Below are 115,343 nucleotides of genomic sequence, written 5' to 3'. Positions count from 1 at the left end.
GCGGTGCCGAAGTACACCCACAACGTGGTGATGCTCGCCGTGGTGCTCGCAGCCGGGTGGTGGGCGTACCGTCGGCGCTCGGAATGGGCGTCCGCGCCCGGGCCGGCGCCGAGGGTCAGCGCCTGACCCAGATCGATTGGGCGGCCACGTCGCCCAGGTCGAGCGGCGCACCGTCGTCCACCGTGACCGCGACGGTCCCGAGGAACTTGCGCATCTCCTTGACCTCGATCCGCGCGTCGGGTGCGATCCCGACGTCCTGGAAGTAGCGCAGCATCTCCGGATCCGCGTCGGAGATCCGCGCGACGGTGCCGCTCTCGCCGTCGACGAGCTCGGCGAGCAGCCGCGCGTCGGGGGTGGGCACACTGCCGTCGGGTTGGGGGATGGGATCGCCGTGCGGGTCGCGCTCGGGGTGGCCGAGGCGCTCGTCCAGGCGGGCCAGGAACCGTTCGGAGACCGCGTGCTCGAGGATCTCCGCCTCGTCGTGCACCTCGTCCCATCCGTACCCGAGCTCCGAGACCAGGAACGTCTCGAGGAGCCGGTGCCGGCGCACCATCGCGGTCGCGGCCGTGCGGCCCGCGTCGGTCAGCGTCACCGCGCCGTACTTGGCGTGGTTGACGAGCCCCTGGTCGGCGAGCTTGCGGATGGCCTCGGAGGCGGTGGAGGCCGAGACGCCCAGGGCGTCGGCCAACGACTTCGTGCTGACCTTGGTGTCCGCCCATTCCTGGGCGGTCCAGATCTGCTTGAGGTAGTCCTGGGTGACCGCGGACAGCTCGCTGACGGGCCGGGGCGAATCAGACAGGGGAGGCTTACTCACGCGTCCACCATATGCCGTCCGTTAGGGTGAGTGCGTGCTTCGCTGGCGAGGGCTGGACGACGTTCCCGCGGACTGGGGACGGTGCGTAGTGACCATCGGCGTGTTCGACGGTGTCCACCGTGGGCACGCCCAACTGATCGAGAGGGCGACCGCGGAGGCGCGCGAACGCGGGCTTCCGGCCGTCCTCATGACCTTCGACCCCCACCCGGCCGAGGTGGTGCGCCCCGGATCGCATCCGCCGCAGCTCTCCACCCTCACCCGGAGGGCCGAGCTGGCCGAGGAACTCGGCATCGACGTGTTCTGCGTGATGCCCTTCACCGCCACCGTGATGACGCAGCCCGCCGAGGATTTCGTGCACTCGGTGCTCGTCGAGCGGCTGCACGCCGCGGCCGTGGTGGTGGGCGACAACTTCACGTTCGGCAACCGCGCGCTGGGCAACGTCGAGATGCTCGAGACGCTCGGGCACAAGTTCGGCTTCTCCGTGGATTCGGTGCCCCTGCTCACCGAGCACGCCGTCACGTTCTCGTCCACGTACATCCGCTCCTGTGTGGACGCGGGCGACGTGCGCGCGGCGGCGGAGGCCCTGGGCCGCCCGCACCGCGTGGAGGGCGTGGTCGTGCGCGGCGACGGGCGCGGGCGCGAGCTCGGATTCCCGACGGCCAACGTGGCGCCCCCGATGTTCGCGGCGATCCCCGCCGACGGCGTGTACGCGGCCTGGTTCACGGTGCTGGGCGCCGGCCCCGTCGTCGGACAGGTGACGCCGGGCGAGCGCTACCCCGCGGCGGTGTCGGTGGGCAGCAACCCGACGTTCTCGGGGCGCACGCGCACCGTCGAGGCGTTCGTGCTGGACACCTCGGCCGACCTCTACGGCCAGCACGTGGCGGTGGACTTCGTGGACCGGGTGCGGGGGATGACGCGCTTCGACTCGGTGGACGACCTGCTGGACGCCATGGGCGGCGACGTGGACCGGACCCGCGCGATTCTGGGAATCTCCTGACCTCTGGTAACGTGGCCGATCGTGCCTGCTGCGGTTCGCGGTGGCGGCACGGATGATGACGACGCGACACTGAAACAAGGAGCCTCCATGGCGCTGACCACTGAGCAGAAGAAGTCGATCCTGGCCGAGTACGGCCTGCACGAGACCGACACCGGTTCCCCCGAGGCGCAGGTCGCGATGCTGACCAAGCGCATCACGGACCTCACCGAGCACCTCAAGACGCACAAGCACGACCACCACAGCCGCCGCGGCCTACTGCTGCTGGTCGGCCGTCGTCGCCGCCTGCTGAAGTACGTCGCGGACGTGGACATCAACCGCTACCGTTCGCTGATCGAGCGCCTCGGCCTGCGTCGCTGACGCCGGGCGACGGCACCGTCGCTCACCGCCTTCCACCGGCCCGTTCCTGGATCTCCAGGGGCGGGCCGGCGGCGTCGACGGGGTATGCGGGTTCACTCGCGCTTCACCTCGCGGCGGCGCGGGGTCCACTCCGGCGAGTGGGGCGGGCAATTTCCGGTGGGTAGGAAAGTCACCCATGTCGGAAAGTTCAGCCCCTTTCGAGACTCTGCCCGACCGGACTCTGCGCGCCGGGACCACCCGCCGGCGGTTCATGACCTGGATGGGGGTGGTCGGCGGCGTCGCCTTCACGCCGCAGCTCCTGCCGCAGCGGTCGGCGCACGCCGACCCCGTCGCTGCGTCCGGGAACCCGTTCACGCTGGGCGTCGCCTCCGGTGACCCGCTGCCGGATTCGGTGGTGCTGTGGACCCGTCTGGCCCGCACGCCGCTGCAGCCGGGGGGCGGGATGCCGGCCGCGCCGGTGCCCGTCGACTGGGAGATCGCCTCCGACAGGGGCTTCCGCACCGTCGTACAGCGCGGCAGCACCGCCGCCGTCCCGGAGGACGGGCACAGCGTGCACGTCGACGTGCGGGGACTCAGCCCCGCCACCGACTACTTCTACCGGTTCCGCAGCGGCGGCGACGTCTCGCCCGCGGGTCGCACGCGCACCGCACCGGCGGCCGGTTCGCGGCTCGCGGAACTCACCTTCGCCGTGATCTCCTGCCAGGCGTGGACCGACGGCTACTTCAACGCCCTCGGTGACCTGGCGCGGAAGTCGCCCGACGTGGTGTTCCACCTCGGCGACTACGTCTACGAGTACGAGATCAAGCCGGCCACCGTGCGGAGGCCGACCACCGAGGTACCGCAGTCCGCGTGGGCCGAGATGACGACGCTCGCCGACTACCGGGACCGGTACGCGCTGTACAAGCTGGACCCGGACCTGCAGGCGGCTCATCGTTCGGCGCCGTTCATCTGCGCGTACGACGATCACGAGGTGGAGAACAACTGGGCCGCAGGGATTCCCGAGAAGGGGCAGGACCCGGCGGCGTTCATCGTGCGCCGCGCCGCGGCGTTCAAGGCGTGGTGGGAGAACATGCCGGTCCGGGCGGCGCTGCGCCCCGACGGCCCCGACCTGCGGATGTATCGGCGGTTCGAGTTCGGCGACCTGGCGCGGTTCAGCGTCCTCGACACCCGGCAGTACCGCAGCGACCAGGTGAACAACGACAAGGACGCCCCGCAGGACGCGGCGACCGCCGACCCCGCCCGGACCATCACCGGCGGGGCACAGGAGTCCTGGATCCTCGACGGGCTCGGTACGAGCGGGGCGCTGTGGAACGTGCTCGCGCACCAGACCACGATCGCCGATCTGGCGCGGAACAAGGGCGGCGCGCGGAACGTCTCGATGGACGGCTGGAGCGGTTACGAGGCGTCCAGGGCCCGGATCCTCGACGGCGCCACTCGCCGCCGGGCGGGGAACCTCGTGTCGATCGTGGGGGACATCCACCGGAACGTGGTGTCGGAGCTCAAGTCGACGTACACCAGCGACGCCCCGACGGTGGGCGTGGAACTCGCGGGCACGTCCATCGCGTCCGGCAAGGACGGCCAGGACAGCGACGACAACGACAAGGCGATCAAAGCCGCGTCGCCGCATGTGAAGTTCGGCAACGCCCAGCGCGGTTACATGCTCAACCGGTTGGACCGCCGTGAATGGCGCGCCGAGTTCCACGTCGCCGACTCCATCGCGAGCCGGGGCCTGCCCCTGCACCGTCGCGCCGTGGTCACCATTCCCTCCGGCCGCCCGGAGATCCACGTCGGCTGACTCGACGCCCGTCGCCGCGGACGTCGGGCGGCGCGCGACGGTCGCGCGCGACGGTCGGCGCCCGGGCCTCAGGCGTAGGTGAGCAGGACGGCCTGCTCGAAGGGGAGACGGGCGAAAACTCGGCTCTTCACCAGGGGTGCGGCCTCGTCCCGGCCGACGACGCGCGGGTCCACGACCGTGCGGGTCCTCCCGCCGCGCATCACGGCGCCGCCGCCCGCGGCCTTGAGGTTCTTCAGCCAGTCGCGGTCGGGCCCGTACGACAGCAGGATCGCCACCCCGTTGTCGGTGGCGAAGGCGTTGACGGGGGTCCGGTACGCGGTGCCGGACCTTCGTCCGCGGTGTTCGACGATCGCGAAGCTCGGCGCCCGGCCGGCCCACAGCCGCTGGACGGGGTTGGTGACGTGGCGGTTGAAACGTGCGAGGGACTGCGGTAGCTGCATGCCCTCATCGAACGCCCCGCGCGGGCACCCCGCAACCCCGCCGCCTGTGACGTGGCCCCGTTGTCGGGGCTGCGGCCGCTGGCTTCGGTATGACTTGCACCCCTTGTCGCGGTTGATGATCCGGATTGTGGGGTCGCCGGGGTCGATGGCGCCGGTCGACCGCTGATAGGGATACGTCGACCCGCGTCATTGGGTTGGGCTTTCGTAACGTGGGTGCCGGATTGTGCGCTTGACCTGAACTCGATCAAACAGGACGCTTTCGAACGAGCTCGCACTGATGGCTGCCGCCCCGAGCGTTGCGCGGGGCATGATTCCGGTTTCAGTGTTCTCGGCAAGTTTGCACTGAGCTTGAAGGGGCTATCTATAGCGTGATGAATCTCGACTACCACGATTCCTCTTGCGAGACAGTCGCGAGAGCTGGGGAACTCCTTCGTGTACACGATAGGTCGAGAGTAGAACGAATGCGACATACAACGCTGTTACGATGACGGCGTCTTCTCCGGCGCTTCTCGCGGCAAAATATACAATCGCCGAACCTAGCGCAACCAAAATTGCCACACCGACCGCCATCGCCCGGCCTCTATGGAATCCTATAAACACCGCGGCAGTCGTCAGGACTAGAACTGCCGCAACCGCCCCAATCATCGGGCGCCTTGCATGGTTCAACCACCCTGTTCAGTCGGGCCGATTCAAGATTCGCTGATCCGCGCCCGTTGGGCCATCAGGTCGTTCGTCAGTGTGCCCAGTATAAGGCATGCAACACCTCTTACTATCAGGATTCCTAAACCGCCCGCCACTACCGCTGCTACGTTCGCCGATACGACTCCAACAACGTATTCCATCTCGCTGGATCTTAGATTTCGAGAAATCCGATCGCGCCATGAATCTTCGTCACGAGGACGTTTATGCTTTCCTGTTGCCATAGCTTATCTACAATCCAGCTGCCGAACGTCTTTCCGCCGGGTAATCGCCGCCGAGAAGCACGGAATCAGCTACTTAAATAATCGTCACCTTCCGCCAAAAAGCCTATCCCAGAACGACATGGCCCAAGAAACTGCGTGGCGCTGAATGTATCTGTTGCCAAGAGCTATGAGGCAGAATGCAACTATTCCGCCTACCACAAGGAGCAGAATTCTGACCGAGAATCCCTGACTGGGATAGATCATCCACAGCATCGAGCCACAAACGACCAATCCGAGGGCCACCGTACTACGAACACGGCCAAGTCCGAATGTAATCGCGAACGCAATCGCAGATAGAACGAATATATAAAGCGGAATTTTAGCCATGATCATCAACCCGCACGCGAGTCCTGCCCCTCCATCCAATAACCATCCTCACCGTCAGCACTAGTGCAATGCATACGACTCTCGAACAACTCCGACAACCTGTTGCGAAGGACCCCGCAGCTCCGATGCCGCGCGCAAGAGATGAGTCGGCGATGTTCCACACCGCCCGCAGGGCGAGGATGAATGCACCTAGCAGGACTGCGCCCCCGCGGTTGCTCCACTTCTGGCTGCAACGAATGGAGCTAAGAGTGTCGTAGCCGCACCCGCGAAGGCCAGGGATAATCCGAGCCAAATAATCATTCTTCCCATCCTTTGTGTCGTGTCGCTGCTGAATGCTGGACTGTTGTTGCTCACGCTCGGCGGCGTGTTCGCCTAGGATCATTCGGACCGTCTTCCGCGCTCGGGGTTCTTGAGTTCGTGGGCTGCGACCGGTTTCAGGAAATCTGAGTAATACAGAGGAAGGCAAGCTAGCCCTGCTAGCGCAACTCCAACCATCCCAGCGCCAGCTGCGGGACCCTTTAAGATCAACATTCCAGCGCCTGCGACCAGGGAGGCGAGAAGTCCCAAACGCCAGTACCTCTTCCTCATTGTTAGATATTCTGGGCCGAACGTTTCATCTGCCCGTAGAGCAAGGGTCGATGTGGACACGTAGATTAGCAGTGCGGCGACGAAGAGCGCCGAGGAAACTGCAATTTGCACAGGGCTCATCAGCTGAAAATGCTCTTAAGTCCTCGGCCCAGGCCACGGGCCGCGCTTCCCAACTTCCCGCCGATCCATTCGCCTCCCTTGGAACCGGCCAGCGCGCCGATTCCGGCGCCAATCAGTTCGCCGGGCGGCGGGCCGCCAACTGCCATTCCTAGTCCTGCGCCGAGCCAGGCGACGGACCCTCTGCCGGCGATCGATCCCACACCTTTACCAAGAGTCTCCGGAACAGGCGCTCCGGTGGCGACGTCCACTCCTGTGTTGATCACGGTTAGCGCGTTACCGGCGCCCGCGAACCCCTTGCCGACCTTGGCGACATCTGTCAGATTTTCTGTGTAAGAGGTCATGGCTAGTTGACCTCGAGCCGGTCGCCGTAGGTGATGGCGAGGGTGTTGAGGATGGATTTCCAGCCGGCGATTTGTCCGCTGGGGTTGGGGCGGTTGTGCTTGCGTTCGAGGCAGGCGAGGTAGAGCACTTTCAATGCTGACTGCTCGTCGGGGAAGTGCCCTCGTCGTCGGGTGGCGGCGCGGAACCTCGCGTTGAGGGATTCGATGCCGTTGGTCGTGTAAATCAGCTTGCGGATCGGGATCGGGAAATCGAGAAAGGGGATGAACTCGGGCCAGGACCTGCGCCACAATGCGATCATCGCCGGGTACGTCCGGCCCCAGGTCTCGGCGAACTCCTCGAATTCGGCTTCGGCGGCCTCCACGGTGGAACTGTGGTAGATCCGTTTGAGGTTGCGGCTGATCTGGCTCCAATGCTTCTTCGACGCGTACCGCATGCTGTTGCGGACCAAGTGCACCACGCAGGTCTGCACCATTGCTTGCGGCCAGGTCGCCTCGATCGCTTGAGGTAGGCCTTTCAGCCCGTCGCAGCACACAATGCATGCATCCACGATGCCACGGTTTCTCAGGTCGGTGAGCATGTTCATCCACTGCTTGGCTCCTTCGCCGCCGGAGGGGCCGATCCAGATCCCGAGGACATCTCGAAATCCGTTGCAGTCGATACCCATTGCCACGTAGATTGGTCGGTTGGCAACCTGCCCTTCGCGGATCTTGAGCACGATCGCGTCGATCAGAATCACCGGATACACCGCATCCAGGGGGCGGGACTGCCACGCCCGCATATCGTCGACCACTTGCTCGGTCACCGCGGAAAACCAGGCTGCGGGAGACGTCGGTGTCGTAGACGTCCTCCAGATGGCGGGCGATATCGCCGGTGGTCATCCCCTTCGCATACAGGCTGACCACCGCTTCATCGAATCCGGCCAGGCGGCGCTGATGCTTGCCGACCACCTGCGGCTCGAATGAGGCATCGCGATCCCGCGGCACATCGATGGTCACTTTCCCGACATCGGTGACAATAGTCTTCGGCGTCGAACCGTTACGGGAGTTGCCGCGATTGCGGCCCGCCCGATCGCCCTTGTCGTAACCGAGATGGGTGGCCATTTCGGCATCCAACGCCGACTGCAGGACCTGCTTGGTCAACGCCGTCAGCATGCCGTCCTCGCCGGTCAAACCGACGCCCTGCTCCTCCGCGGCCGTCACCAGTTGCTGCGCCAGCCCCGACAGGTTCGGTGGCGGCGACGCTGGCCGGCTCTCCGCCGACCAGGCCGACTCACTGTGCTCGCTCATGAACGTGATCTTCTTCCCGTCCCAGGATCAAACCTGGGACCACACGCCACAAGCTCTTACACAAAGTTCCCGACAGACCCGACCAAAGGGGCGGGCCCACAGTCAGGCTTTCGGCGACCTGTCCGGCTTGCGTCCGGGGAGAGGGACACACCCCCTCGGGCAGGAGAACCGGAGAGGATCGGGCGGGGCGGAGTCATCCGGGCGGGATCAGCGGTCCTGGGGCTTGACGAACGGGAAGGCCAGCGTGGCACGGATGTTCACGCCCGCCAGCAGCATGACGATCCGGTCCACGCCGATACCGAGGCCGCCGGTGGGCGGCATCGCGTAGGACAGGGCGTCGAGGAAGGACTCGTCCAGCTCCATCGCCTCGGGGTCGCCCGCCGCGGCGGCCATCGACTGCTGGGTGAGGCGTTCGCGCTGGTCGATCGGGTCGGTCAGTTCGGTGTACGCGGTGCCCAGTTCGGCGCCGAACCCGACCAGGTCCCACTGTTCGGTGAGCCGCGGATCGTCGCGGTGGCGCCGGGCGAGCGGCGAGACCTCCACGGGGAAGTCGCAGTAGAACGTGGGGAACTCGGTCTGCTTCTCCACGAGGGCCTCGTACAGCTCCATGACCAGCTTCCCCGCAGTCGCGCCGCGGGGCACGGCCACGTGCCGGCTCCGGCAGATCTCCACCAGCGCATCGAATCCGGTGTCCGGGGTGACCGCGGTGCCGGTCGCGCGGGAGACCGCGTCGTGGACCGTGATCACCGGCCAGTCCGCCGTGAGATCCACCTCCCGGGTGCCGCCGGCACCGTCGGGCCTGATCGCGACGGGGCGCCCGTTGACCGCCGTCGCGGCCGCGAGGATCACCTCCCGGGTCAGCGCCCGCATCGTTGTGTAGTCGCCGTACGCCTCGTACGCCTCGAGCGCGGTGAACTCCGGGTTGTGCGTGGCGTCGGCGCCCTCGTTGCGGAAGTTGCGGTTCAGCTCGAAGATCCGGCCCATACCGCCCACCGCGAGGCGCTTGAGGTAGAGCTCCGGCGCGATCCGCAGGTACAGGCCCATGTCGTAGGCGTTGATGTGCGTGGTGAAGGGCCGCGCCGCGGCGCCGCCGTGCACCGCCTGCAGCATGGGCGTCTCCACCTCGGTGAATCCGTGCCCCGCGAACGTCGTCCGCATCGCCGCCACGGCGCGTGATCGCCGGTACAGCAGGTCCACGGCACCGTCGTCGGTGAGGAGGTCGAGCGAACGGTTCCGGGCCCGCGTCTCCTCACCCAACCGAACCCGCGGCTTCGGCACGGGGGAGAGGCATTTGCCCGCCATTGCCCACGACGCCAGCAGTACCGACAGCTCGCCGGTGCGCGAGGTGACCACTTCGCCGGTCACGGAGACCAGGTCGCCCATGTCGATGGCCGAGCGCCACGACGCGCGGACGTCGTCGGGTGTGCGTGCACTCTCGGCGAGCACCTGCAGGACGGCCGTGTCCTCGTGCAACTCGACGAACGTGACGCCGCCGTAGTCGCGGATCGCCCGGACGCGCCCGGTCACGGAGACGACGGTCCCCGTGGACGCATCGGTGCCCAGCCCGCCGAAGCGCCCGCGCACGTCGGCGAGGGATGCGGTCCTCGGCACCGACGGGGGATACCCGGGCATCCCGGAGGCCTCCAGCGCCTCCAGCTTGCGCCGCCGTACCCGCTGCTGTTCGGACAGCCGCGGCGCCGGCAGCTCGCGGCGCAGCAGGCGATCCTCCTCGGCGAGGAGGCGCACCACGAACTCGGGGTCGCGCGGGAACTGGTCCGGCGTCGAGGGACCCGCGAGGAACTTGGGCCCGATCTGCGGCAGGAAGCCCTCCGCGGTGCCGACGGCGATGCCCGCGCGCACGGCCGTGAGCGTGGGGTCGTAACAGAGGATGCGCGGCACCCAATCCGGCCGGTACTTGTCGTTCGACCGGTACAGCGTCTCCAGTTGATAGAACTTCGAGGCGAAGCTGAGCACCGAGTCCACGAGGCGCGTGATCGGCCCCGCGCCCACGTTGTCCGCCTCGAAGAAGACGGAACGGAACACCGCGAAGTTCAGCGAGATCCGCCGGATCCCGATGTCCGGGCACTCCTCGACCAGCTTGGCCACCATGAACTCGTTGAGGCCGTTCTCGGCGTCCCGGTCGCGGCGCATGAGGTCGAGCGAGAGGCCGCGCGTGCCCCACGGTACGAAGCTCAACAGGCCGCGCACGGCGCCGCTCGCGTCGTGCGCCGACACCAGCACGCACCGTCCGTCGACGGGGTCACCGATCCTGTTGAGCGCCATGGAGAACCCGCGCTCGGTCTCCTCGCCGCGCCACCGCTCCGCGAGGTCGGTGACCTGTGCCAGTTCCTCGGCGGTGAGGTCGGCGTGCCGGCGCACCCGCAACGTGTACCCGGCCGAGGACACGCGGGTCACCGCTTGCCGGACGGCGCGCATGTCCCGCCCCTTGAGCGTGAACCTGTCGACGTGGATGATCGCCTCGTCGCCGATCGCCAGGGTGCGCAGGCCGGCCTCGGAGTAGAGCTCCGCGCCGTCCGAGCTCGCGGCCAGGACCGCGGGGTAGAGGCTGTGGCTACGGCAGTCGTCCATCCACGCGGCGATGGCGCCGGGCCACGACGCCCGTTCGCCGATCGGATCGGCGCTCGCCATCGACACCGGTCCGACGGTGCGGCACGTCACGACGGCCTTGCGGTCGGGGGAGGCGATGACGGCCTTGTCCCGGCGGGTGGCGAAGTAGCCGAGCGAATCGTCCTCGCCGTACTGCAGCAGCAGGCGCCGGACCTCGAGCTCTTCGGGCTCGGTCATCAACTCGTCGCCGCGGCCGGCCCGCCAGAAGGCCATGAGCGCCAGGATGAGCACGCTCGCGGACATCACCCCGGCGAGGGAGTAGATCCACATCGGTCCGCTGTGGCCGTTGAGCATCACGTCGATGCGCCGCGGCACCGCGACGCCGAACGTCGACCGCAGCGACCACACCAGCACCTCGACGGGCCCGTCGAGCCGGTTCTGCTCGCGGCCGGGGAAGGTGAACGCGAGCGCGGCGGTGATCAGGTACGACAGCGTCATACCGCTCACCAGCACGCCGATCGCGGCCCGACGCGACCCGTGCGCGAGCCGCGCGGGGAAGCAGGACCGCGCGGCGATGACGAATCCCAGGCACAGGACGCTCACGGCCGCGGCGAGCGCGGCTCCGGGCAGCGAGAGGCGGGCGGTGAAGTAGGCCTCGATCACCGGCGGCACGTGCCGCAGGTCGTCCGGGTCCAGCTGCTCGGTGACCACCACGACGAGGGTCGCGATGTTCGCGAGTACCTGCAGCGACATCACGATGACGGCCACCGTGTGCGCGGCGCGGAGCCGGCGGCGCAGCGCCCCGCTGAGCACGGTGAGGGCGGCGACCAGCAGCAGGCTGGGGTACGACGGGACGCCGAAGACGCCCAGGATGTCGGTGATCATCGGCAGCAGCCGGTCGCCCCGGACGATCGCGCTCAGCAGGGACACGATCGCGGCGAAGAACATCATCCGCGCGAGCCAGACCGCGGTCGCCTCGTTCGTCCGTTCCCGCGCCCCCTGTGACATCCGCTCCCTCTCACTGTGTGCGCACGGCGTGTGCGGCTCACATGGAAAAGACTCCCGATGATAGCCTTGCCAGTGGTCCGTCCGACGTCGGCGCCGGTAGATCCGGTGGCCGACAGTGCGGTGCGCCTTCGAGGTGTCACTCCCTGCGGGGTGGTCTTCGGTAGTGGCCGCCGGAATCGCTGCGATGCAGCGCGAGTCCGGCGGCTTCGATCGATGACCGCGCCCAGGTGCCCCGCCGCCGCGTCGAACGACGAGGGCCGCGCGCAGCGTGCGCGCCGCCGGGTAGAGGACGGGACCGCGGATGAAGAAAGGTTTCTTCACACTTCATGTCTGAAAACAACCAGGTCGAACTCGACGACGACATCACCGAAGCCGTCGCCGTCATCGACAACGGCTCGTTCGGCAAGCGGACCATCCGGTTCGAGACCGGCCGATTCGCGCAGCAGGCCGCCGGTTCGGTGGCCGCGTACCTCGACGACGAGACGATGCTGCTGTCGGCCACCTCGCACAGCAAGCACCCCAAGGAGCACTTCGACTTCTTCCCCCTCACGGTGGACGTCGAGGAGCGCATGTACGCCGCGGGCCGCATTCCCGGCTCGTTCTTCCGTCGCGAGGGCCGTCCCTCGACCGACGCGATCCTCACCTGCCGCCTGATCGACCGGCCGCTGCGCCCGTCCTTCGTCGACGGCCTGCGCAACGAGATCCAGGTCGTCGTGACCGTCATGTCGCTCGACCCGAACGACCTGTACGACGTGGTGGCCATCAACGCCGCCTCCGCGTCCACCCAGCTCGCGGGCCTGCCCTTCTCGGGTCCCGTCGGCGGCGTCCGCGTCGCCCTCATCGACGGCCAGTGGGTCGCCTTCCCGACCGTCGAGCAGCTCGAGCGCGCCGTGTTCGACATGGTGGTCGCCGGCCGCATCGTCGCGGGCTCGGGCAAGGACGCCGACGTCGCGATCATGATGGTCGAGGCCGAGGCCACCGAGAACGTCATCGAGCTCGTCGCGGGCGGCGCCACCGCGCCGACCGAGGCCGTCGTGGCCGAGGGCCTCGAGGCCGCCAAGCCGTTCATCGCCGCGCTGTGCGAGGCGCAGAAGGAGCTGGCCGCGGGCGCCGCCAAGCCCACCGGCGAGTTCCCGCTGTTCCCGGCCTACCAGGACGACGTGTTCGCGGCCGTCGAGGCCGCCGCCTCGGCCAAGCTGGACGCCGCCCTGTCCATCGCCGGGAAGCAGGAGCGCGACAACGCCACCGACGCCCTCAAGGTGGAGGTGCTCGAGGAGCTGGGCCCGAAGTTCGAGGGCCGCGAGGGCGAGATCGGCGCCGCGTTCCGCTCGCTGACCAAGAAGCTGGTGCGCAAGCGCATCCTCACCGACCACTTCCGCATCGACGGCCGTGGCATCACCGACATCCGCTCGCTGAGCGCCGAGATCGCCGTGATCCCGCGCGCCCACGGCAGCGCCCTGTTCGAGCGCGGCGAGACCCAGATCCTGGGTGTCACCACGCTGGACATGGTCAAGATGGCGCAGCAGATCGACTCGCTGGGACCCGAGACCAGCAAGCGGTACATGCACCACTACAACTTCCCGCCGTACTCGACCGGTGAGACCGGCCGCGTCGGCTCGCCCAAGCGTCGCGAGATCGGCCACGGCGCGCTCGCCGAGCGCGCCCTCGTGCCGGTGCTGCCCTCGGTGGAGGAGTTCCCCTACGCCATCCGCCAGGTGTCGGAGGCGCTGAGCTCCAACGGCTCCACGTCGATGGGCTCCGTCTGCGCGTCGACGATGTCGCTGCTCAACGCCGGCGTGCCGCTCAAGGCCCCCGTCGCGGGCATCGCCATGGGCCTCGTCTCCGACGAGGTCGACGGTCAGGCCCGCTACGTGGCCCTGACCGACATCCTCGGCGCTGAGGACGCGTTCGGCGACATGGACTTCAAGGTCGCCGGCACCAGCGAGTTCGTCACTGCCCTGCAGCTGGACACCAAGCTCGACGGCATCCCGTCGCAGGTGCTGGCCGGCGCGCTGGGCCAGGCGAAGGACGCCCGCACCACGATCCTCGAGGTCATGGCCGAGGCGATCGACGCTCCGGACGAGATGAGCCCGTACGCGCCGCGGATCACCACGATCAAGGTCCCGATGGACAAGATCGGCGAGGTCATCGGCCCGAAGGGCAAGACGATCAACTCGATCACCGAGGAGACCGGCGCCAACATCTCCATCGAGGACGACGGCACCGTCTTCGTCGGTGCCGCCGACGGCCCGTCGGCCCAGGCCGCGATCGACCGGATCAACGCCATCGCGAACCCGCAGCTGCCGAAGGTGGGCGAGCGCTTCCTGGGCACCGTGGTCAAGACCACGGCGTTCGGTGCGTTCGTCTCGCTGGTGCCGGGCCGGGACGGCCTGGTGCACATCAGCAAGCTGGGCAGCGGTAAGCGCGTGAACAAGGTCGAGGACGTGGTCAACGTCGGCAGCAAGCTGCAGGTGGAGATCGCCGACATCGACGAGCGCGGCAAGATCAGCCTGATCCCGGTCGTCGAGGACGCCGAGGCCGCCGCTCCCGCGGAGGCCGTCGCGGCCGCGAGCGAGGAGTAACAACTGAGCGGCCTGAAAGCCAGGGCTGCACGGACGGGGGCATCCGCTTCGGATGCCCCCGTTCGTCGTAGCGTTCTCCCCGGCGGTCTGCGCGTGGTCACCGAGGCGGTACCCGGTTCGCGCTCCGCGGCCGTCGGGTTGTGGGTCGCGGTGGGCTCGCGGGACGAGCACCCCGCCTCCGCGGGCGCCGCGCACTTCCTCGAGCACCTGCTGTTCAAGGCGACGCCCACGCGGACGGCGGCGTCGCTCGCCGCCGAGATGGACGCGGTGGGAGGGGAGATCAACGCCTTCACCACCAAGGAGCACACCTGCTACTACGCCCATGTCCTCGACAGCGACCTCGAACTGGCCGTCGACGTGGTGACTGACGTGGTGCTCGGCGGGAAGTGCGGCGCCTCCGATGTGGAGGTCGAACGCGAGGTGGTGCTCGAGGAGCTCGCCATGCGGGACGACGATCCCGAGGACCTGGTCACCGAGGCCGCGGCCGCCGCGGTGTTCGGCGATCACCCCCTGGCCCGCCCCGTCATCGGCACCGAGGATTCGGTGGCCGGGCTCACCGCGGCGAAGCTGCGCGGATTCCACCGCCGCCGGTACACCCCGGACCGCATGGTGCTCGCGGTGGCGGGCAACGTCGACCACGCCCGAGTGGTGCGGTTGGCGCGCAAGGCCTTCGCGGGCCGGCTCGACGGTGCCGTCGCCTCGGCCCCGGTGCGTACGGGCATCCGGCGCCGGCCGGGCGCGCCGTCCCTCGCCGTCGTCCATCGCGACGGGGAGCAGTCGCACCTCGTGGCGGGGACGCGCGCCTACGGCCGGTTCCACCCGGACAGGTGGGCACTGTCGGTGCTCAACACCGCTATCGGCGGCGGCCTGAGTTCTCGCTTGTTCCAGGAGATCCGGGAACAGCGCGGCCTTGCGTACACCGTGTACTCGGCGGTGGACACCTACGCGGACGCGGGCATGTTCTCGGTGTACGCGGGATGCTCGCCGGAGCGGCTCGGCGAGGTGGCGACCGTGGCCCGCGCGGTGCTCGACGGCGTCCGCGACGAGGGCCTGACGGAGGAGGAGCTGTCCCGCGCGAAGGGCTCGCTGCGCGGCGGCCTCGTCCTCGGCCTCGAGGACGCGCAGTCGCGGATGCACCGGATCGGCCGCAGCGAGGTCAACTACCAGAACCAGCGGACGGTGGCCCGGACGCTGGCGGCGATCGACAGGGTCTCCGCGGGGGACGTGAATCGCGTGGCTCGCGACCTGCTGTCGCAGCCGTTCGGCGGTGCCGTGCTGGGGCCGCACCGCGGTAAGCGGGGGATTCCGGCGCCGCTGCGTTCCTGGCTCGGTTAGCGGCGCTCCGCACCGTCCGGGAGGTTATCGGGACGTCCGAGTGGGAAGACCGTCATCGGATTGCTACATTTGCAATGTCAAAACGACACAGTCCTGAGAACAGAGGATTTCCATGACTTCATTCGCACGCCTCGCGGTCGCCTCCCTGGCCGTCGCCGGCACCGTCGTCACGATCGTGCCCGCGGCCGCCAACGCCGCCGGAACCGTCACCTTCCGAGGCACCGTCACCGGCGGTACCTCGATCCGCACCGACGTACCGAACGCGACGGTCACCTGGCAGGGCGACTACGACGACGCGGGCAACCTGCTGGTGCGCACCAACTGCGTGATCGCCCGCCACGAGCTCGGCGTGATCGGCATCCCGCCGTCGCCCCTGCCGAAGGAGCGGTGCGAGTCGATCAAGGGCATCGACCTGTCCGATCGACTGCTGTTCTGGCAGAACGCCTCCACCGGTGCCGCCGGCAGCGCGCGGTCGGAGTACGACGGCACCTTCCAGGTGCGCCCGGGCAAGGGCACGGTCACCGTGCAGATCACGGGCATCGTGGGGACGGCCGTCGCCACCTACGCCGGGTAGCCGGAAACGAAGGGCGGCCGCCGGATCACCCGGCGGCCGCCCTTCCCGTGCGCCCACCTACTTGCGGAAGGCCTTCGGGAGCGGCTTGCCCTCCGCCGCCAGCACCTGGCGCAGGCGGGTGGGGTAGTCGGTGATGACGCCGTCCACGCCGAGCGCCAGCTGCGCGCGCATGTCCGGTGCGTCGTTGACGGTCCAGGGGATCACCTTCAGCCCGGCGGCGTGAGCCGCGGCGACGGTCTTCGCGTCCGAGAGCTCGTGATCGGGGGAGAGGACGTCGAAGCCGGCGGCCTTCACGGCGCGCACCACGTCGCCGTCGAACCGCTCGTACGTGACCGGACCGAGCCACGCGGACTTCGGCTTCCACGTCGTCGCGTCGTAGAGGGCCACGAGCGGCACCGACGGCGCCTGCGCCCGGACGAGGGGCAGCGAGCGCCAGTCGAAGCTCTGGATCGTGATCCGATCGAGCACCCGGGCGGCGCGGGCCGCGCCCAGGATCTTCGCGACGAACTCGGCGGGCTCGGCGGACTTCGTGCGCTCCTCGGCCTCGATCTTGGTCTCGATGTTGAACCTGAGGTCGTTGCCCTTGTAGCCGGCGACGAGGTCGAACAGCTGCGGCAAGGTGGCGATCCTGTTGCCCTCCACCACCTTCGCGTCGGGGAACTTCGCCAGCTTCTTCGCGCAGGTGAGGGTGCGCACCTGGGCGTAGGTGAGGTCGTGGACGTTCTTGCCCACGTAGGGGAACTGCCGGTCGCCGGGGGTGGCCGGCGCGCCGTCGGTGCACTTGTCGGCCTGGATCTGCGGATCGTGCCACACCAACGGCACGCCGTCCTTGGTGAGCACGATGTCGAGCTCGAGCGTGGTGACGCCCAGCTCGATGGAGCGGGCGAAGCCGTAGAGCGACTCCTCGGTGTGCTCGCCCCGGCCGCCGCGGTGCGACTGCAGGTCGAAGGAGGCCGACGGTGCCGCCTGGACCGGGGCCGCCAGGGCGGCCCCACCGAGCACGACGGTCGCGGCGGCCGCCAGGGCGGACAGGCGGCGGAGGATGCGGGGGCTGTGCGTCATGGCGGCACCCTAGAGGGTGTTCGTGAACCGCGGGTGAATCGCACGGAATCGGCGGCGGGTGCCGGGCGCCCGCCGCCGATTCCGTCCGGAGACCTACTTGTGGTCGATCTTCTTCGGGGCGTCCTTGAGCGACCAGCTCGGCGCGAGATCGCCGCCGGTGTGCTCCACGACCCTCGGCTTCACGACGATCCACCCGAGGGCGAACACGACGATGAAGACGGGGAGGCCGATCACGATCACGATGAAGTTCGTCTTGTCCCAGAACATGTCCGAGCTCTTCCAACCCGAGTACGCCATGCCGACGAGCACGAGTGCGAGGAACACCAGGCCGAAGTAGCTCATGAACGGGGCGAGCGGGGCGCGGAACGAACTCACGGGAACGACCCCGGCGTCGGACAACTTCCGGTACCGGATGTGGCAGATGAAGATCAGCGACCAGACGCCCACCACCGCGATCGCGGAGGCCTCCAGTGCGATGTCGAACGCCTTACCGGGGACCAGGGCGTTGAGGACGGCGCCGGCGACGTAGAACAGCGAAGTGACCAGGATGCCCGTGGCGGGGACGCCCGACTTGCTCATCTTCATGAACATCTTCGGAGCCTCGCGGCTCGCGGCGAGGCTGCGCAGCATGCGGCCCGTGGTGTAGAGGCCCGCGTTGAGCGAGCTCATGGCCGCCACGATGAGCACCGCGTTGATGAGGTCGGCCATCCAGCCGATACCGAGTCGCTCGAACACCGTCACGAACGGGGACGAGTAGTTGCCGAACTTATCGGTGACGCCGTACTGGCTGGTGGGCAGGATGCACACGAGCAGGAAGATCGAACCGCAGTAGAAGACGGCGATACGCAGGATGACCGAGTTCACGGCCTTGGGTACCTCACGCTGCGGGTTCTGCATCTCACCCGCGGCGATGCCGACCATCTCGATGGCGGCGTAGGCGAACACGACGCCCGACATCACCACGATGGGGGCGAACCAGCCGAACGTTTCGCTGTGCGGCCAGAAGCCACCGGGGTTGCTCCACAGGTTCGAGAGTCCCGCCTGGTGTTCCGGTTGCGCGGGGAGCTCGAGCGCGGGGTCGGCGTCCTTCCCCTTGATGGTGACCTGCCCGATGACCAGGACGAGCCCGACCACGAGGAAGAGGACGATCGCCCCGACCTTGAGGATGGAGGCCCAGAACTCGAACTCACCGAACGCGCGGGCCGACAACAGATTGATCACCAGGACGATCGCCAGCGCGACGCTCACCGTGACCCAGTTCGGCGCATCGATCCACTTCTTGGTGTACTTGGCCACCGCGGACAGCTCCGCGACGCCGGTGAGGGCCCAGAAGATCCAGTACAGCCAGCCCGCCGCGTAGGCGGCGGACTCGCCGAAGAACTCGCGGGCGTACGAGACGAAGGCGCCCGAGCTCTGGCGGTACAGGACCAGCTCGCCCAGGGCGCGCATGAGGAAGAAGGCGATCACGCCCACGAAGGCGTAGCTGAACAGTAGTGCCGGTCCGGTGCTGTTGAGGCGGGTGGCGGATCCGAGGAACAGGCCGGTGCCGATGGCGCCACCGATGGCGATCATCTGCACGTGTCGGCGACCGAGGGTCTGCTTGTAGCCCTCCTGCTCGGCCGCGAACTTGTCGACGGGTTTCGTCATGAAACGGTCTCTCTCCTAGTGGAACGGGCGCATTGTGGTTGAGCGCTGGATGGGAATGTAGACCTCGCAACGGTTCCGCGGATGTATTACCGCGAGATGACTTGGGTATGTCCATCGCTGCGAGCGTGTAAACATGGGGCATGACCGACTTCTCCGACCTCGGGGAGCTGTTCGCCTTCGTCTCGGGACACGCGCCCTTCGACGGGCTTCCCGACGACGTCCGCGCACGTCTGGTGGCGGATTCCACCGTGTGCGAATTCACCGAGGACGCCGTGATCATGGACGGTATGTCCGCATCCCCCGATCATGCGTTCGTCGTTCTGTCAGGGCGGGTGGGCCTGTGGAACTTCCCGAACCTGGCGGCGGGTGATCAGGGCGACGTCGACGAGGTCGTCGGACCGGGCGGGGTGTTCGGGTACGTGGTGATCCTGGTGGGGGCCAAGGGCGGACCGCGCGCGGTGGCCCTGACCGACGTCACCCTGCTGCAGCTCCCCGCGTGGGCGGTGGGCGACATGTTCTCCACCCCCGCGGGGGTCACGTTCCTGGCCAGCGAGCTCGCCAAGCCGGCCACCGCACCGTCGGAGGAGGAGAGCCGGGAGCGGACGGCCGGGGAGATCGTGCGACGGGCCCCGGTCACCTGCCCGCCCACCGCGACCGTCCGGGAGGCCGCGACGGCCATGACGGACGCGAAATCCGGCTACATCGTGGTCCAGAACGACGCGGGCGAGCCCCTCGGCATCGTGACCGACCACGACCTGCGTGCGCGGGTGATCTCCGTGGGGCGCCCCGTGTCCGACGCGGTGAGCGCGGTGATGACGGCGCCGCTCGCCGCCGTCCCCGAGTCCGCGCTCTCCAGTGACGTGCTCATCGAGATGCTGGACCGGAAGCTGCACTACATGGCGGTCCTCGACGAGCACGCCTCCGTCCGCGGCGTGGTGCAGGACGTGGACTTCCTCACCGTGCCCACCACATCGACGTTCGCGTTGCAGCGGCGCATCGAACGCGCTACGCCGCAGGAGCTTCCGGAGATCGGCGGCACGATCCGGGAGATCTTCCCCGTTCTCACCCGCCAGCAGGCGCCGGTGCGGCACGTGTCCGGCGTCGCCGCCGTGGCCATCGAGGGCATGGTGCGCCGGTGCATCGAGCTGGAGCTGCCGGTGCATCCGGAGCTGCGCGAGGGCGATTTCACGTGGCTGTCGCTCGGCAGCGTCTCGCGCCGCGAGGTGGTGCCCAGCTCGGACGTGGACAGCGCGATCATCCTCAAGGACGAGCCCGGAGCATCGGAGGAGCGGATCGAGGAGCGCAGGGACGCGGCGCTGGCGCTGGCGGCGGCCGTCCACACGCGCCTCGAGGAGTGCGGCATCCCGTCGGACACGAACGGGGCGGTCGCCGCGCTGCCGCGGTTCTGCCGCACAGAATCCGAGTGGCTGTACGCGGCGAGCGAGTGGATCGAGGCGCCGCTGTCGAACAACGCGATGATGATGGCGTCGCTGCTCGTGGACGGCCGGCCGGTGTGGGGCGACCTGACACTGCAGCCGGTGGCGGGGGTCTACCAGCACCTGTCCGAGCACCCCCGATCGTTCGTGCTGATGCTGCGGGAGGCGCTCACGGCGAAGGCGCGTATCCGGTCCATGAAGGACGTCATCTCCTTGCGCGGTGGGACTTTCGACATCAAGGCGCACGCCCTGGTGCCGGTGGTGAACATCGCCCGGTGGGCGGCGCTGAGCCGCGGGTCCACCAAGCTGCAGACCCGAAACCGGTTGGCCGCCGGAGCCGATTCGCCCGTGCTGCCGGATGATTCGGCCGAGGTGCTGCGGGACTGCTTCTCGATCCTGGAGCGGATCAGGATGGATCATCAGGTGGAACAGATGGCCGCCGGCCGGGAGCCCACCGACGTGCTGTCCATCCGCCGGATGCCCTCGCTGGACCGCGGCCTCCTCGAGCAGTGCGTGCGCGAGGTGGCCGCGGTGCAGCGGCGGATGGCCAACCTCGCCCAGTACCTCGACGCCGGCGAGTGGTAGGCCGGGCGGCGCGCGTCAGCCCAGGACGGCCGACGGTGCCTTCGACGGGATATCCAGCGCGGCACCGACGCCCGCGTTGAGCAGCACCCCGTCGTGGGTGGACAGGCCGGTGGCGAGCGCCGGGTTCTCCGCGCACGCGCCCTTCCAGCCCTTGTCGGCGATCTCGAGGATGTAGGGCAGCGTGGCGCCGGTGAGGGCGAAGGTGGACGTGCGGGGCACGGCGCCGGGCATGTTGGCGACGCAGTAGAAGACGGTGTCACCGACGGCGAACGTCGGATCGTCGTGCGTGGTGGGCCGCGAGTCGGCGAAGCAGCCGCCCTGGTCGATGGCGATGTCCACGAGGACGGCGCCCGGGCGCATGCGGTGCACCAGCTCGGTGGACACCAGCTTGGGTGCGGCGGCGCCCGGGATGAGGACCGCGCCGATCACCAGGTCGGACTCGACGACGGCCTCCTCCAGGGCCAGGGACGTGGAGTAGCTCGTGTGCACCCGGCCGCCGAACTGCGCGTTGACGGCGCGCATCTTGCGCACGTCGAGGTCGAAGACGGTGACGTCGGCGCCCATGCCCGCGGCGATCTGCGCGGCGTTGACGCCGGAGACGCCGCCGCCGATCACGGTGACCTTGGCGGGCGCGGTGCCCGGGACGCCGCCCATGAGCACGCCGCGGCCGCCCTTGGAGCGCATGAGGTGGTAGCTGCCGACCTGCGGCGCGAGCCGGCCCGCGACCTCCGACATGGGGGCGAGCAGGGGGAGCGAACCGTCGGAGAGCTGCACTGTCTCGTACGCGATCGAGGTGGTCTTGGAGCTGAGCAGCGCGTCGGTGCAGGGGCGCGAGGCGGCGAGGTGGAGGTAGGTGAAGATCGTCTGGTCGGCACGCATCCGGGCGTACTCGGGCTCGATCGGCTCCTTGACCTTGAGCAGCAGCTCGGCCTCGGACCACACGTCGTCGGCGGTGGCCACGATGCGGGCGCCGGCCGACGTGAAGTCCTCGTTGCTGATCGCCGATCCCAGGCCGGCGCCGTCCTCGATGAGGACCTCGTGGCCGCGGCGGGTCAATTCGGCGACGCCGCCGGGCGTGATCGCCACGCGGTACTCGTTGTTCTTGATCTCGGTGGGGATTCCGACGCGCATCGTGTGCTCCTGGGTCTGCGTATGGCCTGTGTCACATAGTGTGAAGAAAGGGCGGAAACCGTTCAACAAGTCGAGCGAAAATTCTGTAGATTGACGCGATGGAAGCAGAATATTCATTGATCGGGGCATATCGTCCGCCGGTGCCGAACGATCGCCGACCGGTCCTCGACGATGTGGACCGCAAGCTACTGCTGGTGTTGCAACGGGACGGCCGCGTCTCGAACGCCGCGCTCGCGCAGGAGGTGGGGCTCGCCCCGTCCACCGTGCACACCCGGGTGCGGCGCCTCGTGGACACCGGCGTGGTGCGCGGGTTCTTCGCCGACGTGGACCCCGCCGCGGTCGGGCGCCCGCTGCGCGCGATGATCTCGGTGACGCTGCGTTCCACCGCGCGGCACCGGATCCGCCAGTTCGTGGAGTCCGTGATCGACCTGCCGCCCGTGATCGACGCCTACTTCCTGGCCGGCGGGGACGACTACCTGCTGCACATCGCCGCGATCGACACCGACGACCTGCGGCACCTGGTGGAGTACCTCAGCGCGCGAGAGGAGGTGGCCGGCACCAACACGTCGCTGGTGTTCGAGCACGTCCGCGGTTCGGCGCCGCTGTAGCGGCGCTGCAACCCACTGCAACGTTTGCCCCGCCCGGGGCGCGCGCCGACTGTGGTGTGAGTCACAGCACCCGTCGAAGGAGTCTCCATGCGCGCCGCCCGCTACCACGACCGCAACGACGTCCGGATCGAGGACGTGCCCGAGCCCGAGCTGCTGCCGGGCACCGTGCGCATCGACGTCGCGTGGTGCGGCATCTGCGGCACGGATCTGCACGAGTACGTGGACGGGCCGATCTTCGTTCCGCCGCACGGCCATCCGAACCCGGTGAGCGGGGAGGCCGCGCCGCTCACGATCGGTCACGAGATGTCGGGCGTGGTGGCCGCCGTCGGCGACGGCGTCGATGACCTGGCCGCGGGAGACCACGTCGTGGTGGAGCCGTACATCATCGCGGACGGCGTGGACACCGGGCCCGCGAGCACCGATTACCACCTCTCGCCGAACATGAACTTCATCGGTCTCGGCGGCCGCGGCGGAGGGCTGTCCGAGCAGATCGTCGTGCAGCGCCGCTGGGTGCACCGGATCTCGAAGGACGTTCCGCTGGACCAGGCGGCGCTGGTGGAGCCCCTCGCCGTCGGCTACCACGCGGTGCAGCGCTCGGGAGCGGGCGCGGGCGCGTTCGCCCTGATCACGGGCGCCGGCCCGATCGGGCTGCTCACCGCCGCGGTCTGCAAGGCGCGCGGGCTGACGGTGGCGATCAGCGAGCCCAGCACGCTGCGGCGGGACCGGGCGGCGGAGACCGGCGTCGCGGACCACGTGTTCGATCCGACGCAGGTGGACGTGGTGCAGGCCGTCCGCGATCTCACCGGCGGCCGGGGTGCCGACGTGGGATTCGAGTGCACCTCCGTGCAGCCCGCCCTGGACACGCTGTTCGACGCGCTCCGGCCGCAGGCGGTGCTGGTCGTGGTCTCCATCTGGGGCCACCCCGGGTCCGTCGACATGCAGAAGCTGGTGCTCAAGGAGATCGACATGCGCGGCACCATCGCCTACGTCAACAACCACGCGGAGACGATCCGGCTGGTCGAGGACGGCACCGTGGACCTGGCGCCCTTCATCACCGGCAAGATCGGCCTCGACGATCTGGTGACCGTCGGCTACGACACGCTGCTCAACCACAACGAGACGGCCGTGAAGATCCTGGTCTCCCCGTCCGGCGCCGGCCTGCCGGCCGGCGTCTGAGGGACTAGCGCGCAGCGGGCCTACGCTGGGCGGGTGAGTGAGAGCAGGATCATCCGAGCGGCCGACCGGACGCACTGGCGCGGTGAGGGGCTGTACACCCGGCAGTCGATGCCCTTCACCGGCAAGTTCGACCTGGGGGCGAACGCCCACGGTCAGCTGCTGGTGCACAACGACGATCTCGTGGACCCCGGAGCCGGCGTGGACCGGCACTTCCACCGCGACGCCGAGATCATCACCTGGGTGATCACGGGCGAAGTGCGCCACGATGATTCGTCGGGTGCCACCGGCGTGGTGCGGGCCGGCCAGGTGCAGGCGATGAGCGCCGGGACCGGGGTGAACCACCGGGAGCAGAATCCGCGGGCCACCCGGACCGTCGCGCGGGTGATCCAGATGTGGCTGCCGCCGAACGAGCCCGGTGGCGAACCCGAGTACCGCACCGCGGACGTCCCCCTCGACGGGCGCGGGCTGGTGCTGGTCGCTTCGGGGATCGCGGGGCATTCGCCCGCCGTCGGGATCAACAACGACGCCGCCGCCCTGCACGCCGCCCGCCTGGGGGCGGGCGGGGCCGTGACGCTGCCCGCCGCTCCGTACGGTCACCTGTTCGTGGTCACCGGCGCCGTCACCGTCGACGGTGCCGTCCTCACCGAGGGCGACGCCCTGCGCACCGTCGGCGGCGGGGAACAGTCGGTGCGCGCCGAGGAGGACGGCACCGAGATCCTGTTCTGGGAGATGCGCGCCCAGGCGGTGTCCGCGTTGTAGTGCAGCGGGACGGATCGGCGGGCCTCCGCCTCGAGGTGGCAGCCGACGCCTCGCCCGGACCGACCGTTCAGTCGACACCTTGTGAACACCCGTCGGCTTCGCCGGCGGGTTCGGTTCGTTCATCCGGGCGGTGGAGGGGGAGATGTAGGAAGATTCTCGGGTGCAAAACACCGAGACGACAGCCGAGCACCGCCGCCTCGCCGAGAGCCCGGGCCCCGACGGGCCCTGGCGGCTGTGGGGGCCGTACCTCGCCGGCCGCCAGTGGGGGACGGTCCGCGAGGACTACAGCATCGACGGGGACGCGTGGGGCTCGTTCGGTTTCGACCAGGCGCACCGCCGCGCCTACCGGTGGGGCGAGGACGGCCTCGGCGGGATCTGCGACCGCTACGGATTCCTCAACCTCGCGGTGGGCCTGTGGAACCGCAACGACCCGATCCTCAAGGAGCGCCTGTTCGGGCTGACCAACTCCCAGGGCAACCACGGCGAGGACGTCAAGGAGTACTGGTGGCCGGTGGACGGCACCCCCACGCACAGCTGGATGCACTGGATGTACCGGTACCCGCAGGCCGAGTACCCCTACCAGCAACTGCGGGACGCCAACGCGGCCCGCGACCGCAGCCGCCGCGAGTACGAACTGGCCGACACCGGGATCCTCGCCGACAACCGGTTCTTCGACGTCCACGTGCGCTACGCGAAGGCCGCCCCGGACGACATCTGCATGGAGATCGAGGCGGTCAACCACGGCCCGTCCGCGGCACCGCTGGATCTGCTGCCGCAGGTGTGGTTGCGCAACACGTGGGCCTGGGGGCACGACGACCGTCGCGGTGAGATCACCCGGCTCACGGCCCCTGCGCTGTCCGCGGGCGGCCTGGAGGCCGTGCGGGTGACCCACGAGTGGCTGGGGGAGTACCACGTGGCCGCCGAGGGGGCGCCGGAGGTCCTGTTCTGCGACAACGAGACCGACGCCGTGGAGCTGTTCGGCAACGCCGAGAACGCCTCCGCCTACCCCAAGGATGCGATCAACAAGCGGGTCGTGCACGGCGACGAGGCCGCGGTGAACCCGGAGGGGCGGGGCACCAAGGCGGCGTTCTGGTACCGGTTCGGTTCCGTTCCGGCGGGGGAGAGCGTGGTGGTGCGGCTGCGACTGAGCCACCAGGCGCCGTCGCTCGACACCTTCGGGCCGGGCTTCGACGCGGTGTTCGCGGATCGCCGGGCCGAGGCCGACGAGTTCTACGACACCGTGATCCACGCCGAGGTGACGGGCGACGACCGGCACGTGGCGCGGCGCGCGTACGCCGGGATGCTGTGGAACAAGCAGCTCTACCGGTACGGGGTCGAGACCTGGCTCGAGGGGGATTCGGCGGTCGATCCCTCGCCGCCGCAGCGCGCCGACCCGGGGCGGCGCAACACCGGCTGGAAGCACCTCTCGCTCGCCGACGTCATCTCCATGCCCGACGAGTGGGAGTACCCGTGGTTCGCCGCGTGGGACCTGGCCTTCCACTGCATCCCGCTCGCGCACGTGGACCCCGCGTTCGCGAAGGAGCAGCTGGTGCTCATGTGCCGCGAATGGGCGATGCACCCGAACGGTCAACTGCCCGCGTACGAATGGGAGTTCGGCGACGTCAACCCGCCGGTGCACGCGTGGGCGGCCTGGCACGTGTACCGCATCGACGGATACCGCGACCGTGACTTCCTGGTGCGCGTGTTCACGAAGCTCCTCCTCAACTTCTCCTGGTGGGTCAACAGCAAGGGCTCCGACGACGCCGGGGTGTTCGAGGGCGGCTTCCTGGGAATGGACAACATCGGCTTCTTCAACCGGTCCGCGCCGCTGCCGCCCGGCTACCGGTTGGAGCAGTCCGACGCCACCAGTTGGATGGCCTTCTACTGCCAGCAGATGTTCAAGATCGCCCTGGAACTCTCGCGGCACGATCCGGCCTGGCAGGACTGCGCCACCAAGTTCCTCGAGCACTTCCTGCAGATCTCCCGCGCCACCTACAACTTCGGCTCGCACAGCCTGTCGCTGTGGGACGAGGAGGACGGGTTCTTCTATGACGTGCTCGTCCGTCCGGACGGCACCGCGCAGCCCATGCGGGTGCGCTCGATGGTGGGACTGCTGCCCGTGCTGGGCGCCACCGACGTGCCCACCTGGATCGGCGAGAAGTGTCCCGATGTGACGGCCCGCCTGAACTGGCTGCGCCGGCATCGGCCCGAGCTCGTGGAGCCCCTGCTGTCCTCCTCCGAGGACGGCGAGCACCGGATGCTGCTGTCGCTGGTCGACCCCGACCGCCTGCGCCGCGTCTTGGAGCGCATGTTCGATCCCGCGGAGTTCTTGGCCCCGTTCGGGATCCGGTCGCTGTCCAAGGCCGAGCAGCAGGTCACCGAGGATGTGGACGGCAACACCGTCTCCATCGCGTACGAACCCGGCGAGTCGACCACCGGCATGTACGGCGGCAACTCGAACTGGCGTGGGCCGGTGTGGTTCCCGGTGAACGTGCTGCTCGCGGACAAGCTGCGGACCTACGGACGGCACTTCGGCGACGACTTCACGATCGCGATCCCGACCGGCTCCGACAACCTGTGCACCCTCGACGAGGCGGCCGACGTGATCGACGGTGGCCTGGTCGCGCTGTTCCGCCCGGTGTCCCGCCCCGACGGGATCGGGGTGCGGCGGCCCGCGGACGCCGAGCGGATCGAGGGCAGCGACAACCCGCTGTGGGCCGAGCATCCGACCTTCTACGAGTACTTCGACGGCGACACCGGTGAGGGGCTCGGAGCCACCCATCAGACGGGGTGGACCGGGTTGGTGGCACACCTGCACAACCCGCGCCTGCCGCTGGAACCCCCCGTCGTCGCGGAGCCCGGGACCGCCTGATCCGCCGGTCGCCCGCGCGGTACCGCGGTGAAACCCCGGGCAACCGAGGTTATTGAAGACGCTGTACGTGATCTTTCCAGGAGTACGATCGCCACAGCGAAGGTTGTCGGGGCGTCGATGACGAGGATCCGAGATGAAACGTTCCAGAACAGGGGCGGGGGCCGACGGGGGGACCGTCGACGTGCTCGGAGTCGGATTCGGCCCGGCCAACCTGGCCCTGGCGATCGCGCTCGCCGAACAGCCGGAGCGCCGCCGTGACGTCCTCTTCCTCGAGAAGCGGGACCGGTTCGCCTGGCACCCCGGCATGCTGCTGCCGGGGACCTCGATGCAGATCAGCTTCCTCAAGGACCTGGTGACGCAGCGCAACCAGGTCAGCCCCTATTCGTTCGTCGCCTACCTCGGGGCCCGCGGGCGCCTCGTCGACTTCGTCAATCGCGCCACCCTCACGCCCGAGCGCGCCGAGTTCGCCGACTACCTCGGCTGGGTGGCGGAGAACTTCGCCGACGACGTCCGGTACGGCGAGGAGGTCGTCGACATCCGTCGTTCGCCCGACGGTCCGCGGTTCCTCGTGACGCACGCCGGCCCGGACGGCACCGAGCGGGTCACGGGGGCGCGGTCGGTGGTGGTGGCGCGCGGGCTGCGCCCGGTGATGCCGGGATGGGCGGGCGCGCACGCGGATTCCGGACGGGTGTTCCACAACATCGAACTGCTGCCCCGGCTCGCCGCCCTCGAACCCCGGTTGCCTCGGGGCGCCGAGGGCGCGAGGATCCTGGTGCTCGGGGGCGGCCAGTCGGCGGCCGAGGTGGCGCTGCACCTGCACGATCTGGGCGCCGCCGTGGACCTCGCCTTCCACGGATTCGGCCTCGGCGAGGTGGACGAGAGCCCGTTCGTCAACCAGGTCTTCGATCCGCAGGTGGTCGACGAGTTCGACGCCGCACCGCCCGCGGTCCGCGAGGAACTGCTGCGCCGCCACGGGAACACCAACTACGCCGCCGTGGAGCACGCGCTCACCGCGGAGCTGTACGCCCGGTGGTACCGGGAGAGCGTCACCGGGCCCCGTCGCCTGCGCGTGCACCGCACCTCGGAGGTGGTCTCCGCCGAGCGATCGGCCGGGGGAGGCGTGGACGTGACGGTGCGCCGCACCACCACCGGGGAACAGTGGTCCACCGCGTTCGACGCCGTCGTGTGCGCCACCGGATTCGAACCGGGATCGCTGACGGGGCTGGCCGGCGTCGCCCCGGCCGGCAGCGATGTGCGCGTCTCCCGGCAGCACCGCGCCGTGGTCGACGGTCACGAGATCGAGGGCCTGTACCTGCAGGGCGCCGACGTGCCGGGCCACGGCCTGGGCGCCACCCTGCTGTCCAACGTCGCGATCCGCGCCGGCGAGATCGTCAGTGCGCTCGAGAAGGAGGAATCGCCATGACCCGGATCGCGAGTACCGTGCTGTTCCAGGCGACGGAGCGGACCCCTTTCACGGTGTTCGTCGCCGACGACCACCGTGACATCGAGCGGGCGCAGGCGCTGCGGTACGACGCCTTCTCCACCGAACTGGGCGCGCCCCTGCCGGGCGCGGTGTACAGCGAGCGCCTGGACCGGCTCATCGACGTGGACCGGTTCGACGACTACAGCGCGCACCTGCTGGTGCGGCACGACCCCACGGACGAGATCGTGGGGTGCTACCGGATCATCCTTCCCGCACCCTCCGGGGAGCGGGAGGTGTTCACCACCAGCATGTTCCGCCTCAGCCCGGCGTTCGCGGCGTTCGCCGACGACGTCGCGGAATGGGGGCGCGCGACGATCGCCGCCGACTACCGCGGGGGCGTCGTCTCGGTGCTGCTGCGGATCGCCCTGCTGACCTTCTACGAACGATCCGGCTTCCGGTACGCGATGGGCTGCATGTCGGTGCGGATGGAGGACGGGGCGCATCCCAGGGCGGCCCTGATCCGCGCCTCGCTGGGGTTCCTCGCCGACAACGACGCGCTGGCGCGCGGTGACGTGTACGCCACCCCGATCCGGCCGGTCACCGTGGGCGGGGTCCCCCTCGCGCAACTGCCGCGGCCGGCCGGTGCCGACGAGGACCTGGTGCCGCCCACGATCCGCGTCGCCGTCCGCTACGGCGGCGTGGTGTGCGGCATGCCTTCCTACGACCCGGATTTCGAGATGGCCGATTTCCTGGTGCTTTTCGACGACGAACGGATGCGCCGGGCCGGATGCCTCGACGAGGTCCGCTCATTCCTCGCGGCCCTGTGATCGCGGGGCTCACGAGGGCGGTGATCGCCCGCCCCGGAACCGTCCTCGTGCTCTCCGCGACGGTGCTGGTTCTGCTGGGTGTCCTCGGCGCCGGCGTGGGCGGCGCGCTCAAGAGCGGCGGCAGCACCGATCCGGACGCCGAATCCGCCCGCGCGCAGCAGGTTCTCGCAGACGAGTTCCAACGCGGCGGATCGCCCCTGGTGCTGTCCCTCAGCGTCGCCGATCCGGCGCGGCTCGCGGCGGTCGCCGAGTACGCGGGCGCGCTCACCGCCGCGCTCGGCGCGGACGGCGCTGTGCAGCGGGTGGATTCGGCCTGGTCCGACCCCGCGGCGGCGGCGCGGCTCACGTCCGGCGACGGCAGGACGGGCCTCGTCGTCGCCCGGCTGACGGGCGGCACGGGGGAGGCCCCGCACCACGCGGAGGTCCTCGTCGGGGCGCTCCCGCCCCCGCCCGACGGGGTGACGGTGCGGGCCGGCGGCGAGGCGATGACCTACCAGCAGATCAACGAGCAATCGGGGCGGGATCTGGTGCGCGCCGAGCTCATCGCGCTTCCACTCACCTTCCTCGTGCTGGTGTGGGCGTTCGGCGGGCTCGTGGCCGCGGCGGTCCCCGTGGTGATCGGCGGCGCCGCGATCATCGCCACCTCCGGCCTGCTGCGCCTGGTGGCGGAGGCCACCGACGTCTCGGTGTTCGCGCTCAACCTGATCACGGCGATGAGCCTGGCGCTCGCGATCGACTACACGCTGCTCGTGGTCAGCAGGTACCGGGAGGAGGCGGCGCGACGGGGCCGCACGGACGCGCTGGTCGTCGCGATGAACACCGCGGGCCGCACCGTGGTGTTCTCCGCGGTCACGGTCGGCCTGAGCCTGGCGGCAATGGTCCTGTTCCCCATGTACTTCCTGCGGTCCTTCGCCTATGCGGGCATCGCCGTGGTCGCCTTCACGGCGTTCGCGACCCTCGTCGTGACCCCGGCGATCCTCGTGCTGCTCGGGGACCGGATCGACCGGCTGCGGGTGGGCCGTGGGCCGCGGCCCACCGACGAATCCCGCTGGTACGCCATGGTCCGGGCGGTGCAGCGGCGCGCCCTGCCCCTGGCCGTGGCCACCTGCGTGCTGCTGCTGGCCCTCGGGGCGCCGTTCCTCGGCGCGAAGCTGGGCTATCCCGACGACCGGGTGCTCCCCACGGGCTCCTCGTCACACGTCGTCGGCGACCAGGTGCGCACGCAGTTCCGCCCGAACCCGGCCGGAGACGTGCTGATCCTGGTCCCGGACGGCGCACCGTCGGGCATCGAGGAGTACGCGAAGGGACTGTCCGGGGTTCCCGGCACCGGACCGGTCAGCGGTCCCGACGGGACGTGGCTGCGCGGCGAGCGTGTGGCCGGCGGCGACCCGTCGGCCCGGCGCGGCGCCACGGCGCTCCTGACGGTGACCACCGAGCACGATCCGATGTCCGGGGCCGCACGCTCGCAGCTGGACGCGCTGCACGCCGTCCCGCAGCCCTGGCCGGCCGTGTTCGCCGGTGCCGCGCAAGCGGATCGGGACGCCGTCGACTCGATCCTGGGAGCCGTACCGCGGGTGCTCGCGGCCATCGCGCTCACCACGTTCGTGTTGCTCTTCCTCCTCACCGGGAGCCTGCTGCTGCCGGTCAAGGCGCTGGTGCTCAACGTGCTCTCGCTGTCGGCGACCTTCGGCGCGATGGTGTGGATCTTCCAGGAGGGCCACTTGGGCGGCCTGGGGACCACCGTGACCGGACACCTCATCGCGGACATGCCGGTGCTCATGTTCTGCATCGCGTTCGGGCTGTCGATGGACTACGAGGTGTTCCTGCTGTCCCGGATCCGGGAGGAGTGGCGGGGCCTACCCGGCCGGGACCGGGCCGCGAACGACGAGGCCGTGGCCCGCGGCATCGCGGGCACGGCCCGGGTGGTCACCGCCGCCGCGCTGCTCATGGCGGTGGTGTTCGCGGCGATCGGCTTCTCCGAGGTCTCGTTCATGCGGATGCTCGGCGTGGGGCTCGCGCTGGCGGTGCTGCTCGACGCCACGCTGGTGCGCCTGGTGCTGGTTCCGGCGTTCATGAAGGTGGCGGGGACCGCGAACTGGTGGCCGGGCCTCGGCCACCGTTGATCCACGGTGATGAACGGGTGATCAACGATGGTGGCGGATAGACTGCGGAGGTGACCGAGGAATCGCCCCTGATCGCCAGCCTCCGCGCGGCCGTCGCAGCCGCACCGGACGATGTGGCGCTCCGCGTCCACTTCGCGGAACTGCTGTTGGACGCCGGGCGGGCCGACGAGGCGATCGAGCACGCGGCCGCCGCGCTGAGCCGCGCGCCCGGAGATCCGGCGGCGCGGGCACTCATGGCGCGGGCGATGGGCGGCACAGGCGTCCCGGCCCCCGAGCCCCCGCAGGCCCCCGCCGGGCATCGAGCCCCGGGGACGTCGAGCCCGGGGGTGCCCGAGAAGCGCACCGGCGCACACGACTTCGACTGGGCCGCTGCCGAGGAACAGGTGAGCGACGTGGTGCCGCCCCGGTTCTCGGACGTCGGTACCCCCGACGACGTCATCCCCGTCCCGTCGACCCCCGCGGGCGCTCAGGGGATGTGGGAGGTGGAGCGCACCGACGGGCTGCGGCTGGCCGACGTCGGAGGCATGCAGGAGGTCAAGGACCGGCTGGAGGCCGCGTTCCTCGCGCCCATGCGGAACCCGGAACTGCGCCGCCTGTACGGGAAGTCGCTGCGCGGCGGCCTGCTCCTGTACGGTCCGCCCGGGTGCGGCAAGACCTTCCTCGCCCGCGCCGTGGCGGGCGAGCTGGGCGCCGGGTTCCTCTCCGTGACCGTGAGCGACGTGCTCGACCAGTTCCTCGGGAACTCCGAGAAGAACCTGCACGAGATCTTCGCCGCCGCCCGCCGCGAGGCCCCGTGCGTCGTCATGTTCGACGAGTTGGACGCCATCGGCGGCAAGCGCTCCCGCCACCAGTCGACGACCATGCGCACCGTGGTCAACCAGCTGCTGATGGAGCTGGACGGCGTGGAGTCCGCGACGGCGAACGAGGGCGTCTTCGTGCTGGCCGCCACCAACGCGCCCTGGGACGTGGATCTCGCGCTGCGCCGCCCGGGACGGCTCGACCGCATGGTGCTCGTGACCCCGCCGGACGCGCCCGCCCGTGGCGCGATCCTCCAGTACCACCTGCGGGAGCGCCCGATCGAGCGGATCGACCTGAACGCGTTGGTCGCCCGGACCGACGGGTATTCCGGCGCGGACCTGGCGCACGTGTGCGAGAGCGCGTCCGAGATCGCCCTCATGGACTCGGTGCGCAGCGGCACCCCGCGGATGATCACCACCACCGACCTGCTGACCGCCGCGGGCCAGATCCGCCCGTCGTGCGCGGAGTGGTTCGCGGCGGCCGAGAACGTGGCCACCTTCGCCAACGAGTCCGGCGCCTACGACGATCTCGTGCGCTACCTGCGCACCCGGGGACGGCGGTGACCGAGCACGGCGCGGGCGGCGGATCGCTCACGGACGGCGCGGCGGCGGATGACGACGCGGCGAGCGGCGCCGAGTCCGCGCACACCCTGCAGAAGATAGACCTGCTCCTGGAGGCGAAACAGTACGAGTCGGCCGCGGCGCTCGCGGGCGCGTACCTCGCGGCCCACCCCGACGACGTGGGCGCCCTCGTCGCCCTCGGGGACGCGCAGGAGGGGCTCGGCCGCGACGCCGAGGCCGTGGCCTCGTTGCAACGGGCGCTCGCCGTCGAGCCGATGGACTACCGCGCCGCCGCGCGCCTGGCCTACGCGCTCCGTCGGCAGGGCCGCCTGCCCGAGGCGCTGCACACCGCCCGGACGCTCGTTCGCCTGCACCCCGACGTGTGGGGGAGCCATCACATCCTCGCGTCCGTCTACTTGGCGACCAAGAACCGCGCTCTCGCGCACGAGGCCTACGCCGCCGCCCACCGTGCCGTGGCCCTCGAACCGGGGGAGCCCGAGAACCACGTGGTGCTGGGCCTGGCGGCGCGGGCGATCGGAGACCAGGAGACGGCCCGGCGCGCGAACGAGCAGGCGCTGCACCTGGACCCGAACAACTCCGCGGCGCTGAACAACCGCGGCACGGTGATGAAGCGGTTCCGGCGGGGCAACTGGGGCGAGCAGGTGGAGACCTACGCGCGGTCCGCCGCCCAGGACCCGCACGACCCCGTCGCCAGGTACAACCTCGAGGTCACCGCGTTCAACACCTTCGACCGCACGGGGTGGTTCGTGGTTCTGCCGCTGTTCGTCGCGATCGTCGCGTCGGTGATCGCGTCGCGTCCCTCCGGTGGGGCCGTGCCGCCGGCGGTGATCGCGGCCGTCGTGGGCGTGGTGCTCGTCGTGGGCGTCTGGGGTGCGTGGGCCGCGTACACGTACCGCCGGATCCCCGCGGGGCGGCACCGGATGCTCGCCGACGTCGTGCGCCGCAGCGGTCCGGCCCGCACGCTCGCCGGGTCACTGCTTCTGCTGGCCGTGGTGATGGTGGCGGTGATCCCGCTGTCGCTCGTGGCGCCGGGGATCGGGGCGGTGCTGCTGCCGCTGGTGTTCGTGCATCGCCTGGTCGAGATGTCGACGCGGTTCGCGCTCCGGCGCCGGCACCCCGATCGCCGGTGAAAGCTATAGCCAACCGCGTCGCTTGAACGCGGCGTAGAGGCCGCCGGCCATGACGATCATCGTGACCAGGCTGAGCCAGAAGCCCCACTGCGCACCGAAACCCGGGTACGGGACGTTCTGCCCGTAGTAGCCCGTGATGGCGGTGGGGACCGCGATGATCGCCGCCCAGCTGGTGAGCTTCTTCATCACCGTGTTGAGTTGGTTGTCCACGAGCGCGAGGTTGGTGGAGCGCACGGATTCGACACCGTCTCGCAGGCTCTCGGTCCAATCCGCAGCGCGCATGGTGTGGTCGTACACGTCCTCGGCGTAGGGGAGCAGATCGTGCTGCTCGGGATCCGCGGAGACCCGGCGCAGCAGCGCCCCCGCCACGTCGCGCATGGGCAGCACGATCCGGCGCAGCGCGCCCACCTGCTTGTGGAGCGTGAAGGTGGTCTGCGAGACCCGGTCGCTCGCCCGGTTGTCGAACAGGATCGATTCCAGATCGTCGAGCTGCTCGTCGATCGCGCTGATCCGGGCCGTGTAACCGTCGACGACCGCGTCGAGGATCATCAGCTCCAGCGCGTTGATCCCGAAGTGCAGCAGGCCCACGTTGTCGGTGATCTGGTGCGCGACCTCGTCGGTGTCGAAGCCCGTGCCCAGCCGCACGGAGAGTACGCCGCGCCCGCACACGAACAGGGAGATGCGGCTCATGGCGCCGTCCTCCGCGACCGTGTCGGTGGTGACGAACAGGGTGTCGCCGTAGCGCAGGGACTTCGGGCGCTCGCGCACGGTGAGGGTGTCCTCGACGGCCAGCGGGTCCAGTTCCATCGCCTGTGCCAGCGGGGCGAACTCCTCCTCCGTCGGATCCAGGACGTCGACCCAGGTCATCCCGGACGCGGCCCGCAGCGCCTCGGTGGCGGCGGCTGTGGCCGCGTGGTCGACCTGGGCGAAGGGTGGCTCGGCGGCGTCGCGCCAGGTGCGGATCGTCACGTCCATGCGCGCAACACTAGGACGGCCCGGTTCCCGGTTCCGGGTTCTGCGGCCGTCCGCGACCGAATCGCGCCACGGACGCCACGAAAACCCGGATCTCGGACGGGCGTCACCCCGCGCCCGGCTCCGGGCGCTCGACGAGCGCCGCCAGCGACGCGGGTGCCTGCACGCAGTACGAATCCGTCAACAGTTCGGTGACCTCGTCCCAGTCGGTCTCCTCGTCGACCATGATTCCGACGGTGCTCTCGCCCCAGTCGACACGGAAGTAGGGATGGCCGAGGTTCTCGAACGCCGGCACCTCGCCCGGCTCCGCGCGGAAGATCAGCCGGAACAACTGGTCCTCGCCGCCGAAGACGTGGGCGACGGTGGACCCGCGGACCCGCCACCGGAAGCCGACCCAGGCCCGTTCCTCCGTGCATTCGGGGAACGCCGTGAGGATGGTGCCGAGGCGGTCGATCCACTCGTCGGGAACGTCTGGTCGGGCGGTCACCCCAGAAGGGTATCGTCGGGCACATGCTGAACGTGGGTGTGTTGGGATCCGGCGGCAAGGTCGGCCGGGCGATGGTGGAGGCGGTCGAGGCCGCCGACGATCTGGCGCTGAGCGCCACCGTGGACGCCGGGGACATGCTCACCGGCTTCCTCGATTCGGACACCCGGGTGGTCATCGACTTCACCCATCCCGACGCGGTGATGGACAACCTGAAGTTCCTGATCGACAACGGGATTCACGCGGTGGTCGGCACCACCGGGTTCACCGACGACCGGCTCGACACGCTCCGCGGCTGGCTCGCGGAGAAGCCCGGGGTGGGCGTTCTGGTGGCGCCGAACTTCGCCATCGGCGCCGTGCTGTGCATGCGCTTCGCGGCGCAGGCCGCCCGGTTCTTCGAGTCCGTCGAGGTGATCGAGCTGCACCACCCGCAGAAGGCGGACGCCCCGTCGGGCACCGCGACCCGCACCGCCGAGGTCATCGCCGAGGCCCGCGAGGCCGCCGGCGTCCGCACGTCGCCCGACGCCACGTCGGCCGAGTTCGACCGCGCCCGCGGCGCCCGCGTCGACGGTGTGCGCGTGCACTCCGTGCGCGTGGCCGGCCTCGTCGCCCACCAGGAGGTGCTGCTCGGTACCCAGGGCGAGACCCTCACCATCCGCCACGACTCCCTCGACCGCAGCTCGTTCGTGCCCGGCGTGCTGCTGGCCGTGCGCGGGATCTCCGAGCGCCCCGGTCTCACCGTGGGCATCGAGCCCCTGATGGACCTGTGACCTCGTCCGAATCCTCCCGCCAGGAGCGGGGAAACCTGGGCCAGTTGCTGGTCATCGGGTTCCTCGCCGTGGCGATGCTGGTGTACATCGGCCTGATCGGCGTGTGGGCGTGGATGATCATGCGCCGCGGCGGCGGCGCGAACATCGGCCTCGGGCTCGGCATGATCGTGCTGGCCCTGGTGGGGCTCTGGATCCTGTGGTCGGTGCTCCGCAACGGCTACGCGCACCAGCGACTGGCCGCGCGGGCCAAGGCCCTGGGCCGGGACCTCGACGTGAGCGGCCTGCCGACGATGCCCTCGGGCCGCGTGCAGCGCGACGCCGCCGACGACCTGTTCGCGCGGGTCAAGGCCGAGTACGAGGCCGATCCCGAGTCCTGGGTGAACGCCTACCGCCTGGCGCGGGCCTACGACTACGCCGGCGACCGGTCGCGGGCGCGCGACTGGATGACCCGCGCCGTGTCCCTGGAGAAGGCCACCCGATGAGCACCCTCCTGGTGATCCACCACACCCCGTCTCCGTACTGCCAGGAGATGTTCGAGGCGGTGATCGCCGGGGCCACCGATCCCGAGATCGAGGGTGTCGACGTGGTGCGGCGGGCGGCGCTCTCGGTGACCGCGTCCGACGTCCTCGGCGCCGACGGCTACGTGCTGGGTTCGCCCGCGAACCTCGGCTACGTCTCGGGCGCGCTCAAGCACGCGTTCGACACCTTCTACTACCCCTGCCTCGACTCCACGTCGGGCCGTCCGTTCGGCCTGTACCTGCACGGCAACGAGGGGACCGAGGGTGCCGAACGGGCCGTGGACTCCATCACCGCCGGCCTCGGCTGGGTGAAGGCGACGCCCCACGTCGTGGTGTCGGGCAAGCCCACCAAGGACCTCATCGAGGAGTGCTGGAACCTCGGCGCCACCGTCGCCGCCGGGCTGATGGACGCCTGACCCCGTCGGAACGTGCGGCCGCCCCGGTCTCGGCCACCGCACCGCCCGGTGGGGCGGATTCCTTCCACGGGTCCCTGCCGCTGAGCACCATCAGTAGTCCGTCGGTGTCGGGATGGAGCTCCCAGTCGGACGCCTTGAGCCGATCTCCGTGATACAGGTGGATCGTGCCGTCGTCGAACCGCGCCGGTGTGCGGAAATCGAAGGGGGGGGCGAGGTCTTCCGCGATGGCGACGGGGTCGTACTCACGCATGGGGTTGATTCCTTGCGGTGATCGGGGTGTCGGACTCCGCGAGGAACGAGCCGAGCAGGTCGGTGCAGTGGTCGAGGTCGTCGAACCAGGGATTGTGGCCACCCTCGACGACGACCAGCCGTGCTCGTGGCATCGCGCCCACCACATCGCGGATGCGACGGGAGGGGGCGAGGAAGGTATCGCGCCTGCCCCAGGCGAACAGGATCGGCCGGTCGATGACGGTCAGGTCCGCGTGGCCGAGGACGTTCTCGGGCAGGACCACGCCATGATGGATCAGGCGCCGCAGGAGTGCTCGGTACGACGCGGCTCGGCCCGGGAGCCTCAGTGGCAGACGGTGCAGGTCGACGATGTCTGCGGCGAGGGCGCGGGCGGTCGCGTCGCCGATCGCCTCGGCGAGTGCGGCACGGGCGACGGGCCGCGGAGAAGGGCACCGCATCAGCACCTCGGCCAACCGCCCGCGTCCGCCGGAGGCCGTTGCGCGCATCGACGCCGTCGGCGTGATGCCGCCGACAGCGGTACCGGGTGCGCCGAGGACGACGGCGCCGGCGATGCGGCCGGGTGCGTCGGCCGCTGCCCACAGCGCGAACTGCCCGCCGAGCGAAGACCCGACGATGTGGGCCCTCGCGATACCGAGGTCGTCGAGAACCGCCGTGACGATCTGGACCGCAAGCGCGCGGAGCGGTGACCCCGTCCACAGGAACGGCGGCGCGAGTGAATGGCCGGGCAGGTCCACGAGGACGTGCTGGGCACCGGGGAAGCGGCCCGCCAGCGTGGCGAGACCCGTGGCGGGGGTGCCGATGCCGTTGATCCAGACGATCGGAATCGCCGGGGTTCCCGGTGGCGGGGTGGTGAGGACGCGGGCGCGTGCCTCAGTGGTGCGCACCGTCACCAAGCGCTCGGTCAGTACGAGTCCGTGCGCGGTGGCCACGCGGCGCTCGATCCTGCGGATGCGGTCTTCGAGGCGGCGGGCGCCACGCCCGGTGAGAACGGGACGGTGCTGTGGAGGTCGAACGGACATGTCCTCGACTGTCACCGCCGCCGCCGTTCCCGTCTTGTACGAAAGTCCTCCGCACGGCGGGACGGTGCAGGCCCTAGGCTGCGGGCGTGTCCGAATCGCGCCTCGACCTGATCCGCTGGCAGTTCGAGTTCACCTGGTCGCTCGCGGAGGTGCACCTCGCCGCGCTGCAGCCCGAGGACTTCCTGTGGCAGCCGGCCCCGCTGTGTTGGACACTGCACCGCACCGCCGGCGGATGGGAGCCGGATTTCGCTGAGACGGAACCCGATCCGATCCCCGTGCCCACCATCGCGTGGGTGTCCTGGCACCTGGGCTGGTGGTGGGGCGTCACCGCCGACCACCTGACCGGCACGACACCGCGCGGGCGCGACGAGGTGCGTTGGCCCGGGCCCGACGGTGCCGTCGACTGGCTGCGGACGCACCGAGACGAATGGGTGTCGGTGCTCGCCGGTCTGGACGACGCGGGCCTGGACGCACCGTCGGCCTTCCCCTGGCCGGCGGACGCGGGCCTGACGGTGACGCACCAGCTCGCGTGGGTCAACGGCGAGCTGATGAAGAACGTCGCCGAGATGGGGCAGCTGCGGCTGCTGCGCGCGGCGCGCAGCGGCGGTCCCGAAACCGTCGGTGCCCGCGCCTAGACTGAGGGCGTGATCGCGACACCGTACGAAGACCTGCTCCGCGACGTGCTGGAGAACGGCACGCACCGCCCTGATCGCACGGGTACCGGAACGCGCAGCGTGTTCGGGCGCCAGCTGCGGTACGACCTGTCGCAGGGCTTCCCGCTGATCACCACCAAGCGCGTGCACATGAAGTCGATCGCGTACGAGCTGCTGTGGTTCCTGCGCGGCGACTCCAACGTGCGGTGGCTGCAGGACAAGGGCGTCACCATCTGGGACGAGTGGGCCGGTGACGACGGTGACCTGGGCCCCGTCTACGGCGTGCAGTGGCGCAGCTGGCCCACCCCGAACGGCGAGCACATCGACCAGATCAGCAAGGCGATCGAGACGTTGCGCACCAACCCGTCCAGCCGGCGCAACATCGTCTCCGCGTGGAACGTCGCGGAGATCGAGAACATGGCGCTGCCGCCGTGCCACGCGTTCTTCCAGTTCTACGCGGCGGACGGCCGGCTCAGTTGTCAGCTGTACCAGCGCAGCGCCGATCTCTTCCTCGGCGTGCCGTTCAACATCGCGAGCTACGCACTGCTCACCCACATGGTCGCGGCCCAGGTGGGGCTCGAACCCGGCGACTTCGTGTGGACGGGGGGCGACTGCCACATCTACGACAACCACGTCGACCAGGTCACGGAACAGCTGACCCGCGAGCCGTATCCGTACCCGCGGCTCGAACTCGCGGAACGTCCCAGCATCTTCGACTACGCGTACGAGGACATCGTGGTGCACGACTACCGGCACCACCCTGCGATCAAGGCACCGGTGGCCGTCTGATGATCGGGCTCATCTGGGCGCAGGCGCGCGGGGGAGTGATCGGCGTCGACGGGAAGCTGCCGTGGCACCTCCCGGAGGACCTCGCGTTCTTCCGCGACACCACGTCGGGCCACACCGTTCTCATGGGCCGCAAGACGTGGGATTCGCTCCTACCGCGGTACCGGCCGCTGCCGCGCCGCACCAACATCGTGGTCACTCGGGACCGCACGTGGACCGCCGAGGGAGCGGTCGTCCAGCACGATCTGACGCTGCCCGAAGGGGATGAGGTGTGGGTCATGGGCGGGGGCGAGATCTACGCCGCCACACTGCCTTCCGCCGATGTCCTGGCGGTCACCGAGCTGGACGCCGACATCGAGGGCGATACCCTGGCACCGTCGATCCCGGACACCTTCACCCTCGCCGAGGAAGGCGACTGGAAGGAGTCCATGTCCGGCGTGCGGTTCCGCCACCTCGTCTACCGGCGAAAGCCGTAAGCGAAAACATCGACAACCCCGTGGCCGATAGGGAAGATCGGCGACCGGGTGGGTAGCCTTAGCGCTTATGAGTGCGACTACGCCCACGACACCGTTCGGAACCATCTCCGTCGCGATGGTCACTCCGTTCAAGTCGGACGGCACCCTGGACGTGGAGGCCGGGCAGAAGCTCGCGTCGCACCTCGCCGACCAGGGCGTCGACGGGCTCGTCGTCGCCGGCACCACGGGCGAATCGCCCACCACCCAGCCGTGGGAGAAGGTGCAGTTCCTCAAGGCCATCCTCGAGGCCGTGGGCGACCGGGTGACCGTCACCGCGGGCTGCGGCACCTACGACACCGAGGAGTCGGTGGTCTTCGCCCGCGACGCCGCCGAGGCCGGTGCCCACGGCCTGCTGGTCGTGACGCCGTACTACTCGCGCCCGTCGCAGGCCGGCCTGCTCGCCCACTTCACCGCCGTCGCCGACGCGACGGACCTGCCCGTCCTGCTCTACGACATCCCGCCGCGCTCGGTGGTTCCCATCGAATCCGCCACGCTGCGCACGCTCGCCGAGCACAAGAACATCGTGGGCGTGAAGGACGCGAAGGGCGACCTGGGCGCCGGCGCGCGCATCATCGCCGAGACGGGCCTGCAGTTCCTCTCCGGCGACGATCCGCTCAACCTGCCGTGGTTGTCCGTGGGCGCCGCCGGGTTCGTGTCCGTGATCGGCCACGTCGTGGCACCGCAGCTGCGCGAGATGCGCGACGCCTACTTCGCGGGCGACCACGCCCGCGCCCGAGACATCAACGCCGCTCTCGGTCCCGTCTACGAGGCCATGGCCGGCCTCGGCGGCGTGACCTTCTCCAAGGCGGCACTGGGGCTGCAGGGCCTCGACATGGGCATTCCGCGCCTCCCGCAGGTGCCGCCCACCGGTGAACAGCGCGACCGGCTCGCAGCGCTACTGACCCAAGCGGGGGTGCTCTAGACATGACCGACGGCGCAGCAGGCGGTGCCCGACGGGGCCGGAAGGCCACCCGGCAGGCGGGACCGCCCGCCGAGCCCAAGCCGGTGATCTCGACCTCGGCGGCCCGGGTCGTCGCCGACGACGGGAGCGCGTCCGCGCCGGCCTCGCAGCCCGCGGCGTCGCAGCCCACGACAGAGAAGGCACCGTCGAACCAGGCCCAGCAGAAGGCCGCCCCCAAGGGCGACCGGAAGCGCGGCGGAGGCGGCGGACGGCGCGGCGGCGACCGGCAGAAGGCACCGTCGGCCGTGGTGGATCGCCTCGGGCCCCCGCCCAAGCTCCGCAAGGGCGGCATGCGCGTGGTGGCGCTCGGCGGCATCAAGGAGATCGGTCGCAACATGACCGTCTTCGAGTACGACGGCAAGCTGCTCATCGTGGACTGCGGCGTGCTGTTCCCCGAGGACCAGCAGCCCGGCGTGGACCTGATCCTCCCGGATTTCCGGTACATCGAGGACCGCATCAAGGACGTCGAGGCGATCATCCTCACCCACGGCCACGAGGACCACATCGGCGCCGTACCGTTCCTGCTGCGCCTGCGGCCCGACATCCCCGTCGTGGGCGCCAAGTTCACGCTCGCCCTGATCAAGGCCAAGTGCGACGAGCATCGCTTGCGCCCCAAGCTGATCGAGGTCCGCGAGGGCGAGTCCACCAGCCACGGGCCGTTCGAGTGCGAGTACTTCGCGGTGAACCACTCGATCCCGGACGCGATCGCCGTGGCGATCCACGCGGGCGGCCAGGTGGCGCTGCACACCGGCGACATCAAGCTCGACCAGCTGCCCCTCGACGGTCGGCTCACCGACCTCGCCGGGTTCTCCCGGCTCGGCGACGCGGGCGTGGACCTGTTCCTGGTGGATTCCACCAATGCCGAGGTCCCCGGATTCGTGACCCCGGAGCGGGAGATCGGCCCCGTCCTCGACAACGTGATCGGCCGCGCCAAGGGCCGCGTCATCGTGGCGTCGTTCGCCTCGCACGTGCACCGCATCCAGCAGATCGCCGAGGTCGCGGTCAAGAACAACCGGCGGATCACGTTCGTCGGGCGGTCGATGGTGCGGAACATGGCCCTCGCCCAGGAGCTCGGGTACATGAATCTGCCCGACGGTGTCGAGGTGGACCTCGACACCGCGGCCTCGCTCCCGGACAACCGCGTCGTGCTCATCTCCACCGGTTCGCAGGGCGAGCCCCTGGCCGCCCTCTCCCGGATGGCGCGCGGGGAACACCGCAACATCACGATCTCGCCCGACGACCTCGTGGTACTGGCCAGCTCGCTCATCCCGGGCAACGAGAACTCCGTGTTCGCCGTGGTCAACGGGCTCGCCAAGCTCGGCGCCACGGTGATCACCCAGCAGAGCGCGAAGGTGCACGTGTCCGGTCACGCCAGTGCCGGCGAGCTGTTGTACCTGTACAACGCGGTGCGCCCGCGCAACGCCATGCCCGTGCACGGCGAGTGGCGGCACCTGCGCGCCAACGCCGCGCTCGCCGAGGCCACCGGCGTGCCCAAGGAGCGGATCATGCTCGCCGAGGACGGCGTGGTCGTCGACCTCGTCGACGGTGTCGCGAAGATCGTCGGGCAGGTGCCCGTGGGGCACGTGTACGTCGACGGCAACTCGGTGGGCGACGTCGGCGAGTCCACGCTGTCCGACCGCCTCGTGCTCGGCGAGGGCGGCTTCATCTCCATCAGCGTCGCGATCGACGAGGAGGGCAACGCCGTCAGCACCCCCGAGGTGTCCGGCCGCGGCTTCTCCGACGATCCGACCGCCCTCAAGGAGGCCGAGCAGCTGGTCGAGGACACCCTCGCGCAGATGTCGGCGGAGGGCGTCAAGGACGCCCACCGGATCGCGCAGGGCATCCGGCGAGCGGTGGGGCGCTGGGTATCCGGCGCCTACCGCCGCCGCCCGATGATCGTGCCCACCGTGATCGTGGTGGGGGAGTAGCGGTTACGGCTGCCGCTCCACCTTCGCGATCTGGGCCCGCAGGGTCTGCCAGAAGCCCTCGGAATCGACGGCGGCGCCCTTCTCGCCCTCGGCGCTGACGAGCACGGTCACCCCGCGCACGTCCGCCCAGCCCTGCAGCTCGGAGTCGCCCACCGCGAAGATGAACGGGCGCAGGTGGGTGAGGTCGGCCGGCGCCTCCCGGGCGACGGTGCGCTTCTCCGCCGGCAGGCTCGACCGGCACGCGGTGACCGCGTCGCGGTTGGCGGTGGTGAGGCGGCCGCCGATGACCGAGGCCTCGAACTCGACCGAACCGCGCTTGGCCTCGGCCTCCACCACCTCGGCCCCGTCGAGAGCCTTCGCGAGGGCGTCCGCCTTGGTGGCGCAGGGCGAGCCGCCCTCACCCTTCTCGGGCACGCCCGCCAGTTCGGAGAGCTTCTCCTTCTCGACCTTGTAACCCGTGCTACCGGACGGGAATTCGTGCGCGGCGAGCACCGCCCCGCTCGGCGAGACCGGCGCCGCGGCGGCGACCGCCGGGACGCCCGCCGCGGTGGCCAGCGCCACCGTGGTCCCTGCGACGAGTCGACGGATCTGCATGCGTACTCCTTCGCGGCGGCCCGTGGGCACGCCTCAGCTCAGCGGGCAGTGCCCTGCGATGTCCGGACGGGACGGATCGTATCGCACGGTAACGGTGCGTTCGACCGGTTCGACGGCCCGCCTACTGCGCGGCTGCGACCTTCGCGATCTGGGCGCGGAACAGGTACCAGAAAGTGTCGTAGTCTGCGGCCGACGGGGCGTCGACTACGACGCTCACCGTCGTGCCGCGCACGTCCGCCCAGCCTTGAATCTCCTTGCCGCCGGGCATCGTTCCCACGAAAGTCCGGTAGGGCGCGAGGTCGGCGGGAACGGCGAGCGGAGCCGGGACGTCTCCGAGGGCGTCCCCGCACTCGGCGACCAGATTCCGCACGAGACCGGTCGTCGCGCGGTTGCTGACCTCGACGGATGCGTAGGTACGTCCGCGGTGGGCGATCGCCTCGCTGGCCCGGGTGCCGTTGGAGGCCGCGATCAGCTGCTGAGTGGCAGTGGCGCAGGCGTCGTCCGCCAGCCCGGACGAGCTCGCCGGGCTCGATTCCACCCGATTGATCACCCGATAACCCGTGCTGCCCGCGGGGAACTCGCTCGCGCTCAGGACTGCGCGAGCCGGATCAACTGGCGCCGCGTGTGCGGCTGCGGGAGCGACCAGCGCGACGAACGCGGCGAGCGTGACGCCGCACCGTGCGGTGCGCGTCACGGTTGCTTCTCCACCTTGGCGATCTGGTCGCGGAGGAGCCGCCAGACGAGGTTCCGGTCGACGGGGGTGCGGTCGGTGCTTATGACGTTCACCGACACGGTGACGCCGCGGACGTCCACCCAGGCCTGGAGATCGGTGGTCCCGGTCCGCACGACCGCGGGGTTGCGGCCACGGAGGTCGGACGGGATCGCGGTGTCCGCGACGGGCTTCGGCCCCAGGTATTGCGCGCCGCAGGTGAGGACGGTGCCCGCGATCGGGCCCGAGAGCGGGCGATCGAGGATGTAGACCAGCAGGGCGGTCCCACCGATGCCGGCGCGGGCCTCCGCCGAGGTGACGGAGGACAGCCTGCGATCGAGGTCGCGGGAGAGCGCGGCGCATCGCGGTGCGTTCGACTCCCCGTCGCCGACGCGCGGGGAGGCGTTCCCGGCGACGTGACCGATGCTCCCCGGCGGGAACTCGAACTGATCGAGAAGCGCCCGCGCGGGCTTCACCGGTGCAGCCTGGGCGAGCGCGGGCACCGTCATCGCGGCCGCGGCGAGGGTCACCGCGAGCGCGAACCGCCGGGCGATCACGGCTGCCGCTCCACCTTGGCGACCTGCGCGCGGAAGGTCTGCCAGAAGGCCTCGGCGTCGACCGGAAGCTTGTCCTTCGCCTCGGCGTAGACGGTGACCGTCACGTCACGGACGTCGGTCCAGCCGATGTACTCGTCACCGTCACGGAACACGAAGGCGCCGCGACCCGCGAGATCCGCGGGTACGGGCAGGACTGACGCGCGCTCGCGAGGCGGCATTTGCGCATTGCAGGCGCGGAACGTCGCGGTGAAATAGTCGGTGACCCGCCGGCTCATGACGGCGGCTTCGAGCTCGGTGCCCGCCCGCGTCACCTCCGCTTCGACGACCGTCACGCCGGCGAGCTTCTCGAAAGTGCGCCCCAACTCCACCGCGCACGGTGAGGTCGCATCGGCCGGAGCGTCGGGCGCGACGTCGTCGGGTTTCAGGACCTCGCGCTCGACCTTGTATCCGGTGCTGCCGAAAGGGAACTCGTGCGCGGCGAGTACTGCCTGCGACGGATTCACCGGCGCCGCCTGCGCGACCGCGGGCAGGAGCGCGGCGGCGACCACCGCCACCGTCGAACCGAGGATGTGACGCCTGAACATCGAAACTCCTTCTGCGGCGGCGCGGATGCCGGATCGCGGGTCAGTTGCCCGTCTGGACCTTGCGGATCTGGCTCCGGAACACCTGCCAGAACCGCTCGGCGTTCACCGGGGTCTCGCTCGCGCCCTCGACGTACACGTCGACCGTGTAGCCGTTGACGTCGGCGAAACCCTCGATCGAGGTCGTGCGGCCGTTCTCCCGGGTGGCGAGGACGACGGGCGCGTACCGCGCGAGATCCGGTGCGGGCGCCACGCGCTCGCCCTCCGACGCGCACGAGGACGCGACCGCGCGCCACTGATTGGTCACGGGCGGCGAGATCACCGTCGAGAGCATCGCCGAGTAGCCGTTGCGGGCGAACGCCTCCGCGGCCTTCGCCGACGAGAGACTCGCGTTGAGGCGATCGGCGGCGCCGCGGCACGGGGCCGGCGCGTCGGGCGTGACACTGATCTTCCCGAGGCGCGCGTTCGGGCTCACCCGGTAATCGGTCGATCCCGCCGGGAACTGCGACGGTCCGAGCACCAGGTCGGTGCCGACGGGGGCCGCGGACGCCGCGGGAGCCGCGAGGGTGGCGACCACCGCGACGGCGGCGGCGATCGCGCCGGTCGCGACCAGACGCGCGCGCGAGTGGTTCGTGGGGAAATTCGCAGTCATGCGGGGAAGTGTACGACAATATGGAATTTTCGGATAGCAAGTTCGGCGGCGTTCTCGCGCGATCCACCGGGGCCGCGCGCCCCGGCGGGGACCGCGCGCCGAGGGCTAGGGTGGCGGCGTGAAGCCTGCTCGAATCGAACGCGCCGCCCTCGTCGACGCCGCGCGCGCTGCCGGTCCCGACGCGCCCACGCTCTGCGGCCGTTGGACCGTGCGCGAGCTGCTGGCCCATCTCGTGCTCCGGGAGAGCCGGCCCGATGCGGCGCCCGGCATCCTGCTCCGGCCGTTCTCCGGCTACACCGAGCATGTCCAGGCGGGGATCGCGGCCCGCTCGTTCGAGGACCTCCTCGGGGCGGTCGCGGGCGGACCGCCGCGCTTCTCGCCGCTCCGGCTGGTCGACGATCAGGCGAACCTGGGGGAGTACTTCGTGCACGGCGAGGACATCCGGCGGGCGGTGACCGGCTGGAAGCCGCGCGCGCTGGATCCCGCGGTCGAGAGTGGGCTCGCCCCCGTCGTGTCCCGGATGGCCCGGCTGACCCTGCGGGGCGCGCCCCTGCGGGTCGCGCTGACCACCGAATCGGGCACGCTGGTGAGCGTCGGTCGAGGTCCGGAGGTCGCCGTGATCGGCGCGATGGGGGAGATCGCGATGTGGACCTTCGGCCGTGACGAGGCTCTGGTCACCTTCGAGGGCGAGGATGCGGACATCGATCTGCTCGGTTCGGTGAGCCGCTCACTCTGACGACCCGCCGCTGGTGCTGCTGTTACATGTGTGGCACTTGATACGAATGGGGTTAATGTCGATAGACTGCCCCCATGGCATCGAAGACGACCACCCGCGCGCGCGGGACCGCGAACTCCCGTTCCGGGAGCGGCCGCGGCCGCGCGGCGAGTACCCCTCGCGGCCGACAGACCACCGCGCGGCCCCGCGCCAAGCAGCCCGCGAAGCCCGCCGCCAAGCCGGCCACCCGGCAGAGCGGCACCGCGTCGCGCGCGGCCGCCGGCGCCGGTAGGGGAGTGGGGCGCGGCCTCGGCGCCAGCTGGAAGCTGCTGGCCAAGGGCGTGGGCGGTGCCGTGCGCACCGGCAAGGGCGACGACGTCGACCAGCAGGCAGCGGGCACGCCCGACGGTCCGCCCGGGCCCACCCATTCGCGCGACGGCCTGGCCCTGGGCCTGTTCGCGGTCGCGATCGTGCTCGGCGCCGCCCTGTACTTCGACGCCGGCGGCCCCGTCGGCTCGTTCTTCTCCACCGGGGTCCGCGCGGTCGTCGGCTGGTTCGCCGTGCTGGTGCCGGTCCTCGCGATCGCGCTCGGCGTGGTCATGATGCGCCGCCCCGACAATCCCAGTGCCCACGTGCGGCACCGCGTCGGCGGCACGCTCATCGTGCTGCCGTTCCTCGGGCTCCTGCACATCGGCGCCGGCCGCCCCGGCGATTTCGAGGGCCGGTCCGCGTCGGGCGGCTACCTCGGCTACGTGGTCGGCGGTCCGCTCACCGACGGCTTCACCGCCTGGATCTCGGTGCCGCTGCTCGTGCTGGTGGCGCTCTTCGGCCTGCTCCTCGTGAGCGGGATGACGGTCCGCGAGATCGTCGACCGGCTCAAGTTCTACTTCGGCGTCGACATGCACGACCAGTACGGCGACGACGCCGAATGGGCCGACGAGGACGCCGACGACCTCGACCTGCCCTTCTCGGTCGACTCCGACCGCCCCGACGGGGCGACCCGGGCGCTCTCGCCCTACGGCGACCCCTACGAGAACTACCCGGCCGACCCGGCACCGTCGAAGCGCGGCCGCCGCAAGGCCGCCGCCGAACCCGACGAGGACCTCGCCGACCGGGTGACCGAGCCGATCGGCGCGGCCCCCGCACCGTCGGACGACCCGACGGTCGAGGTCGCACCCAAGGCCAAGCCGAAGCCGAAGCGGGCGCCCGCGCCGGTCACCGACCACACGCCCCCGCCGGCGCCGAAGACCTCCGAGTTCACGGTGGCGCGCACCATCGACAGCGAGGACTACGTCCTGCCGCCCGCGGACCTGCTCATCGAGGGCGAGCCCGCGAAGGCGGGAACCAGCGCCAACGACGCGATGATCGACGCGATCACCGGCGTCATGGAGCAGTTCAAGATCGACGCCGCCGTCACCGGATACACCCGCGGCCCGACGGTCACCCGCTACGAGCTGGAGCTCGGGCCCGGCGTCAAGGTCGAGAAGGTCACCCAGCTGCACCGCAACATCTCCTACGCGGTGGCCACCGACAACGTGCGCCTGCTCGCGCCCATCCCCGGCAAGTCGGCCGTCGGCATCGAGGTGCCCAACACCGACCGCGAGATGGTGCGCCTGGCCGACGTGCTCGCCGCGGACAGCACCCGCAAGGACACGCATCCGCTGGTGATCGGCCTCGGTAAGGACATCGAGGGCGAGATGGTCAAGGCCAACCTCGCGAAGATGCCGCACCTCCTCGTCGCCGGTTCGACGGGCTCCGGCAAGTCCAGCTTCGTCAACTCGATGCTGGTCTCGCTGCTCGCCCGGGCCACGCCCGACGAGGTCCGGATGATCCTCATCGACCCCAAGATGGTCGAGCTCACCCCGTACGAGGGCATCCCGCACCTCATCACGCCCATCATCACCGATCCCAAGAAGGCCGCCGCCGCGCTGGCCTGGCTGGTCGAGGAGATGGAGCAGCGTTACAAGGACATGCAGGCCTCGCGCGTGCGACACATCGACGACTTCAACCGGAAGGTGAAGTCGGGCGAGATCACCACGCCGCTCGGCAGCGAGCGCGAGTACCGCCCGTACCCCTACGTGGTGGCGATCGTCGACGAGCTCGCCGACCTCATGATGACCGCCCCGCGCGACGTGGAGGAGGCGATCGTCCGCATCACGCAGAAGGCGCGCGCCGCCGGCATCCACCTGGTGCTCGCCACACAGCGCCCGTCGGTCGACGTGGTCACCGGCCTGATCAAGACGAACGTGCCGTCGCGGCTGGCGTTCGCCACCAGCTCGCTCACCGACTCCCGCGTCATCCTGGACCAGCCCGGCGCCGAGAAGTTGATCGGCATGGGCGACGCCTTGTTCCTGCCGATGGGCGGCAAGTCGACCCGTATGCAGGGCGCGTTCATCACGGACGAGGAGATCGGCTCGGTCGTCGACTTCGTGAAGTCGCAGGCGGATCCCGAGTACACCAACGGCGTCACCGAGACCAAGGTCGAGAAGAAGGACGTCGACCCCGACATCGGCGACGACCTCGACGTGTTCCTGCAGGCCGTGGAGCTCGTGGTGTCCTCGCAGTTCGGCTCCACGTCGATGCTGCAGCGCAAGCTGCGCGTGGGCTTCGCCAAGGCGGGCCGCCTGATGGACCTCATGGAGAGCCGCGACATCGTGGGCCCGTCCGAGGGGTCGAAGGCGCGCGACGTGCTGGTCACGCCCGACGAACTGGCCGGCCTGATGATCACGCTGAAGGGCGGCGACGCCCCGGTCGACGCGGAGGACGGCGAACCGGACTTCTAGCTGTTATGGTTGTCCTGCATTTGTGAGGGGAGTATCCCGCTCGCGGCGCGATCGTCATCACGGTGGGTCCACACCCGCCCGGGCGCGCTGAACCCGGTTCGCCGGGTGGGGAGAGACCTCCGGAGTCCTACCGGAGGTGTATCAATTGCACGTGTCAACCGCGGTGTGGATCGTCTCGATCCTCGTCGTCCTCGGTCTCTTCGTCTTCGATTTCTTCAGCCACGTGCGCACCCCGCACGAACCGACACTGAAGGAATCCGGATTCTGGTCCGCCGTCTACATCGGCCTCGCCGTGCTCTTCGGCTTCGGCGTCTGGGCCGTCTCGGGCTCGAAGTACGGCGGTGAGTTCTTCGCCGGTTTCGTCACCGAGAAGGCCCTCTCGGTGGACAACCTGTTCGTCTTCGTCATCATCATGGCGAAGTTCGCGGTGCCCCGGATCTACCAGCAGAAGGTGCTGCTCATCGGCATCGTCATGGCGCTGGTCATGCGCGGCCTCTTCATCGCCGTCGGCGCCGCCGCGATCAACACCTACAGCTGGGTGTTCTACCTGTTCGGCGCGTTCCTCCTGTACACCGCGATCAAGCTGGTCAAGGAAGCCGTCGAGGGGCCCGTCGAGGACGAGGAGGAGCGCGAGGGCCGCGTCGCCGCGTTCTTCAAGCGGTTCGTGCCCACCACGGAGCAGTACGACGGCGACAAGCTGATCACCAAGGTCGACGGCAAGAAGGTCGCGACGCCGCTGCTCCTGGCGCTCGTCGTCATCGGCTTCACCGACGTCCTGTTCGCGCTCGACTCGATCCCCGCGATCTACGGCCTCACCCAGGAGCCCTACCTGGTGTTCATGGCCAACGCGTTCGCGCTGATGGGCCTGCGGCAGCTGTACTTCCTCATCGGCGGCCTGCTGGACCGCCTGGTGTACCTGTCCTACGGGCTGTCCATCGTGCTCGGCTTCATCGGCGTCAAGCTGGTGCTGCACGCGCTGCACGAGAACACGCTGCCGTTCATCAACGGCGGCGAGCACGTCGCGGTACCGGAGATCTCCACCGGCATGTCGCTGTCGGTGATCATCGGAGTCCTCGTGATCACCACCGTCGCATCGCTCGCCAAGTCGAAGCGCGACGGGCGCAAGTCCGTGGATTCCGGTAACGACTAGTCGCCGGGCCGAGGGCGGGCCGGGCGCGACCGTCGAGGCGGCCCGGCCTCAGGCCAGCAGGCCGACGGTGACCGTCGACGCCCGCTCCGAGTCCGTCTCGGTGTGGGCGTCGAAGCCGGCGGCACGGAGCAGCCGCTCGGTGTACTCGGCCTGATAGCGGCCGGTCTCGATCAGCACCCGCCCGCCGTCGGCGAGCCACATCCGCGCCTCGGCGGCGATCCGGCGGTGCAGGGAGAGCCCGTCCGGCCCGCCGTCGAGCGCGGTGCGGGGCTCGTGATCGCGGGCCTCGGGCGGCATCGTCGCGATCGCCGCGGTCGGCACGTACGGGGCGTTCGCCGCGAGCACGTCGACGCGGCCGACGAGACCGCGGGGGAGCGGCGCGAACAGATCGCCGACGAGGACCGTCGCCTCCGGGGCGTTGCGCCGGGCGAAGCCCGCGGCCACCGGGTCGATCTCGACCGCGTACCGCTCGGCGGCGGACGAGGTCGCGGCGATCGGGGCGACGCCGGCGCAGAGCTCCACCAGTACTCCCGGCGCCGCGGCGGCGGCCAGCTCCGCCAGGAACTCCGTGCGCTTGCGGGGCACGAACGCGCCCGGGCCCACCGCGAGCCGGCGCCCGAGGAACTCCGCCCAGCCCACGAGGTGCTCCAGCGGTTCGCCCGCGCACCGGCGCCGCACGAGCTCCTCGAGATCGGCGCCCGATGCGGTCCCGTCCAGTACAGCGGCCTCCTGTTCGGCGAAGACGCATCCCGCTGCCCGCAACTCGGCGACCACATTCACGGGACGAGTCAATCACGCCCGGACGTGCTCCGAACAGGCATGTCCCCGGTGCTATCCGGAATCAGCTGACGTGACGGGAGTGATCGGCCAGCTGCAAATCCCGGTCGAGCGCCGCTCCATGCGATGCGTTCGTGAATCCGCAGCGACCGTGGCCCCGATCCTCCGGTCTAGAGAGCGACGAGCATGCGGCTGTTTCCCAACGTGTTGGGTTTCACGTACGAGAGGTCGAGGAACTCCGCAACGCCTTGGTCGTAGGACCGGCACAGCTCCGCGAACACCTCGGAGCTCACCGGAGTCCCGTCGATCTCCACGAAACCGTGGCGGCCGAAGAACTCCGTCTCGAAGGTGAGTACGAACACCCTGCGCAACTCCAGGAGGCGCGCCTCGTCGAGCAGGCGGGCCACCAGGCGGTGGCCGATTCCGTGGCCCTTGACCGCGGGATCGACGGCGAGCGTGCGGATCTCGCCGAGGTCGGCCCACAGCACGTGCATCGCCCCGCAGCCCGTGATCTCGCCGTCGACCTCGGCCACCCAGAACTCCTGGATCGACTCGTACAGCGTGACCAGGTTCTTCTCCAGCAGGATCCTGCCCGCGTAGAAGTCGATGAGGCGCTTGATCGCGGGGACGTCCGAGGTCCGGGCGCGCCGCAACGCAACGCCTTTCGCAGTGGTCACCGGAGAACAGTAGCGCGCGGGCGAGGCGTGTCCGGCCGCGTCGCGGGGCGGGGCAACGGCGCGATGGGCCGGCACTCCGCGCTACCTATAGGCTGAGCCCGTGAGTGCAACGGATGGCGCGAGTCCTGCGGGCACGCGTGTCTCCAACCTCAACCCGGCGAACGGCCTGACGGTTCTCCGGATCGTACTCGTCCCCGTCTTCCTCGTGGCCCTCTTCGCGGACGGCGGGCATTCGGCCGCGTGGCGGTGGACGGCGTTCGCCATCTTCGCCGTGGCGATGATCACGGACCGGATCGACGGCCAGATCGCGCGCCGCTACGGCCTGGTCACCGAGTTCGGCAAACTGATGGATCCGATCGCGGACAAGGCGCTCACCGGTGCGGCGTTCGTCGGGCTGTCGGTGCTGGGCGACCTGCCCTGGTGGGTCACGATCGTGATCCTGGGCCGGGAGCTGGGCATCACGCTCATGCGGTTCTGGGTGATCAACGAGGGCGTGATCCCCGCCAGCCGCGGCGGCAAGCTCAAGACGCTGCTGCAGACGCTGGCGCTGGGGCTCTACATCATGCCGCTGCCCGACGCGTTCCACTGGCCGAAGGTGATCGTCATGGGCGCGGCGCTCGTCGTCACCGTCCTCACCGGCCTCGACTACGTGCGGAGCCTCCGCCGTGCCCCCGCCTGAGGCCCGCGCCCTCGTCGAGGCTCTCGCCGCGCGCGGCCAGACCGTGGCGTCCGCCGAATCCCTCACGGCAGGGCTCTTCGCCGCGACCGTCGCCGAGGTGCCCGGTGCCAGCGCCGTCCTACGGGGCGGCCTCATCGTGTACGCGACCGATCTCAAGGCGACGCTCGCGGGCGTACCGCCCGACCTGCTCGACCGCGTGGGACCCGTCCACCCGGACACCGCCGCGGCGCTCGCCGACGGCGCGCGGGCGCGCTGCGGCGCCGACTGGGGTGTGGGGCTCACCGGCGTGGCCGGCCCCACCGAACAGGACGGGGTGCCTGTGGGCACCGTTCACCTGGGGATCGCGGGACCCTCCGGCACCACCGTCACCTCGCTCGCGCTCGACGGTGACCGCGCCGCGGTCCGGCGTGGAGCGGTGGCCGCGGCGCTCCGGGCGGCCGCGGACCGGGTCGCCGAAAGTTAGTTTCGAGCAATTCACCGAACCCGGGAACCAAGAGGCCGGGTTCCGCGTTGACTGGACAGAGATCAAGACGGAGGTGAGCATGGCTCTACTGCTTCGCGAGGCGATCGGCGAGAACCTGCGGAAGACGCGGGTCGGCCAGAGTCGCACGCTGCGGGACGTCTCGTCCGCGGCCCAGGTCAGCCTCGGATACCTGTCGGAGGTCGAGCGGGGTCAGAAGGAGGCGTCCAGCGAACTGCTGGCCGCGATCTGCGGCGCCCTGGACGTCGAGGTGGCCGAGGTGGTCGCCCAGGCGAGCGTGTCGCTGCGGCCCATTCCGAAGATGGTGATCCCGGCGCCGGCGCTCGCCGCGGCCTGACCGGACCCCGATGCCTCGCTGCCGCGGGTTCGGGGAATTCCCCGAACCCGCGGATCAGGGCGGCGCGGCGGGCCCGTTACCCGATAGATTGGTACCCACGCGTTCGGTGCGATACCGGACGGCCGGACTCATCCGTTCGGACAGACTTCGAAATTAGAGGCGTAGGAGAGACGATGGCTAACCCGTTCGTCAAGGGGTGGCGCTACCTGATGGCGCTGTTCAACGCGAAGATCGATGAGAACGCGGACCCCAAGGTGCAGATCCAGCAGGCGATCGAGGACGCCCAGCGTCAGCACCAGGCGCTCTCGCAGCAAGCGGCGTCCGTGATCGGTAACCAGCGCCAGCTGGAGATGAAGCTCAACCGCCAGCTGGCCGAGGTGGAGAAGCTCTCCGCCAACACCCGGCAGGCGGTGCAGCTCGCCGACCAGGCCAACGCCGCGGGGGACACGGCCAAGGCCACCGAGTACACCAACGCCGCGGAGGCGTTCGCCGCCCAGCTGGTGACCGCCGAGCAGAGCGTCGAGGACCTCAAGGGCCTGCACGACCAGTCGCTCCAGGCCGCGGGCCAGGCCAAGCGCGCCGTCGAGCAGAACGCCATGAACCTGCAGCAGAAGCTCGCCGAGCGCACCAAGCTGCTGAGCCAGCTGGAGCAGGCGAAGATGCAGGAGCAGGTGTCCGCATCGCTGAACCAGATGGGCGAGCTGTCCGCTCCGGGCAACACGCCCAACCTGGACGAGGTGCGCGAGAAGATCGAGCGCCGCTACGCCAACGCGCTCGGCTCCACCGAGCTGGCGCAGAACTCGGTCCAGGGCCGCATGGCCGAGGTCCAGCAGGCCACCGTGCAGATGGCCGGCCACTCGCGGCTCGAGCAGATCCGCGCGTCCATGCAGGCCAACGGCCAGATCAGCGGCGGCCAGCAGGCCCCGCAGTCCGCACCGGCGCAGCCGCAGTCCGCGCCCCAGCAGGCCCCCAACCCGGGCCAGCAGTAGTCCCATGAGCACGCAGCGAGGCCGCTACCGCACCGATTTCTCGGCGGTGGCGGCCTCTGCTGCGCGTATGGCCGGGTCCGCGATCGAGGCCGCGACGAGCGCCATGGACGCCGCTGCGCGCGCCGCCGACGAGGCCCGGGACAAGGCGGCCCGTCGCAAGGATCCCAAGGCCACGCATCTGCGGTCGATCCGCAACGCCAAGAACAGCGTGAGCGGCTGGGCGGCCACCACGTCGTCGGCCGCCGTCGTCTCCGTCGGCGGTTTCGCGGCCGCCGCCCCCGTCGTGGGCGGCACCGCGACCGCGGTCACCGCGATCGTCGCGGTCCCCACCGCCTACGCCGTCGGGAAGTTCCGGCGCCTGCGCCGTGCGCCGGTCCCACCCCGCGGGTACGCCCGACGGGCCGTTCCCGCACCGTCGTCCGCCCTGCACCGGCCCGTGCGGCGCTTGGCCGACGCCGAACAGGAGTTCCTCGGCCTGATGGCCGTGCTGTCCCGCTCGGGCGCGCTTCCGCCCGATGCCCTCTCCGATCTCGACGCGGACGCCGAGGCCTCGGCCGACGCGATCGTGGACTACGCCGAGCAACTGGTCGACCTGGAACGCGTCGTCGCCCGCGGCGGCGGCGCCGGCGACTACCTGCGGGACACCCTCGACGACGGGATCGCCGGCCTGGACCAGGGCGTCGCCGCCTACCTCGACATGGTGCGTTCCGCCGCCACGACGGTGGCCGCCGCGCGCCGTTCCCTGGGCTCGCCCGCGAGGTTCGACGATCTGAGCCTCGCCACGCCCCGCCTGCAGGAGACCGCCGAGCGGCTCCGCGCGTGGGCGTACGGCATCGCGGCGCTGCCGCCGGTGCCCGACACCCGCACCTGGTGAATCCCGCGTGGCCCGTGCCGCGCCCCTCGGGGTTAACCCCCATTTCTCCCTGAAACCCCAGTTCAGAGCGTGACTTTCGACTCCTCGCAGGAGCAGTATGGAAGACGAAAGACCTCACGAAAACTCCCCGAAAGGTACACCGCAATGTTCTGGAAGATCATCGGAGCAATCGTCCTCATCTGGATCGCCCTCATGGTGGTGTCGGCGATCGTCAAGTCGCTGCTGCCGCTGGCTCTCATCGCCCTGGTGATCATCGGTATCGTCAGCGTGGTCAAGTGGATGGGATCGGGCAAGAAGACGACGACGTCGTTCTGACGGCGGCGTGGCCCGCGCTAGGAGGAGCATGCGGGTCGCACTCGTCGCAGGATCCGAGGCCGGGCACGCGCTGCCCGGCCTCGCGCTCGCGGTACGGCTGCGGACCGCAGGGCACGACCCCGTCGTCTTCACCGGCCGGCAGTGGGCCGGCACCGGCGAGCGGTACGGGATCGATACCCGGGAGCTGCCCGGCCTCGCCGCCCGCCCCGGGGACGACGACGGCGACGCGGGCGCGAAGATCCACGACCGGGCCTCCTACATCGCGTCGCGGCTGCTCCCCGAACTCGGCGCCGCGGCCCCGGATCTCGTCGTCGCCGACATCCTGACGCCCGGCGGGGGCATGGCGGCCGAAGCGATCGGCGCGCCCTGGATCGAACTGAGCCCGCACCCGCTGTACCTGCCCTCCAAGGGGCTCCCGCCCATCGGCGCCGGGATGGCGCCCGCCGAGACCCCCGCCGAATTCGTCCGCGATGCGATCCTTCGCGCGTTCACCGACCGCGACATCCGCGCGGGCCGCCGGCAGAGGGAGGCGGCCCGCGTGAAGATCGGGCTCGCACCCCGCGAACCCGGCCCCGCCGCCCGGCTGGTCGCGACGATCCCCGCCCTCGAGGTGCCCCGGCCCGACTGGCCGGCCCGCACCCACGTCGTCGGGCCGCTCACCCTCGAACCCACCGACGCGGCGTGCCCCGTCCCCGGCGGCGACGCCCCGTTGGTGATGGTGGCACCGTCGACCGCGGCGACGGGGGAGCAGAGCCTCGCGGAACTGGCGGTGGACGGGCTGCGCGGAACCGGGGTGCGGCTGGCGATCAGCGGACTGAACCCGCCAGTCTTCGACGAGCCGTGGGTGGCCAGCGGCTTCGGCCGGCAGGACGAGCTCGTGGCGCGCGCGGACGCCGTGGTGTGCGGCGGCGGCCACGGCATGCTCACCAAGGCGCTCACCGCGGGACGGCCCGTCGTGGTGGTGCCCGGCGGCGGCGATCAGTGGGAGCTCGCCAACCGCGTCGCCCGGCAGGGGAGCGGCGTGCTCGTGCGGCCCGCGACCGCCGGGGCGATCGCGGACGGCGTGCGCCGGGTCCTCGGTGAGCCGTCGTTCGCCCGTGCCGCGCGGGAGGCCGCCGCGAGCGCGCACCGCGTCGCCGATCCGGTGACCGTCTGCGAGGCCTACGCCTGAACACCGCCGCCGGTGCCCGGTAGCCTGGCCCGGTGCGCCTCACCGAGTTCCAGGAACTGCTCTACGCCGAGTTCGGCTCCCTGCGCGGCGACACGCTCATGCGCGACCACCGGCTCAGCCGGCTCGGCATGACCGGCGACGCCGCCGTCGAGGCGGGTGTGGACCCGCGCGACGTGTGGCGCGAACTGTGCTCCGAATTCGACGTTCCCCGCGACCGCTGGTAGCCGCGGGCGCCCCGCCGTCAGCCCGCCGGCGTGGCGCCCGGCGTCCAGAATCCCGACCGGGTGTGCGTCGACTGGACGGTCTGCGCCGCCGGCGCGTCGACGAGCGGCCTGTACCGCTCCAACGCGCCCCAGTCGCGGCCCCAGTCGTTCTCCAGGTAGCTCGGCACCGTCCCGGCGGTGGTCAGCAGCTGGGACCATCCCAGCGGGCCGCCGGCGTCGCCGCCCTGCCACGTCGTGGTGGCGGCTGCGGCCAGATCCCGCTCGGGCAGGATCCGCCACCGGGGCAGCTCGGCGATGCCGCCGTACTCGCGCCACTGGCGCTGGCACGGGAAGCCGATGCCGGCGCCCCAGTCGACCAGCGTCGGATCGTCGGCGACGAGCTCGTTCAACGTCTCCAGCTTCGGTGCCCGCGGCGGCGTGTACGCCACCCAGGTGCGCTCCGACGGGGCGGTGATCCGCGCGACCACGCGCACAGCGGTCGCGCCGCGCGGGATCTGGTCCGCGGGGACGCGCAGGTTCCGCCACGCCGGGGCCGGGCCGATGTCCAGCGGGGTGACCGCGCCCGCCGGGGTGATCCGGTTCGCCGCGGTGTCGCCGGTGCCGAACTCGAGCCGCAGGCCGCCCGGATCGAATTGCCCCGCGGCGCTGATCGTGAGCAGCCGGTCGACGCCCCCGGCCGGCAGCGCGTACCAGCTGGACGTCGCCTTCGCATTGCGCTGCGCCCCCTGCTGGCGACTGCCCACCACGGGCACCCTCGCCGGGTCGAGGCCGAACGGCAGCGCCGCCGTCGAGCCGTTCACGCCCGGGGTGCTGAGGGTGCCGCCGCCGGTGCCGCCCGTATTCGACGGGGTCGTGTCCGCGTCGCCCGTCCGCACCAGGTCGGCGGCGCCGCGGGCGGAGGCGTTGAGGCTGCTCGCGATGCCGTTCGGCGTGAAGTTCGCGTTCTCGGCGCCCACCAGCGGCTCGCGGGACCCGCCGAGGGCGGGCAGGACTCCTGCGGTGGCGTCGCGCTCGACGAGCACGGAATCGGCCATACCGCACGGGTCTCCCGCGAGGGACCGGATGTTCTGCAGGCCGTACGAGTAGGCGGGCCACTGCACCGCGATCGACGCGGCGTTGGTGGCGCCGATCATCGCGATGATGAGCGTCGCGACCAGGGTGACGGGGGTCGCGAACGCGGGCAGCTTCGCGGCCGCAGCGGGGGCCTTCGGCGTCCACCCGGTCACGTGCACCACCAGGGCCGCGGCCAGCAGCAGCACCGTCGCGACGGCGAACACGTTGGCCAGCTTGATCCCCGCGATGACGGGTTCGGTCCCGCCCCAGGGAATCCCGAAGTTGCCGGGATAGAACCAGCCGTTGGTCGATTCGAACGCCAGGGTGGCGCAGCCCGCCACCGCGGCCAGTGTGAGCAGCCGGAACTGCGGGCGGCGGATGGCCCTCGGCCCGATCGCGACCGCCGCGACCGCGGCCGCCATCGCGCCGAGGGTGGCGAAGGCACCGAAGTGGTGGGTCCACTTGGTCGGGTTGAACGCCATCACCAGGGTCGAGATCCCGATCGCGGCGGCGATGCGGCGGGCCGGACCGCTCGCCAGGCCGGGGATCCGGCGGCGCCGGAGCAGCACGACGGCCGCGATCACGGCGGACAGGCCCATGGCGAGCATCGCGAACCGTCGGGCGACGGAACCGTTCGGGTTCTGCTGGAACAGGGCCTCGTACCGGATGATCTCGCGGTGCCACGCCTCGCTGGGCCCGACGTCGGCGAGCAGCTTGGTGGACTGCAGCATCTCGACGAGGCCGTGGTCGCCGAAGACCAGGTACAGCACGGACGCGCCCGCGGCGGCCAGCGGCAGGAGCGAACCGGCGTAGCCGTTCTCCTTGACGTGAGCCCGGACGGCGGCCCAGAGCGGTGCCGCGGCCACGAGGAAGACCGCGAACGCGAAGCTGCCCGTCGGGGCGGCGGACAGGGTGAGGCCGGCGATCACGAGGCCGATCCCGGCGGGGGCCAGGCGCCGCGTCGCGACGGTCCGCTCGACGCAGCACCAGGTGAGCACGGTGCCCAGCGCGACGATCGGCTCCGGGCGCAGTCCGGGGTTGTAGGTGAGCCAGAACAGCGTGAAGACGGCCGCCGCGGCCCATAGCGCCCGGGAGTGGTCACGCGGGGCGCGGCGCCTGCTCAGGCCCAGCCGGGGCAGTACCTCGCGGGAGAGCAGCAGCCAGGCGGCGATCCCGGACAGCAGCGCCGGCAACCTCAGCCACGGGCTGGAGACGCTCAGCTCGCTCATCCACGCGACCACGTAGAACGGCATGCCGAACGGTGCGTAGGGGGCGTCGTAGTAGCGGAACACCTCGGGCATGTACCCGGAATGCAGGGCCGCCTTGACCATGCCCAGGATGTAGCCGTCGTCGGACGTGGGTGCGCCGATCACGTGCCACACCAGCAGGCTGCCGAACACCGCGGCGTCGGCGAGCCCGAACCGGGCCCAGGCGCGCCAGCGGGTCTGCAGCAGGTGTTTGCCGCGGCGGTTGCCGGCGCGGTCGAGGACGGCGAGCGCGACCAGCGAGATCAGCACGGAGAGCACGCCGATCGCGATCGCCGCGCCCTTGAGCGCAGACGGGGTGGAGGTGTACCGGGAGTCGACGTCGATCGACATCCTCGGGAGCGGGCCGGCCTGGTCGGCCGGGAGGTCGGTGAACACGCCCACCACCTGCGGCCGCAGGTCGCCGGCCACGTCGCCCTTCTCGGACAGGCCGGACGCGGTCGCGGTGGCGCCGTTCATGTCGACGGTGACCCGGAGGTCGCCGCAGCGCGGCAGTTCGCTCCGCGGGATCGACTGGATGAGAGTGCCCTTCGAGCGCACCGTCAGCGAGTCCGCGTCGGTCGTCACCCACAGGCCCGCGGTCCGCGCGCGATCGCCCGCGGGCGGCGGCGTGGTCGCGGCGAGGACGGTCTCGCGGTCCGCCGGAGTGTTCGCGGCGAGCGCGCACGGCACGGTCACGTCCACCTCGAGCGGCTTGTACATGGTGAGCGGCGCCGTCACCGGTGCCGCCGAACCCGCCTGCGGCCAGTCGACGGTGACGGCGGTCTGCCGGATGGGCAGCAGTGGCGTGGCGATCGCCAGTACGAGGCCCACCAGGCCGGTGACGACGGCGACGATCCGAGCGGTGCGGAGGTTCACGATCAGTCAGGGTATCGGCCCCCGGGGCGAACCTCCGTGACCCTGTTCCCGGACGCCGCGTCGGCATGTGATTTCTCGGAGACCGCCCGTTATGATGTGACCACCGACACAGCCCGTGCTTCGATCCGCCACCCCTGGATTGCAGCGCAAACAATAGAAAGCCTGGTGGTTTCCGTGACCCTTGACGCCAACTCGCCGACCAACACCCCCGGTGGCAACACCGAGCGGAGCCTGGCCGGCGGACACGATTCGGATCCGCGAGGCGGTCAGTCGGGCACCGTCGAATCCTTCTCGCTGGACGATCGCTACACGCGCGAGCAGGGCACGATCTACCTCACGGGCATTCAGGCCCTGGTCCGCATGGTGCGGGACCGGGCGCGGCTGGATCGTCGCCAGAACCTCAAGACCGGCTCCTTCATCTCCGGCTACGAGGGTTCGCCGCTGGCCGGGTACGACCTGGAGATCGCCAAGCGCGGCAAGTACCTCTCCGAGTACGACATCGTTCACCGGCCGGGGCTCAACGAGGAGCTCGCCGGCACGTCCGTGATGGGCTCGCAGGTGGCCGCGCAGGTCGGCAACCTGGATCGCGGGCTCGACGGCGTCGTCGGGTACTGGTACGGCAAGGCCCCGGGCCTGGACCGCGCCACCGACGCGCTGCGCCACGCCAACCTCATCGGCACGCACCCCACGGGCGGGGCGGTCGCCCTCGTCGGCGACGACCCGGGCGCCAAGAGTTCGACGGTGCCCTGCGCCTCCGAGATGGCCCTCGCGGACCTGTACATGCCGATCCTCTATCCGGCCGATTCGCAGGACATCCTCGACCTCGGCGTGCACGCCGCGATCATGTCCCGCGTGTCGGGTCTGTGGACGTCCCTGAAGATCTCGGCGCACGTCGCCGACGGCGCCTCGTGCGCCGACGTGCACCCGGACCGCGTGCTGCCCGTGTACGGCGACCTGGGCATCAGCCCCCACGTCCCGTCGGGCAAGCTGCTCGGCGCGAACCTCATGGAGCTCGAGCAGAACCAGCTCACGGTGCGCATGCCGCGTGCCACGGAGTACGCCCGGATCAACCGGCTCAACCGGATCACCGTGCGCTCGAGCGACGACCGGATCGGCATCGTGGCCGCCGGCAAGACGTACATGGACGTGCGGGAGTCGCTGCGGCTCATCGGCATCGACGACGCCGACCTCAACGCCCTCGGCATCCGCATCCTCAAGATGGGCATGGTGTACCCGTTCGAGCGGCAGATCATGCACGAGTTCATCGACGGCCTCGACGAGGTGATCGTGGTCGAGGAGAAGCGCGACTTCCTCGAGACCATGATGCGCGACATCCTGTTCCGCCACCCGGGCGCGCCGAACATCGTGGGCAAGACCAACGAGGACGGCTCCACCCTGTTCTCCCGCTTCGGCGAGCTGGACCAGGACGCCGTCACCCGCGGCCTCGCGTCGCGCCTCGCCCGCGTGCACGACGTGGCCGCCGCGAAGGACTGGCTGGACCGGAAGGCGAAGCAGCGCACCCGCATCGAGCTGCCGCTCGCGGTGCGCAGCCCGTACTTCTGCTCGGGTTGCCCGCACAACACGTCGACCAAGGTCACCGACGACACCCTGGTGGGCGCCGGCATCGGCTGCCACGCCATGGTGCTGCTCATGGACCCGCAGCAGGTGGGCGACATCACCGGCGTCACGCAGATGGGCGGCGAGGGCGCGCAGTGGGTCGGCATGGCGCCGTTCGTCACCGAGAAGCACTTCGTGCAGAACATCGGCGACGGTACGTTCATGCACTCCGGTTCGCTCGCGCTGCGCCAGTCCGTGGCGTCGGGGGAGCGGATCACCTACAAGCTGCTGTTCAACGGCACGGTCGCGATGACCGGCGGCCAGGACCCGGTGGGCCAGATGACGCTGCCGCAGATCTGTTCGTTGCTGCAGGCCGAGCGGGTCACGAAGATCGTGGTCACCTCGGACGATCCGAAGCGCACCGCGTCGGTGGGGCTTCCGAAGGGCGTCCACGTGCGGCACCGCGAGGACATGCTCGAGGTGCAGCGCGAGCTCGCCGAGCTGCCGGGTGTCACCGTGCTGGTGCACGACCAGTACTGCGCGGCCGAGAAGCGGCGTAAGCGCAAGCGCGACAAGTACCCCACGCCGAATCAGCGCGTCGTGATCAACGAGCGCATCTGCGAGGGCTGCGGCGACTGCGGCGTGAAGTCGAACTGCCTCTCGGTGCACCCGGTCGAGACCGAGTTCGGCCGCAAGACCCGGATCGACCAGAGCTCCTGCAACCTCGACTTCTCCTGCCTCAAGGGCGATTGCCCGTCGTTCGTGACGGTCACCCCCGGGGCGCAGGGCAAGGTGCGGAAGTCCGTGCCGGACATCGCCGCCGACGACGTGCCGCAGCCGCTCAAGGCGCGGCGCGAGTCGAACGGCTTCGCGATCCGCGTCACCGGCATCGGCGGCACGGGCGTGGTCACGGTGTCGCAGATCCTCGCCACCGCCACCGTGCTCGACGGGCACGTGGCGCGGACGGTCGACATGACCGGCATGGCCCAGAAGGGCGGCGCCGTGATCTCCGACGTGAAGGTGTCGGCCGGCTACGTGGAGCAGGCAGCCAAGGTGGCCTCGGGCGACTGCGACGTGTACCTGTCCTGCGACGGCCTGGTGGGTGTCGACCCGGCGAACCTCAAGGTGGCCTCGCCGGAGCGCACCACGTCGATCGTGTCCACCACCAAGATCCCCACGGGACAGATGGTGATCGACACCGCCGTGGGCTACCCGGATCAGGGCAGCATCCACGCGGCGATCGACCAGGCCTCGCTGCGCTCGGTGTACCTCGATCCGGGCGAGCTCACGTTGCAGCTCTTCGGGGACGAGCAGTACGCCAACATGTTCATGGTGGGCGCCGCGTTCCAGACCGGCGCGCTGCCGATCAGCTCCGCGTCGATCGAGCGGGCGATCGGACTCAACGGCGTCGCCGTGGAGAAGAACCTGCAGGCGTTCCGCCGGGGCCGCCAGTCGGTGGCCGACCCGGCCGGGGTGACCGCCGCGATCGACGCGCTGCACCCGATGCCGGCGCCGATCGCGCTCAGCGCGTTCGCGACCGCGCAGGCCGGCAAGCTCGACGGTGCCTCGGAGGAGGTGCTCCGGCAGGTGGCGCTGCGCGTGGACGAGCTGGTCGCGTACCAGGACCAGGCCTACGCCACCCGGTACGCGGACGACGTTGCCCGAGTGTTCCGTGCCGAGAAGGTCTGGGACTCCGAGGATCTCACCGCCGCCGTCGCGCACAACCTGCACAAGCTGATGGCGTACAAGGACGAGTACGAGGTGGCTCGCCTGAGCCAGGACGCGGAGTTCGCGGCACAGGTGGCCGACGAGTTCGGCACCGACGCCAAGAAGGCGATCCGGCTGCACCCGCCGACGCTGCGGGAGATGGGCCTGAAGAACAAGCTGGCCCTGGGCGAGTGGGTGAATCCGGGCATGAAGACGCTGGCGAAGATGAAGCGCCTGCGCGGTACCCGGCTCGATCCGTTCGGCATGACCGAGATGCGCCGCATGGAGCGCACGCTGGTCGCCGAGTACCGCGCACTGGTGGGCCTGATGATCGCCGCGATCGAGGCCGGCCGCGTTTCCGAGGAGCAGCGGGTGCAGGTCGTCGCGCTCGCCGAGTTGCCGGACATGGTGCGCGGCTACGAGGGCGTGAAGACCGCCAACGTGGAGAAGTACCGCGCCGCCGTCCAGGAGCAGCTGGAGGCGCTCGGCTGGTGATCCGCCCGCTGGGGCGTTTGTAGACGAGAACTGCGGGCTCGACCACGTGTCGGCCCGCAGTTCTCGTCTACAAGTCCGGATCGGATCGCATGGGCACCTGACCACTGCTTGTTCGTCCTGCTGGGGGCCGCGAACGTACGATGCGCTTGTGAGTGGGTGTTCGAGCTTTTCGGCGGGGCGTATGGGTGACGACACCGAACGATTCGTGTCGTCACTGGATCGCCAGGCGGAGATGGCCACCGTCAAGACTCTTCGCGACTGGGTCAGAGACCGTGTGAACCTCGGTCCCGGTTCGACGGTGCTCGACGTGGGTTGTGGCACCGGCGCCGAGCTCGTGGAGCTCGCGGCTCTGGTGCAGCCGCACGGTCACGCGCTGGGTGTCGATGCGAATCGAGCGATGCTCGAGACTGCTCGTCGGCGTACCACTGATCACACGGGGCTTCTCCTCATCGACGGTGAGGCGTCAGCGATTCCAGTGGCGGACTCCGCCGTCGACGCCGTGGTGTGCGAGCGAGTCCTCCAACATCTCGACTACCCGCCCGAGGTCGCGGTGCAGGAGTTCGCGCGTGTGACCCGGATCGGCGGCACGGTGGCGCTCACCGACACCGACTGGTCGAGCCTGCAGGTCGTCATCCGGGACGACGAGGCCGCCACCGAATTCCTGCGGCAGGTGCGCGAGCGACTGGAACTACCGTTCACGTCGAATCAGAAGGTGGGTCGCTTCCTCGGTGACTACTGCGTGCAAGCCGACCTGCAACTGGTTGACCAACGGTGTGCTGCGCTCACCGACTTTCAGCCCGCACTCGTGCTGGCCGTCCTCGGCGGTGTGAAGGCGGCTGCCGCCCAGCTGCTCGGTCCTGGTGAACTGCATGAGGCCGAGACGCTGCTGGACGATACGTTGGAACAGAACTCCTTGCAGATCTCGGTTCAGATGCATGCGGTTGTCGCCCGACGAACAGAACCGGTCTGACGCCGTCTCCCGTCAGCGGCCGTGGCCGTAGGGGTCGGGCACTCCGGCGGTGTAGAGCATCTCGTGTTCGTCGGTGTGCGCGATCACCGGAAGCCTGCCGAGCTTGCGCTCCACCTGGTGCCCCTGGTGGGCGAGCGGCACCGTCGTCCTCGCGCCGCGCAACACGGTGACCGGTTCGCCGCGCACCACCACGTCGACGGATTCGGCGTCGCCGTCGGTGATCTCGAACGCGATCCCGTCCGCGGTGAGGGTGACCGTCAGACGGGAACCGCGCAGCCGCATCCGCCAGGTGAGGGATTCCCACTCGGCGGGCAGCCGCGGGTCGAAGGAGATCGCGCCCCCGTTGTCCCGCATCCCGCCGAAGCCGTTGACCAGCGCGTTCCACACGCCGCCGGCGGCGGCGACGTGCACGCCGTCGGACGCGTTGCCGTGCAGGTCGGCGAGGTCGACGAACAGGGTGCTGAGGAAGTACTTCAGCGCCATGTCGAGGTAGCCCACCTCGCCGGCGATGATCGACTGGACGACCGCGGACAGCGACGAGTCGCCGGTGGTGATCGGGTCGTAGTACTCGAAGTCCGCCAGCTTCTCCTCGGCGGTGAACTCCTCGTTCTGCAGGAACAGCGCGGCCACCACGTCGGCCTGTTTGAGCACCTGGAACCGGTAGATCACCAGCGGGTGGTAGTGCAGCAGGAGCGGGTGCTGTTCGTCCGGGGTGGCGGCGAGATCCCACACCTCCCGCTCCAGGAAATGCTGGTCCTGCGGGTGCACCTTGAGGCGGGCGTCGTACGGGATGTGGATGCCTTCGGCGATCCGGGCCCACTCGTCGACCTCGTCGGGGAGGAGGTCGAGGCGATTCACCATGCGCTGGTAGGCCTCCGGCGCGTGCTCGGCGATGTATCGGGACCAGTACGCGGCGTCGCGCAGGTTGGCCCTGGCCATCACGTTGGTGAACAGGTTGTTGTTCACGACGGTCGTGTACTCGTCGGGCCCGGTGACGCCGTGGATGTGGTACTGCCCATCGCCGTTCGAGCCGCCGTTGTGGAGCCAGAAGCCCAGATCGGCCCACATCCGGGAGGTCTCGACGAGCACGTCGATCCCCTCGTTGATCATGAAATCCACGTCGCCGGTCGCGCGGACGTACTTGACCAGCGCGTAGGTGATGTCGGCGTCGATGTGGTACTGCGCGGTGCCGGCAGCGTAGTACGCCGACGCCTCCTCCCCGTTGATGGTGCGCCACGGGTACAGCGCGCCCCGCTGCGCCAGGTCGCGGGCGCGCTGGCGTGCCGTGGGGAGCATCTGGTAGCGGAACCGCATGAGCCCGCGCGCCGCCGACGGTGAGGTGTACGTGAGGAAGGGCATCACGTAGATCTCGGTGTCCCAGAAGAAGTGGCCCTCGTACCCCGATCCGGTGACGCCCTTCGCGGGCACACCGCCCTGCCCGACGCGTGCCGAGGCCTGCGCCAGCTGGAAGAGGTTCCAGCGGATGGCCTGCTGGACGGCGGGCCGGCCCGGTGTCTCGACGTCCGAATCCGCCCAGTACCGGTCCAGCCATGCGCGCTGCTCGATGAACGCGGACTCGACGCCGTGGTCGCGGAGGCGCTTGAGGGTGCGATCGCATCTGTCGACGAGCTCGCGCACCGGGACGCCCCGCGACGTGTGGTACGTCACCACCTTCGTGACGGTGATCGGCACACCCTCCCGCGCGGCCACTCGGTAGATCTTCTTGGCGCGGTCCGGTTCGGCGCGGTCGATCTCCTCGTACGCGTTCTCCGTGTCGATCGTGTGGTCCACGGCCACCGCGAGGGTCATCTTCGACGATGCGGTCCGGTAGCCGAGGATGATCCGCTCCGGGTCGGCGGAGTGCTCCTGCGGCTCCAGCACGCGTTCGGTGAAGTCGCTGGCCTTCCGCGGGTCGACGCCCTCGCCCATGGCCGCCGAGCGCACGTAGTACTCGTCCCGGCCGTCCTGCCGGTTGAGTACCTGCGAGGAGATCGCCACGGGCGCGTCGCCGGTGAGCATCGTGACCTCGAAGGTCATGATGGCCAGGTGGCGCTGGGTGAGCGAGACCATCCGCCGGCTGCGCACCTGGACCCGCTTGCCCGACGGGGTGCGCCAGATCAACTCGCGAGTGAGTACGCCGTCGGCGAAGTCGATTGTGCGACTGTAGGTTTCGAGGTCGGCAACCGAGAGGAGCAGCGGCTCGTCGTCGACGTACAGCTTGATCGTCTTGGCGTCGGGAACGTTGACGATCGTCTGTCCCACGCGGGCGAACCCGAACGCCTCCTCCGCGTGCCGGATGGGCCACGTCTCGTGGAAACCGTTGATGAAGGTCCCGTGTGCGTGGGTCTCGCGGCCCTCTTCGACGTTGCCGCGCATTCCGAGGTATCCGTTGCCGACGGAGAACACGGTCTCGGTGATCCCGAGATCGTTGGGGTTGTACCAGGATTCGATGAGTTTCCACTCGTCGACCGGGAATCGGGTCCGGTCCAGCATGTCAATGGCGTCGAGGGGGAGGTCAGCCGTCACCGGCCGAGACTAACGCTTCGACGGTGACGGTGCGCGCCGGATGCGGGACGCGCGCCGGGTTAGAGCAGTTCGTCCAGTTCGGCGACCACCACGTCGGCGCCGGCCGCCACGAGGGCGTCCGCGCCGACGCCGCGGTCGACGCCCACGACCAGGCCGAAGTCCCCGGCCCGGCCGGCCGCCACGCCCGAGGTGGCGTCCTCGAACACCACCGCGCGGTCGCGGGGCGCGCCCAGCCGTTCGGCGGCGACGAGGAAGGTGTCGGGCGCGGGCTTGCCGGGCAGGTTCTCCCGCGTGCCCACCTCCCCGTCGATGACGATCTCGAACCGGTCCGCGAGTCCGGCGGCGTGCAGGACGGCGGGGGCGTTCCGGGACGAGGACACGACGGCCACCGCGGTGCCGCGTTCGGCGAGGGCGTCGAGCAGGCGCACCGACGCCGGATAGGCCCGGACGCCGTCGGTGGTGAGGATGTGGGTGAACTCCGCGTTCTTGCGGTTGCCGAGGCCGCACACGGTCTCGGACTCGGGCGGGTCGTCCGGGGTGCCGTCGGGCAGGGTGATGCCACGCGAGGCGAGGAACGAGCGGACCCCGTCGTAGCGGGGCTTGCCGTCGACGTACTCGAAGTAGTCGGCCTCGGTGTAGGGCTCCTCGATCCCGCGTCCGCGGAGGAACTCGTTGAACATGCGATCCCAGGCGTGCATGTGCACCTGTGCCGTCGGGGTCAGCACACCGTCGAGGTCGAAGAGCGCGGCGTCGTAGTCGTCCCAGTTCACGGCGGCCAGCCTAAGCGAGTCCGGCGAGTCCGGCAGGACTCTCGGTGAGGCGGCGGACCCGCCCGGCGCCGAGGGCGGGGTCCCACGGCCGTTCGCGCCTCAAGCGTCACCTCACGTCGACGGTTGCCGGGCGCCCGCACGGTGAGCGGAGAAAGCGCTGTTCGGAGGGTGATCGCGAGCCGCCGCCTCGGCCCGCGCGGACTCACCCGGCGTGTCGCGCGTTCGATGCTTGCTTCGAACGGAGGTTCGCCTATAGTCGATCGTGTTCGACGTGAAAGCGAGCCGACGAGACGCGCCGCGTGTGGCGATGTCAAAACTTGTCAGTGGCCCTCTCTAGCGTCCCAGGCAACAAGAGAACGCGCCGGCGGCACTGTCGGCCCGAAGGACGGAGAGTCTCATGGCACCTGCAGCACCGGATCGCGAGAAGGCCCTCGAACTGGCTCTCGCCCAGATCGACAAGAGCTACGGCAAGGGCTCGGTCATGCGCCTCGGGGACGAGGTCCGCCAGCCCATCTCGGTGATCCCCACCGGGTCGATCGCGCTGGACGTGGCGCTCGGCATCGGCGGCCTGCCGCGAGGCCGTGTGATCGAGGTGTACGGCCCGGAGTCCTCGGGTAAGACCACCGTCGCCCTGCACGCCGTCGCCGAGGCGCAGGCCAACGGCGGCATCGCCGCGTTCATCGATGCGGAGCACGCGCTCGATCCCGACTACGCGGCCAAGCTCGGCGTCGATACCGATGCGCTGCTGGTGTCCCAGCCGGATACCGGTGAGCAGGCGCTCGAGATCGCGGACATGCTGATCCGCTCCGGCGCGCTGGACATCATCGTCATCGACTCGGTGGCCGCGCTGGTCCCCAAGGCCGAGATCGAGGGCGAGATGGGCGACAGCCACGTCGGCCTGCAGGCCCGCCTCATGAGCCAGGCGCTCCGCAAGATGACCGGCGCCATGAACAACTCCGGCACCACCGCCATCTTCATCAACCAGCTGCGCGAGAAGATCGGCGTCATGTTCGGATCGCCCGAGACCACCACGGGCGGTAAGGCGCTGAAGTTCTACGCCTCGGTCCGCCTGGACGTCCGCCGCATCGAGACCCTCAAGGACGGCACGGACGCGGTGGGCAACCGCACCCGGGTCAAGGTCGTCAAGAACAAGGTGTCGCCGCCGTTCAAGCAGGCCGAGTTCGACATCATCTACGGCCAGGGCATCAGCCGTGAGGGCTCGATCATCGACATGGGCGTGAACGAGGGCTTCATCCGCAAGTCCGGCTCCTGGTACACCTACGACGGTGACCAGCTGGGCCAGGGCAAGGAGAACGCCCGCAAGTTCCTGCTGGAGAACCCGGACGTCCGCGACGAGATCGAGAAGCGGATCAAGGAGAAGCTCGGCGTCGGTGCGGATGTCACCGTCGACGCCGACGAGATCGCTCCCGCGCCCGTCGAGTTCTAGTAGCCATGTCCGACTACTCGGACGATGAGGTCGTCTCCCGGGGGCGGCGTCGCGGTCGGCGTCGCCGGGAATCGCCCGACGGTGCCGAGCCGCAGCAGCAGGTGGAGCAGGACCCCGCCAAACGCGAGGCATTGGCGCGGGACGTGATCTACCGGGCGCTCGGTATGCGAGATCACTCCCGGTCGGAGCTCCGCACGAAGCTCGGGCGCCGCGGTTTCGACGAGGAACTGACCGAGCGCATGCTCGACAAATTCGTCGAGGCCGGGCTGGTGGACGATGCCGCGTTCGCGCAGCGCTGGGTCGAATCGCGGCACACCTTCTCCGGCCGTGGGCGCCGTGCGCTCGCTCAGGAGCTGCGTGCCAAGGGGGTCGGCGAGGCGGAGGCCGCCGCGGCGCTGGAGACCGTCAGCCGTGAGGACGAGCAGGAGCGCGCCGCGGAGTTGGTGGAGCGCAAGCTCGTTCGTATCGATGTCCCCGAGGACCGCGCGGAGCGGGACAAACTGACCCAGCGGCTCGTCGGCATGCTCGCCCGCCGCGGGTACCACCCGTCGCTCGCGCTGTCCGTCGTGCTCGACGCGATCCGCGAGAAGGCCGCTGCGGAATAGCCCGGCGGATCGAACCAGGGGAGCGGATCCCCTTTCTCGGTGATGCCCTCGGAGATCACTCCGGGGGCATCGCTATTTCGTGGGCGCGGCGCTAATCTCTACGCTATGACTGCCGGAACGGCCACGCGCCACACACGGAGAGGCGATCCGGCGACCGGTTGACGGCGCGCGGGCCGCCGTGGGGACGGACGGAGAACCCTCTACCGACCCACGAAAGGAAAACCGTGTCAGCACGTTTCAACCACACCATCATCGTGTCCGAGGATGGTGAGCAGTCCGCCGCGTTCTACCGCGCACTCCTCGAGGCGAGCGACGCCCCGTCCTGGGGCCCGTTCACCAACCTGACCCTCGACGGCGGGGTGCTGCTGCAGTTCGCCGCGCCGCCGGTCGACGAGATCCAGATGCAGCACTACGCGTTCCTCGTCGACGACGACCTGTTCGACCGCGCCTACGGCTGGATCACCGCGAACGGCGTCGACCACGCCGCCGACCCGTTCTGGAAGCGGCCGGGCGAGATCAACCACGAGCACGGCGGGCGGGGCGTGTACGTCCGGGACCCCGCCGGCCACGGCGTCGAGCTGCTCACCCGGCCCTACCTCTGAACGCGGGCCCGGCACCGTCGGGCGGACCCGCGCAGCACGAACGGAAGGCGCCCCCGGAAATCGTCTCCGGGGGCGCCGAACGTTCCTCGCGTCAGCGGCTGCGGCGCTCGCGCAACGTCCGCTCGACCCACCGGGCGAGCCGGGTCAGGCCGTAGTTGATGAGGATCATGATGACCGCCACCACGATGAGCGCGACGAACAGCGACCGGTACGTGATGCCCGCCTGGATGCCCTGGCGGACGATCTCGGTGTAGCCGATGATGTAGCCCAGCGCGGAGTCCTTCAGGGCGACCACCATCTGCGAGATCAGGGCGGGCAGCATCGCCGTGATCGCCTGCGGCAGCAGGATCAGCCGCATGAGCTGATTCTTTCTCAGGCCCAGCGCGGACGCGGCCTCCGACTGCCCCTTGGGCAGCGAGTTGATGCCGGAGCGGATGATCTCGGCGATGACCGAGCCGTTGTACATCGTGAGGCCGAACACCACGGCCGCGAACGCGAGCTGCGCCGACGGGAACAGCGATGCGGCCGCGAACGCGTAGTAGGCGAACAGGATCAGGATCAGCACCGGGATGGCGCGGAACAGCTCCACGACGGCGCCGCTGATCCACCGCACGGCCCGGTGGTCGGAGAGCCGCCCCAGGCCCAGCACCGTGCCGAGCACGAGGGCGAAGACGATCGACACGACCGCGGCCAGCAGGGTTCCCCACAGGCCGGGCAGCAGGTACGTCGTCCAGAAGCGGGAGTCGACGATCATCTCCCACTTGGACCAGGCGAGCTGGCCCTTGCTGTTCATCACCCACAGCATCCACGCCGCGAACGCGACGACGGCGGCGATGAAACCGACGGCGACGATCTGGTCGCGCCGCTGCTGTTTGGGGCCGCGGGCGTCGAACAGCACGCTGCCCTTCTGCTTCGGATTGATCTTGGGCGCCTTCGGGGGAATGTCGTTCACGGGGTTCGGGAGGTCGACGGGGTTCGGGTTCGTCATCGCTTCACCGCCAGTCGGTTGGCGAGGTAGGTGAACAGGAGGCCGATCGGAAGCGTGAGGGCCACGAAGCCGACGGCGATGATCGCGAAGATCGTGTAGATGGAGTCCGGATACGTCTCCACCGACGACTTCATGAGCAACGCCGCCTCGGAGACGCCGATCACCGAGGCGATCGTACTGTTCTTCGTCAACGCGATGAGGACGCTGCCCATCGGGGCGATGACCGCCCGGACCGCCTGCGGCAGAACGATGGTCCCGAACACGGTGAAGAAGGGGAGGCCGAGGGCGCGCGCGGCCTCGGCCTGGCCGACGGGCACCGTGTTGATGCCGGCGCGGAGCGTCTCACAGACGAACGCCGCGGTGTAGAAGGACAGGCCGAGTACGGCGAGCCGGAAGTTGTTGTCCCGGACGAAGCTGTCGTTCTGCGGTGCCAGCGTGAACCCCAACATCATGAACAGGCCCATCCAGCAGAACAGGATGATCAGCGTGAGCGGGGTGTTGCGCACGACGTTGACGTAGAAGTTGGCGAACGACCGCATGATCGGGACGGGCCCGACGGCCATGCCGGCCAGGATCATCCCCCACACGAGGGCGATCACGCCGGAGAAGAACGTGAGCTTGATCGTCATCCAGAACGCGGGCCACAGCAGGGGCCCCATGTAGTCCCACATGGTGGTCACGAGGCACCTCCGCACTTCGTCGAGGGGGAGCTCACGAACGCGAGGTCTCCCACCGAGGGCTTGAACTTGTCGAATCCGCCCGCGCGATCGATGAGACGCTGGGTCTCCGAATCACCGAGGTTCTTCCGCAGCGCCTTCTCCCAGCTGCCGTCGGAGATCATCTCGTTGATCGCGGTGTTGATCGCGGCCTGCACCTGGGGCTTCTTCTTGGGGATGCCGATGCCGTAGCGCTCCGTGGAGAACGGGCTGCCGGCCTTCTTCTGCGCGCCCTTGATGCACTGGTCGGCGATGTAGGTCATGTCGACCACCCGGAACTCGCCGCCGTACTGCTGGTTGAACCCGGCGAGGATCGACTCGTCGGTGGTGAGGGCGTCGATGCTGCCCTGGTGCAGCGCCTCGGTGCAGGTGGAGTACGAGTCGAACTCCTGCAACTGCACGCCGGGGAGCTGCGCCTTGACGTTCTGCGCGGACGTCGAACCGGCGGCCGAGCACAGCTTCTTGCCGTTGTTGAGGTCCGTCAGCTGCTTGAGGCTCGCGTCGTCGCCGCGGACCAGCAGGCCCTGCCGCACCACGAGGTACGGGCCGGCGAAGTCGACCTTCTTCGAACGGGCCGCGTTGATCGAGTAGGTGGCGGCGATCATGTCGACCTCGCCGTTGTTGATGAGCGTCTCGCGCTGCGCCGACGGGGTCTCGCGCCAGCGGATCTTGGGCTCCTTCCAGCCGTTCGCCTTCGCGATCGACTTCACGACGTAGGAGCTGACGTCCACGTCGAAGCCCGTCATCGACTTGTCGGGATTGCGCAGACCGAGACCGGGCTGGTCGTACTTGGTGCCGAGCAGCACCGAGCCCGATTCGATCGACTTGAGCAGGTCGCGGGGTCCTGTGCTGCCGCAGGCGACCAGGCCGCCGGCCATCGCGATGGCCGCGACGATCGCTGCGAGCAGGCGAATTGTCTTGGGCCCGTTCATCAGTGGCTCAGAATCTTCGACAGGAAGTCCTTCGCGCGCGAGGACTTCGGGTTGTTGAAGAAGGTCTCGGGATCGGTGTCCTCGACGATCGCGCCGTCCGCCATGAACAGGATGCGGTCCGCGGCCTTGCGGGCGAAGCCCATCTCGTGGGTCACCACGACCATGGTCATGCCCTCCTTGGCGAGGGACACCATCACGTCGAGGACCTCGTTGACCATCTCGGGGTCCAGCGCCGAGGTCGGCTCGTCGAACAGCATCACCTTCGGCTCCATGGCGAGGGCGCGGGCGATGGCGACGCGCTGCTGTTGGCCGCCGGACAGCTGGGCCGGCATCTTGTCCGCCTGGCTGGCGATCCCGACGCGGTCCAGCAGCTCCATGCCCCGCTTGCGCGCGTCCGCCGACGACTTCTTGCGCACCTTCATCGGCGCGAGAGTGACGTTGTCGATGATCGACTTGTGGGAGAAGAGGTTGAACGACTGGAACACCATGCCCACGTCGGCGCGCAGGGCGGCCAGCCCGCGTCCCTCCTCGGGGAGCACCGCACCGTCGATCCGGATCGTGCCCGAGTTGATCGGCTCCAGCCGATTGATGGTGCGGCACAGGGTCGACTTGCCGGATCCCGACGGCCCGAGAACCACCACGACCTGGCCCCTCGGCACGGTCAAGTTGATGTCCTTGAGCACGTGAAGATCACCGAAGTATTTGTCTGCTGACTGGATCTCAATCATCGGAGCCGAGCTTGTGGGCTCGTTCGCTGCGGGAGTGGTCATGGTGCAGAGCCTATGATCACCGAGGTTTCGTCCGCGTAAAGTCGGCGGTATTGGTAGGCAGAAAATCTGCGCGACCCCGCATCCGGTGCGAGGATCGAGCGGACTGATCACCAGGAGGCGCGCATGACCGACCACGACGACCCCTCCGCCCTCGACGAGACCGCGGCGCAGGCGAAGGCGGAGGCGCAGCAGGCGCAGATCGACGCGCAGGCCGCGGTCGGTGCCGAGTTCGATCCGGAGTCCGCCACCGAGCTCGAGGAGCTCGAGAGCGAGGAATAGCGGGGCGTCGGCCCGCGCCCACGCCCGTCGAACTGGGACGATTTGCTCCCGTCGATATCCTGGTGTGGTGATCGATCCCGCCCCCGACGGCCGCGAAGAAGGCCGCCCCGACGCCCGCACGTACGAGGTACGCACGTACGGGTGCCAGATGAACGTGCACGATTCCGAGCGCCTGTCCGGCCTCCTCGAGGACGCCGGCTACGTGCGGGCGGACGGCGGCGAGCAGGCCGACCTGGTGGTGTTCAACACCTGCGCGGTGCGGGAGAACGCGGACAACAAGCTGTACGGCAACCTCAGCCACCTCGCGCCGATCAAGCGCGAGCGCCCCGGCATGCAGATCGCCGTCGGCGGCTGCCTCGCCCAGAAGGACAAGGGCACCGTCGTCAAGAAGGCCCCGTGGGTCGACGTGGTGTTCGGTACCCACAACATCGGCTCGCTGCCCACGCTGCTCGAGCGCGCCCGGCACAACGAGGAGGCCGAGGTCGAGATCAAGGAGGCGCTCGACGCCTTCCCGTCGACGCTGCCCGCCCGCCGGGAGAGCGCCTACGCCGGCTGGGTGTCCATCTCCGTGGGCTGCAACAACACCTGCACCTTCTGCATCGTGCCCAGCCTCCGCGGCAAGGAGGTCGACCGTCGCCCGGGCGACATCCTGTCCGAGGTGCAGGCCCTCGTCGACCAGGGCGTCTCCGAGGTCACGCTGCTCGGCCAGAACGTCAACGCCTACGGCGTCAACTTCGCCGACCCCGACCTCCCACGGAATCGCGGCGCGTTCGCCGACCTGCTCCGCGCCTGCGGCCGCATCGAGGGACTGGAGCGGGTCCGGTTCACCAGCCCGCACCCGGCGGAGTTCACCGACGACGTGATCGACGCGATGGCCGAGACGCCGAACATCTGCCCGCAGCTGCACATGCCGCTCCAGTCGGGCTCCGACAAGGTGCTCAAGGACATGCGACGCAGCTACCGCAGCACCAAGTTCCTGGGCATCCTCGACAAGGTCCGCGAGCGCATCCCGCACGCCGCGATCACCACCGACATCATCGTCGGTTTCCCGGGGGAGACCGAGGAGGACTTCCAGGCCACCCTCGACGTGGTCGAGAAGGCCCGGTTCAGCTCCGCGTTCACCTTCCAGTACTCGATCCGTCCGGGCACGCCCGCGGCGGACCTCCCGGACCAACTGCCGAAGGCGGTCGTGCAGAAGCGGTACATGCGGCTGATCGAACTCCAGGAGCGGATCACGCTGGAGGAGAACCGGAAGCAGGTCGGGCGCACCGTCGAGCTCCTGGTCGCGCTGGGGGAGGGCCGAAAGGACTCCGAGACCAAGCGGATGTCGGGCCGCGCCCGCGACGGCCGCCTCGTGCACTTCGCGGGCCGCGAGGACATCCGCCCCGGCGACGTGGTCGAGGTGGAGATCACCGGTGCGGCGCCGCACCACCTGGTCGCCGACGGGGGCGTGCTCGCGCACCGCCGCACCCGGGCGGGCGACAACGTCGAGGCCCGGATCACCCCCGTCACCGCGCCGGTGGGCGTGGGCCTGGGGCTCCCGGCGATCGGCCGGCCCCCGGCCGCGGCGGCGCCGGCGACGGGCTGTTCCACCTGCTGAACCGACCGTGGGCCCCTCTACGACACCCTGTAGGAGACCTCGGGTCCCCGGGGGAGGACAATGGACACCATGAACGCCGACAGCAACGATCCCCGCGGCCCCGAGGAGCTCGACGACCTGCGGTCCGAGGTGGAGTCCGCCGAGCGGAAGCTGGCGGGCGAATTCCAGGTGGGTCCGCGGATCCTGGTGGCCGCCGTCGCCGTGCTCGTGGTGATCGGCTCCCTCGCGCTGCCGCACACCGGCACCCTGACGGGACTGGAGATCCTGTTGGGGGACCAGCACGCCGATGGGGGCTCGCTCGTGATCGTGTCGAAGGTGTTCGTGTGGCTCGAGCTGCTGTTCGGCGTCCTCGCGTCCGGCGCCGCGCTGCTGACCCGCCGTTGGGCCGTCTCGGTGATCGCCGGCGCCGGCTCCGGCGTCGCCGTCGTGTTCGGCCTGCTGTCGGTGTGGTCGCGGCAGACCCCGGGACTGCACGGCGAGCCCCCCACGGGCGTCGGCGCGGGCCTGCTCCTCGGCTGGGCGGCCATGATCGTCCTGGCCGTCGTGTGGATCAAGACCATCTGGGCGCGCACGCCGTACCAGCTCGCCGCCGAGCAGGAGCGACGCGACGCCGCCCGCGACTGGGAGAAGTTCACCAGGGACAACAGCATCGGCCACCGTCCGCCGCCGCGCCCGCAGCGCCCCACCGACGGCGTCTGACGTTCAGTCCTCGCCGTTGATCCGGCGCCGCAGTCTCCGGATCAGGTCCCTCTCGTCCCCGGGTTCGACGGTGCGCGGAGCCGGCCCGGGCTCCGGCGCGGGCGCGACGAGCTCGTCCAGGTAGCCGCCGGGGTGGTCCAGGAAGCGGCGCCAGTGCCCGACCACCGCCAGGTCGTCCCAGCGCGCGTCCGCGGGCCCGTCGGGACGCATCTCCAGGATCTGCGCGCCGGGCACCGCGGTGAGGATCGGGGAGTGCGTGGCGCAGACGATCTGCGAGCCGCTGTCGCGGAGCCGCCCGAGCAGGGCGACGAGCCGCAGGCAGGACTGGAACGAGAGCGCCGACTCCGGCTCGTCGAGGACGTAGAACCCCGGCTCGGTCAGCATGGCGTCGAAGATGCCGAAGAAGCCCTCGCCGTGGCTCTGCGTGTTGACGTCGTCGGCCCAATAGCCGGGCCACCCGGCGAAGCGGGCGTTCATCTCGAGTACGGTCTCCGCACGCAGGAAGAAGCCCTGCCGCCCGAGCCGCGGACCGCGGCGCATGGCGAGCCCGCGGTGCGTCAGCTCGAGGCGCAGCGCGTCGCCGAGGGGCGTCTTCTCGGTATCGAGGTTGCCGCCGGGGACGGAGGCCCGCCCGCCGCGGGCGTCCAGTCCGAACCTCTCGGCGACGGCTTCGACCAGCGTCGACTTGCCGGACCCGTTCTCACCGACGACGAACGTCAGTGGCGCCGTGAGGCGGATCGGCGTGCCGGCGAGGACCGGCCGTAGCGCGGGCACCTCGCGCACCCAGCCGGGCAGCTCCGCCGCCGCATCGGCCGAGACGGTGATCCGCTCGACGAAGGGCATCGGGGAATACGCTGCGCGTCAGCGGTTCTCGACGGCGTTCTCGGCGGCGTCGGCCCACTCGCGCCACTGCTGGGCCTGCTCGCGCAGCCGGGTGGCGTCCTTGGTCTTGCCGGCCTTCTCCGCCTTGTCGGCCTGCTCCTCGAACTGCGCGACGCGGTCGCGGAACTGCGCGGCGCGGGCGGTGGCCTCGGGGTCGGTGCGGCGCCACTGGGTGTCGTCGGCCGACTTGATCTTCTTCTCCAGCGCGCGGATCCCGGCCTCGAGGGAGCCCATCTGCTCGCGCGGGACCTTGCCGATCGCCTCCCACTTGTCCTGAAGCTCGCGCAGCGCCGCCTTCTGGGCACCGAGGTTCTGCGAGGACTCGATCCGCGGCCGGTACTCGTCGAGGAGGGCCTGCTTCGCCTTGCCGTTCTCGGCGAACTCGGCGTCCCGCTCGTGCGCGGCCGCGTTGCGGGCGGCGAAGAACTCGTCCTGGATGCCCTTGAACCGCGCCCACAGCGCGTCGTCGGAGTCGCGCGGGGCGCGCCCGGCGGCCTTCCACTTGGCCAGCAGGTCACGGAACTTGGCGGAGGTCTCGCCCCACGTCGTGTCGTTCTTGAGCTTCTCGGCCTGCTCGATCAGCTCTTCCTTGCGGGCCTTCGCGCCGGCGCGCTCGCGGTCGAGCTCGGCGAAGTGCGCGCCGCGGCGCTTGTTGAAGGCGTCCCGGGCCTTGGAGTACCGCTTCCACAGCGCGTCGTCGGTCTTGCGGTCGACGCCCTTGATCGTCTTCCACTCCTCGAGGAGGGCCCGCATGCGGTCGCCCGCGGCCTTCCACTGGGTGGATTCGGCGGCGATCTGCTCCGCCTCGGCCGCGAGTGCCTCCTTGCGGGCGATGCCCTCGGCGCGGCCCTTCTCGCGGTCCGCCTGCGCGGTGACGATCGCGGTGTCGGCGCCCGTCAGCAGCGCCCCGACGCGGGACGCGAGCGCGTCCAGGTCGCCCACCACGGCGGCGGTCGGGAGGGCGTCGGCGATGTGCTGCGCGGCCGAACGCACCTTCTTGGGGTCGCTGGTGCCGCTCGCGAGCCGCTCCTCGAGCACCTCGACCTCGGTGGCCAACTCGTCGTACTTGCGGCCGTAATGCGCCAGCCCCTCGGCGGATTCGCCCGCCTGCCAGGACCCGACGGCGCGTTCGCCGCCGGAGGTGATCACGTACACGGTGCCGTCGTCGTCGACCCGGCCGTGCTTCGTCGGGTCGGAGGCCGGGCGGGCCGCCGGCGGCACCACGGCCGCGGCCGGCGGGCGGGGGACCGCGGGCCGGGGCCCCGGATGCGGCTTGGGGCCGGGATGCGGCTTGGGGCCGGGGTGCGGCTTCGGAGCGCTCGGCTCGGTCGCGTCGTTGTCGGCCACGGTGTTCCCCTTCGTCTGCGCCGCGCGTCACGGCTGCCGGTCGTCGTGGATCGACGTCCGGTGTGGATTTCCGGACGTCGACCCGATGAGGACCATTGAATCACTCTGCGGCCTCCCCGGCGCGATCGATTAGCGTTCTTCTCATGCATCCGTCTACGCCCGGACGCGGCCCCGGAGCGGGCCCGGCCATCGTCGTGCCCGGCGCGCCGCTGCTCGTTCCCGAGCTGGTGGGCGCCCCCGGTGATCCGGACGCGGACGCCGTGCGCGCCGCCGCGCTGGCCGCGGCGCGGTGGCTCGGTGACCGGGCGCCGTCCTGGCGTGTCGTCGCCGCCGAGCCGTTGACCAGGCCGGACGGCGCCGGAACGCTGCTGGGCTTCGGCGCCGATGTCCTCGTCACGGCCGCGCCGGGCGGACCGTCGGGTGATGCCCCGCCGGCCGCCGATTGGCCGCTGCCCCTGCTCATCGCCGCCTGGTTGCGGGGGAGCGGCGCACCGTCGGCACGGATCGTCGGCCCCACGGATCCGGCCGAGGGCCCGATCGGCACCGTGTTCGTGCTCGACGGCCCCAACACCCTGACCGCCCGCGCTCCCGGCGGACATCACCCGCAGGACGCGGCGATCTTCGACGCCCAGTGCGCCGCCGTGTGCGCGGGCGGGCCCCGGGGCGGACTCGATCCCGGTTGGACGGCGGCGGCCGAGGCCTTCGACGGTGCGCCCGTGCGGACCCTGTACCGCGGCGCGCCGTTCGGGGTGGGCTACCTGGTGGCGACCGGGGGCCGCGCGTGACGGTGGCACCGGGCCCCGCCGGATCCGTGCGCCCCGTCGCCGTCGTGGGGCCCACCGCGACCGGCAAGTCGGATCTCGCGCTCGACCTCGCGGAGCGGCTCGGCGGCGAGATCGTCAACGTCGACGCGATGCAGATGTACCGCGGCATGGACATCGGCACCGCCAAGCTGCCGGTCGCCGAGCGGCGGGGGATCGCGCACCACCAACTCGACGTGCTCGACGTGACGGAGACCGCCACCGTCGCGACGTATCAGGAGCGGGCCCGCCGCGACGTGGAGCGGCTGCTCGCCGCGGGCCGCACGCCCGTGATCGTCGGCGGATCGATGATGTACTACCAGGCCCTGCTCGACGAGTGGAGCTTCCCCGCCACCGATCCGGAGGTGCGCGAGCGGTTCGAGCGCAGGCTCGAGGAGATCGGCCCGCTCGCCCTGCACCGCGAGCTCGCCGGGCTCGACCCCGCCGCGGGCGCCAAGATCCTGCCCAGCGACGGTCGCCGCATCGTCCGGGCCCTGGAGGTCGTGACCATCACCGGCGAGCCGTTCGCCGCATCCGCGCCCGAGATCGGGCCGGCGCGCTGGGACACGGCGGTCGTCGCGGTGGACCGGGACACCGCGGCGCTCGACGAGCGGATCGCACTGCGCACCCGCCTCATGTTCGAGCACGGCCTCGTCGACGAGGTCCGCGGGCTGGAGGAACGGGGTCTGCGCGAGGGCGTCACCGCGTCGCGGGCGATCGGCTACGCGCAGGTGCTGGCCGCACTCGACGGGGAGTACGACCTGGACCGCGCGCAGGAACTCACCTTCGTCGGCACCCGCCGGTACGTGCGGCGCCAGCGGTCCTGGTTCCGGCGGGACCCGCGCGTCGTCTGGCTCGACGGCGCCGGCGCGGGCCTGCTCGACGAGGCCCTCGCCGCGCACGCCGCCCCGCCGTGGCGCCCCTCCGGCGGCGGTACCGACCGCCCGTAGACTCGGCACCATGACAGGCGACGCAGCTTCGTCCCGCCCGGGCGCACCGCTCCCGGGGCGGGCCGTCGACTTCCTCAAGGGCCACGGCACCGAGAACGACTTCGTGATCCTGCCGGACCCGGGCGTCGACATCGACCTCACGCCGGGCCTGGTGGCGGCGCTGTGCGACCGCCGCGCCGGGATCGGCGCCGACGGGGTGCTCCGCGTGGCTCGCACCGGCGATCTGCTCGATGCGGGCGTGCTCGACGGCCTGCCCGAGGGCGTGGACCGCGGGGACTGGTTCATGGACTACCGCAACTCCGACGGCTCGATCGCCGAGATGTGCGGCAACGGCGTCCGCGTGTTCGCGCACTTCCTCGCCTCGTCGGGCCTGGTGCCCGAGGGCGGGTTCACCGTCGGCTCGCGGGCGGGCGGCCGCCCCGTCACCGTGCACCACGCGGACCCGGACACCGCCGACGTCACCGTCGAGATGGGGCCAGCGCGGGTGTTCGGCAGCTCCTCGGCGGGCGTCGACGGGCGCGACCTGGCCGGCATCGCCGTCGACGTGGGTAACCCGCACCTCGCGTGCGTCGTGCCCGGGCTCACCGTCGAATCCCTCGCCGAGCTCGACGTGAAGAGCGCCCCCACCTTCGATCACGGGCTGTTCCCGAACGGCACGAACGTCGAGGTCCTGACCCCGCTCGCGGACGGCGGCGTGCATATGCGGGTGCACGAGCGCGGTTCGGGCGAGACCCGATCCTGCGGCACCGGCACCGTGGCCGCCGCGGTGGCGGCCCTGCGCGCCGACGGGCGCGAGGGCGGCGTCGTCGACGTGCACGTTCCGGGCGGCACCGTCACCGTCACCGTCGGGCCCGACGGTACGCGGCTGCGCGGCCCCAGCCGGATCGTCGCGACCGGCACCGCGCGGGTGGACGCCCGCTGAGCTTCCGCCCTGCGAAAACTCGGGTGACCGGGGCGTCCGCGACGTGCGAGAATGGTTCTCGTATGACACAGACAGAAACCTGGGAGCCCGCCGAGTGGGCAGAGCCCACCGTCGGAGAACTCCAACTACGGGAGCGCACGTCGCTCCGCCGCGTCGCCGGTCTGTCGACCGAGCTCGACGATGTCACCGAGGTCGAATACCGCCGGCTCCGCCTGGAGCAGGTGGTGCTGGTAGGCGTGTGGACCGAGGGGTCCGCCGCGCAGGCCGATTCGTCCCTCGCCGAACTCAAGGCGCTCGCGGAGACCGCGGGCTCCGTGGTCCTCGACGGCGTGATCCAGCGCCGTGACCGGCCGGACCCGGCCACCTACATCGGCTCGGGCAAGGCCCACGAGCTGCGCGAGGTGGTGCTCGCGACCGGCGCCGACACCGTGATCTGCGACGGCGAGCTCACGCCCGCCCAGCTCAACGCCCTGGAGAAGGTGGTGAAGGTCAAGGTCATCGACCGCACCGCCCTGATCCTCGACATCTTCGCCCAGCACGCCACCTCGCGCGAGGGCAAGGCGCAGGTCACCCTGGCACAGATGGAGTACATGCTGCCCCGGCTGCGCGGCTGGGGCGAGGCGCTGTCCCGGCAGGCCGGTGGTCGCGCCGGCAGCAACGGCGGCGTGGGCCTGCGCGGTCCCGGTGAGACCAAGATCGAGACCGACCGGCGCCGCATCCGCGAGCGGATGGCCAAGCTGCGCCGCGAGATCAAGGGCATGAAGCAGGCCCGCGACACCAAGCGCGGCGCCCGGCGCCGCTCGGGCGTCCCGTCGATCGCGATCGCCGGGTACACCAACGCGGGCAAGTCCAGCCTGCTCAACGCGATCACCGACGCGGGCGTGCTGGTGCAGGACGCGCTGTTCGCGACGCTCGACCCCACCACCCGGCACGGCACGCTCACCGACGGCCGCGACGTCGTGCTCACGGACACCGTGGGTTTCGTGCGGCACCTGCCCACGCAGTTGGTCGAGGCCTTCCGCTCCACGCTGGAGGAGGTCGTCGACGCCGACCTGCTGCTGCACGTCGTGGACGGCAGCGACCCGATGCCGCAGCGCCAGATCGACGCGGTGCGCCAGGTGCTGCGCGAGGTGGCGGGGGAGCGCGAGGCCGCGTTGCCGCGGGAACTGCTGGTGGTCAACAAGACCGACGCCGCGGATCCGGTGGTCCTCGCGCAGTTGCGAGTTGCGCTGCCGGAGGCGGTGTTCGTCTCGGCGCACACCCGCGACGGGATCGACGAGTTGCTGCGGCGGATGACCGACCTGATCACGGCCGGCGACGTCGAGGTGACCGCGCTGCTGCCGTACGACCGCGGTGACCTGTTGGCGCGCATCCACGCCGAGGGCACGGTGGTCTCGGCGGAGCACGAGGCCGACGGGACGCGGCTCACCGCCCGGGTGCCCGGTGCGCTGGCGGGTCTGCTGTCGCGGTTCGAGGAGAACGCGCGCACAATCGACGGATGACCCGACCCGCTTCGAGCCCGCCGCTGTCCGTCGGCACCCGCGCGACCGTCTCACTCGTCGCCGGGGTGATCGCCACGGCGATCGTCGGCGGCCTCTCTGCGGTGTCGCTCGCGGTGCTCGTGGGCATCGGCGCCGCGGCCGCGGTGTGGGTGGCCGCGGGGTGGTTGGTGCTGTGGCCGCTGGACGCCGAGTCCACGAAACACACCGTGCGGCGGGAGAACTTCCGGCCCGGTGTCGCGGAGTTCGTGGTCGCCGTGATCGCGCTGAGCGGGCTGGTGGCGATCGTGGTGCTGCTCGTGGCGGGCCGGACCGACAACAAGGACGCGGCGGCCGGCGCCGCGCTGTTCGCCGCGTTCGCGGTGTGGGGGTCGCTGCACCTGACGTACGCCACCCGGTACGCGGAGCAGTTCTACGGCGACGAGGGCGACGATCCGGGCGGCATCGACTTCAACGGCGACGATCCGCCCGCGTACCGGGACTTCTTCTACTTCAGCTACAACCTGGGCATGACGTACCAGGTGTCGGACACCTCGGTGTCGTCGCCCGCGATCCGCAGTGTGGTGCTGCGGCACTGCCTGCTCTCCTACGTGTTCGGCACCCTGATCCTGGCCACGGCGATCAACCTGGTGGTCGGGATCGTCTCCGGCTGAACGGTTTCCGCGCCCGACGGTGCGCCGCCTCGCTGCGGAGCGTGTCAGCGGGCCGAGGTCTCGGCGCCGAGGAGGAGGAGCTCCACCACCGGGGTGGCCTTCCCGGGCTGCGGCGGCGTGCCGATCAGCATGTCCGACCAGAGGAACGATTCCGCGAGCCGGACGATCGCGTAGGCGAGATCGGCGCGGGAGACGCCGCGCACGTCGCCGTCCGGCGGCACGTCGATGGCGTGGAGCCAGCCGTCCACCCAGTCGATGAGCCGCGCCTGCACGACGCTGCGGCCGGACTGCAGCACCCGCATGGCGAATTCGGGCTCGTCGGCGGCGAACCGGGCCAACGGGGGATAGCTGCGGACCTCGTGCGCGAGACGTTCGAACGCGCGGAGGAACGCGGCGCGGTCGCGTACCGGCTCGTCGGCCTGCACCCGCTCGATCGCCTGCGCGATGCCGAGCCAGATCGCCTCGCCCACGACGTGCTCCCGGCTGCCGAACCAGCGGTACACGGTGGCCCGGCCCACGCCCTGCGCGGCGGCGAGTTGCCCCAGATCGACGCGTCGTCCCTCGCGGAACCAGTCCGCGGCGCAGCGGATCAGCGCCTGCTGGTTGGCAGATCGATCGGGATGAGACATAATCCTATTTTGTCTCGCTGATGCGAGGGTGTCAAAGCCGGTCACGGTCGGAGCCCATCAAGGAGTGGCGCATGGATGTGAAGTTCTCCGCGGAGGAAGAGGCCTTCCGCGACGAGGTGCGCGAATTCCTCGATTCGCACCTCACCGACGACCTGCGGGCCGCCGGGAACCTGGCCACGAGCGTGTACTCGGACCACGAGGCCAGCCTGCAGTGGCAGGCGATCCTGCACGAGCGCGGCTGGGCCGCGCCGGCGTGGCCCGTGGAGTACGGGGGCCAGGACTGGTCCGTCGCGCAGCACTACATCTTCTCCCGCGAATCCGTGGTGGCGGGCGCTCCGTTCCTCTCGCCCATGGGCATCCGCATGGTGGCCCACGCGATCATCCGCTTCGGCACCGAGGAGCAGAAGAAGTTCTTCCTCCCCGGCATCCTCGACGCCTCGGTCTTCTTCTGCCAGGGCTACTCCGAGCCGGAATCCGGATCCGACCTCGCGTCGCTGCAGATGCGCGCGGAGCCCGACGGTGACGACTTCCTGCTCAGCGGCTCGAAGATCTGGACCACCCATGCGCGAGAGGCGAACTGGATGTTCGCGCTGGTGCGCACGTCCAAGCAGGAGCGCAAACAGCAGGGCATCACGTTCATCCTGCTGGATATGACGGTGCCGGGCATCGAGATCCAGCCGCTGGTCATGGCCTCGGGCGAGGAGGTGCAGAACGTCGTCTTCTTCGACAACGTCCGCGTGCCGCGGGCGAACGTCCTCGGCGAGGTCGACCAGGGATGGACCGTCGCGAAGTACCTGCTCGAATTCGAGCGGGGCGGCGGCGCGGCCGCGCCGTGGCTGCAGGTGTCCCTCGACCGTCTCGCCGAGCAGGCGCACGGCGTGCCCGGGCGCGGCGGCCTGCCCCTCGCGGAGGACCCCGACTTCCGCCTCGGCCTCGCCGAGTTGCGTGCGCGGGTGGACGTGCTGGAGATCCTCGAGCACCGCTCGCTCGCGGTGCTCGCGGCCGGCGGTAACCCGGGCACCGCATCGTCGATGCTGAAGATCCTGGGCACTGAACTGAGCCAGGCGATCACCGAGTTCATCCACAAGAGTGCGGGGCCGCGGGGCCGGGTCTACCAGCCGCACGTGACCCGGCCCGGCGGTCCGGTGGTGGAGTACACACCGCCCGCCGACGGTGCGCACAGCGGCGACCTCTGGCAGGCCGTCGCCCCGCTGCGCTACTTCAACGACCGGGCCGGCTCGATCTATGCCGGCTCCAACGAGATCCAACGGAACATCCTGGCGAAGGCGGCATTGGGGCTGTAGATGGACTTCACACTCACGCACGAACAGACACTGCTGCGGGACTCGGTCACCGCCTACCTGGCCGGCCGCTACCCGTTGCTCGAATCCCGGCAGGCCGCGCGGTCCGCCGCGGGCTGGCAGCCCGCGGTCTGGGAGGCGTTCGCGTCCGATCTCGGAATCCTCGCCGCGACCCTGCCCGAATCGGTCGGCGGCCTCGGCGGCGGCGCCGAGGAGACGATGGTCATCAGCGAGGCGCTCGGCGGCGCGCTCGTCGTGGAGCCGTACCTCGGCACCGCCGTGGTCGGCGCCGGGCTGCTCACCCGCTCGGGCGGCGGGAACGCCGACGCGGTCGCCGAGAGGATCGCCGAGGGCGCCGCGCGGATCGCGTTCGCGCTCACCGAGCCCGGCTCCGGGCGAGAGCCCTGGGACGTGCAGCTCACCGCGACGGCGGACGGCGACGGCTACCGGCTCTCCGGCGCCAAGACCGTGGTGGCCGACCTGTCGCTGGCCACCCACCTCGTGGTGGCGGCACGGACGTCCGGGGAGCGGCTCGATCGCGGAGGCCTGTCGCTGTTCCTGCTGGAGTTCGACCCGCAGGCCCCGCCCACCGGCGTCGAGGCGCACTACTTTCGCACCATCGACGACCACCACACCGGTGATCTCGTGTTCACCGATGTGCGGCTCCCCGCGAGCGCGCTGCTCGGCGCCGAGGGCGGCGCGTGGGAGGTCATCGAGCCCGTGCTGGACGCCGCGGTGGCGGCGCAGTGCGCGGAGGCCGTCGGGATCATGCGGCGTGTGGTGACGGACACGGTGGAGTACGCCAAGCAGCGCAAGCAGTTCGGCGTCCCGATCGGCTCCTTCCAGGCGCTGCAGCACCGGATGGTGGACATGTCGCTCGAGTTGGAGCAGGCGGTGGCGGCCACCTACCTCGCCGTGCTCAATCAGGACGCCGAGCCCCGGCAGCGGCGCCGCGCCGTCTCCGCCGCGAAGATCACCGTCGCCCGGGCCGCGCGGTTCATCGGCCAGAACGCCGTCCAGCTGCACGGCGGCATGGGCCTCACGGAGGAGCTCGCGATCGGTCACTGCTTCAAGCGGCTCACCGCGATCGAGACGGAGTTCGGTTCCGCCGTCGACCACCTACACCGCTACGCCGAGGCCACCGCGGGCTGACCATCGACCTGTCGAACGGCGAACGCTCGGTCTCCTGAGGGTACGAGGCCGAAGACGGACTCGTACCTCCGGGAAACCGAGCGTTCGCGGACGGCGGGGGCGGAACGCTCTAGATCCGGCGCATGACGGTGACGACCTTGCCCAGGATCACCGCGTCGTTGCCGTGGATCGGATCGAACGCGGGGTTGTGCGGCATGAGCCACACATCCTTGCCGGTGCGGCGGAACGTCTTGACCGTGGCCTCGCCGTCGAGCATCGCGGCCACGATGTCGCCGTTGTCGGCGACCGACTGCTGACGCACCACCACCCAGTCGCCGTCGCAGATGGCGGCGTCGGTCATGGACTCGCCGATCACTTTGAGCAGGAAGAGCGAGCCCTCGCCGACCAGCTCCCGGGGAAGCGGGAAGATCTCCTCCACCGCCTCCTCCGCGAGGATCGGCCCTCCGGCGGCGATCCGGCCCAGGACGGGGACGAAGGCCGGATCGGGCATGCGCTCCTCGTCCTCCATGACCTTCTGGATCACCTGGGCGGTGCGCTCCTCGGCGCCCTGCACGTTCACTGCGCGCGGGCGATTCGGATCGCGGTGGAGGAAGCCGAGGCGTTCGAGCGTGCGGAGCTGGTGCGCGACTGACGACGTGGAGGTGAGCCCCACCTCGTCGCCGATCTCGCGGATGCTCGGCGGGTAGCCGCGGTCCCGAACGGACCGGCGGATCACCTCCAGCACCTGCTTCTGCCGCCGCGTGAGGTGATCCTCGGAGACGTTGCCCTGCGCGTCGCGAAAGCGCTTGTCCCTGTGTTGAATCTGCCGGTCTTCAGTCATGTGCCGCTCCTCACGCCCGTCTTGGTTGAACTCCACTGTAGTCCAGGTTCGAACCGCTGACAAACATTTGTTCGAGAAATTCGACCGCGTGTCTTCCGCTGATGCCGGGGGTGTGATAGAACTCGAACAGAGGTTCTTTCGAACACCTGCACGCCTACTGGTGTGACTGGTGGGGCTGGATTGAAAACTTGTCAGTCCCCTCCGATAGACCGGTAGGCAACAGCGGAGAAGCCGCGACCGAATCGAAGGAGAGACCATGACTGCGATCATCGATCGGGATGTCATCACCGCAGCGCAGGGCGCAGCCGGCGGCGTCGCCGGTGCGGACCGCCGCGCCACTCCGTCGCCGCACCGCCGGGGTGCCGCGCGGGCGCGGGGCGTGTCGCCGCGGCTGTCCCGCGCACGGGCGGCGGAGGGTGCCGCAGGATCGATCACGGTATCGAACGCCGTCACCGAGGGCGCCGTTCGAACGGCGACCGGCCCGGTGCGCGTCACCGGGGCACGCGGCGCCTCCACGCGTTCCGTCGAACGGATCCGCGTTCGGCCGGCGGCCCGCCGGATGCCGCGCGGCGCCTCCCGCGTGGACGGATGCGCCAGGCGGTCGCCGCGCGTCACCTTCGCGGCCTGCCTGGTGGCCGCCGCAGGCGCCTTCCTCGGCGTCGTGCTCCTGTTCGGCGGTGCGCCGCAGGAGGCGCAGGCGTCGGACGGTGCGGCCGCGCAGCGCGCCGGCCTCACCACGATGGTGACCGTCCGCGAGGGGCAGAGCCTCGAGCAGATCGCCCATGAGGTGGCGCCGGAGCGCGCCACCGCCACCGTCGCCGCCGAGATCGCGGAGATCAACGGCCTGCAGGACGGGCGGATCCGCCCGGGCCAGACCCTCGTCACCCCGCGGTCCTGAACGCGGCATCGGCAACGGAGATCGGAAGGAACGGCAGATGACCACGAAGACGGCGATCGCGAATTCCCGGCGAGGCGGACGGGTGGTGCACCTCGACAACGTGGTGCCGCTGGCACGGCGAGTATCCTCGAAGGCAACAACGCGGGGAGCGCATGTGGCCGGTGCCACGATCTTGCAGCTGCCCTGCCGACCGGCCGAGCGCAGCCGCGCGGGAGGTGAACCGATGCATTGTCCGTTCTGCAAGAACGAGGACACGCGAGTGGTGGATTCGCGCGTGTTCGACGACGGGCAGGGCATCCGCCGCCGCCGATCCTGCAACGAGTGCGGCCGCCGGTTCACGACGGTCGAGAGCGCGGTCATGGCGGTGGTCAAGCGCAACGGCGTCACCGAGCCCTTCAGCCGCGAGAAGGTCATGAAGGGCGTGCGCCGCGCGTGCCAGGGCAGGGATGTCGCGGAGGACGACCTGCACAAGCTGGCGCAGCAGGTGGAGGACGCCGTGCGCGCCATGGGCATCGCCGAGGTGCCCGCCAACGAGGTGGGCCTCGCCATCCTCGGCCCGCTGCGGGACCTGGACGAGGTGGCCTACCTGAGGTTCGCCTCCGTCTACCAGGGATTCACGTCGATCGAGGACTTCGAGGCCGCGATCCGCGAGCTGCGCAAGCGCGCCGCGGCGGACCCGACCGACGCGGCATGACGGTCGCGGCCCGGCCCGTGCGGACGGCCCTCGCGGACGGGCGCGTCGCCAGGCCCACGGACGCCCGGCCTACGCCAGTGCGGTGATCGCCGCGAGAACCTTCTTCTCCGAGACCGAACCGGCGGTCCCCAGCGACTGCGCGAACAGGCTGACCCGCAGCTCCTCGATCTGCCAGTGCACCGAGTCCAGGGCGGCGTCGCGGCGGTGCTCGGGCAGCGCATCGAGGCGCGCGGTGAGGGCGCCGTACACCCTGTCCAGCACCGTCAGTCCGCGCGCGTCCCGGTCGACCGCGGCCGGCAGGGCGTTCCACCGGGCCGCGGCGCCCGCCACGTACCGGGGAAGGTGCCGCAGGTGCTCGCCGGGTGTCGCCGCGATGAAGCCGGGGAACAGCAGCGAATCGAGTTGTTCTGCGATGTCGTCCGCGGCGTCCCGCAGCGCCCCCGGCGGGTTCGCGATCGCCCCGCGCACATCGGTCGCCGTCGCGACGGCCTCGGCGACCCACGCCAGGTACTGCTGTTGGGTCTCGCCGAGCCCGGCACGGACCGTGCCCGTGAGTGCGGCGAATTCGGCCGGCGTCCATGCGGTACCGGCCCGCGCGCGGAGATCGGTGATCGCGCGCCGCCGGCAGTCCTCGAGGAGGGCCATCGGGGTCTCGTAGGGGCTCTGCGACAGTGCGAGGCGCTGTTTCTGCGACAGCGACTGGAGCGCCGATTTGTGCGCCGCGGGCAGAGCGTTGGCCAGGAGAACGTCCAGACCGGCCCCCATGAGCCGCGCCTGTTCCGCTTCGCCGGCCACCACCCGCACCCCGGCGCGGTCCGGCGCGCCCTCGGGGAACGGGTACAGCGTGCCGAATCCCGTCACGCGGCTGCCGTGCGCCTCCGTGTCCACCTTCCGCGGCACGTCGCCCAGCGTCTCGGCGGTCCACTCGCGGGCCGGCGTCCTCTCGTAGACCCCGGCGCGGTTCGAGAGATCCTCCTGGACCGCGGCGCCGAGCCGCCGCTTGAGCGCCTCGAGATCCTTGCCGCTGCCGAGTACGCGGCCGTCATCGCCGATCACCACGAACGTGACGCGCAGGTGGTCGGGGAGCGCCTCCGGCGAGAAGTCGTGGGCGCGGATCACGGTGCCGGACAGCTGCGTGAGTTCACGGGCCAGCCCCTCTGCCAACGGCTCCGAACGCGCAGTGAGGCGGGCGAGCGCGGCCGCCGCGAAGTCGGGGGCGGGCACCACCTCGCGGCGGAGCTGCTTGGGCAGGGTCTTGATCAACGACGTGGCGAGTTCCTCCCGCATCGCGGGCACGAGCCACTCGAAGCCGTCCGCGCGGACCGTCGCGAGGTCCTGCACCGGGATGCGCGCGGTCACCCCGTCGTCCGCGGCGCCCGGCTCGAACCGGTACTTCAGCGGTACCTCTATCCGCCCCTGCAACCACGACGTGGGGTAGGCGTCCGCGGTCACGTCGGCGGCGCCGTCCACGAGGAGATCGTCCGCGGTGAGATCGAGTAGCCCGGGATCCGAGCGCGACTCCTTCTTCCACCACGAGTCGAAGTGCCGCGCCGACACGATGCCCTCGGGAACACGGCGGTCGTAGAACGCGAACAGCGCGTCCTCGTCGACCACGATGTCGCGCCGGCGGGCCTTGTCCTCCAGGTACTCGGCGTCGTCGAGCAGCGCGCGGTTGCGCGCGAAGAACGCGTGGCGGGTGCGCCATTCGCCCTGCACGAGGGCGTGACGCAGGAACAACTCGCGGGCCACCACGGGATCGATCCGGCCGTAGTTCACGGTGCGGTCCGCCACCAGCGGCACCCCGAACAGGGTGACCCGCTCCTTCGCCAGCACCGCCTCGCGCTTGGTGGACCAGTGCGGCTCGGAGTACTGGTGCTTCGCGAGGGGCCCGGCCAGCTTCTCCGCCCACTCCGGCTCGATCTTCGCGACCGTCCGCGCGAACAGCCGCGACGTCTCCACCAACTCGCCCGCCATGACGAAACGCGGCGGCTTGCGGTACAGCGCGGACGCGGGGAACACGAGGAACTTCGCGTTGCGCGCGCCGAGGAACTCCTTGCCATCGGTCTCGCGGAGTCCGATCTGCGAGAGCAGGCCGGACAGCAGTGCTTGATGGATCAGGTCGGGCGACGGTGCCGGCTCCCGGCCCAGGGAGTCGAGCTTCCACCCCATGTCGCGGCAGATCTGCCGGAGCTGGCCGTGCAGGTCCTGCCACTCCCGGATCCGCACGTAGTGCAGGAACTCGCGCTGGCACTCGCGGCGGAAGGCGCTCGAGCTCAACTCGGCTCGGCGGTCGCCGAGGTGCCGCCACAGATTGAGGTAGGAGAGGAAGTCCGAAGTGGGATCGGCGAACCGCGCGTGCTTCTCGTCGGCTGCCTGCCGGTGTTCGGAGGGCCGCTCCCGGACGTCCTGGATGGACATGCCCGCCACGATCACGAGGACCTCGGGCAGGGCGCCGAACTCCTTCGCGGCCACCAGCATCCGGGCCATCCGCGGATCCACCGGGAGGTCCGCGAGCTGCCGCCCGACCGGCGTGAGCCGCTTGTGCCCGACGTGGGCGTCCTCCAACGCGCCGAGTTCCTCGAGGAGCGCGACTCCGTCCCGCACCGCGCGCTCGTCCGGCGGCTGGACGAACGGGAACGCGGACACCTCACCGAGATCCAGCGCGGTCATCGACAGCACCACCGAGGCGAGGTTCGTCCGCAGGATTTCGGGATCGGTGTACACGGGACGCGCGTCGAAATCGTCCTCGGAGTACAGGCGGATCGCGACACCGTCGGACGTGCGGCCGCAGCGCCCCGACCGCTGCTGCGCGGACGCCTGCGAGACGGGTTCGATCGGGAGGCGCTGCACCTTGGTGCGCAGCGAGTACCGCGAGATGCGGGCCGTACCCGTGTCCACCACGTACTTGATCCCCGGGACCGTGAGGGAGGTCTCGGCGACGTTGGTGGACAGCACGATCCGCCGCCCGGCGTGCGGGGCGAACACCCGGTGCTGCTCCGCTGCCGAGAGCCGCGCGTACAGCGGCAGGATCTCCGTTCCCGGGCGGACCCGGGAGGCGAGTGCCTCGGCGGCGTCCCGGATCTCGCGCTCGCCGGACAGGAACACGAGAACGTCGCCGGGCGCCTCCCGGGACAGCTCGTCGACGGCGTGGCAGATGCCGGTCACCTGATCGGCCGGATCGTCCCCGTCGTCGGTGAGCTCGTCCAGCGGCCGGTACCGGATCTCCACCGGGTACGTGCGCCCGGAGACCTCGATGACGGGGGCCGGCGCACCGTCGGGCGACGCGAAGTGCGCGGCGAACCGTTCCGGCTCGATGGTCGCCGACGTGACGATCACCTTGAGATCCGGCCTGCGGGGCAGGATCTGCTTGAGATAGCCGAGGATGAAGTCGATGTTGAGACTGCGTTCGTGCGCCTCGTCGATGATGACCGTGTCGTAGTCGCGCAGCAGGCGGTCGCGGGTGAGCTCGCGCAGCAGGATGCCGTCGGTCATGAGCTTGACCGACGTGGCGGGGGAGACCCGGTCCGTGAACCGCACCGCGTAGCCGACGGCCTCGCGCAGCTCGGTGTGCGTCTCCTCGGCGATGCGCTCGGCCACGCTCCGCGCGGCGAGCCGGCGGGGCTGGGTGTGGCCGATCATTCCGCGCACGCCGCGGCCCAGTTCGAGGCAGATCTTGGGCAGCTGGGTGGTCTTGCCCGAGCCCGTCTCACCGGCGAGGATCACCACCTGGTTCTCGGCGATCGCCTTCGCGATCTCGTCGCGCCGCGCGCTGACCGGAAGGTTCTCGGGGTAGGTGACGGTGGGCACGGCGTCCCGTCGGGTCGCGTACCGTTCCCGCGCCGCCGCCACCTCGCGGGCGAGGCGTTCGAGATCACCGGGCTTGGCGCGCTTGATCTTCCCGCGGAGCCGGGTCTCGTCGCGGAGGGTGACCGCGGGCTCGCCATCCGTGCCGAGCGCCGCGTGGAGGTCGCGTTTGGTGGGCGCACCGGTGCCCGCCCCTGTCGCTCGCTTCGTCATTTGTTCTAGTTTATCCATCATGAGCGCACAGGGACCCACGACCTCATCGGCACTCTGGCACGGCTTCGCGGACATGGGCGCGGTCGAGCAGAACGGAGCCTTCGTCTACTCGAGGGGCGAAGGCGCCCACGTCTTCGACACGGACGGCAACCGCTACCTCGACGCGACCGCGGGGCTGTGGTTCGCCAACATCGGCCACGGCCGCGCCGAGGTCGCCGACGCGGTGCGCGAGCAGCTGCTCAAGGTGGCGCACGTGACGGGGTTCGGCGACTCCGCGACCGACACCACGGTGGCGCTCGCGAACCGCCTGCAGGGGATCGCGCCGGTGCCCGACAGCAAGATCTTCTTCACCTCCGGCGGTTCCGATTCGGTGGACTCGGCGATCAAGCTCGCCCGGCGGTACTGGCAGGAGAAGGGCCGGCCGGAGAAGAAGCTGATCGTCGGCCGCGCGAACGCCTATCACGGCATGCACGTGGGCGGCACCAGCCTGGGCGGCATCCCCGTCAACGCCGAGGGCTACGGCGGGGTCCTCTTCGACGACACCGCGACCATCGGCTGGGACGACGCCAAGGCGCTGCTCGGCCTCATCGAGCGGGTCGGTGCCGATTCGATCGCCGCGTTCGTCGCCGAGCCCGTGATCGGCGCGGGCGGCCTCCTGCCGCCGCCCGAGGGCTACCTGCGCGAGGTGCGCGACATCTGCCGCGAGCACGACGTGCTGTTCATCGCCGACGAGGTGGTCACGGGCTTCGGCCGGATCGGTGGCGCCTGGTTCGCATCGAGCAGGTTCGACCTGCAGCCCGATCTCATGACCACCGCGAAGGGGCTCACGAGTGGCTACGTCCCGATGGGCGCCCTGTTCGTGGCGCCGTGGATCGCCGAGCCCTTCTTCTCCGGCGGCGTGTGGTGGCGGCACGGCTACACCTACGGCGGGCACGCCGCGGCCGCCGCGGCGTCCATGGCGGTGCTCGACGTGATGGAGCGGGAGAACCTCGTCGACGAGGCGCTGCGGCTGCAGGACACGCTGTTGCGAGAGCTGTCCACGCTCGCCGATCACCCGAAGGTCAAGGAGGTGCGCGGTGGCGTCGGCGCCGTCGCCGGCGTGCAGCTGCACGAGCCCGCGGAGGCCATGGCGATGGTGAAGAAGCTACGCGCCGAAGGTATCTCGGGACGCGCGGCCGGGCTCGGCACGCTGCAGTACTCGCCGTCCTTCGTCATGACCGACGAGCAGGTCGCCGAGATCGCGGCGGGTACGCGGCGCGCGCTCGACGCCTGATCGGTGACCGCCGGGCGCCGCTGGTCACGGCGCCGCGCCCGGCGGGGTTGCACGGGGTTGCAACCGGCTCTTTTGTGGCCGATTCAATCCCCTTTACGCTGTGAGCCGTGACACACTGCGCGGTGTGAATGAAGAGGATACGGCCGCGGTCTATCAACGCGCCTACGACAGCGAGGAATTCCACGAGCTGCGCAGTCGGCTGGCGAGATTCGTCATCCCCGTCTCTGTGGCATTCCTGACCTGGTATCTGGCCTACGTCCTGTTGGCCACCTACGCGCACGACTTCATGTCGACCAAGCTGTGGGGCAACATCAACGTGGCCCTCGTGATCGGACTGGCGCAGTTCGTGACGACGTTCGGCATCACCTGGGCGTACGTGCGTTTCGCCAACACCAAGGTCGATCCCATCGCCACCGATCTGCGTGAGCACATCGAGGGCGAGCTCAAGGACGTGGAGGGCGACAAGTGAGCGCATTCCTGGCGTGGGAACCCGATCGCGTCGAGGTCGGCCAGCAGGTCGGCTCGCCCACCCTCAACATCATCATCTTCCTGATCTTCATCGGCGTCACGATGGGCCTCGTCATCAAGGCCAGCAGGACCACCAAGAAGGCCACCGACTTCTACACCGGCGGCGCCTCGTTCTCCGGCCCGCAGAACGGGTTCGCCATCGCCGGCGACTACCTGTCGGCGGCCAGCTTCCTCGGGATCTGCGGAGCGATCGCGGTCTCCGGTTACGACGGATTCCTCTACTCGATCGGTTTCCTCGTCGCGTGGCTCGTGGCCCTGCTGCTGGTGGCCGAGCGGCTGCGCAACACGGGCAAGTTCACGATGGCCGACGTGCTGAGCTTCCGCCTGCAGCAGCGCCCCGTGCGCATGGCGGCGGCGCTCGCCACGCTCGCGGTGTCGCTGTTCTACCTGATCGCCCAGATGGCCGGCGCGGGCGGCCTGGTCGCCCTGCTGCTCAACATCAAGGGAACCACCGGGCAGGCCGTCGTCGTGGCCGTGGTCGGCATCCTGATGATCCTGTACGTCCTCGTCGGCGGCATGAAGGGCACCACCTACGTGCAGATGGTCAAGGCCGTGCTGTTGATCTTCGGCGCCCTGCTGATGTCGCTCATGGTGATGGTCGCGGTGAAGGGCAACTTCTCCGAGCTGCTGGCCAAGGCCATCGAGGGCAGCCCCAAGGCGGGGGAGAAGCTGATCGAGCCGGGCCTGAAGTACGGCAAGACCGAGACCAGCAAGCTCGACTTCATCTCGCTCGCGCTGGCCCTGGTGCTGGGCACCGCCGGCCTGCCGCACGTGCTCATGCGGTTCTACACGGTGCCCACCGCCAAGGAGGCGCGTCGCTCCGTCACCTGGGCGATCGGCCTGATCGGCGCCTTCTACCTGTTCACGCTCGTGCTGGGCTTCGGTGCCGCCGCCTACGTGGGGCCCGACGTCATCGCCAAGGCCCCCGGCGGCGTGAACTCCGCCGCGCCGATGCTCGCGTTCGCCCTCGGCGGGGAGATCATGATGGGCGTCATCTCCGCGGTCGCGTTCGCCACGATCCTCGCGGTGGTGGCGGGCCTCGCGATCACCGCGTCGGCGAGCCTCGCGCACGACATCTACAACGGCGTGATCAAGCACGGCCGGGCCAGCGCCGAATCCCAGGTGAAGGTCTCCCGGATCACCGTGGTGGTGCTCGGCATCATCTCGATCGTCCTGGGCATCGGCGCCATGGGGCAGAACATCGCCTTCCTGGTGGCCCTCGCGTTCGCCGTCGCGGCGTCGGCCAACCTGCCGACGATCCTGTTCTCGCTGTTCTGGCGCAAGTTCAACACCACCGGCGCGTTGTGGTCGATGTACGGCGGCCTGGGCACCGCGATCATCCTGATCATCTTCTCGCCGGCGGTGTCCGGGAAGTCGACCTCGATGATCAAATCGGCCGACTTCGCGTGGTGGCCGCTGGAGAATCCGGGCCTGGTGTCGATCCCCGTCGGATTCGGCCTGGCGGTCCTCGGCACCTTCCTCGGCAAGCCCGACGACAACATGAAGGACAAGGCGGTCGAGATGGAGGTCCGCTCGCTCACCGGCGTCGGTGTCGAGAAGGCGATCGACCACTAGCCCCGAACGACGGTGCCCGCCCCCGGATCTCCGGAGGCGGGCACCGTCGTTTCCGGGTCAGAGCGGGACGACCTCGCTCCCGGCCACCTCCTCGGTGCGGAGGGTGACGTCCAGGCCGGCGATGCGGCCCTCGGCGGTGAAGGTCACGTCCCCGAGCAGCAGGTAGTCGGTCGCGCCGGGCAGCCGCACGGTGTATCCGAGCAGTCCGTCCACCAGGGCGACGAGCGCGGTCTTCGCCTTGAACAGGAAGGCCTCCGCGATGGCGGGCGCCCCCGTCAGGACCGTCGACGGCGCACCGTCGGTGTGGGTCCGGAACACGGCGTCGGGGTCGAGCAGGTCGACGAGCGCGGTGAAGTCCCCGTCCCGGGAGGCCGCGAGGAAGGCCCGCACGGCGTCGGCGCGCGCCGCGTCCGGGCGCGGCACGCCGGACACCCTGCGGCGGGCGCGGCTCGCGAGCTGGCGGGTGGCGGCGGGGGTCTTGCCGAGGACCGCCGCGACGTCGTCGAAGGGCACGGCGAACACGTCGTGCAGGACGAAGGCGACGCGCTCGGCCGGCGCCAGGTCGTCGAGGACCGCGCCCATCGCGGCGCCCACCGACTCCGCGAGCTGTGCGTGCTCATCCGGCCCCGGTGCGGGATCGGGCCTGTCCACGCCGTCGAGCGGCGCGGTATCGCGGCGGGCACGCAGGCGGTCCAGGCAGATCCTGGAGACCACGGTGGTCAGCCAGGCGGCCGGGTTGTCGACGGTGCCGCCGTCGTCCGCCCGGTCCGCGCGGAGCCAGGCCTCCTGCACGGCGTCCTCCGCGTCGGCCCGGGACCCGAGCATCCGGGTGGCCACCGCGATCAGGCGCGGGCGGGCCGATTCGAACTCGTCGATATCCATGTGTCACATCCTCCGTCGTCGATCCGTCAGATGTGTGACGGGGCGAGCGCCCCGGATGTGACGAACACGAGGAGTAGATCATGACCGCACGGATGACGAACCCCGCGATGGCCCTGCCCGGGGCGATGCAGGCGCTGCTGAAGGTGAGCGAGGCGGTGACCGCGACGGGCCTGTCGCCGGAACTGGTGGAACTGGTGAACATGCGGGCGAGCCAGCTCAACGGGTGCAGCACGTGTCTCGACGGGCATTGGCGGATGGCGCGCAAGCTCGGCGCCTCCGACGAGCGTCTGTTCGCCGTCGGGGCGTGGCGGCACACGCCGTACTTCTCCGACGCGGAGCGGATCGCGCTGGAGATGACGGAGCAGCTCACCCGGCTGTCGGACGAGCCCGACGCCGTGCCGGACGCGCTGTGGGACGCGGCGGCCGACGAGTTCGCCGCGGATCAGCTCGCCGCCCTGGTCCTCGCGATCGCGCAGATCAACCTGTGGAACCGGCTCAACCACGCCACCCGGCAGCAGGCGGGTGCCTGGCGGCCGTGAGTCAGGGGAGGACGTGGCCCGCGGCCCAGCCGAGCACGCCGGCGAGGACCGCGGCGCCGATGCTCGTGACGATCGAGTAGAGGCACCCCGTGCCGCCGCTCACCCGGGTGTCCGGCGCGGGCTCGGGAGGCAGGGACCCGGGCGGCACCGGCGTGAACGACGGGGGCTCGTCGGGGGCGGCGGGGTCGCGCATCCACGGCGCGACGGTGTCCTCCGACGGTCCGTGCTCGTCGTGCTGCCGGCGCCACAGCGGGGCTGGTTCGACGAGCAGGTAGAGCAGTACCCCGACCTGGCCGATGACGAACATCCAGAACCACGCCCACCGGTTGCCCCAGCGCGGGCGGGAGGAGAGCATCGCGAGGAACGTCGCGAGCCAGGTCAGGCCGAGCAGTGTGCCGAACCACGCGGGGGCCTCGAACGGCCACGCGATGACGATCGTGTTCTCGTCGTCGTCCTCCTGGGCGACGCGCACCCCGCGATCCCTCATGAGGGTCGTGAAGTCCGCGAGCGGCACCGGATTCCCTTCGACGACGGGGCCCCGTCGCCATTGGAACGGCCCGGTCGACCACACCGCGATCCATGCGGTCGGCCCCGAGACGTCGCCGGTGGACGACGATTCCTCCAGGACGATCAGCTCGACGGCACCGCGGTCGAGATCGCGGGCGAAGTCCTCGTACTGGACCGACCGGGGCTGTGAGGCCGTTGCGGCGGAGGCGAAACCCGTGAAGAGGACGAGAAGCGCGAGGCACCGGAGCACCGTGAGCGCGGTCGTTCGCATGTCCTCAGGTTCGTGGGGCCGCGCCGAATCGTTACGTGTACGGAAAACGACGCCCGCCCCGGGGTGAGCCGGGGCGGGCGTCGTTTCGTCGCGTCCGCGGGGTGATCGCGGAGGATCTGCCGTGGTTACGCCAGGGTCTCGCCGGCGAAGACGGCCTGCGCCACACCCTGCACGGTGGCGGCGACCTTGACGGCCTCGAAGACCTGCTCCTTGGTCAGCCCGGCCTGGCGAACCACCTCGTCGTGGGCGCCCACGCAGTGTTCGCAGCCGTTGATGGCGGAGACCGCCAGGCTCCACAGCTCGAAATCGGCCTTGTCGACGCCGGGGTTGCCGATGATGTTCATCCGCAGGCCCATGCGCACCTGCGCGTAGTCCGAGCCGAGGAAGCCCTTCGCGCGGTAGGCCACGTTGTTCATGCCCATCACCGACGCGGCACCGAGGGCGGCGTTGTACGCCTCGGCCGACAGGGTGTCCGCGGCCTCCTCGGAGATCTCCTTGAGCACGGTGGCGTTGCGGGTGGCGGCCGCCGAGGCGAGGAACGTGCCCCACAGCTGCTGCTCGTTCAGCTCGGTCGAGCGGGCCAGGGAGCTCAGGTTGAGCTTGAGGTCCTTGGCGTACTCGGGGACCGCGTTCTTGAGGTTGTCGATCGACATGTGTTTAGACGCTCTCCTTCAGCAGCTCGCCCGCGTCGAGGGTGGGGTCGCCCTTCTTCCAGTTGCAGGCGCACAGCTCGTCGGACTGCAGGGCGTCCAGCACGCGCAGCACCTCGTCGACGTTGCGGCCCACGGAACCGGCGGTGACGGAGACGAACTGGATCTCGTTGTTCGGGTCCACGATGAACGTGGCGCGGTCCGCGACGCCGTCGGCGTTGAGGACGCCGGTGGCCTCGGCCAGCTCGCGCTTGAGGTCCGAGAGCATCGGGAAGGGGAGGGTCTTGAGGTCCTCGTGCTGGGCGCGCCACTGGAAGTGCACGAACTCGTTGTCCACCGAGGCACCCAGGACCTGCGCGTCGCGGTCCGCGAACTCCTCGTTGAGCTTGCCGAACGCGGCGATCTCGGTCGGGCACACGAAGGTGAAGTCCTTGGGCCAGAAGAAGACGATCTTCCACTTGCCGGCGTAGTCGTCGCTGGTGACCGTGGTGAAGTAGTCGTCGGGCTGCTGCGCGTCGACCTTCGACAGGTCGCCGCCGATGACGGCGGTGAGGTTGAACGCGGGGAACTGATCGCCGATCGTCAAGAGGGGCACGGTGACTCCTTCATTCGTTGCAAGCGCCCGATGTGTGCGGGCTCGTCGTCTTTTCGGTACGAGTGTGCCGAGCGAATGACATCGTTGTAAAGAAATCGTGATCAATGGCACTACACTGATAGGCATGTCCGATCAGCCTTATCAGCCGACCCTCGCGCAGCTGCGCGCGTTCGTCGCCGTCGCCCGCTCCCGGCACTTCGGGACCGCCGCAGCGAAGCTCGGCGTCAGCCAGCCGTCGTTGTCGCAGGCCCTGTCGTCCCTCGAGGCGGGGCTCGGCGTGCAGCTGGTGGAGCGCAGCACCCGCAAGGTCCTCATCACCGAGGCGGGAACCGCTCTGCTGGAACAGGCTTCGGGCATCGTGTCCTCCGCGGCCGAGCTGGTGAGCTCCGCGGCGGGACTCACCGGAGAACTGCGCGGGAACCTGCGCCTGGGGATGATCCCCACCGTCGCGCCCTACCGGTTGCCGGGCCTGCTCCCGCGGCTGCGGGCGGACGTCCCGGACCTCGCCGTCACCGTCGTCGAGGACCAGACGGCCCGGCTGCTCGAGGCCCTGCGCGCCGGCCGGATCGACGTGGCCATGCTCGCGCTGCCCGCGCTCTCCTCGGGCCTGGGTGAGATCCCGCTGTACGACGAGGATTTCGTGCTCGTCGTGCCGCCGGACCACCCGCTGGCCGGCCGCGACGACCTCGCCGCCGACGACCTCACCGGGCTGCCGCTGCTCCTCCTGGACGAGGGGCACTGCCTTCGCGATCAGGCGCTCGACCTGTGCCGCCAGGCCGAGTCCGGCGTCGACGTCATCGGCGACACCCGGGCGGCGTCGCTCGCGACCATCGTGCAATGCGTCTCCGGCGGCCTCGGCGTCACCCTGCTGCCCGAGCCGGCGGTCTCCGTCGAGCTGCGGGGCACCGATCTCGCCACGGCCCGGTTCGCGGCTCCGGCGCCGGGCCGCAGGATCGGCCTGGTCTACCGCGGTTCGAGCGCCAAGACGGAGGGCTTCGCGAAGCTCGCGGAGATCGCCCGCGCCGCGGCCGGATGACGCCGCCCCCGGTCGCCGGGCGTTAGCCTGGGCGCATGGCCACCGAACGTTCCGTATTGCTCCTCATGGACTTCCAGCACGGCATCGTGCAGGGCGCCGAGCGATCGGGTGCCGCGGCCGTCGCCTCGGCGGCGAGGGCGCTGAGCGCCGCGCGCGATAGGGGTGTCCCGGTCGTGCACGTGCGGGTCGCGTTCCGGCCCGAGTATCCCGAGATCGCGCCGAGCAATCTGGCGCTGTCGTCCATCCTCGACGGCGGCGACTCCATGACCGAGGCGTCGCCGCTCACCGCGATCGTCCTCGACGTGGCGCCGCTCCCCGGGGAGCCCGTCGTGGTCAAGCGGCGGTTCGGGGCGTTCAGCGGCAGCGACCTCGACGTGGTGCTGCGCGGGCTGCGCGCCGAGCGGCTGGTGCTCGCCGGCATCGCCACCAGCGGCGTGGTCCTGTCGACCGTGCGCCACGCCGCTGACCTGGACTACCGGCTCACCGTGTTGTTCGACGCCTGCGCCGACCACGATCCCGAGGTGCACCGGGTGCTCATGCGCAAGGTGTTCCCGCGCCAGGCGCAGGTGAGCACCGTCGACGAGTGGATCGGTGCGCAGGACTGACCCTTCAGCGCCGGCCGCGCCGCGGGCCGCCGCCTGTGCGTCGCCCCGGTTTCGGCGGCGCGGCCTTCTTCCCCGCCGCCGCGCGGGCGGCCTGTTTGGCGAGCGTCTTCTCCCGCGCGGTGCGCTTGGGTGCGGGGTCGGCCGCGCCCCGCGAGGAGCCCTCGCGGCGGCCGCGCACGATCCCGATGAACTCCTCCACGTCCGCACGCCGATCGCCCTCGCGGAACGCGAGGGCGACGGGGGAGGGCGGCGCGTCGGTGATCGGCCGGTAGGTGAGGTCCTTGCGGTGGTACAGCCGCGCGAGGGACTGCGGCACCACGAGCAGCCCGAGCCCCGTGGCGACGAGTTCCACTGCGTCCTCGGTGGTCTCGGGGCGGTGCTCGATGGGAGTGCCGGGCGGGTCCGCCCAGTGCAGCGCGTCGTCGAGGGGTACCAGGACGGGTTCGTCGGCGAGGTCCGCGGCGGTCAGCTCGTCCGCGGCGGTGACGACGTGGTCCTTCGGGGCGACGGCCACCGTCGTCTCCTCGTAGAGCGGGATGACGGCGAGCCCGGACGTCCGGGCGGGCAACCGCAGCAGGGCGAGGTCGACGGCGCCCGCGCGCAGCGCGTCCGCCGCCTCCGCCGCCGCGACCGGGCGCAGCTCCAGCGGCACTCCCGGCCGGCGCTCGGCCCATGTGCGGGCCCACTTGGCGGGCGTCGCGCCGGGGACGTACGCCAGCCGCAACGCGGGCGGGGCCGGCAGGTCCGGCGCGGGCGGAGAGGTCACGGCCTGAGACTACCGATAGGCTGGGGTGCATGAGCAGGCAGAACGCGCAGTCCATGAAACCCGCGACCGCGGCGAAGAAGCTGGACGTGTATCTGCCCGCCACGCCCTCCGAGTTCCAGGAGAACCCGACCACGCGGGACGAGCTGGCGGCGCTGCAGTCCGATCCGCCGCAGTGGCTCCGCGATCTTCGCAAGAACGGCCCGCACCCGAAGAACCTCGTCGCCGCGAAGCTCGGTGTCTCCATCTCCGGCCTGGGACGCGGCGGCATCACCGAGGCGCTCACCACCGAGCAGATCGACGCGCTGCTCGCCGAGGCGCCCGAGTGGCTGACCACCGAGCGCGCGAGTTATCAGGCTGTGCTGCGCGAGGAGCGCCGCGTCAAGTCCCTGCACGCGGAGCGCGACCGCGGCGCGTAGTCCTCGCCCCCTGCCCCGCACCGTATCCGGCGCAATTCGGTGAGTCGTCGCCCGCGCCGTGGGACGCTCGGAACGTGACGGACGAACAGGTGCGGAACGCGGCGGCCTCGGGTATCGCGGAGGTGATCGCCCGGCACGCGCAGGCCTCGCCCGACCGGCCGTTCCTCATCACCGGCGACGGCCGCCTCAGCTACCGCGACGCCGACGAGGGTGCGCGTGACGTCGCCGCGGCGCTGCTCGCCGCCGGGATCCGCGACGGCGACCGGGTGGCCGTCGCGGCACCGAACTGTGCGGAGTGGATCCTGTTGTGGCTCGGGACGGCCCGGATCGGTGCCGTGCTCGTCACCCTCAACGTGGTCTACCGGGAGCAGGAGTTCGAGTACATGCTGGGGCAGTCGGGCGCGCGGCTGCTCGTGTGCTCCGCGCACGCCCGCGGCCACGACTTCGTCGCCATGCTCGACGGGATGCGGGACCGGATCCCGGGCGTGGAGCGGATCGTCTACCTGGGTGAGGAGGGCGCCGCGGACGAGGCCGGCGCGGCCACCTGGCAGGGATTCCTGGCGGGCGCCGCGGAGGCCGCCCTGCCGGGACCGGCCACGGGCACCGCACCGGCGGTGATCCTGTACACGTCGGGGACCACCGGCGCGCCGAAGGGCGCGGTGCTCACCCACGGCGGGATCATGGCCTCGGCGGCGGGCGAGGCGGCCCGGTTCGAGCTCACCCGGGACGACGTGATCCTCGGCCACATGCCGCTCAACCACGTGGGCGGTCTCACCTGCACCGTGGCCTCGGCCGCCGTGGCGGGCGCCGCGGTCGCCCTGCTGCCGGGCTTCCACCCGGAGCAGAGCCTCGACGCCGCCGCGCGGACCCGCGCGACCCTGCTCGTGGGTGTGCCCACGATGTACTCGCTCATGGTGGACGGCGCGGGCGGCCGCGACCTGTCCGCCGTCCGGCTCTGCGTCGTGGGCGGCGCGAACCTCGAACCCGCGCTGGCGGAGCGCATGCGTGAGGCGTTCGCGGGTACCCGGATCGCCAACCTGTACGGCGCGTCGGAGGCGTCCGGCGCGTGCATCGTCTCGGCTCCCGGCGACGGCCCCGAGCTGCTCCGCACCTCCATCGGGACGCCGCTCGACGGCGTCGAGGTGCGGATCGTGACGCCCGACGGTGCGCCGGCCGCGCCGGGCGCCGACGGGGAACTGCAGGTGCGCGCACCGTCGGTGGCCGCGGGGTACTGGGACATGCCGGAGGCGACCGCCGCCGCGTTCCTGCCCGGCGGATGGCTGGCCACGGGCGACGTCGCCACGCTGGCGGACGACGGTCACGTGACGCTGCGCGGCAGGCTCAAGGAGATGTACGTCCGCGGCGGCTACAACGTGTATCCGGCGGAGGTGGAGAACTTCGTGGGTGGGCTTCCCGGTGTCGCGATGGTCGCTGTCGTCGGCGTCCCGAGCGAGCTCTACGGGGAGACGGGGCGGGCGTTCGTCGTGCCCGCGCCCGGTGCGGAGGTGGTGCCGGAGGAGGTTCGCGAGCGGTGCCGCTCGGCGTTCGCCGCGTACAAGGTGCCCGACGAGGTGATCGTCGTGGACTCGCTGCCGCTCACGCCCGCGGGCAAGATCCGCAAGGCGGTCCTGCCGCGGGACTGACGCGCGAAAGCGCTGCGGATCCGGCGACGCATGTGTACGGTGTGAACATGCGCGCGGTCACGCCGCGCCGGAGGATCCCCCAGAGAGCAGGTGCCCCATGACCGAACGCTTCGCCGTCACCCGCACGATCCCCGCCCCGCCGGATCGGGTGTTCGCCGCACTCGCCGACCCGAGCCGGCACAAGCACACCGAGCCCGGTGACTGGGTGCGTGACGCCGTGGACACCGCGCAGATCGACCACGTGGGCCAGATGTTCTCGGTGAACATGTACCTCGACCTCGCGGGCGGTGACTACGTCATGGAGAACAAGGTCACCCACTTCGAGCAGGACCGGACCATCGGTTGGCTGCCCGGGACCACGCAGGAGGGCCGGTGGCAGGCCGGCGGCTGGTGGTGGCGGTACGACCTCACCCCGGCCGGCGACGGGGCCGGCACCGACGTCACCCTCACCTACGACTGGACGGACACCCCGCAGGCCTTCCGGGACCAGATCGGCGGCATGCCGCCGTTCCCCGAGGAGTTCCTCGGCCAGTCCCTGGCGGCGCTGGACCGGCACGTCACGGCCTGATCAGCCGGAGACCACCTCGACGTCCACGAGCACCACGTCGCCGCGGTCGTCCGAGGCGGGAAGGTCCACGACCGCCGTGATCGCCCAGCCGTGGTCGCCCTCCGGATCGGCGACGGTCTGGCGCACCCGCCACGCGCGCGGCATCGAGGTGTCGAGCGAGAACAGCTGCGGCCCACGGGCGTCCGCGCCGGTCTCGATGTCGTCGTACTCCTCGTAGTAGTCGTCGAACGCCGCGTACCAGTCGACGCCCGGGTCCATCGCGTCGAGCAGGTCGTACTCCTCGTCGGCGACGAGCTGCACCCGCCGGAACAGGGCGTTGCGCACCATCACGGCGAACGCCCGCTCGTCGGACGTGAGCGACAGCGACCGGCCGATCTCCGGCGCCGAGGCGTGCGCCCGCACCGGATCCGGCGAGGTCATCTCCTCCCACTCGTCGACCAGCGACGAATCGACGTAACGCACCAGCGCGCCCAGCCATGCGATGTAGTCGTCGAGCTCCGGCGTGCGCGCCGCCTCCGGCACCGTGTGCCGCAGGGTGCGGAACGCGTCGGACAGGTACCGCAGCACCGCGCCCTCGGACCGGCCCAGCTGGTACTTCGAGACGATGTCGTTGAACGTCATCGCCCGCTCGATCATCTCCCGCACCACCGACTTCGGCGAGAGCTCGAACTGCGTCACCCACGCGTGCCCGGCCGCGTAGGTCGCGAACGCGGGAGCGAGCAGGTCCTCCAGCGGCTTCGGATACGTGAGGTCTTCGAGGAGGGCCATCCGCTCGTCGTAGTCGATGCCGTCGGCCTTCATCTCCGCGACGGCGGCGCCGCGGGCGGCGTTCTGCTGCGCCCGCAGCACCGGCCGCGGATCGTCGAGCACGGCCTCGATCACCGAGATCACGTCCAGCGCGTACTCGGGCGCTTCGGGGTCGAGCAGTTCCAGCGCGGCCAGCGCGAACGGGGCGAGCGGCTGGTTGAGCGCGAAATCCGGCTGCAGCTCGACGGTGAGCCGGGCGTGCCGGCCGAACTCGTCCGGCACGTCGAGGCGTTCCACCACACCGCCCGTTTCCAGGCCGCGGAACAGTGTGAGCGCGGTGCGGATGTGCCGCAGCTGATTCCGCCGCGACTCGTGGTTGTCCTCCAGCAGGTGTCGCATCGATTCGAAGCAGTTGCGCGGACGCGCGATCACGTTGAGCAGCATCGAATTGGTCACCGAGAACCGCGAGGTCAGCGGCTCGGGATCCGCGGCCACCAGCTTCTCGAACGTGGGCTTGCCCCAGGAGACGAACCCCTCGGGCGGCTTCTTGCGCTGGATCTTCTTGAGCTTCTTCGGATCCCCCGCGGCCTTCGCCTCCAACCGCGCGTTCTCGATCTCGTGCTCGGGCGCCGCGACGACCACGGTGCCCATGGTGTCGAAACCGGCTCGTCCCGCGCGGCCCGCGATCTGGTGGAATTCGCGCGCCCGCAGGTGGCGGGTGCGGGTGCCGTCGTACTTGGTCAACCCGGTGAGGTACACCGTGCGGATCGGCACGTTGATCCCGACGCCGAGGGTGTCGGTGCCGCAGATGACCTTGAGCAGCCCCTCCTGGGCGAGCTTCTCCACCAGGCGCCGGTACCGGGGGAGCATGCCGGCGTGGTGCACGCCGATTCCGGAGCGCACGAGCCGCGAGAGCGTCTTGCCGAATCCGGTGGTGAACTGGAAGTCGCCCAGCGCCGCGGCGATCGCCGCCTTCTCCTCCTTGCTGCACAGCGGCAGCGACATCAGGGCCTGTGCCCGCTCGGCCGCCGCCTGCTGCGTGAAGTGCACGACGTAGACCGGCGCCTGGTGGGTGGTCGCCAGCTCCACGATCTGATCCTGCACCGGCATCGTCGAATACGAGAAGTGCAGCGGCACCGGTCGTTCCGCGCCCGCCACGAGCACCGTCTCGCGCCCCGTGCGGCGGGTCAGGTCCTCCTCGAAGAACGAGGTGTCGCCCAGCGTCGCCGACATGAGTACGAACTGCGCGCAGGGGAGCTCGATGAGCGGCACCTGCCAGGCCCAGCCGCGGTCCGGCTCGGAGTAGTAGTGGAACTCGTCCATCACCACCTGCGCGATATCCGACTCCTCGCCCTCCCGGAGCGCGAGGTTCGCCACGATCTCCGCGGTCGCGCACACGATGGGGGCGTCGGCGTTCACCGCCGCGTCGCCCGTCACCATGCCCACGGCGTCCGTGCCGAACACCTCGCAGAGGGCGAAGAACTTCTCGCTGACCAGGGCCTTGATCGGCGCGGTGTAGTAGGTGCGGCGGCCCTGTGCCAGGGCGGCGAACTGCGCGCCCATCGCGACGAGGGACTTCCCGGACCCCGTCGGCGTCGCGACGATGACGTTGGCGCCCGAGCACGCCGCGATGAGCGCCTCCTCCTGGGCCGGGTACAGCTCGATGCTCTTCCCGTCCGGCCGATCGGCGGTCCAGTCCACGAACGCCTCGAAGACCGCGTCCGCTGTGGGGTCGGCGGGCAGCAGGTCGGTGAGGTTCACTCAGTTGATCCTACGGATCAGCTCAGCCGAGCTCCTGGGCCGGTTCGACGACGGTGACGCCGGCTGCGGCCCGCAGTCCGTCGCGCAGGTGCGTGCGGGCCAGCCGCGCGGGTTCGGTGGCGGCGAGGAACTCGGTGAGCAGGCCCACGAACCGGTCCGGCGCCTCGGTCATGGGGAAGTGGCCGACGCCGTCGAACACCTCGACGCGCGCCGCCGGCAGCGCCTCCCGCATCACCTCGGCGTGCGCGGCGGGGATGATGGAATCGTCTGAGCCCCAGGCGATCAGCGTCGGGACCTGTGCGGTGAGGTAGCAGCGGTCGCGCATGGTGACCACCTGCCCGCGCAGGTCCACCACTGACCGCAGGGTCCGGGCGAACGCGTGCGGGGACGCCGTGTTCGGCATGCGGTCCAGGGCGCGCCGCAGCTGCACGGCGTCGGGACGCATCGGGCTCGGCACCGCCGCGGCGGCGAACAGGGCCGCGCCGAGCACCTGCCGGGCGCCCGGCAGCGCCGTGAGCGCCACCACCTGCTCCGCGAACGGCAGTGACAGGAGGCGCAGCAGCGGGGAGACGTCGTGATCCACCCCTCCCGGGGCCACGAACACCAGCCGTTCCACCATGTCGGGGTACTGGTACGCGAACTGGCCCGCGACACCGCCGCCCAGCGAGTGCCCGATCACCGTCGCGCGCTCGACGCCCAGGTAGCACAGCAGGTCCCGCACGCCGTTGGCGAACGCGGCGACCGAGTAATCGGCGCGCGGCCGGTCCGAGAGGCCGTGGCCGAGCAGGTCCGGCGCGATCACCGTGTACCGGTCCGTGAGCCGCGACATCGTCGCGTCCCATACCAGGGAGTTGTCGCCGATGCCGTGCAGCATCAGCAGCGTCGGGCCGCTGCCGCCCGTGCGGTAGGCGCGGCGGTGCCCGTGGATGGTGACGAAACGCAGCTCCGGGGAGTAGGGCCGCGCCCGGAAGGGCAGCACGTCGGAACTCATCGCGGACCTCCTCACAGCCGGCCACACGGCCGACCGGCTTCCCGCCAGTGTCCGCTGCCCCCGTTACCGGCGTGCGCGCACCCTGTTACGCGGGGGTTTCCGCACCGGTGTCGAGATCGGCGTCCAGTTCCGCGTCCCGGCGCAGCGCCGACTGCAGGTCCACGCGGGCCAAGTGCGCCGGTTCGGTGGTCGCCAGGAAATCCGTGAGCACGGCGAGGAACCGCTCCGGATCCGCCCGGAACGGGAAGTGCCCGGCACCGTCGAACACCTCCAGGAGGGAGGCGGGCAGTGTCGCGTGCAGCAGGTGCGCGTGCTCGACGGGGATGATCGGGTCCGCCGAACCCCAGACGATGAGGGCGGGCACGTCGGCCCCGAGGTAGCTGCGGTCGAGCATCGTGACCACCTGCCCGCGCGGGTCGACCACCGCGCGCAGGGTGCGCGCGAACGCCCGCGGCGTGCCGGCGTGCGGTAGCCCGGCGAGCACGCGGACGCACTCGGCGTTGTCGACGAAGATCCTGTGCGGCACCCGGCTCAGTGCGCTCAGCGCGGCGCCGGCCACGGGCAGTGCGCCGGGCAGAGCCATGGCGCGGATCGCGACCTCGGACAACGGCAGCGACGCCGCCCGGAGCACGGGGGACACGGAACGGGTCACGCCGCCGGTGTTGACGAACACCAGCCGCTCGACCATCTCCGGGTACTGGTAGGTGAACTGCCCGGCGATGCCCCCGCCCAGCGAGTGGCCCACCAGCGTCGCCCGCTCCACGCCCAGATAGAGCAGGAGATCGCGCATCGCGTTCGCGAAGGCGGGCAGCGAGTAGTCGGCGCGCGGGCGGTCGGACATGCCGTGGCCCAACAGGTCCGGCGCGATCACGGTGTAGTCCTCGGCCAGCCGCTCGAGGATCGGCTCGAACGTGGACGAGTTGTCCGCCATGCCGTGGATGAGCAGCAGGACGGGGCCGCTGCCGCCGATGCGGTACGCCCGGCGGTGACCGTGGATCAGCGCGACCCGCCGCCGCACCGCGCTCACGAGCCGGACTCGTCGCCCGGGCGGCCCTCGCCGTCGTCGCCCTGCTCGTCCCCGGCCTGCTCGGCCAGGAACGCCTCGAACTCGCTCGCCAGATCGTCGCCCGTGGGAATGGCCTCACCGTCGGCGATGAGCAGCTCCCGGGGCTGCGCGGCGTGCGCGGCCTCGTCGTACTGCTTCTCCAGCGCCTCGACGACCGAGGTGATCTCCGCGCTGGAGGACACCTGCGCGTCGATCTGCTCGCGCAGCTCGGCGGCCTCCACCGGCAGGTCCCCGTCGGGCAGCTGCACCCCGACGGTGCTGCGCAGCGCGCCCAGCAGACCCAGAACGGCCTCGGGGTAGTCGTTCTGCGCCAGGTAGTGCGGCACGTGCACGGACAGCCCCAGCGTGTCGTAGCCCTTATCGGCCATCCGCAGCTCCAGCAGCCCCGCAGCGCTGCCGGGCAGGCGCATCGCGCCGTCCCAGGCGCGGAGATCGGTGCGCAGTTCCGGCTTGTTGCCGTGACCGGTGACGGACACGGGCCGGGTGTGCGGCACGGCCATCGGGATCGCGTGCAGGCCGACCACCGACCGCACGCCGAAGCGTTCGGCCAGACCGGCGACGGCCGTCACGAAGCCCTCCCAGCGCAGATCGGGCTCGGCACCCGCCAACAGCAGGAACGGGCGGCCGGCGCCGTCACGGACCGCGTACAGGTTCAGTTCCGGCTCGTCCACGCCCGAGAAGCCGTCCTCGAAGGTCATCGACGGGCGGCGCGAGCGGTAGTCGATCAGCTCGTCGACGTCGAAGGACGCGACCAGCTCGGTGTTCAGGTTGTCCTTGAGGTGCTCGCGCAGCAGCCTCAGGGCGTGCCCGGCGTCGGCGTAGCCGTCGAGGGCGTGGATCAGCACGGGACCGTTGCCGTCGGTGTCCGACACCGCGGGGCCGGGGAACTCCAACTCGTACATGCTGGACTGCTCGTCCATACCGCTACCTCCTACCGTGAGCCCCTCGCGGGACCTCACCAGTTTTTCACGGGGAACAACCGGTTATGCGGACTGTCGATTCCCCGGGGCGGGGTGTTTCCGCTCACGGCGAAACCGCGGAGGCCAGGAATCGGGACACAGCGGCCGCCTCGACCGGGTCCAATCGTGCCGCCGCCGCGCGGATCGGCCCCAGCAGACCTGCGAAGAACTCCTCGCCGAGGCGCTTCGCCCCGTCGGTCACCACGAGCCGCACCCGCCGCCGGTCCGCGGGGTCGGGGGAGCGGCCCACCAGGCCCGCGGCGGCCATCCGGTCGACGAGGGCCGTGCACGCGGCGGAACTCAGCGACAACTCGGCGGCGAGGGCGCCCGGGGTCGCGGGCAGGCCGTCGCGCTCCAGGTCGAGCAGGGCGACGAGTGCGCGCACGTCGGTCTCGCCGAGCGCGTTCTCCGTGGCGAAGGCGGCCATCGCGCGGTGGAAACGCACGGTCGCGGCGCGCAGTTCGTGCACCAGGTGCTCGTTGTCGCTCACCCGCCGATGATATCAGCTATCTTGATGATCAATTATCTCGATGATCGAGAGGAATGCGATGGGATCCGAGTTCGCCCAGGCCTACGACGCCGTGCTCCGGGACTGGGGCGTACCCGTGCGCAGGCTCACCGTCGACGGGGATCTGGCGCGCACCGCGGTGCTCACCTGCGGCCCCGAGGACGCGCCGCCGCTGCTGTGCCTGCCGGGCGGCGGCGGCACCGCGGCGGTGTGGTTCGCGCAGGCCGCGAGCCTGGCGCGGCGGTTCCGCGTGATCGCACCCGACCTCCCGGGCGACGCGGGCGGGACCGAACGGCGCGCCTTCCGCTCGCGGGCGGACTGGCCGGCCTGGATCGAGGAGGTGCTCGACGGGGCGGGCGCACCGTCGGCCGCGGTGCTCGGGCACTCCTATGGAGCCCAGATCGCGGTGGCGGCCGCGCTCGCGCGTCCGGACCTGGTGCACACGCTCACGCTGCTCGACCCGACCGACGTCTTCGGGCCGATGCGGCCGAGCGTCCTGGTGCGCGCACTGCCCCTCCTGCTGGCTCCGTCGAGCGCGCGGCAGCGCGCCCACGCGGTCTGGGAGACCCGCGGGCAGTGGCCGCCCACCGCCGAGCTGGGACGCCTCGCCGCGGCGATCGCCGGCGGCCCCCGGCCCACGTACCGGCCGCCCCGGCGGCCGCGCCCCGTCGACCTGGACGCGCTCGGCGACCTCCCGGGCGGGGTCACCGTGGTGTTCGCGCTGCGCAGCCGCTACCACGACGGTGCCGCCCTGGAGCGCACCGTCGAACAGCGGTACCCGTGGATGCGGGTCGAGGCGCTGCCCGTCGCGCACCACGAACTGCCCTTCGCCTACCGGCCGTGACCCGGGCATGAACACCCGCATTCCGGGGTGTGGGACCGCCGTGGCCCGGGCCGAACGGATGTCGACAGCGGTGCGGGGCGTGCGCGACGGCTCAGGACACGTGCACCGAGGGGCGGCGCTTCGCGTCGTGCTCGGCCTGCCGGAGCACCTCATGGCACACGGCCGCCACCTCGCCCGTGCCCTCCACCAGGTACTTGCCCATGTTGAGCACGGGGTTCATCTCCGACCACTGGAAGTACACCTCGGGCACCACGCCGGTCTCGTCTCGGATGTACAGCAGCACGGCCGCGATGGTGTTGGCGACGCTGCCCGAGCTCACCTTGAGCAGGCGGTAGCCGAACTTCTCGATGCCGCGTACCTCGAGGTCCTCCTCGAAGTCCGAGGAGTCGCGCGGCCAGACCTCCAGCAGGATCACCCGCGAGCGGCCCGGGATGTGCCCGAACTTGCGCTCGGCCCGCACCTTGTCGCGATACTCCTTCTTGGTGTCCACGTCCGGCTCGTGCGCCACGATGCGGATCGCGTGCTGCGCCTTCGCATCGTCGCGGATGAACTCGAGCGCCTTGTCGTCGAAGCTGATCGACGAGGCGCGCAGCTCGAACGAGCGGCGCACGCGCGAGCCGATCGACACCAGGGCCACCGCGAGGATGAACAGCGCGGCGATCCGCACGCCGTCCGGGCGCTCGATGATGTTGTCGATCGTGGTGTACACGAACACCGCGGAGATCAGCCCGAACATCCAGGTGGCGGTGGTCTGCCGCTTGCGGCGCGCCGAGATCGTCACCGCGACCGCGGCCGAGGTCATCAGAACGAGCACGCCGGTCGCGTACGCGCCGCCCTGCGCGTTCACGTCGGCCTCGAAGATCAACACGATCACCAGGGCGATCACGGTGAGCACCACCACCAGCGGACGGACCGCCGATGCCCACCGCGGCGCCATGCCGTACCGCGGCAGGTAGCGCGGGACCAGGTTGAGCATGCCCGCCATGGCCGACGCGCCCGCGAACCACAGGATCGCCACCGTCGACACGTCGTAGACGGTGCCGAAGCCGTTGCCCAGGTACTCGTGGGCGAGGTAGGCGAGCGCGCGCCCGTTCGCCTCGCCGTGCGGCTCGAACTCCTCGGCCGGGATCAGCAGGGTGGTCGCGAAACTCGACGTCGCGAGCAGCACGCTCATGATCACGGCGGCTGTCGTCAGCATCCGGCCGGTGTCCCGGATCCGCGTGGCCGGATACTCCGGGGGATCGTTCGGATCGCCCTTGATCTGCGGCATCACCGCGACGCCGGTCTCGAAACCGGACAGGCCCAGCGCGAGCTTGGGGAACACGATGAGCGCGACGGCGATCACCATCAGCGGGTTCGAGTTCTGCTGCCACAGCACGTCCTGCCAGTCCGCGATCGCGCCGGGGCGCTCCGCGATGTGCCAGAGGGACGTCGCGATCACCACGACGTTGAGCGTCAGGTACACGCCCACGAGCACGACGGCGGTGCCGATCGCCTCGCGGAAGCCCTTGAGGAAGATCAGGCCGAGCGCCAGCACCAGGGCCATCGTGATCGGGATGTTGGCGCCGTGGACGAAGCTCGGCATCAGCGGGTTCTCGACGATGTGCTCCGCCGCGTCGGAGGACGAGAGCGTGATCGTGATGATGAAGTCCGTCGCCGCGAAGCCCAGTAGCACGAGGACGAACAGCTTGCCGCCCCACCACGGGAGCAGGCGCTCGAACATCGCCAGCGAACCCGAGCCGTTGAAGCTCTCGCGCGACACCCGCTTGTACACGGGCAGCGCGCCCAGCAGGGTGAGCGCGATGAGTACGAGGGTCGCGAGAGGGGAGATCACGCCCGCGGCGATGAACGCGATCGCCGGCTGGTAGCCCAGGGTGGAGAAGTAGTCCACACCGGTCAGGCACATGACCTTCCACCACGGCTGCGGGTGCTCCGCATCGGTGGCGTGCGGCCCGACGTGGGTGCCCGCACGCTCCGACATGCCACTGAGGAACCAGTCGCGGGTGCGGTCCGAGAACCGCGGTACGCCTTTCACGCGGTTCACAGTAGACCTCGTGCGCCACGCCCGTCGGGGCAGCGCGGACCGGTGTCCGGTACCGGCCGGGTCCTCCCGGTCGGGCGGCGGCCTGTGGAGGAAACGTCGCGCTGTGGTCCGTTCCGTACGCATCCTGTGGATGACCGGGGCCGCGCGACTGTGCGCAGTCGGGGGCCGCGAGGACGCTTCCACCATGACGAACCAACACGCGATCCCGCCCCTGCGACTCGACTCCGTCGGCGACGTCCTCGCCGCGGTGCCGGCGCTCCTCGGCTTCTACCCGACACGGTCGGTGGTGCTGCTGGCCCACGACGAGGTGACGAGGCGGATCGGCGCCACGGCGCGCGTCGATCTGGGCCTCACCCGCGCCGGCACGCTCCGGGTGG

104 protein-coding genes and 1 pseudogene (2 of these 105 cut by a window edge) are annotated in these 115,343 nt (G+C 70.5%); 64 read left to right on the top strand and 41 right to left on the bottom strand.

Annotated elements, in window-relative coordinates:
- Positions 1-126, top strand: partial view of a hypothetical protein gene (locus BN39_RS15715; RefSeq protein WP_051159027.1) — the end only. The gene continues 873 nt to the left of window position 1, outside the view; 126 of the gene's 999 nt are visible here — the last part of the coding sequence; its start codon lies off the left edge, out of view; its stop codon occupies positions 124-126.
- Here BN39_RS15715 and BN39_RS15710 read toward each other — a convergent pair.
- Positions 116-814, bottom strand: a complete 699-nt coding sequence (locus BN39_RS15710) for a metal-dependent transcriptional regulator (protein WP_019203388.1) — start codon at positions 812-814, stop codon at positions 116-118. The two genes, BN39_RS15715 and BN39_RS15710, sit on opposite strands and share 11 nt — an antisense overlap.
- A 34-nt stretch (positions 815-848) precedes the next feature.
- Between BN39_RS15710 and BN39_RS15705 the strand changes: the two genes are divergently transcribed.
- From BN39_RS15705 to BN39_RS15695, 3 genes are all read left to right on the top strand, one after another.
- On the top strand, positions 849-1,811 hold the full coding sequence (locus BN39_RS15705) for a bifunctional riboflavin kinase/FAD synthetase (protein WP_081586124.1): 963 nt from the start codon (positions 849-851) through the stop codon (positions 1,809-1,811).
- 87 nt (positions 1,812-1,898) lie between these two features.
- Positions 1,899-2,168, top strand: coding sequence for a 30S ribosomal protein S15 (rpsO, locus tag BN39_RS15700; RefSeq protein WP_019203386.1), 270 nt, complete (start codon positions 1,899-1,901; stop codon positions 2,166-2,168).
- Between the two features lie 175 nt (positions 2,169-2,343).
- Positions 2,344-3,963 carry an alkaline phosphatase gene (locus BN39_RS15695; protein ID WP_040768095.1) on the top strand — a complete coding sequence of 540 codons (1,620 nt, stop codon included), beginning with the start codon at positions 2,344-2,346 and terminating at the stop codon, positions 3,961-3,963.
- A gap of 68 nt (positions 3,964-4,031) precedes the next feature.
- Here BN39_RS15695 and BN39_RS15690 read toward each other — a convergent pair whose 3' ends face one another.
- From BN39_RS15690 to lysX, 4 genes and pseudogenes are all read right to left on the bottom strand, one after another.
- A complete protein-coding gene (locus BN39_RS15690) occupies positions 4,032-4,403 on the bottom strand; it encodes a nitroreductase family deazaflavin-dependent oxidoreductase (RefSeq protein WP_019203384.1) in 372 nt (123 codons plus the stop codon).
- 1,996 nt (positions 4,404-6,399) lie between these two features.
- Positions 6,400-6,741, bottom strand: coding sequence for a hypothetical protein (locus tag BN39_RS23275; protein WP_148281512.1), 342 nt, complete (start codon positions 6,739-6,741; stop codon positions 6,400-6,402).
- A gap of 2 nt (positions 6,742-6,743) precedes the next feature.
- A pseudogene (locus BN39_RS24085) lies at positions 6,744-8,028 on the bottom strand (IS256 family transposase).
- 207 nt (positions 8,029-8,235) lie between these two features.
- Positions 8,236-11,604, bottom strand: coding sequence for a bifunctional lysylphosphatidylglycerol synthetase/lysine--tRNA ligase LysX (gene lysX, locus BN39_RS15680; protein ID WP_019203381.1), 3,369 nt, complete (start codon positions 11,602-11,604; stop codon positions 8,236-8,238).
- 326 nt (positions 11,605-11,930) lie between these two features.
- Between lysX and BN39_RS15675 the strand changes: the two genes are divergently transcribed.
- The 3 genes from BN39_RS15675 (at position 11,931) to BN39_RS15665 (ending at position 16,095) form a co-directional block, all read left to right on the top strand.
- Positions 11,931-14,186 carry a polyribonucleotide nucleotidyltransferase gene (locus BN39_RS15675; protein ID WP_019203380.1) on the top strand — a complete coding sequence of 752 codons (2,256 nt, stop codon included), beginning with the start codon at positions 11,931-11,933 and terminating at the stop codon, positions 14,184-14,186.
- 3 nt (positions 14,187-14,189) lie between these two features.
- Positions 14,190-15,521: a pitrilysin family protein gene (locus BN39_RS15670; protein ID WP_081586123.1), complete on the top strand. Its 1,332-nt coding sequence runs from the start codon at positions 14,190-14,192 to the stop codon at positions 15,519-15,521.
- A gap of 112 nt (positions 15,522-15,633) precedes the next feature.
- Complete coding sequence (locus tag BN39_RS15665) at positions 15,634-16,095, top strand: hypothetical protein (RefSeq protein ID WP_019203378.1); 462 nt, start codon at positions 15,634-15,636, stop codon at positions 16,093-16,095.
- A 57-nt stretch (positions 16,096-16,152) separates the two neighbouring features.
- Here BN39_RS15665 and BN39_RS15660 read toward each other — a convergent pair whose 3' ends face one another.
- Both BN39_RS15660 and BN39_RS15655 read right to left on the bottom strand, forming a co-directional pair.
- Positions 16,153-17,157 (bottom strand): glycerophosphodiester phosphodiesterase, encoded by a 1,005-nt coding sequence (locus tag BN39_RS15660; protein ID WP_019203377.1) that lies wholly within the window; start codon positions 17,155-17,157, stop codon positions 16,153-16,155.
- Between the two features lie 93 nt (positions 17,158-17,250).
- Positions 17,251-18,804 (bottom strand): amino acid permease, encoded by a 1,554-nt coding sequence (locus tag BN39_RS15655; RefSeq protein WP_019203376.1) that lies wholly within the window; start codon positions 18,802-18,804, stop codon positions 17,251-17,253.
- A gap of 140 nt (positions 18,805-18,944) precedes the next feature.
- Between BN39_RS15655 and BN39_RS15650 the strand changes: the two genes are divergently transcribed.
- A complete protein-coding gene (locus tag BN39_RS15650) occupies positions 18,945-20,825 on the top strand; it encodes a putative nucleotidyltransferase substrate binding domain-containing protein (protein WP_019203375.1) in 1,881 nt (626 codons plus the stop codon).
- Positions 20,826-20,840: 15 nt separating this feature from the next.
- Here the strand turns inward: BN39_RS15650 and ald are convergent, their stop codons facing one another.
- Positions 20,841-21,956, bottom strand: a complete 1,116-nt coding sequence (gene ald / locus BN39_RS15645) for an alanine dehydrogenase (RefSeq protein WP_019203374.1) — start codon at positions 21,954-21,956, stop codon at positions 20,841-20,843.
- A gap of 98 nt (positions 21,957-22,054) precedes the next feature.
- On the opposite strand from ald, the gene BN39_RS15640 reads away from it, so the two are divergent.
- The 9 genes from BN39_RS15640 to BN39_RS15600 all read left to right on the top strand — a co-directional run bounded on the left by BN39_RS15640 (position 22,055) and on the right by BN39_RS15600 (position 34,253).
- Positions 22,055-22,564, top strand: coding sequence for an Lrp/AsnC family transcriptional regulator (locus BN39_RS15640; RefSeq protein WP_051159026.1), 510 nt, complete (start codon positions 22,055-22,057; stop codon positions 22,562-22,564).
- 87 nt (positions 22,565-22,651) lie between these two features.
- Positions 22,652-23,740, top strand: coding sequence for a 2,3-butanediol dehydrogenase (locus BN39_RS15635; RefSeq protein WP_019203372.1), 1,089 nt, complete (start codon positions 22,652-22,654; stop codon positions 23,738-23,740).
- Positions 23,741-23,773: 33 nt separating this feature from the next.
- Positions 23,774-24,499 (top strand): pirin family protein, encoded by a 726-nt coding sequence (locus tag BN39_RS15630; protein ID WP_019203371.1) that lies wholly within the window; start codon positions 23,774-23,776, stop codon positions 24,497-24,499.
- Between the two features lie 160 nt (positions 24,500-24,659).
- Positions 24,660-27,371, top strand: a complete 2,712-nt coding sequence (locus BN39_RS15625) for a glucosidase (RefSeq protein WP_019203370.1) — start codon at positions 24,660-24,662, stop codon at positions 27,369-27,371.
- Positions 27,372-27,504: 133 nt separating this feature from the next.
- Positions 27,505-28,794 (top strand): SidA/IucD/PvdA family monooxygenase, encoded by a 1,290-nt coding sequence (locus BN39_RS15620; RefSeq protein ID WP_040768090.1) that lies wholly within the window; start codon positions 27,505-27,507, stop codon positions 28,792-28,794.
- On the top strand, positions 28,791-29,621 hold the full coding sequence (locus BN39_RS15615) for a GNAT family N-acetyltransferase (RefSeq protein WP_019203368.1): 831 nt from the start codon (positions 28,791-28,793) through the stop codon (positions 29,619-29,621). The genes BN39_RS15620 and BN39_RS15615 overlap by 4 nt, the downstream gene beginning before the upstream one ends.
- Positions 29,622-29,641: 20 nt before the next feature.
- Positions 29,642-31,744 carry an MMPL family transporter gene (locus BN39_RS15610; protein WP_237741703.1) on the top strand — a complete coding sequence of 701 codons (2,103 nt, stop codon included), beginning with the start codon at positions 29,642-29,644 and terminating at the stop codon, positions 31,742-31,744.
- A 50-nt stretch (positions 31,745-31,794) separates the two neighbouring features.
- On the top strand, positions 31,795-33,105 hold the full coding sequence (locus tag BN39_RS15605; protein ID WP_019203366.1) for a 26S protease regulatory subunit: 1,311 nt from the start codon (positions 31,795-31,797) through the stop codon (positions 33,103-33,105).
- Entirely contained in the window at positions 33,102-34,253 is a 1,152-nt protein-coding gene (locus BN39_RS15600; protein WP_019203365.1) for a tetratricopeptide repeat protein, read from the top strand. The genes BN39_RS15605 and BN39_RS15600 overlap by 4 nt, the downstream gene beginning before the upstream one ends.
- Positions 34,254-34,256: 3 nt before the next feature.
- Here the strand turns inward: BN39_RS15600 and BN39_RS15595 are convergent, their stop codons facing one another.
- Both BN39_RS15595 and BN39_RS15590 read right to left on the bottom strand, forming a co-directional pair.
- On the bottom strand, positions 34,257-35,228 hold the full coding sequence (locus BN39_RS15595; protein ID WP_019203364.1) for a magnesium transporter CorA family protein: 972 nt from the start codon (positions 35,226-35,228) through the stop codon (positions 34,257-34,259).
- 103 nt (positions 35,229-35,331) lie between these two features.
- Positions 35,332-35,712, bottom strand: coding sequence for an MmcQ/YjbR family DNA-binding protein (locus BN39_RS15590; protein ID WP_019203363.1), 381 nt, complete (start codon positions 35,710-35,712; stop codon positions 35,332-35,334).
- Positions 35,713-35,735: 23 nt separating this feature from the next.
- Between BN39_RS15590 and dapB the strand changes: the two genes are divergently transcribed.
- From dapB to BN39_RS15575, 3 genes are all read left to right on the top strand, one after another.
- On the top strand, positions 35,736-36,479 hold the full coding sequence (dapB, locus tag BN39_RS15585) for a 4-hydroxy-tetrahydrodipicolinate reductase (protein WP_019203362.1): 744 nt from the start codon (positions 35,736-35,738) through the stop codon (positions 36,477-36,479).
- A 74-nt stretch (positions 36,480-36,553) separates the two neighbouring features.
- Positions 36,554-36,961 carry a hypothetical protein gene (locus BN39_RS15580; protein ID WP_237741723.1) on the top strand — a complete coding sequence of 136 codons (408 nt, stop codon included), beginning with the start codon at positions 36,554-36,556 and terminating at the stop codon, positions 36,959-36,961.
- Complete coding sequence (locus BN39_RS15575) at positions 36,958-37,413, top strand: flavodoxin family protein (RefSeq protein ID WP_019203360.1); 456 nt, start codon at positions 36,958-36,960, stop codon at positions 37,411-37,413. The genes BN39_RS15580 and BN39_RS15575 overlap by 4 nt, the downstream gene beginning before the upstream one ends.
- A 242-nt stretch (positions 37,414-37,655) precedes the next feature.
- Here the strand turns inward: BN39_RS15575 and BN39_RS15570 are convergent, their stop codons facing one another.
- Positions 37,656-38,681, bottom strand: a complete 1,026-nt coding sequence (locus BN39_RS15570; RefSeq protein WP_081586121.1) for an alpha/beta fold hydrolase — start codon at positions 38,679-38,681, stop codon at positions 37,656-37,658.
- Positions 38,682-38,767: 86 nt separating this feature from the next.
- Between BN39_RS15570 and BN39_RS15565 the strand changes: the two genes are divergently transcribed.
- The 5 genes from BN39_RS15565 (at position 38,768) to BN39_RS15545 (ending at position 43,524) form a co-directional block, all read left to right on the top strand.
- Positions 38,768-39,316 carry a DinB family protein gene (locus BN39_RS15565; protein WP_040768088.1) on the top strand — a complete coding sequence of 183 codons (549 nt, stop codon included), beginning with the start codon at positions 38,768-38,770 and terminating at the stop codon, positions 39,314-39,316.
- Positions 39,317-39,325: 9 nt separating this feature from the next.
- On the top strand, positions 39,326-40,123 hold the full coding sequence (locus BN39_RS15560; protein ID WP_019203357.1) for a thymidylate synthase: 798 nt from the start codon (positions 39,326-39,328) through the stop codon (positions 40,121-40,123).
- Complete coding sequence (locus tag BN39_RS15555; protein WP_019203356.1) at positions 40,123-40,596, top strand: dihydrofolate reductase; 474 nt, start codon at positions 40,123-40,125, stop codon at positions 40,594-40,596. The genes BN39_RS15560 and BN39_RS15555 overlap by 1 nt, the downstream gene beginning before the upstream one ends.
- A gap of 67 nt (positions 40,597-40,663) precedes the next feature.
- Complete coding sequence (gene dapA / locus BN39_RS15550) at positions 40,664-41,557, top strand: 4-hydroxy-tetrahydrodipicolinate synthase (protein WP_040768086.1); 894 nt, start codon at positions 40,664-40,666, stop codon at positions 41,555-41,557.
- 2 nt (positions 41,558-41,559) lie between these two features.
- Positions 41,560-43,524, top strand: coding sequence for a ribonuclease J (locus BN39_RS15545; protein WP_019203354.1), 1,965 nt, complete (start codon positions 41,560-41,562; stop codon positions 43,522-43,524).
- Positions 43,525-43,527: 3 nt separating this feature from the next.
- On the opposite strand, the gene BN39_RS15540 is transcribed toward BN39_RS15545, so the two are convergent.
- The 5 genes from BN39_RS15540 to BN39_RS15520 form a co-directional block, all read right to left on the bottom strand.
- Positions 43,528-44,118, bottom strand: coding sequence for a hypothetical protein (locus BN39_RS15540; protein WP_019203353.1), 591 nt, complete (start codon positions 44,116-44,118; stop codon positions 43,528-43,530).
- Between the two features lie 121 nt (positions 44,119-44,239).
- The gene (locus tag BN39_RS15535) at positions 44,240-44,812 is read right to left on the bottom strand and encodes a hypothetical protein (protein ID WP_020693898.1); all 573 of its coding nucleotides are present in this window, start codon (positions 44,810-44,812) and stop codon (positions 44,240-44,242) included.
- Positions 44,809-45,384 (bottom strand): hypothetical protein, encoded by a 576-nt coding sequence (locus BN39_RS15530; protein WP_019203352.1) that lies wholly within the window; start codon positions 45,382-45,384, stop codon positions 44,809-44,811. Before BN39_RS15530 ends, BN39_RS15535 begins: the two co-directional genes overlap by 4 nt.
- Complete coding sequence (locus BN39_RS15525; RefSeq protein WP_159103257.1) at positions 45,381-45,932, bottom strand: hypothetical protein; 552 nt, start codon at positions 45,930-45,932, stop codon at positions 45,381-45,383. Before BN39_RS15525 ends, BN39_RS15530 begins: the two co-directional genes overlap by 4 nt.
- Positions 45,933-46,008: 76 nt before the next feature.
- Positions 46,009-46,617: a hypothetical protein gene (locus BN39_RS15520; RefSeq protein ID WP_019203350.1), complete on the bottom strand. Its 609-nt coding sequence runs from the start codon at positions 46,615-46,617 to the stop codon at positions 46,009-46,011.
- Between the two features lie 118 nt (positions 46,618-46,735).
- On the opposite strand from BN39_RS15520, the gene BN39_RS15515 reads away from it, so the two are divergent.
- From BN39_RS15515 to BN39_RS15505, 3 genes are all read left to right on the top strand, one after another.
- Positions 46,736-47,353: a TIGR03085 family metal-binding protein gene (locus BN39_RS15515; protein WP_019203349.1), complete on the top strand. Its 618-nt coding sequence runs from the start codon at positions 46,736-46,738 to the stop codon at positions 47,351-47,353.
- Between the two features lie 74 nt (positions 47,354-47,427).
- Entirely contained in the window at positions 47,428-50,115 is a 2,688-nt protein-coding gene (locus tag BN39_RS15510; RefSeq protein WP_019203348.1) for a DNA translocase FtsK, read from the top strand.
- Positions 50,116-50,260: 145 nt separating this feature from the next.
- Positions 50,261-51,265, top strand: coding sequence for a TerC family protein (locus BN39_RS15505; protein ID WP_040768081.1), 1,005 nt, complete (start codon positions 50,261-50,263; stop codon positions 51,263-51,265).
- Positions 51,266-51,313: 48 nt separating this feature from the next.
- Here the strand turns inward: BN39_RS15505 and BN39_RS15500 are convergent, their stop codons facing one another.
- Positions 51,314-52,045 (bottom strand): putative protein N(5)-glutamine methyltransferase, encoded by a 732-nt coding sequence (locus tag BN39_RS15500; RefSeq protein ID WP_019203346.1) that lies wholly within the window; start codon positions 52,043-52,045, stop codon positions 51,314-51,316.
- A 167-nt stretch (positions 52,046-52,212) separates the two neighbouring features.
- Entirely contained in the window at positions 52,213-52,719 is a 507-nt protein-coding gene (locus BN39_RS15495) for an amino-acid N-acetyltransferase (protein WP_256378493.1), read from the bottom strand.
- Positions 52,720-52,819: 100 nt separating this feature from the next.
- Here BN39_RS15495 and pgsA point away from each other — a divergent pair, with 100 nt between their 5' ends.
- The 8 genes from pgsA (at position 52,820) to BN39_RS15460 (ending at position 57,789) form a co-directional block, all read left to right on the top strand.
- Positions 52,820-53,398, top strand: a complete 579-nt coding sequence (pgsA, locus tag BN39_RS15490; protein ID WP_019203344.1) for a CDP-diacylglycerol--glycerol-3-phosphate 3-phosphatidyltransferase — start codon at positions 52,820-52,822, stop codon at positions 53,396-53,398.
- Positions 53,385-53,861, top strand: coding sequence for a CinA family protein (locus BN39_RS15485; RefSeq protein WP_019203343.1), 477 nt, complete (start codon positions 53,385-53,387; stop codon positions 53,859-53,861). The genes pgsA and BN39_RS15485 overlap by 14 nt, the downstream gene beginning before the upstream one ends.
- A gap of 79 nt (positions 53,862-53,940) precedes the next feature.
- The gene (locus BN39_RS15480) at positions 53,941-54,216 is read left to right on the top strand and encodes a helix-turn-helix domain-containing protein (RefSeq protein ID WP_019203342.1); all 276 of its coding nucleotides are present in this window, start codon (positions 53,941-53,943) and stop codon (positions 54,214-54,216) included.
- Between the two features lie 173 nt (positions 54,217-54,389).
- Positions 54,390-55,205: a PspA/IM30 family protein gene (locus tag BN39_RS15475; RefSeq protein WP_019203341.1), complete on the top strand. Its 816-nt coding sequence runs from the start codon at positions 54,390-54,392 to the stop codon at positions 55,203-55,205.
- Positions 55,206-55,209: 4 nt separating this feature from the next.
- Positions 55,210-56,079, top strand: coding sequence for a hypothetical protein (locus tag BN39_RS15470; protein WP_148281511.1), 870 nt, complete (start codon positions 55,210-55,212; stop codon positions 56,077-56,079).
- Between the two features lie 144 nt (positions 56,080-56,223).
- Positions 56,224-56,394 (top strand): hypothetical protein, encoded by a 171-nt coding sequence (locus tag BN39_RS23705; protein WP_019203339.1) that lies wholly within the window; start codon positions 56,224-56,226, stop codon positions 56,392-56,394.
- 28 nt (positions 56,395-56,422) lie between these two features.
- A complete protein-coding gene (locus BN39_RS15465; RefSeq protein WP_019203338.1) occupies positions 56,423-57,565 on the top strand; it encodes a glycosyltransferase in 1,143 nt (380 codons plus the stop codon).
- A 32-nt stretch (positions 57,566-57,597) separates the two neighbouring features.
- Positions 57,598-57,789 (top strand): DUF3046 domain-containing protein, encoded by a 192-nt coding sequence (locus BN39_RS15460; RefSeq protein ID WP_019203337.1) that lies wholly within the window; start codon positions 57,598-57,600, stop codon positions 57,787-57,789.
- A 17-nt stretch (positions 57,790-57,806) separates the two neighbouring features.
- Here BN39_RS15460 and BN39_RS15455 read toward each other — a convergent pair whose 3' ends face one another.
- Positions 57,807-60,965, bottom strand: a complete 3,159-nt coding sequence (locus BN39_RS15455) for an arabinosyltransferase domain-containing protein (RefSeq protein ID WP_019203336.1) — start codon at positions 60,963-60,965, stop codon at positions 57,807-57,809.
- Positions 60,966-61,196: 231 nt separating this feature from the next.
- On the opposite strand from BN39_RS15455, the gene BN39_RS15450 reads away from it, so the two are divergent.
- Positions 61,197-64,724 carry an indolepyruvate ferredoxin oxidoreductase family protein gene (locus BN39_RS15450; protein ID WP_051159062.1) on the top strand — a complete coding sequence of 1,176 codons (3,528 nt, stop codon included), beginning with the start codon at positions 61,197-61,199 and terminating at the stop codon, positions 64,722-64,724.
- A gap of 181 nt (positions 64,725-64,905) precedes the next feature.
- On the top strand, positions 64,906-65,694 hold the full coding sequence (locus tag BN39_RS22350) for a methyltransferase domain-containing protein (RefSeq protein WP_019203334.1): 789 nt from the start codon (positions 64,906-64,908) through the stop codon (positions 65,692-65,694).
- Between the two features lie 12 nt (positions 65,695-65,706).
- Here BN39_RS22350 and BN39_RS15440 read toward each other — a convergent pair whose 3' ends face one another.
- Together BN39_RS15440 and BN39_RS15435 are read right to left on the bottom strand one after the other, a co-directional pair.
- The gene (locus tag BN39_RS15440) at positions 65,707-68,220 is read right to left on the bottom strand and encodes a glycoside hydrolase family 65 protein (protein ID WP_202803303.1); all 2,514 of its coding nucleotides are present in this window, start codon (positions 68,218-68,220) and stop codon (positions 65,707-65,709) included.
- Between the two features lie 59 nt (positions 68,221-68,279).
- Positions 68,280-68,990, bottom strand: coding sequence for a beta-phosphoglucomutase family hydrolase (locus tag BN39_RS15435; protein ID WP_019203332.1), 711 nt, complete (start codon positions 68,988-68,990; stop codon positions 68,280-68,282).
- Positions 68,991-69,387: 397 nt separating this feature from the next.
- Between BN39_RS15435 and recA the strand changes: the two genes are divergently transcribed.
- The 3 genes from recA (at position 69,388) to BN39_RS15420 (ending at position 71,644) form a co-directional block, all read left to right on the top strand.
- Complete coding sequence (gene recA, locus BN39_RS15430) at positions 69,388-70,437, top strand: recombinase RecA (protein ID WP_019203331.1); 1,050 nt, start codon at positions 69,388-69,390, stop codon at positions 70,435-70,437.
- Positions 70,438-70,442: 5 nt separating this feature from the next.
- Complete coding sequence (locus tag BN39_RS15425; RefSeq protein WP_019203330.1) at positions 70,443-71,042, top strand: regulatory protein RecX; 600 nt, start codon at positions 70,443-70,445, stop codon at positions 71,040-71,042.
- A gap of 224 nt (positions 71,043-71,266) precedes the next feature.
- Positions 71,267-71,644, top strand: a complete 378-nt coding sequence (locus BN39_RS15420) for a VOC family protein (RefSeq protein ID WP_019203329.1) — start codon at positions 71,267-71,269, stop codon at positions 71,642-71,644.
- Between the two features lie 91 nt (positions 71,645-71,735).
- Here BN39_RS15420 and BN39_RS15415 read toward each other — a convergent pair whose 3' ends face one another.
- Genes BN39_RS15415 through BN39_RS15400 form a run of 4 tightly spaced genes read right to left on the bottom strand, consistent with a single transcriptional unit; the run spans position 71,736 to position 75,008 of the window.
- A complete protein-coding gene (locus tag BN39_RS15415) occupies positions 71,736-72,632 on the bottom strand; it encodes an amino acid ABC transporter permease (RefSeq protein ID WP_019203328.1) in 897 nt (298 codons plus the stop codon).
- Entirely contained in the window at positions 72,629-73,312 is a 684-nt protein-coding gene (locus BN39_RS15410; protein ID WP_019203327.1) for an amino acid ABC transporter permease, read from the bottom strand. Before BN39_RS15410 ends, BN39_RS15415 begins: the two co-directional genes overlap by 4 nt.
- The gene (locus BN39_RS15405; protein ID WP_019203326.1) at positions 73,309-74,280 is read right to left on the bottom strand and encodes a glutamate ABC transporter substrate-binding protein; all 972 of its coding nucleotides are present in this window, start codon (positions 74,278-74,280) and stop codon (positions 73,309-73,311) included. The genes BN39_RS15410 and BN39_RS15405 overlap by 4 nt, the downstream gene beginning before the upstream one ends.
- Positions 74,280-75,008, bottom strand: a complete 729-nt coding sequence (locus BN39_RS15400) for an amino acid ABC transporter ATP-binding protein (RefSeq protein ID WP_019203325.1) — start codon at positions 75,006-75,008, stop codon at positions 74,280-74,282. Before BN39_RS15400 ends, BN39_RS15405 begins: the two co-directional genes overlap by 1 nt.
- A 165-nt stretch (positions 75,009-75,173) precedes the next feature.
- Between BN39_RS15400 and BN39_RS23540 the strand changes: the two genes are divergently transcribed.
- The 3 genes from BN39_RS23540 (at position 75,174) to BN39_RS15390 (ending at position 77,628) form a co-directional block, all read left to right on the top strand.
- Positions 75,174-75,329, top strand: coding sequence for a hypothetical protein (locus tag BN39_RS23540; RefSeq protein WP_019203324.1), 156 nt, complete (start codon positions 75,174-75,176; stop codon positions 75,327-75,329).
- Between the two features lie 67 nt (positions 75,330-75,396).
- Positions 75,397-76,929, top strand: coding sequence for a tRNA (N6-isopentenyl adenosine(37)-C2)-methylthiotransferase MiaB (gene miaB / locus BN39_RS15395; RefSeq protein WP_256378492.1), 1,533 nt, complete (start codon positions 75,397-75,399; stop codon positions 76,927-76,929).
- A gap of 69 nt (positions 76,930-76,998) precedes the next feature.
- Positions 76,999-77,628, top strand: coding sequence for a hypothetical protein (locus tag BN39_RS15390; protein WP_192814870.1), 630 nt, complete (start codon positions 76,999-77,001; stop codon positions 77,626-77,628).
- Between the two features lie 3 nt (positions 77,629-77,631).
- On the opposite strand, the gene BN39_RS15385 is transcribed toward BN39_RS15390, so the two are convergent.
- On the bottom strand, positions 77,632-78,471 hold the full coding sequence (locus tag BN39_RS15385) for an AAA family ATPase (protein ID WP_019203321.1): 840 nt from the start codon (positions 78,469-78,471) through the stop codon (positions 77,632-77,634).
- 18 nt (positions 78,472-78,489) lie between these two features.
- Positions 78,490-79,857 carry a DUF349 domain-containing protein gene (locus tag BN39_RS15380; RefSeq protein WP_019203320.1) on the bottom strand — a complete coding sequence of 456 codons (1,368 nt, stop codon included), beginning with the start codon at positions 79,855-79,857 and terminating at the stop codon, positions 78,490-78,492.
- A 143-nt stretch (positions 79,858-80,000) separates the two neighbouring features.
- Here BN39_RS15380 and BN39_RS15375 point away from each other — a divergent pair, with 143 nt between their 5' ends.
- The 5 genes from BN39_RS15375 (at position 80,001) to BN39_RS15355 (ending at position 84,681) form a co-directional block, all read left to right on the top strand.
- The gene (locus BN39_RS15375) at positions 80,001-80,642 is read left to right on the top strand and encodes a hypothetical protein (protein WP_019203319.1); all 642 of its coding nucleotides are present in this window, start codon (positions 80,001-80,003) and stop codon (positions 80,640-80,642) included.
- Between the two features lie 2 nt (positions 80,643-80,644).
- Positions 80,645-81,607 carry a tRNA (adenosine(37)-N6)-dimethylallyltransferase MiaA gene (miaA, locus tag BN39_RS15370; protein WP_040768461.1) on the top strand — a complete coding sequence of 321 codons (963 nt, stop codon included), beginning with the start codon at positions 80,645-80,647 and terminating at the stop codon, positions 81,605-81,607.
- Positions 81,608-81,617: 10 nt separating this feature from the next.
- Positions 81,618-82,529, top strand: coding sequence for a diaminopimelate epimerase (gene dapF / locus BN39_RS15365; RefSeq protein WP_019203317.1), 912 nt, complete (start codon positions 81,618-81,620; stop codon positions 82,527-82,529).
- Positions 82,530-82,591: 62 nt separating this feature from the next.
- Positions 82,592-84,031: a GTPase HflX gene (hflX, locus tag BN39_RS15360; protein WP_019203316.1), complete on the top strand. Its 1,440-nt coding sequence runs from the start codon at positions 82,592-82,594 to the stop codon at positions 84,029-84,031.
- A complete protein-coding gene (locus BN39_RS15355; RefSeq protein ID WP_019203315.1) occupies positions 84,028-84,681 on the top strand; it encodes a DUF1345 domain-containing protein in 654 nt (217 codons plus the stop codon). The genes hflX and BN39_RS15355 overlap by 4 nt, the downstream gene beginning before the upstream one ends.
- Before the next feature lie 44 nt (positions 84,682-84,725).
- Here BN39_RS15355 and BN39_RS15350 read toward each other — a convergent pair whose 3' ends face one another.
- The gene (locus BN39_RS15350; RefSeq protein WP_019203314.1) at positions 84,726-85,310 is read right to left on the bottom strand and encodes a QsdR family transcriptional regulator; all 585 of its coding nucleotides are present in this window, start codon (positions 85,308-85,310) and stop codon (positions 84,726-84,728) included.
- Positions 85,311-85,381: 71 nt separating this feature from the next.
- Here BN39_RS15350 and BN39_RS15345 point away from each other — a divergent pair, with 71 nt between their 5' ends.
- Together BN39_RS15345 and BN39_RS15340 are read left to right on the top strand one after the other, a co-directional pair.
- On the top strand, positions 85,382-86,614 hold the full coding sequence (locus BN39_RS15345; RefSeq protein WP_019203313.1) for an acyl-CoA dehydrogenase family protein: 1,233 nt from the start codon (positions 85,382-85,384) through the stop codon (positions 86,612-86,614).
- A complete protein-coding gene (locus BN39_RS15340; RefSeq protein ID WP_019203312.1) occupies positions 86,615-87,763 on the top strand; it encodes an acyl-CoA dehydrogenase family protein in 1,149 nt (382 codons plus the stop codon).
- A 109-nt stretch (positions 87,764-87,872) separates the two neighbouring features.
- On the opposite strand, the gene lexA is transcribed toward BN39_RS15340, so the two are convergent.
- On the bottom strand, positions 87,873-88,583 hold the full coding sequence (gene lexA / locus BN39_RS15335; RefSeq protein WP_019203311.1) for a transcriptional repressor LexA: 711 nt from the start codon (positions 88,581-88,583) through the stop codon (positions 87,873-87,875).
- Between the two features lie 256 nt (positions 88,584-88,839).
- Between lexA and BN39_RS22345 the strand changes: the two genes are divergently transcribed.
- Both BN39_RS22345 and nrdR read left to right on the top strand, forming a co-directional pair.
- Entirely contained in the window at positions 88,840-89,481 is a 642-nt protein-coding gene (locus tag BN39_RS22345) for a LysM peptidoglycan-binding domain-containing protein (protein WP_019203310.1), read from the top strand.
- 223 nt (positions 89,482-89,704) lie between these two features.
- Positions 89,705-90,175, top strand: a complete 471-nt coding sequence (gene nrdR, locus BN39_RS15325) for a transcriptional regulator NrdR (protein WP_040768454.1) — start codon at positions 89,705-89,707, stop codon at positions 90,173-90,175.
- A 69-nt stretch (positions 90,176-90,244) separates the two neighbouring features.
- On the opposite strand, the gene hrpA is transcribed toward nrdR, so the two are convergent.
- On the bottom strand, positions 90,245-94,192 hold the full coding sequence (hrpA, locus tag BN39_RS15320) for an ATP-dependent RNA helicase HrpA (protein WP_019203308.1): 3,948 nt from the start codon (positions 94,190-94,192) through the stop codon (positions 90,245-90,247).
- 19 nt (positions 94,193-94,211) lie between these two features.
- Here hrpA and BN39_RS15315 point away from each other — a divergent pair, with 19 nt between their 5' ends.
- The 3 genes from BN39_RS15315 to BN39_RS15305 all read left to right on the top strand — a co-directional run bounded on the left by BN39_RS15315 (position 94,212) and on the right by BN39_RS15305 (position 97,568).
- Complete coding sequence (locus tag BN39_RS15315; RefSeq protein WP_040768069.1) at positions 94,212-95,465, top strand: aspartate aminotransferase family protein; 1,254 nt, start codon at positions 94,212-94,214, stop codon at positions 95,463-95,465.
- A 124-nt stretch (positions 95,466-95,589) separates the two neighbouring features.
- The gene (locus BN39_RS15310) at positions 95,590-95,934 is read left to right on the top strand and encodes a DUF485 domain-containing protein (protein WP_040768453.1); all 345 of its coding nucleotides are present in this window, start codon (positions 95,590-95,592) and stop codon (positions 95,932-95,934) included.
- Positions 95,931-97,568 carry a cation acetate symporter gene (locus BN39_RS15305; protein ID WP_019203305.1) on the top strand — a complete coding sequence of 546 codons (1,638 nt, stop codon included), beginning with the start codon at positions 95,931-95,933 and terminating at the stop codon, positions 97,566-97,568. The genes BN39_RS15310 and BN39_RS15305 overlap by 4 nt, the downstream gene beginning before the upstream one ends.
- Before the next feature lie 57 nt (positions 97,569-97,625).
- On the opposite strand, the gene BN39_RS15300 is transcribed toward BN39_RS15305, so the two are convergent.
- Positions 97,626-98,450, bottom strand: a complete 825-nt coding sequence (locus tag BN39_RS15300; protein ID WP_019203304.1) for a sigma-70 family RNA polymerase sigma factor — start codon at positions 98,448-98,450, stop codon at positions 97,626-97,628.
- Positions 98,451-98,530: 80 nt separating this feature from the next.
- On the opposite strand from BN39_RS15300, the gene BN39_RS15295 reads away from it, so the two are divergent.
- On the top strand, positions 98,531-98,989 hold the full coding sequence (locus BN39_RS15295; protein WP_019203303.1) for a carboxymuconolactone decarboxylase family protein: 459 nt from the start codon (positions 98,531-98,533) through the stop codon (positions 98,987-98,989).
- Position 98,990: 1 nt separating this feature from the next.
- Here BN39_RS15295 and BN39_RS15290 read toward each other — a convergent pair whose 3' ends face one another.
- The 3 genes from BN39_RS15290 to BN39_RS15280 all read right to left on the bottom strand — a co-directional run bounded on the left by BN39_RS15290 (position 98,991) and on the right by BN39_RS15280 (position 101,012).
- Positions 98,991-99,767 (bottom strand): hypothetical protein, encoded by a 777-nt coding sequence (locus tag BN39_RS15290; protein WP_019203302.1) that lies wholly within the window; start codon positions 99,765-99,767, stop codon positions 98,991-98,993.
- A gap of 125 nt (positions 99,768-99,892) precedes the next feature.
- Positions 99,893-100,420, bottom strand: a complete 528-nt coding sequence (locus BN39_RS15285) for a carboxymuconolactone decarboxylase family protein (protein ID WP_019203301.1) — start codon at positions 100,418-100,420, stop codon at positions 99,893-99,895.
- Between the two features lie 4 nt (positions 100,421-100,424).
- The gene (locus BN39_RS15280; protein ID WP_040768065.1) at positions 100,425-101,012 is read right to left on the bottom strand and encodes a peroxiredoxin; all 588 of its coding nucleotides are present in this window, start codon (positions 101,010-101,012) and stop codon (positions 100,425-100,427) included.
- Between the two features lie 124 nt (positions 101,013-101,136).
- Between BN39_RS15280 and BN39_RS15275 the strand changes: the two genes are divergently transcribed.
- Both BN39_RS15275 and BN39_RS15270 read left to right on the top strand, forming a co-directional pair.
- A complete protein-coding gene (locus BN39_RS15275) occupies positions 101,137-102,048 on the top strand; it encodes a hydrogen peroxide-inducible genes activator (protein ID WP_019203299.1) in 912 nt (303 codons plus the stop codon).
- Positions 102,049-102,083: 35 nt separating this feature from the next.
- A complete protein-coding gene (locus BN39_RS15270) occupies positions 102,084-102,653 on the top strand; it encodes a cysteine hydrolase family protein (RefSeq protein WP_040768063.1) in 570 nt (189 codons plus the stop codon).
- Positions 102,654-102,657: 4 nt separating this feature from the next.
- Here the strand turns inward: BN39_RS15270 and BN39_RS15265 are convergent, their stop codons facing one another.
- Positions 102,658-103,395, bottom strand: coding sequence for a LysR family substrate-binding domain-containing protein (locus BN39_RS15265; protein ID WP_040768449.1), 738 nt, complete (start codon positions 103,393-103,395; stop codon positions 102,658-102,660).
- 53 nt (positions 103,396-103,448) lie between these two features.
- Here BN39_RS15265 and BN39_RS15260 point away from each other — a divergent pair, with 53 nt between their 5' ends.
- The 3 genes from BN39_RS15260 to BN39_RS15250 all read left to right on the top strand — a co-directional run bounded on the left by BN39_RS15260 (position 103,449) and on the right by BN39_RS15250 (position 106,046).
- Positions 103,449-103,835, top strand: a complete 387-nt coding sequence (locus BN39_RS15260) for a DUF5997 family protein (protein ID WP_019203296.1) — start codon at positions 103,449-103,451, stop codon at positions 103,833-103,835.
- Between the two features lie 74 nt (positions 103,836-103,909).
- On the top strand, positions 103,910-105,478 hold the full coding sequence (locus tag BN39_RS15255; RefSeq protein WP_019203295.1) for a class I adenylate-forming enzyme family protein: 1,569 nt from the start codon (positions 103,910-103,912) through the stop codon (positions 105,476-105,478).
- A 97-nt stretch (positions 105,479-105,575) separates the two neighbouring features.
- Positions 105,576-106,046: an SRPBCC family protein gene (locus BN39_RS15250; RefSeq protein WP_019203294.1), complete on the top strand. Its 471-nt coding sequence runs from the start codon at positions 105,576-105,578 to the stop codon at positions 106,044-106,046.
- Here the strand turns inward: BN39_RS15250 and BN39_RS15245 are convergent, their stop codons facing one another.
- The 5 genes from BN39_RS15245 to BN39_RS15225 form a co-directional block, all read right to left on the bottom strand.
- The gene (locus tag BN39_RS15245; RefSeq protein ID WP_019203293.1) at positions 106,047-108,554 is read right to left on the bottom strand and encodes an RNA helicase; all 2,508 of its coding nucleotides are present in this window, start codon (positions 108,552-108,554) and stop codon (positions 106,047-106,049) included.
- 22 nt (positions 108,555-108,576) lie between these two features.
- Positions 108,577-109,545: an alpha/beta fold hydrolase gene (locus tag BN39_RS15240; protein ID WP_019203292.1), complete on the bottom strand. Its 969-nt coding sequence runs from the start codon at positions 109,543-109,545 to the stop codon at positions 108,577-108,579.
- An 85-nt stretch (positions 109,546-109,630) separates the two neighbouring features.
- Entirely contained in the window at positions 109,631-110,572 is a 942-nt protein-coding gene (locus BN39_RS15235) for an alpha/beta fold hydrolase (protein ID WP_019203291.1), read from the bottom strand.
- Positions 110,569-111,531 carry a proteasome assembly chaperone family protein gene (locus tag BN39_RS15230; RefSeq protein WP_019203290.1) on the bottom strand — a complete coding sequence of 321 codons (963 nt, stop codon included), beginning with the start codon at positions 111,529-111,531 and terminating at the stop codon, positions 110,569-110,571. Before BN39_RS15230 ends, BN39_RS15235 begins: the two co-directional genes overlap by 4 nt.
- A 103-nt stretch (positions 111,532-111,634) precedes the next feature.
- Entirely contained in the window at positions 111,635-112,060 is a 426-nt protein-coding gene (locus tag BN39_RS15225) for a MarR family winged helix-turn-helix transcriptional regulator (RefSeq protein ID WP_019203289.1), read from the bottom strand.
- 40 nt (positions 112,061-112,100) lie between these two features.
- On the opposite strand from BN39_RS15225, the gene BN39_RS15220 reads away from it, so the two are divergent.
- Complete coding sequence (locus BN39_RS15220) at positions 112,101-112,922, top strand: alpha/beta fold hydrolase (RefSeq protein WP_019203288.1); 822 nt, start codon at positions 112,101-112,103, stop codon at positions 112,920-112,922.
- Positions 112,923-113,013: 91 nt separating this feature from the next.
- On the opposite strand, the gene BN39_RS15215 is transcribed toward BN39_RS15220, so the two are convergent.
- On the bottom strand, positions 113,014-114,903 hold the full coding sequence (locus tag BN39_RS15215; RefSeq protein WP_237741721.1) for an amino acid transporter: 1,890 nt from the start codon (positions 114,901-114,903) through the stop codon (positions 113,014-113,016).
- 247 nt (positions 114,904-115,150) lie between these two features.
- Here BN39_RS15215 and BN39_RS15210 point away from each other — a divergent pair, with 247 nt between their 5' ends.
- Positions 115,151-115,343: the start of a DUF4192 domain-containing protein gene (locus tag BN39_RS15210; RefSeq protein WP_159103255.1), read on the top strand. 881 nt of this gene lie beyond the right edge of the window; only the first 193 of its 1,074 coding nucleotides appear in the window; the start codon lies at positions 115,151-115,153; the stop codon falls past the right edge of the window.

This window comes from Tsukamurella sp. 1534, assembly GCF_000312385.1.
In the GTDB taxonomy this organism is placed as follows: Bacteria; Actinomycetota; Actinomycetes; order Mycobacteriales; family Mycobacteriaceae; genus Tsukamurella.
The sequence above is the reverse complement of the archived record's forward strand: the minus strand, read 5'-3'. Positions and strand labels throughout refer to the sequence as shown.

Coding starts and splice junctions, on each gene's coding strand:
- BN39_RS15540 (WP_019203353.1), bottom strand. CDS start 44,118: ATGCAGATCCGTCGACTCGTCGCAGGGACCACGGTGGCGCTGGCCACC.
- BN39_RS15575 (WP_019203360.1), top strand. CDS start 36,958: ATGAGCACCCTCCTGGTGATCCACCACACCCCGTCTCCGTACTGCCAG.
- nrdR (WP_040768454.1), top strand. CDS start 89,705: ATGCATTGTCCGTTCTGCAAGAACGAGGACACGCGAGTGGTGGATTCG.
- BN39_RS15250 (WP_019203294.1), top strand. CDS start 105,576: ATGACCGAACGCTTCGCCGTCACCCGCACGATCCCCGCCCCGCCGGAT.
- dapF (WP_019203317.1), top strand. CDS start 81,618: ATGACAGGCGACGCAGCTTCGTCCCGCCCGGGCGCACCGCTCCCGGGG.
- BN39_RS15290 (WP_019203302.1), bottom strand. CDS start 99,767: ATGCGAACGACCGCGCTCACGGTGCTCCGGTGCCTCGCGCTTCTCGTC.
- BN39_RS15695 (WP_040768095.1), top strand. CDS start 2,344: ATGTCGGAAAGTTCAGCCCCTTTCGAGACTCTGCCCGACCGGACTCTG.
- dapA (WP_040768086.1), top strand. CDS start 40,664: ATGAGTGCGACTACGCCCACGACACCGTTCGGAACCATCTCCGTCGCG.
- BN39_RS15665 (WP_019203378.1), top strand. CDS start 15,634: ATGACTTCATTCGCACGCCTCGCGGTCGCCTCCCTGGCCGTCGCCGGC.
- BN39_RS15345 (WP_019203313.1), top strand. CDS start 85,382: ATGGATGTGAAGTTCTCCGCGGAGGAAGAGGCCTTCCGCGACGAGGTG.
- lysX (WP_019203381.1), bottom strand. CDS start 11,604: ATGTCACAGGGGGCGCGGGAACGGACGAACGAGGCGACCGCGGTCTGG.
- BN39_RS15595 (WP_019203364.1), bottom strand. CDS start 35,228: ATGGACGTGACGATCCGCACCTGGCGCGACGCCGCCGAGCCACCCTTC.
- BN39_RS15655 (WP_019203376.1), bottom strand. CDS start 18,804: ATGACGAAACCCGTCGACAAGTTCGCGGCCGAGCAGGAGGGCTACAAG.
- BN39_RS15555 (WP_019203356.1), top strand. CDS start 40,123: ATGATCGGGCTCATCTGGGCGCAGGCGCGCGGGGGAGTGATCGGCGTC.
- BN39_RS15570 (WP_081586121.1), bottom strand. CDS start 38,681: ATGTCCGTTCGACCTCCACAGCACCGTCCCGTTCTCACCGGGCGTGGC.
- hflX (WP_019203316.1), top strand. CDS start 82,592: ATGACACAGACAGAAACCTGGGAGCCCGCCGAGTGGGCAGAGCCCACC.
- BN39_RS22345 (WP_019203310.1), top strand. CDS start 88,840: ATGACTGCGATCATCGATCGGGATGTCATCACCGCAGCGCAGGGCGCA.
- BN39_RS15385 (WP_019203321.1), bottom strand. CDS start 78,471: ATGCCCTTCGTCGAGCGGATCACCGTCTCGGCCGATGCGGCGGCGGAG.
- BN39_RS15400 (WP_019203325.1), bottom strand. CDS start 75,008: ATGATTGAGATCCAGTCAGCAGACAAATACTTCGGTGATCTTCACGTG.
- lexA (WP_019203311.1), bottom strand. CDS start 88,583: ATGACTGAAGACCGGCAGATTCAACACAGGGACAAGCGCTTTCGCGAC.
- BN39_RS15300 (WP_019203304.1), bottom strand. CDS start 98,450: ATGGATATCGACGAGTTCGAATCGGCCCGCCCGCGCCTGATCGCGGTG.
- BN39_RS15415 (WP_019203328.1), bottom strand. CDS start 72,632: ATGACGAACCCGAACCCCGTCGACCTCCCGAACCCCGTGAACGACATT.
- recA (WP_019203331.1), top strand. CDS start 69,388: ATGGCACCTGCAGCACCGGATCGCGAGAAGGCCCTCGAACTGGCTCTC.
- BN39_RS23705 (WP_019203339.1), top strand. CDS start 56,224: ATGTTCTGGAAGATCATCGGAGCAATCGTCCTCATCTGGATCGCCCTC.
- BN39_RS15405 (WP_019203326.1), bottom strand. CDS start 74,280: ATGAACGGGCCCAAGACAATTCGCCTGCTCGCAGCGATCGTCGCGGCC.
- BN39_RS15390 (WP_192814870.1), top strand. CDS start 76,999: ATGAACGCCGACAGCAACGATCCCCGCGGCCCCGAGGAGCTCGACGAC.
- BN39_RS15545 (WP_019203354.1), top strand. CDS start 41,560: ATGACCGACGGCGCAGCAGGCGGTGCCCGACGGGGCCGGAAGGCCACC.
- BN39_RS15220 (WP_019203288.1), top strand. CDS start 112,101: ATGATCGAGAGGAATGCGATGGGATCCGAGTTCGCCCAGGCCTACGAC.
- BN39_RS15675 (WP_019203380.1), top strand. CDS start 11,931: ATGTCTGAAAACAACCAGGTCGAACTCGACGACGACATCACCGAAGCC.
- BN39_RS15615 (WP_019203368.1), top strand. CDS start 28,791: ATGACCCGGATCGCGAGTACCGTGCTGTTCCAGGCGACGGAGCGGACC.
- BN39_RS15240 (WP_019203292.1), bottom strand. CDS start 109,545: ATGAGTTCCGACGTGCTGCCCTTCCGGGCGCGGCCCTACTCCCCGGAG.
- BN39_RS15580 (WP_237741723.1), top strand. CDS start 36,554: ATGCTGGTGTACATCGGCCTGATCGGCGTGTGGGCGTGGATGATCATG.
- BN39_RS15355 (WP_019203315.1), top strand. CDS start 84,028: ATGACCCGACCCGCTTCGAGCCCGCCGCTGTCCGTCGGCACCCGCGCG.
- BN39_RS22350 (WP_019203334.1), top strand. CDS start 64,906: ATGGGTGACGACACCGAACGATTCGTGTCGTCACTGGATCGCCAGGCG.
- BN39_RS23275 (WP_148281512.1), bottom strand. CDS start 6,741: ATGACCTCTTACACAGAAAATCTGACAGATGTCGCCAAGGTCGGCAAG.
- BN39_RS15640 (WP_051159026.1), top strand. CDS start 22,055: ATGGAAGCAGAATATTCATTGATCGGGGCATATCGTCCGCCGGTGCCG.
- BN39_RS15285 (WP_019203301.1), bottom strand. CDS start 100,420: ATGTCGATCGACAACCTCAAGAACGCGGTCCCCGAGTACGCCAAGGAC.
- BN39_RS15650 (WP_019203375.1), top strand. CDS start 18,945: ATGACCGACTTCTCCGACCTCGGGGAGCTGTTCGCCTTCGTCTCGGGA.
- BN39_RS15275 (WP_019203299.1), top strand. CDS start 101,137: ATGTCCGATCAGCCTTATCAGCCGACCCTCGCGCAGCTGCGCGCGTTC.
- BN39_RS15295 (WP_019203303.1), top strand. CDS start 98,531: ATGACCGCACGGATGACGAACCCCGCGATGGCCCTGCCCGGGGCGATG.
- BN39_RS15340 (WP_019203312.1), top strand. CDS start 86,615: ATGGACTTCACACTCACGCACGAACAGACACTGCTGCGGGACTCGGTC.
- BN39_RS15690 (WP_019203384.1), bottom strand. CDS start 4,403: ATGCAGCTACCGCAGTCCCTCGCACGTTTCAACCGCCACGTCACCAAC.
- BN39_RS15230 (WP_019203290.1), bottom strand. CDS start 111,531: ATGGACGAGCAGTCCAGCATGTACGAGTTGGAGTTCCCCGGCCCCGCG.
- BN39_RS15475 (WP_019203341.1), top strand. CDS start 54,390: ATGGCTAACCCGTTCGTCAAGGGGTGGCGCTACCTGATGGCGCTGTTC.
- BN39_RS23540 (WP_019203324.1), top strand. CDS start 75,174: ATGACCGACCACGACGACCCCTCCGCCCTCGACGAGACCGCGGCGCAG.
- dapB (WP_019203362.1), top strand. CDS start 35,736: ATGCTGAACGTGGGTGTGTTGGGATCCGGCGGCAAGGTCGGCCGGGCG.
- BN39_RS15315 (WP_040768069.1), top strand. CDS start 94,212: ATGAGCGCACAGGGACCCACGACCTCATCGGCACTCTGGCACGGCTTC.
- BN39_RS15350 (WP_019203314.1), bottom strand. CDS start 85,310: ATGTCTCATCCCGATCGATCTGCCAACCAGCAGGCGCTGATCCGCTGC.
- BN39_RS15520 (WP_019203350.1), bottom strand. CDS start 46,617: ATGACTGCGAATTTCCCCACGAACCACTCGCGCGCGCGTCTGGTCGCG.
- BN39_RS15375 (WP_019203319.1), top strand. CDS start 80,001: ATGCATCCGTCTACGCCCGGACGCGGCCCCGGAGCGGGCCCGGCCATC.
- BN39_RS15510 (WP_019203348.1), top strand. CDS start 47,428: ATGGCATCGAAGACGACCACCCGCGCGCGCGGGACCGCGAACTCCCGT.
- BN39_RS15470 (WP_148281511.1), top strand. CDS start 55,210: ATGAGCACGCAGCGAGGCCGCTACCGCACCGATTTCTCGGCGGTGGCG.
- BN39_RS15635 (WP_019203372.1), top strand. CDS start 22,652: ATGCGCGCCGCCCGCTACCACGACCGCAACGACGTCCGGATCGAGGAC.
- BN39_RS15270 (WP_040768063.1), top strand. CDS start 102,084: ATGGCCACCGAACGTTCCGTATTGCTCCTCATGGACTTCCAGCACGGC.
- BN39_RS15260 (WP_019203296.1), top strand. CDS start 103,449: ATGAGCAGGCAGAACGCGCAGTCCATGAAACCCGCGACCGCGGCGAAG.
- BN39_RS15620 (WP_040768090.1), top strand. CDS start 27,505: ATGAAACGTTCCAGAACAGGGGCGGGGGCCGACGGGGGGACCGTCGAC.
- BN39_RS15660 (WP_019203377.1), bottom strand. CDS start 17,157: ATGACGCACAGCCCCCGCATCCTCCGCCGCCTGTCCGCCCTGGCGGCC.
- BN39_RS15480 (WP_019203342.1), top strand. CDS start 53,941: ATGGCTCTACTGCTTCGCGAGGCGATCGGCGAGAACCTGCGGAAGACG.
- BN39_RS15215 (WP_237741721.1), bottom strand. CDS start 114,903: ATGTCGGAGCGTGCGGGCACCCACGTCGGGCCGCACGCCACCGATGCG.
- BN39_RS15425 (WP_019203330.1), top strand. CDS start 70,443: ATGTCCGACTACTCGGACGATGAGGTCGTCTCCCGGGGGCGGCGTCGC.
- ald (WP_019203374.1), bottom strand. CDS start 21,956: ATGCGCGTCGGAATCCCCACCGAGATCAAGAACAACGAGTACCGCGTG.
- rpsO (WP_019203386.1), top strand. CDS start 1,899: ATGGCGCTGACCACTGAGCAGAAGAAGTCGATCCTGGCCGAGTACGGC.
- BN39_RS15465 (WP_019203338.1), top strand. CDS start 56,423: ATGCGGGTCGCACTCGTCGCAGGATCCGAGGCCGGGCACGCGCTGCCC.
- hrpA (WP_019203308.1), bottom strand. CDS start 94,192: ATGACGAAGCGAGCGACAGGGGCGGGCACCGGTGCGCCCACCAAACGC.